Source organism: Gordonia sihwensis NBRC 108236, from assembly GCF_000333035.1.
Lineage (GTDB): Bacteria > Actinomycetota > Actinomycetes > Mycobacteriales > Mycobacteriaceae > Gordonia > Gordonia sihwensis.
This window is the reverse complement of the sequence record NZ_BANU01000001.1, coordinates 224,162-309,151: the sequence shown is the minus strand read 5'-3', so window position 1 is coordinate 309,151 and position 84,990 is coordinate 224,162. Positions and strand designations below refer to the sequence as shown.

General features: G+C 68.4%; 95 protein-coding genes, 4 tRNA genes and 3 pseudogenes (1 of these 102 running past the window's edge). 16 read left to right on the top strand and 86 right to left on the bottom strand.

What is annotated here, in order from left to right; genetic code table 11:
- The 4 genes and pseudogenes from GSI01S_RS01635 to GSI01S_RS01620 form a co-directional block, all read right to left on the bottom strand.
- A pseudogene (locus GSI01S_RS01635) lies at positions 1-419 on the bottom strand (hypothetical protein); the annotation flags it as partial.
- Positions 420-643: 224 nt separating this feature from the next.
- A tRNA-Phe gene (locus GSI01S_RS01630) sits at positions 644-717 on the bottom strand.
- A gap of 33 nt (positions 718-750) precedes the next feature.
- A tRNA-Asp gene (locus tag GSI01S_RS01625) sits at positions 751-824 on the bottom strand.
- 45 nt (positions 825-869) lie between these two features.
- Positions 870-942 (bottom strand) — tRNA-Glu (locus GSI01S_RS01620).
- A gap of 461 nt (positions 943-1,403) precedes the next feature.
- Between GSI01S_RS01620 and GSI01S_RS01615 the strand changes: the two genes are divergently transcribed.
- The gene (locus GSI01S_RS01615) at positions 1,404-2,303 is read left to right on the top strand and encodes a tyrosine-type recombinase/integrase (protein ID WP_006894550.1); all 900 of its coding nucleotides are present in this window, start codon (positions 1,404-1,406) and stop codon (positions 2,301-2,303) included.
- A gap of 358 nt (positions 2,304-2,661) precedes the next feature.
- Here the strand turns inward: GSI01S_RS01615 and GSI01S_RS01610 are convergent, their stop codons facing one another.
- The 53 genes and pseudogenes from GSI01S_RS01610 to GSI01S_RS01360 form a co-directional block, all read right to left on the bottom strand.
- On the bottom strand, positions 2,662-3,456 hold the full coding sequence (locus tag GSI01S_RS01610) for a GAF domain-containing protein (protein ID WP_006894548.1): 795 nt from the start codon (positions 3,454-3,456) through the stop codon (positions 2,662-2,664).
- Positions 3,457-3,597: 141 nt separating this feature from the next.
- Positions 3,598-3,945 (bottom strand): hypothetical protein, encoded by a 348-nt coding sequence (locus GSI01S_RS01605; RefSeq protein ID WP_006894547.1) that lies wholly within the window; start codon positions 3,943-3,945, stop codon positions 3,598-3,600.
- A gap of 1 nt (position 3,946) precedes the next feature.
- Positions 3,947-4,216 (bottom strand): DUF7233 domain-containing protein, encoded by a 270-nt coding sequence (locus tag GSI01S_RS01600; protein WP_006894546.1) that lies wholly within the window; start codon positions 4,214-4,216, stop codon positions 3,947-3,949.
- Positions 4,216-5,247 carry a glycine-rich domain-containing protein gene (locus GSI01S_RS19430; RefSeq protein WP_006894545.1) on the bottom strand — a complete coding sequence of 344 codons (1,032 nt, stop codon included), beginning with the start codon at positions 5,245-5,247 and terminating at the stop codon, positions 4,216-4,218. The genes GSI01S_RS01600 and GSI01S_RS19430 overlap by 1 nt, the downstream gene beginning before the upstream one ends.
- Positions 5,231-7,705: a hypothetical protein gene (locus GSI01S_RS01590; RefSeq protein WP_006894544.1), complete on the bottom strand. Its 2,475-nt coding sequence runs from the start codon at positions 7,703-7,705 to the stop codon at positions 5,231-5,233. Before GSI01S_RS01590 ends, GSI01S_RS19430 begins: the two co-directional genes overlap by 17 nt.
- Positions 7,702-8,754 carry a hypothetical protein gene (locus GSI01S_RS01585; RefSeq protein WP_006894543.1) on the bottom strand — a complete coding sequence of 351 codons (1,053 nt, stop codon included), beginning with the start codon at positions 8,752-8,754 and terminating at the stop codon, positions 7,702-7,704. The genes GSI01S_RS01590 and GSI01S_RS01585 overlap by 4 nt, the downstream gene beginning before the upstream one ends.
- A gap of 37 nt (positions 8,755-8,791) precedes the next feature.
- The gene (locus tag GSI01S_RS01580; RefSeq protein WP_006894542.1) at positions 8,792-9,181 is read right to left on the bottom strand and encodes a DUF2746 domain-containing protein; all 390 of its coding nucleotides are present in this window, start codon (positions 9,179-9,181) and stop codon (positions 8,792-8,794) included.
- Complete coding sequence (locus tag GSI01S_RS01575; RefSeq protein WP_006894541.1) at positions 9,178-9,438, bottom strand: holin; 261 nt, start codon at positions 9,436-9,438, stop codon at positions 9,178-9,180. Before GSI01S_RS01575 ends, GSI01S_RS01580 begins: the two co-directional genes overlap by 4 nt.
- Positions 9,438-9,923, bottom strand: a complete 486-nt coding sequence (locus GSI01S_RS20455) for an LGFP repeat-containing protein (protein WP_244874916.1) — start codon at positions 9,921-9,923, stop codon at positions 9,438-9,440. The genes GSI01S_RS01575 and GSI01S_RS20455 overlap by 1 nt, the downstream gene beginning before the upstream one ends.
- A 6-nt stretch (positions 9,924-9,929) precedes the next feature.
- A pseudogene (locus GSI01S_RS20450) lies at positions 9,930-10,439 on the bottom strand (M15 family metallopeptidase); the annotation flags it as partial.
- Between the two features lie 73 nt (positions 10,440-10,512).
- Entirely contained in the window at positions 10,513-10,884 is a 372-nt protein-coding gene (locus GSI01S_RS01560; protein WP_006894536.1) for a phage gene 29 protein family protein, read from the bottom strand.
- 1 nt (position 10,885) lies between these two features.
- Positions 10,886-12,520, bottom strand: coding sequence for a Gp37-like protein (locus GSI01S_RS01555; RefSeq protein WP_006894535.1), 1,635 nt, complete (start codon positions 12,518-12,520; stop codon positions 10,886-10,888).
- A gap of 1 nt (position 12,521) precedes the next feature.
- On the bottom strand, positions 12,522-13,373 hold the full coding sequence (locus GSI01S_RS01550) for a hypothetical protein (protein ID WP_006894534.1): 852 nt from the start codon (positions 13,371-13,373) through the stop codon (positions 12,522-12,524).
- The gene (locus GSI01S_RS01545; protein ID WP_006894533.1) at positions 13,370-18,748 is read right to left on the bottom strand and encodes a phage tail tape measure protein; all 5,379 of its coding nucleotides are present in this window, start codon (positions 18,746-18,748) and stop codon (positions 13,370-13,372) included. The genes GSI01S_RS01550 and GSI01S_RS01545 overlap by 4 nt, the downstream gene beginning before the upstream one ends.
- 15 nt (positions 18,749-18,763) lie before the next feature.
- On the bottom strand, positions 18,764-19,066 hold the full coding sequence (locus tag GSI01S_RS01540) for a hypothetical protein (protein ID WP_006894532.1): 303 nt from the start codon (positions 19,064-19,066) through the stop codon (positions 18,764-18,766).
- Between the two features lie 116 nt (positions 19,067-19,182).
- Complete coding sequence (locus GSI01S_RS01535) at positions 19,183-19,605, bottom strand: hypothetical protein (RefSeq protein ID WP_006894531.1); 423 nt, start codon at positions 19,603-19,605, stop codon at positions 19,183-19,185.
- Between the two features lie 91 nt (positions 19,606-19,696).
- The gene (locus GSI01S_RS01530; protein ID WP_006894530.1) at positions 19,697-20,272 is read right to left on the bottom strand and encodes a hypothetical protein; all 576 of its coding nucleotides are present in this window, start codon (positions 20,270-20,272) and stop codon (positions 19,697-19,699) included.
- 155 nt (positions 20,273-20,427) lie between these two features.
- On the bottom strand, positions 20,428-20,913 hold the full coding sequence (locus tag GSI01S_RS01525) for a hypothetical protein (RefSeq protein ID WP_006894529.1): 486 nt from the start codon (positions 20,911-20,913) through the stop codon (positions 20,428-20,430).
- Between the two features lie 5 nt (positions 20,914-20,918).
- Positions 20,919-21,239 (bottom strand): hypothetical protein, encoded by a 321-nt coding sequence (locus tag GSI01S_RS01520; RefSeq protein WP_006894528.1) that lies wholly within the window; start codon positions 21,237-21,239, stop codon positions 20,919-20,921.
- A 4-nt stretch (positions 21,240-21,243) separates the two neighbouring features.
- Positions 21,244-21,456, bottom strand: coding sequence for a hypothetical protein (locus GSI01S_RS01515; protein ID WP_006894527.1), 213 nt, complete (start codon positions 21,454-21,456; stop codon positions 21,244-21,246).
- A 1-nt stretch (position 21,457) separates the two neighbouring features.
- On the bottom strand, positions 21,458-21,832 hold the full coding sequence (locus tag GSI01S_RS01510; protein ID WP_006894526.1) for a hypothetical protein: 375 nt from the start codon (positions 21,830-21,832) through the stop codon (positions 21,458-21,460).
- Complete coding sequence (locus GSI01S_RS01505; RefSeq protein WP_006894525.1) at positions 21,829-22,233, bottom strand: hypothetical protein; 405 nt, start codon at positions 22,231-22,233, stop codon at positions 21,829-21,831. Before GSI01S_RS01505 ends, GSI01S_RS01510 begins: the two co-directional genes overlap by 4 nt.
- Before the next feature lie 7 nt (positions 22,234-22,240).
- On the bottom strand, positions 22,241-22,504 hold the full coding sequence (locus GSI01S_RS01500; protein ID WP_006894524.1) for a hypothetical protein: 264 nt from the start codon (positions 22,502-22,504) through the stop codon (positions 22,241-22,243).
- A gap of 13 nt (positions 22,505-22,517) precedes the next feature.
- Positions 22,518-23,462, bottom strand: coding sequence for a major capsid protein (locus GSI01S_RS01495; RefSeq protein ID WP_006894523.1), 945 nt, complete (start codon positions 23,460-23,462; stop codon positions 22,518-22,520).
- A 48-nt stretch (positions 23,463-23,510) separates the two neighbouring features.
- On the bottom strand, positions 23,511-24,158 hold the full coding sequence (locus tag GSI01S_RS19425) for a hypothetical protein (RefSeq protein ID WP_006894522.1): 648 nt from the start codon (positions 24,156-24,158) through the stop codon (positions 23,511-23,513).
- Between the two features lie 147 nt (positions 24,159-24,305).
- Positions 24,306-24,581 carry a hypothetical protein gene (locus tag GSI01S_RS01485; RefSeq protein ID WP_157225294.1) on the bottom strand — a complete coding sequence of 92 codons (276 nt, stop codon included), beginning with the start codon at positions 24,579-24,581 and terminating at the stop codon, positions 24,306-24,308.
- Positions 24,553-26,175, bottom strand: coding sequence for a hypothetical protein (locus GSI01S_RS19420; RefSeq protein ID WP_006894520.1), 1,623 nt, complete (start codon positions 26,173-26,175; stop codon positions 24,553-24,555). The genes GSI01S_RS01485 and GSI01S_RS19420 overlap by 29 nt, the downstream gene beginning before the upstream one ends.
- 6 nt (positions 26,176-26,181) lie before the next feature.
- Positions 26,182-27,609 carry a phage portal protein gene (locus tag GSI01S_RS01475; protein ID WP_006894519.1) on the bottom strand — a complete coding sequence of 476 codons (1,428 nt, stop codon included), beginning with the start codon at positions 27,607-27,609 and terminating at the stop codon, positions 26,182-26,184.
- 15 nt (positions 27,610-27,624) lie between these two features.
- Positions 27,625-28,272 (bottom strand): terminase large subunit domain-containing protein, encoded by a 648-nt coding sequence (locus GSI01S_RS20390; protein ID WP_006894518.1) that lies wholly within the window; start codon positions 28,270-28,272, stop codon positions 27,625-27,627.
- Positions 28,256-29,302 (bottom strand): hypothetical protein, encoded by a 1,047-nt coding sequence (locus GSI01S_RS20385; protein WP_006894517.1) that lies wholly within the window; start codon positions 29,300-29,302, stop codon positions 28,256-28,258. Before GSI01S_RS20385 ends, GSI01S_RS20390 begins: the two co-directional genes overlap by 17 nt.
- A complete protein-coding gene (locus tag GSI01S_RS01460; RefSeq protein WP_006894516.1) occupies positions 29,289-29,792 on the bottom strand; it encodes a hypothetical protein in 504 nt (167 codons plus the stop codon). Before GSI01S_RS01460 ends, GSI01S_RS20385 begins: the two co-directional genes overlap by 14 nt.
- A 74-nt stretch (positions 29,793-29,866) precedes the next feature.
- Positions 29,867-30,106 (bottom strand): DUF7427 family protein, encoded by a 240-nt coding sequence (locus GSI01S_RS20735; RefSeq protein ID WP_006894515.1) that lies wholly within the window; start codon positions 30,104-30,106, stop codon positions 29,867-29,869.
- Positions 30,103-30,246 (bottom strand): hypothetical protein, encoded by a 144-nt coding sequence (locus tag GSI01S_RS20005; RefSeq protein WP_157225293.1) that lies wholly within the window; start codon positions 30,244-30,246, stop codon positions 30,103-30,105. The genes GSI01S_RS20735 and GSI01S_RS20005 overlap by 4 nt, the downstream gene beginning before the upstream one ends.
- Positions 30,243-30,458 (bottom strand): hypothetical protein, encoded by a 216-nt coding sequence (locus GSI01S_RS01450; protein ID WP_006894514.1) that lies wholly within the window; start codon positions 30,456-30,458, stop codon positions 30,243-30,245. Before GSI01S_RS01450 ends, GSI01S_RS20005 begins: the two co-directional genes overlap by 4 nt.
- The gene (locus tag GSI01S_RS01445; RefSeq protein WP_006894513.1) at positions 30,458-30,805 is read right to left on the bottom strand and encodes a hypothetical protein; all 348 of its coding nucleotides are present in this window, start codon (positions 30,803-30,805) and stop codon (positions 30,458-30,460) included. The genes GSI01S_RS01450 and GSI01S_RS01445 overlap by 1 nt, the downstream gene beginning before the upstream one ends.
- Before the next feature lie 761 nt (positions 30,806-31,566).
- Complete coding sequence (locus GSI01S_RS01440; protein WP_006894511.1) at positions 31,567-31,836, bottom strand: hypothetical protein; 270 nt, start codon at positions 31,834-31,836, stop codon at positions 31,567-31,569.
- On the bottom strand, positions 31,833-32,624 hold the full coding sequence (locus GSI01S_RS01435) for a DUF6551 family protein (RefSeq protein ID WP_006894510.1): 792 nt from the start codon (positions 32,622-32,624) through the stop codon (positions 31,833-31,835). Before GSI01S_RS01435 ends, GSI01S_RS01440 begins: the two co-directional genes overlap by 4 nt.
- A gap of 85 nt (positions 32,625-32,709) precedes the next feature.
- A complete protein-coding gene (locus GSI01S_RS01430; RefSeq protein ID WP_006894509.1) occupies positions 32,710-33,555 on the bottom strand; it encodes a hypothetical protein in 846 nt (281 codons plus the stop codon).
- Positions 33,552-33,728 carry a hypothetical protein gene (locus tag GSI01S_RS20000; protein ID WP_006894508.1) on the bottom strand — a complete coding sequence of 59 codons (177 nt, stop codon included), beginning with the start codon at positions 33,726-33,728 and terminating at the stop codon, positions 33,552-33,554. The genes GSI01S_RS01430 and GSI01S_RS20000 overlap by 4 nt, the downstream gene beginning before the upstream one ends.
- Positions 33,729-33,736: 8 nt before the next feature.
- Positions 33,737-34,930: an HNH endonuclease gene (locus GSI01S_RS01425; protein ID WP_039866615.1), complete on the bottom strand. Its 1,194-nt coding sequence runs from the start codon at positions 34,928-34,930 to the stop codon at positions 33,737-33,739.
- A 227-nt stretch (positions 34,931-35,157) separates the two neighbouring features.
- On the bottom strand, positions 35,158-35,601 hold the full coding sequence (locus GSI01S_RS01420; RefSeq protein ID WP_006894506.1) for a hypothetical protein: 444 nt from the start codon (positions 35,599-35,601) through the stop codon (positions 35,158-35,160).
- 6 nt (positions 35,602-35,607) lie between these two features.
- The gene (locus GSI01S_RS01415) at positions 35,608-35,931 is read right to left on the bottom strand and encodes a hypothetical protein (protein ID WP_039866613.1); all 324 of its coding nucleotides are present in this window, start codon (positions 35,929-35,931) and stop codon (positions 35,608-35,610) included.
- Positions 35,932-35,971: 40 nt separating this feature from the next.
- Complete coding sequence (locus GSI01S_RS01410; protein ID WP_006894504.1) at positions 35,972-36,253, bottom strand: hypothetical protein; 282 nt, start codon at positions 36,251-36,253, stop codon at positions 35,972-35,974.
- Between the two features lie 2 nt (positions 36,254-36,255).
- The gene (locus tag GSI01S_RS01405) at positions 36,256-36,468 is read right to left on the bottom strand and encodes a hypothetical protein (RefSeq protein ID WP_006894503.1); all 213 of its coding nucleotides are present in this window, start codon (positions 36,466-36,468) and stop codon (positions 36,256-36,258) included.
- A gap of 78 nt (positions 36,469-36,546) precedes the next feature.
- The gene (locus GSI01S_RS01400; RefSeq protein WP_157225292.1) at positions 36,547-36,834 is read right to left on the bottom strand and encodes a hypothetical protein; all 288 of its coding nucleotides are present in this window, start codon (positions 36,832-36,834) and stop codon (positions 36,547-36,549) included.
- Positions 36,827-37,180, bottom strand: a complete 354-nt coding sequence (locus GSI01S_RS01395) for a hypothetical protein (protein ID WP_006894501.1) — start codon at positions 37,178-37,180, stop codon at positions 36,827-36,829. The genes GSI01S_RS01400 and GSI01S_RS01395 overlap by 8 nt, the downstream gene beginning before the upstream one ends.
- Positions 37,177-37,614 (bottom strand): hypothetical protein, encoded by a 438-nt coding sequence (locus tag GSI01S_RS01390; RefSeq protein WP_006894500.1) that lies wholly within the window; start codon positions 37,612-37,614, stop codon positions 37,177-37,179. Before GSI01S_RS01390 ends, GSI01S_RS01395 begins: the two co-directional genes overlap by 4 nt.
- Positions 37,611-37,952, bottom strand: a complete 342-nt coding sequence (locus GSI01S_RS01385) for a hypothetical protein (RefSeq protein WP_006894499.1) — start codon at positions 37,950-37,952, stop codon at positions 37,611-37,613. The genes GSI01S_RS01390 and GSI01S_RS01385 overlap by 4 nt, the downstream gene beginning before the upstream one ends.
- A 166-nt stretch (positions 37,953-38,118) precedes the next feature.
- Complete coding sequence (locus tag GSI01S_RS01380) at positions 38,119-38,922, bottom strand: hypothetical protein (protein WP_006894498.1); 804 nt, start codon at positions 38,920-38,922, stop codon at positions 38,119-38,121.
- On the bottom strand, positions 38,919-39,227 hold the full coding sequence (locus GSI01S_RS01375) for a hypothetical protein (RefSeq protein WP_006894497.1): 309 nt from the start codon (positions 39,225-39,227) through the stop codon (positions 38,919-38,921). Before GSI01S_RS01375 ends, GSI01S_RS01380 begins: the two co-directional genes overlap by 4 nt.
- On the bottom strand, positions 39,224-40,648 hold the full coding sequence (locus tag GSI01S_RS01370; protein WP_006894496.1) for a ParB/RepB/Spo0J family partition protein: 1,425 nt from the start codon (positions 40,646-40,648) through the stop codon (positions 39,224-39,226). Before GSI01S_RS01370 ends, GSI01S_RS01375 begins: the two co-directional genes overlap by 4 nt.
- Positions 40,635-40,916 (bottom strand): hypothetical protein, encoded by a 282-nt coding sequence (locus tag GSI01S_RS01365; RefSeq protein WP_006894495.1) that lies wholly within the window; start codon positions 40,914-40,916, stop codon positions 40,635-40,637. The genes GSI01S_RS01370 and GSI01S_RS01365 overlap by 14 nt, the downstream gene beginning before the upstream one ends.
- Positions 40,913-41,296 carry a hypothetical protein gene (locus GSI01S_RS01360; protein WP_006894494.1) on the bottom strand — a complete coding sequence of 128 codons (384 nt, stop codon included), beginning with the start codon at positions 41,294-41,296 and terminating at the stop codon, positions 40,913-40,915. Before GSI01S_RS01360 ends, GSI01S_RS01365 begins: the two co-directional genes overlap by 4 nt.
- Before the next feature lie 119 nt (positions 41,297-41,415).
- Between GSI01S_RS01360 and GSI01S_RS01355 the strand changes: the two genes are divergently transcribed.
- Entirely contained in the window at positions 41,416-41,619 is a 204-nt protein-coding gene (locus tag GSI01S_RS01355; RefSeq protein ID WP_006894493.1) for a hypothetical protein, read from the top strand.
- 137 nt (positions 41,620-41,756) lie between these two features.
- Here GSI01S_RS01355 and GSI01S_RS01350 read toward each other — a convergent pair whose 3' ends face one another.
- A complete protein-coding gene (locus GSI01S_RS01350) occupies positions 41,757-42,032 on the bottom strand; it encodes a hypothetical protein (RefSeq protein WP_006894492.1) in 276 nt (91 codons plus the stop codon).
- Between the two features lie 98 nt (positions 42,033-42,130).
- Between GSI01S_RS01350 and GSI01S_RS01345 the strand changes: the two genes are divergently transcribed.
- Positions 42,131-42,499 (top strand): hypothetical protein, encoded by a 369-nt coding sequence (locus GSI01S_RS01345; RefSeq protein ID WP_006894491.1) that lies wholly within the window; start codon positions 42,131-42,133, stop codon positions 42,497-42,499.
- An 8-nt stretch (positions 42,500-42,507) separates the two neighbouring features.
- On the opposite strand, the gene GSI01S_RS01340 is transcribed toward GSI01S_RS01345, so the two are convergent.
- The gene (locus GSI01S_RS01340) at positions 42,508-42,693 is read right to left on the bottom strand and encodes a helix-turn-helix domain-containing protein (protein WP_244874914.1); all 186 of its coding nucleotides are present in this window, start codon (positions 42,691-42,693) and stop codon (positions 42,508-42,510) included.
- A 179-nt stretch (positions 42,694-42,872) separates the two neighbouring features.
- Here GSI01S_RS01340 and GSI01S_RS20445 point away from each other — a divergent pair.
- Positions 42,873-43,043, top strand: a pseudogene (locus GSI01S_RS20445) (helix-turn-helix domain-containing protein); the annotation flags it as partial.
- A 122-nt stretch (positions 43,044-43,165) separates the two neighbouring features.
- Here GSI01S_RS20445 and GSI01S_RS01335 read toward each other — a convergent pair.
- Both GSI01S_RS01335 and GSI01S_RS01330 read right to left on the bottom strand, forming a co-directional pair.
- A tRNA-Lys gene (locus GSI01S_RS01335) sits at positions 43,166-43,238 on the bottom strand.
- A gap of 70 nt (positions 43,239-43,308) precedes the next feature.
- A complete protein-coding gene (locus tag GSI01S_RS01330) occupies positions 43,309-44,199 on the bottom strand; it encodes an alpha/beta fold hydrolase (protein WP_006894489.1) in 891 nt (296 codons plus the stop codon).
- A 110-nt stretch (positions 44,200-44,309) separates the two neighbouring features.
- On the opposite strand from GSI01S_RS01330, the gene GSI01S_RS01325 reads away from it, so the two are divergent.
- Positions 44,310-45,245, top strand: a complete 936-nt coding sequence (locus GSI01S_RS01325) for an alpha/beta fold hydrolase (RefSeq protein WP_006894488.1) — start codon at positions 44,310-44,312, stop codon at positions 45,243-45,245.
- On the opposite strand, the gene GSI01S_RS01320 is transcribed toward GSI01S_RS01325, so the two are convergent.
- Positions 45,242-46,150 carry a CopD family protein gene (locus GSI01S_RS01320; protein WP_006894486.1) on the bottom strand — a complete coding sequence of 303 codons (909 nt, stop codon included), beginning with the start codon at positions 46,148-46,150 and terminating at the stop codon, positions 45,242-45,244. The two genes, GSI01S_RS01325 and GSI01S_RS01320, sit on opposite strands and share 4 nt — an antisense overlap.
- A gap of 5 nt (positions 46,151-46,155) precedes the next feature.
- Positions 46,156-46,689: a copper resistance CopC family protein gene (locus GSI01S_RS01315; RefSeq protein WP_006894484.1), complete on the bottom strand. Its 534-nt coding sequence runs from the start codon at positions 46,687-46,689 to the stop codon at positions 46,156-46,158.
- A 100-nt stretch (positions 46,690-46,789) separates the two neighbouring features.
- On the opposite strand from GSI01S_RS01315, the gene GSI01S_RS01310 reads away from it, so the two are divergent.
- On the top strand, positions 46,790-48,811 hold the full coding sequence (locus tag GSI01S_RS01310) for an NAD(+) synthase (RefSeq protein ID WP_006894483.1): 2,022 nt from the start codon (positions 46,790-46,792) through the stop codon (positions 48,809-48,811).
- A 26-nt stretch (positions 48,812-48,837) separates the two neighbouring features.
- On the top strand, positions 48,838-49,308 hold the full coding sequence (locus GSI01S_RS01305; protein ID WP_006894481.1) for a heme-binding beta-barrel domain-containing protein: 471 nt from the start codon (positions 48,838-48,840) through the stop codon (positions 49,306-49,308).
- Positions 49,309-49,426: 118 nt separating this feature from the next.
- Here GSI01S_RS01305 and tuf read toward each other — a convergent pair whose 3' ends face one another.
- The 5 genes from tuf to GSI01S_RS01280 all read right to left on the bottom strand — a co-directional run bounded on the left by tuf (position 49,427) and on the right by GSI01S_RS01280 (position 54,901).
- Positions 49,427-50,617 carry an elongation factor Tu gene (tuf, locus tag GSI01S_RS01300; RefSeq protein WP_006894480.1) on the bottom strand — a complete coding sequence of 397 codons (1,191 nt, stop codon included), beginning with the start codon at positions 50,615-50,617 and terminating at the stop codon, positions 49,427-49,429.
- A 201-nt stretch (positions 50,618-50,818) separates the two neighbouring features.
- A complete protein-coding gene (gene fusA, locus GSI01S_RS01295) occupies positions 50,819-52,924 on the bottom strand; it encodes an elongation factor G (protein WP_006894479.1) in 2,106 nt (701 codons plus the stop codon).
- Positions 52,925-53,021: 97 nt separating this feature from the next.
- A complete protein-coding gene (rpsG, locus tag GSI01S_RS01290; RefSeq protein WP_006894478.1) occupies positions 53,022-53,492 on the bottom strand; it encodes a 30S ribosomal protein S7 in 471 nt (156 codons plus the stop codon).
- Positions 53,493-53,497: 5 nt separating this feature from the next.
- Complete coding sequence (gene rpsL / locus GSI01S_RS01285; protein ID WP_006894477.1) at positions 53,498-53,869, bottom strand: 30S ribosomal protein S12; 372 nt, start codon at positions 53,867-53,869, stop codon at positions 53,498-53,500.
- 354 nt (positions 53,870-54,223) lie between these two features.
- Positions 54,224-54,901 carry a FadR/GntR family transcriptional regulator gene (locus GSI01S_RS01280; protein WP_039866607.1) on the bottom strand — a complete coding sequence of 226 codons (678 nt, stop codon included), beginning with the start codon at positions 54,899-54,901 and terminating at the stop codon, positions 54,224-54,226.
- Positions 54,902-54,957: 56 nt separating this feature from the next.
- Here GSI01S_RS01280 and GSI01S_RS01275 point away from each other — a divergent pair, with 56 nt between their 5' ends.
- Entirely contained in the window at positions 54,958-56,211 is a 1,254-nt protein-coding gene (locus tag GSI01S_RS01275; protein ID WP_039866605.1) for a CynX/NimT family MFS transporter, read from the top strand.
- A gap of 4 nt (positions 56,212-56,215) precedes the next feature.
- On the opposite strand, the gene GSI01S_RS01270 is transcribed toward GSI01S_RS01275, so the two are convergent.
- The 5 genes from GSI01S_RS01270 to GSI01S_RS01250 all read right to left on the bottom strand — a co-directional run bounded on the left by GSI01S_RS01270 (position 56,216) and on the right by GSI01S_RS01250 (position 60,974).
- The gene (locus tag GSI01S_RS01270; RefSeq protein WP_006894474.1) at positions 56,216-56,962 is read right to left on the bottom strand and encodes an anti-sigma factor; all 747 of its coding nucleotides are present in this window, start codon (positions 56,960-56,962) and stop codon (positions 56,216-56,218) included.
- Entirely contained in the window at positions 56,955-57,509 is a 555-nt protein-coding gene (sigK, locus tag GSI01S_RS01265) for an ECF RNA polymerase sigma factor SigK (RefSeq protein WP_039866663.1), read from the bottom strand. The genes GSI01S_RS01270 and sigK overlap by 8 nt, the downstream gene beginning before the upstream one ends.
- 65 nt (positions 57,510-57,574) lie before the next feature.
- On the bottom strand, positions 57,575-58,909 hold the full coding sequence (locus tag GSI01S_RS01260; RefSeq protein ID WP_006894472.1) for a class I SAM-dependent methyltransferase: 1,335 nt from the start codon (positions 58,907-58,909) through the stop codon (positions 57,575-57,577).
- Positions 58,906-59,649, bottom strand: a complete 744-nt coding sequence (locus tag GSI01S_RS01255; RefSeq protein ID WP_006894471.1) for a DUF1365 domain-containing protein — start codon at positions 59,647-59,649, stop codon at positions 58,906-58,908. Before GSI01S_RS01255 ends, GSI01S_RS01260 begins: the two co-directional genes overlap by 4 nt.
- Positions 59,646-60,974, bottom strand: coding sequence for an NAD(P)/FAD-dependent oxidoreductase (locus GSI01S_RS01250; RefSeq protein WP_081598042.1), 1,329 nt, complete (start codon positions 60,972-60,974; stop codon positions 59,646-59,648). The genes GSI01S_RS01255 and GSI01S_RS01250 overlap by 4 nt, the downstream gene beginning before the upstream one ends.
- A 65-nt stretch (positions 60,975-61,039) precedes the next feature.
- On the opposite strand from GSI01S_RS01250, the gene GSI01S_RS01245 reads away from it, so the two are divergent.
- Positions 61,040-62,437 carry a cryptochrome/photolyase family protein gene (locus GSI01S_RS01245; protein WP_006894469.1) on the top strand — a complete coding sequence of 466 codons (1,398 nt, stop codon included), beginning with the start codon at positions 61,040-61,042 and terminating at the stop codon, positions 62,435-62,437.
- A 16-nt stretch (positions 62,438-62,453) separates the two neighbouring features.
- Here the strand turns inward: GSI01S_RS01245 and GSI01S_RS01240 are convergent, their stop codons facing one another.
- Entirely contained in the window at positions 62,454-63,119 is a 666-nt protein-coding gene (locus GSI01S_RS01240; protein WP_006894468.1) for a fasciclin domain-containing protein, read from the bottom strand.
- 153 nt (positions 63,120-63,272) lie between these two features.
- On the opposite strand from GSI01S_RS01240, the gene GSI01S_RS01235 reads away from it, so the two are divergent.
- Positions 63,273-65,015 carry a cytochrome c biogenesis protein DipZ gene (locus tag GSI01S_RS01235; RefSeq protein WP_006894467.1) on the top strand — a complete coding sequence of 581 codons (1,743 nt, stop codon included), beginning with the start codon at positions 63,273-63,275 and terminating at the stop codon, positions 65,013-65,015.
- Positions 65,016-65,029: 14 nt separating this feature from the next.
- On the opposite strand, the gene GSI01S_RS01230 is transcribed toward GSI01S_RS01235, so the two are convergent.
- The gene (locus GSI01S_RS01230; protein WP_006894466.1) at positions 65,030-65,914 is read right to left on the bottom strand and encodes an exodeoxyribonuclease III; all 885 of its coding nucleotides are present in this window, start codon (positions 65,912-65,914) and stop codon (positions 65,030-65,032) included.
- Positions 65,915-66,032: 118 nt separating this feature from the next.
- Between GSI01S_RS01230 and GSI01S_RS01225 the strand changes: the two genes are divergently transcribed.
- The 3 genes from GSI01S_RS01225 to GSI01S_RS01215 all read left to right on the top strand — a co-directional run bounded on the left by GSI01S_RS01225 (position 66,033) and on the right by GSI01S_RS01215 (position 70,614).
- A complete protein-coding gene (locus GSI01S_RS01225) occupies positions 66,033-67,637 on the top strand; it encodes a sigma-54-dependent Fis family transcriptional regulator (RefSeq protein ID WP_006894465.1) in 1,605 nt (534 codons plus the stop codon).
- A 157-nt stretch (positions 67,638-67,794) separates the two neighbouring features.
- The gene (locus GSI01S_RS01220; RefSeq protein WP_006894464.1) at positions 67,795-69,294 is read left to right on the top strand and encodes an aldehyde dehydrogenase family protein; all 1,500 of its coding nucleotides are present in this window, start codon (positions 67,795-67,797) and stop codon (positions 69,292-69,294) included.
- Positions 69,295-69,501: 207 nt separating this feature from the next.
- Positions 69,502-70,614: an NDMA-dependent alcohol dehydrogenase gene (locus GSI01S_RS01215; protein WP_006894463.1), complete on the top strand. Its 1,113-nt coding sequence runs from the start codon at positions 69,502-69,504 to the stop codon at positions 70,612-70,614.
- 100 nt (positions 70,615-70,714) lie between these two features.
- Here the strand turns inward: GSI01S_RS01215 and GSI01S_RS01210 are convergent, their stop codons facing one another.
- Positions 70,715-71,215 carry a flavin reductase family protein gene (locus GSI01S_RS01210; protein ID WP_006894462.1) on the bottom strand — a complete coding sequence of 167 codons (501 nt, stop codon included), beginning with the start codon at positions 71,213-71,215 and terminating at the stop codon, positions 70,715-70,717.
- Positions 71,216-71,299: 84 nt separating this feature from the next.
- Here GSI01S_RS01210 and GSI01S_RS20440 point away from each other — a divergent pair, with 84 nt between their 5' ends.
- Together GSI01S_RS20440 and GSI01S_RS20435 are read left to right on the top strand one after the other, a co-directional pair.
- The gene (locus GSI01S_RS20440; RefSeq protein WP_006894461.1) at positions 71,300-71,608 is read left to right on the top strand and encodes a hypothetical protein; all 309 of its coding nucleotides are present in this window, start codon (positions 71,300-71,302) and stop codon (positions 71,606-71,608) included.
- Between the two features lie 24 nt (positions 71,609-71,632).
- Positions 71,633-71,806, top strand: coding sequence for a hypothetical protein (locus tag GSI01S_RS20435; RefSeq protein ID WP_006894460.1), 174 nt, complete (start codon positions 71,633-71,635; stop codon positions 71,804-71,806).
- Positions 71,807-71,823: 17 nt separating this feature from the next.
- Here the strand turns inward: GSI01S_RS20435 and GSI01S_RS01200 are convergent, their stop codons facing one another.
- The 8 genes from GSI01S_RS01200 to GSI01S_RS01165 form a co-directional block, all read right to left on the bottom strand.
- On the bottom strand, positions 71,824-72,423 hold the full coding sequence (locus tag GSI01S_RS01200; protein ID WP_006894459.1) for a TetR/AcrR family transcriptional regulator: 600 nt from the start codon (positions 72,421-72,423) through the stop codon (positions 71,824-71,826).
- Positions 72,423-73,214, bottom strand: a complete 792-nt coding sequence (locus GSI01S_RS01195) for an enoyl-CoA hydratase family protein (protein ID WP_006894458.1) — start codon at positions 73,212-73,214, stop codon at positions 72,423-72,425. The genes GSI01S_RS01200 and GSI01S_RS01195 overlap by 1 nt, the downstream gene beginning before the upstream one ends.
- Before the next feature lie 225 nt (positions 73,215-73,439).
- Positions 73,440-74,597, bottom strand: coding sequence for an acyl-CoA dehydrogenase family protein (locus GSI01S_RS01190; protein ID WP_006894457.1), 1,158 nt, complete (start codon positions 74,595-74,597; stop codon positions 73,440-73,442).
- Positions 74,598-74,644: 47 nt separating this feature from the next.
- Positions 74,645-76,663: an ATP-binding protein gene (locus GSI01S_RS01185; protein ID WP_006894456.1), complete on the bottom strand. Its 2,019-nt coding sequence runs from the start codon at positions 76,661-76,663 to the stop codon at positions 74,645-74,647.
- Between the two features lie 11 nt (positions 76,664-76,674).
- Positions 76,675-78,276, bottom strand: coding sequence for an acyl-CoA carboxylase subunit beta (locus tag GSI01S_RS01180; protein WP_006894455.1), 1,602 nt, complete (start codon positions 78,274-78,276; stop codon positions 76,675-76,677).
- Positions 78,273-79,433, bottom strand: coding sequence for an acyl-CoA dehydrogenase family protein (locus GSI01S_RS01175; protein ID WP_006894454.1), 1,161 nt, complete (start codon positions 79,431-79,433; stop codon positions 78,273-78,275). The genes GSI01S_RS01180 and GSI01S_RS01175 overlap by 4 nt, the downstream gene beginning before the upstream one ends.
- 3 nt (positions 79,434-79,436) lie before the next feature.
- Positions 79,437-81,158: an acyclic terpene utilization AtuA family protein gene (locus GSI01S_RS01170; protein WP_006894453.1), complete on the bottom strand. Its 1,722-nt coding sequence runs from the start codon at positions 81,156-81,158 to the stop codon at positions 79,437-79,439.
- Positions 81,159-81,206: 48 nt separating this feature from the next.
- Positions 81,207-81,995, bottom strand: coding sequence for a TIGR03084 family metal-binding protein (locus tag GSI01S_RS01165; RefSeq protein ID WP_006894452.1), 789 nt, complete (start codon positions 81,993-81,995; stop codon positions 81,207-81,209).
- Between the two features lie 138 nt (positions 81,996-82,133).
- Between GSI01S_RS01165 and GSI01S_RS01160 the strand changes: the two genes are divergently transcribed.
- On the top strand, positions 82,134-83,018 hold the full coding sequence (locus GSI01S_RS01160) for a PaaI family thioesterase (RefSeq protein ID WP_006894451.1): 885 nt from the start codon (positions 82,134-82,136) through the stop codon (positions 83,016-83,018).
- Positions 83,019-83,084: 66 nt separating this feature from the next.
- Here GSI01S_RS01160 and GSI01S_RS01155 read toward each other — a convergent pair whose 3' ends face one another.
- Positions 83,085-84,029: a hypothetical protein gene (locus GSI01S_RS01155; protein WP_006894450.1), complete on the bottom strand. Its 945-nt coding sequence runs from the start codon at positions 84,027-84,029 to the stop codon at positions 83,085-83,087.
- A 169-nt stretch (positions 84,030-84,198) separates the two neighbouring features.
- Positions 84,199-84,990: the 3' portion of a hypothetical protein gene (locus GSI01S_RS01150; RefSeq protein WP_006894449.1), read on the bottom strand. 459 nt of this gene lie beyond the right edge of the window; 792 of the gene's 1,251 nt are visible here — the last part of the coding sequence; its start codon lies off the right edge, out of view; it ends in the stop codon at positions 84,199-84,201.

Below are 84,990 nucleotides of genomic sequence, written 5' to 3'. Positions count from 1 at the left end.
GGCTGCTGCACGAGTCGCTGGAGTTCGACCGGCATCTCGATGATGTTGTCGACCACCGTCACCACCGGCTTCTCGACCCGGCGATGGATGTTGACGGGCTTGTCGACGACCTCGTCCTCGATCGTCACCACCGGGCGTTCCACGGCGCGGCTGACGCTCACGGGCTTGTCGACGATCTCGTCGACCACCGTCACAACGGGTTTCTCGATCAGCCGCGAGACCGTCGCCGGCTTGTCGATGATGGTGTCGACGGTGTTGACCACCAGCCGTTCCACGATCCGCTCGAGCGTGACCGGCTTATCGATGACCTTCTCTACCGGGTTCTCCACCAACCGCTCGACGGTGTACTCGCGGTCGACGACGTTGTCGACAATGTTCAACGCCGGATCGTTCTCCTGCGGCGTCCCGCCGTTGGCCATCGCCCCTCCTTGTGCGCGCTGCTATCACCGAAACCCTTCCACAGGGCGGCAGAAACTTCCTAGCTGGACCCTAAGGTTACGCGGCAGCCGAATGACATGGACACACAGTGAACTCGATCCGGTTCGCACCATCCGCGGGCCTGCCGGAGATGTTCAGACGACGAGAGATGTTCAGACGAAAAGGATCAGAGGCCCACCGTTGCCGGTGGGCCTCTGATCGAATGTGGCCAGAGTCGGGATCGAACCGACGACCTTCCGCTTTTCAGGCGGACGCTCGTACCAACTGAGCTACCTGGCCGGACGGTGCCGGTGAAAAACCGAAACCAAAAAGCGACCCTGACGGGACTCGAACCCGCGACCTCCGCCGTGACAGGGCGGCGCGCTAACCAACTGCGCCACAGGGCCATATTCAATTTGTTGCCTTGAGAACCTTATCAGACTCTCACCGCGTACCCCCTACGGGATTCGAACCCGCGCTACCGCCTTGAAAGGGCGGCGTCCTAGGCCGCTAGACGAAGGGGGCCGGTGTTCCTCGTTGGGAGCGAGACAAACTTTATGGCACTTCGTCGACAGAACGCAAATCGTGTGGTCAGCGACGTTTTTCGGCTATTCACACGCACATCGAGGGTGATCGGCGAGCGCCGCGCCGACAGCCGTCGGAGACCGGAAGCGAAGAAGCCAGGCCGGAGATGTTCTCCGGCCTGGCTTCCACCAGTGCCCCCAGTAGGGCTCGAACCTACGACCTGCGGATTACTAGTCCGTCAATTGAGCCTTCTCCGTCCGTAGAAATGGAACTGGACGCGGCGTAGGCCGACCAGGGCCACCGACTACGCAGATCATCCGCAGCATCGGCAGCCGGCCGACGACGCAAGAGTCGATGGTCTGATCCTCCCCTTATATAAGGCCTCAGCCCGATCAGGGACTGCGGCCCCGTTTCTGGGTGCCGATTTCGTTTTTGTGCCCCATGTGATGAATGGTGCTCATGTGAAAATTGATGCAACGGCTCACACGATCGGACTCGCCGATTTCGAGCTCTGGCAGACCGCGCGCCGCCTCTCGCGCGTCACCATCGTGGAACGAACCAGAGTCATCCGCCTGCTCCACGCCGAAACCGGCATCCAGCCCACCACCATCGACGCCATCGCGATCATGGAGTGGCTCGCCTCCCACGAACACGACTGGTCGGACAGCACCAACGCCACGTACATCACGTACCTCCGCGCGTGGTTCAAGTACCTGCAGGTCAGCGACCGCCGTGCAGACAACCCGATGGTGAAGCTCGGACAGCCGGTCATCCCCGAGCGAGAGCCTCGGCCGATCTCCGACCAGGCCGTGATCGATCTCCTGCAGGCCCGTATGCAGACCAAGACTCGAACAATGATCCTGCTGGCGCTCCTGGCAGGACTGCGCGTGCACGAGATCGCGAAGGTCCGCGGCGAAGATTTCGACCTGCGCGCCCGTCTGCTTTGGGTGAGAGGAAAGGGCCGCAAGACGAAGTCGATCCCGCTCCATCCAATCCTGGTCGAGCTCGTCAGCGAGATGCCCGAGACCGGGTACTGGTTCCCTCGGCGCGGCTACCCCTCGATGCCGGTGCACTCCAAGAGTGTCTCCGACGTCGTCGGCCGGACGATGAAGCGGGCCGGCGTCCGCGGGTCTGCCCACCAGCTGCGCCACTGGTACGCCACGACACTGCTCGATGATGGTGCGGACCTGCGCGTCGTGCAAGAGCTGATGCGACACAAGAGCATCGCCTCGACCCAGATATATACAGCCGTCCCCACCACCCGCCGCCGTGACGCGATCGACTCCCTCGACGTACTGCGCGGCGTGCGGTCGCGACACGAGCAGCGTCCCGAGCTCGTCTCCATCCCCCCTGCCGCGTGACTGCCGCCCATCGACATGGCGAAGCAAAAGCGCCCCGCCTCTGCTGAGGCGGGGCGCTCCTGTCGAGGGCGGCAGTCACGCGACTAGGAGTCTGACTTCTTTCGTGAGCTGGTAAAACCGAACTTGAGGCGTCGCTGCTCGCGAGAAGTCGTGTAGTCGCCGACATGTCCAGTCTTCAGCGCTTCGACTGCTTCCGGCTTGCGGATGCTGCCTCGCGTCTCCTTCTCTTGGGTCATCGCGGCCCCTTTGCTAGTCGGTGTAGACGCCATCGTAACCACCCAACATTGCGTCAAGGTTACGAACTGACGGTCCGACACAGTTTCGGACAGCTAGGCCGTTTCGGCCAAATCGGCAAGCCTCACCCCTTCAGGGCTTCGACTCTGTATGAGACCGCCGCAATGTTCGCAAGCAGCTCAAGAAACGGCAGATCGTCGACGCTCAGGTCCTCCGATCCCGGCGCATCTACCGTCAGCACACCGTGGATGCCTTCTTGTGTATCGGCCGATGCGATCGGCACCGTGATATAGGAGCCATACCGGCGATTCGGTTCCTCGACCTCTGTTACCAGCCGGTAGTCGAGGCTCATCATCGCGTCCCAGGTCTCGTCGCCCGGTCTGAACTTCCGTCGGGACTTGTCGCCTCGACCATAGAAGCACCCTGGGTCCAACGTCATGAGTCGGGCCGAAGCCCGTCGGAATAGGTTCGCGCGCACTGCTGGCGCATCAGGTGCCACCACCGTCGCCGCGGCAACCACAACTCCTTGACGAACCTTCTGCGCGAGACTTCGGCGCTCGTCCGCGTCCGCGGTCGACAGTGCCTCTCCGAGAAGCTCAAGGAGCGGCTTCAGGTCCTTGTCGAGCAGATGCGCGCGCTCCTTGCGTGCCGTCGCGAGCAGTGCGTCCCGCTCCGCGGCCGCCTCGGTGCGCACCTGGTTGATTGTCTCGAGCTTCTGCCCTATGCCTTTTGAGCGGCAGTACCCGAGCACGATGGCGACGATCGACAGTACGACGCCGGCCACAAGCAGCAGCCTCCGGCACCAGCCGCCATCAGCGAACGCCGCCAACGCCAGCGATGCGGAACCGACTGTTGTCAGGGCAGAGATCGTGCCTCCACTTATGCCCGCACACTTCTCGTAGATCGCTTGACGCAGCACCGCGCTCGAAACCTCTTCACCTTGTGGGAGAACTGATGATGACGACCGTACAAGCGGATCGCGAAAAACCCGCAAAGCACTCCAGCTTGTGGCAGATGAGCACAGAGTGACAGCTGGTGCCACGCCGCCGTCGCTTCAGATTCAGTCGAACGTGAACTTCGGGGTGACGTCGACCGATACCGGTCCAGTGCCGTTGACGATGATCGACGAGTCGAGCTGCTCACCGCGCAGGAACGTACTGCCGTTCCATATCCCGTAGTGGGAGACGGTCTTACCCGCTGGCACCAGCAGCGGGACCGCGGAGCCCTGCACCTGCGATTCGGTGCCGGTGTCGGTGGCTGCGGCCCACGTCGTCGTACCGGACGCCGGGGTGGTCGCGATGAGGCCGGCACCGGTGGTGCCGGGGTCGGACTCGTGAAAGGTGACCTTCGCGCCGAGGCTCGCGATGAGGTCGGCGATCTGCTTGCGGTGCGCGGCGGTTTTCGCCATGTCAGTAGTCCTTCTCTCGTGAGATCCGTCCGGAGCTGCTGATGCAGGTCACGGATCGGTCGATGGTGATGGTGCGGTCGGCGGCGATGCGGATGACGTCGGCGAGGAACTCGAACGCAGGCGCCGCCGGGTCTGCGAACGGGGCGTAGTCGTAGTCGATGTGGTCGAGGGTGATGAGCAGCCCGGTATCGGTGTCGGTGGTCGCGGTGATCTGGGAGCCGAGCGGGACGATCAGCCGATCCGGGACTCTGGCGGGCAAGGTGATCTGCATCAGTACACCTGCCTGGCGATGATCCAGACTCGGCCCGCGCCGCCGGCGCCGCCGCGGGTCCGGTTGCCGAATACGCCGCCGTTACCGCCGGCACCGGCGCCGCCGGGCGCGCTCGCGGCACCGCCGTTTCCGGTGCCGGATGCGCCACCGGTATACGTGGTGCCCGCGTAGGTGAAATCCGGGACCGGGCGCCCATTCTGGTAGTCGCCGGTCCCCGACCCACCAACGCCTTGCGCAAAGACCACGACGTTCGGGCCGATACTGTAGCTCACAGAGCTGACGCCGCCGGGATTCGGCCCGCCGTAGTCCGAGTTCGGCGCCTGCGCCCCTCCTGCTCCGACCGTGACCGAGAGCGCCGATGCATCGAACGGGATTCGGCTCGTGGATACCCATTCGTTCAGCCGCACGATCGTTTTCCCAGCCCAGGTGCCAGGGATGCCGCCCTTGCCGGCGCCGCCGAGGACGCCCGACCCGGACTGTCCCGACGCGCCGCCGCCGATCACGACGAAATCCAGGTGCGTACACCATCCGGGTACCGGGTAGGAGAAGACGCCGGGCTGGTCGTAGACGGTGATCTCCGGCGCGTGCACCGAGAACCGCCCCATCGCACCGTCCGATGAATGGCCGACTGTCGGCGACCCGGACAGGTGCGCGAGCAGAGCAGCACTGTCCCGGCTGTGAGCGTGGCCGGTGCCCGTGAGGTGCCAGCGGATCATTGCCTCCGCGCGATCGACACCGTGCGAGCGGCCCGTGCCGGTCAGGTGCGCCACGAGCGCGGCGCTGTCGACCATCGAGGCCGAGCCGCTGCCGGTCAGGTGAGCGCGCAGTGCAGCGGCGTCGAGGGCGCGGATCTCGTCAGTGCCCGTCAGATGCGCCCGCAGCGCTGCCGCATCGCGACTGGAAAACTCCGAGGCCAGTGCAGCGGCGAGTCGAGCACGCATCCAGCCCTGCACCGGATCTGCTACCTGTGGGCCGTCCGTGCCGACCCAGCCCTGCTGCGGCTCGACCTCGGGTCTACTGGGGGACCACATCAGCTGCTACCCAGTTGTCGATCCTGCCCGAGTCGAGCAGCGCCGGCTTGGACACGATCAGTGCACACCACCTACGGCCGTCGCCGTGCGGCACCACGCTCGCGCTGTCGACCCACGATGCCACCAGCTCTCCATTCCGGTACAGGCGCGCGGTCGTGTCGGAGGCTGTCCAGGTGCCGACGTACCGGCCGTCCCCGCCCGCGCCCGACGCCCGCTGTGTCCGGCTGCCCGCCGAGCCCGTCTGGATCGAGCACGATCCCGAGTCGACGACGAACCACAGTCCCGACCCGAGGGTCGAACTGCAGCAGGCGCCGACTCCGGCAATGCCCGACCCAGCGGACACATCGAACTCGACTCGCGCGTTGTCGGTGAGGAGCTGCTGACTGTACGTCGCGGTCGCGGTCCCCGACTCGAGCACGCCGCCGCGATGCTGTACCCGGTTGCCCGAGACGCCGATGTTCCCCGACGTCGACCAGCGCGGCCCCAGAGATCCTCTGTTGAAATCGTCGTAGAAGTAGCGCGGGATCGCCGTCTGACCGAGGTCGATGCCGACCGAGACAAACGGTACCGGCCCCTGGTACATCGAGTCCCGCACACCGATCGCGATCTCGGCTGGCGTGGCGCTGCCGGACGGATCGCGCCCGGACCCCGGGGCGTACGGCCGGAAGCCGGAGATCGGTGTCGGGTACGGCAGATTGATACCCGCGATCTGCACCGTGCCCGACCCGGCCACGCGGAACTGCACCTCGAGCACGTCACCGATCTCGACGGGGATCGCCGGGAGAATGACCTGCTGCCACGCCAGAGCGCCGCCGACATTGCCCGACTGGTCCGTCGATGAGGCGACGTAGGACGACGAGCCGTTGGCGTTGAGGCGGTACACATCGACGAAGAACGAGGTGACCGACCCTGACTTCGACGCCAGGAAGGTGAACACCTGCCGGTCCGCCGAGGACGGGAACCGGACCGACGCCCACGGCGCCCACGACGCCGTCGCGTTGATCGTCGGCACACCCATCCCGACAGACACTTTGAGGCTGCCCGCGTCGTGCGAGTGCGACGTCGAGTAGACGGAGTGACTGTGGTTCTCGCCGCCTGCACTGGTGAAGCCGGTGGAGCTGGACGCCCCGTCCCTGGTCCCGGTGCTCCCTGTGACCGAGGTGGTGTGGCTGTGCAGCATCAGCATCGAGTACGGGAATGACACGATGCCGGTCGGGTCGGGACCGGACTCCCACACGCCGACGCCCGACCGCACCGCGATCACATCGGCCACGAACGAGACCTGGGAGCTGACCGACGCGACGGACTGGTTCGCCTGGTCAGTGCGGTCGTTGAGACCGCCGACCTCGGCGATGATGTCCGCGATGGTGCCTCCGACTACTGGGACGCGGCGGATCGCGCGCAGGATCGCATTGATGATGTCCTGGATCCAGTTGCTCGTCGACGTCCACCCGTCCTTGAAATCCTGCACGATGCCGTTGATCGCGGTGACCGCGCCACCAGCGACGATCGAGGCGAATTGCTCGACCATCGTCCAGAACTGCCCGAGGTCATCTGCCAGACCAGCAATCCACTGCTGAGGCAACGACGCGGTGGGCTTGGTCAGCGACGTGTCGTCGAACCAGACCTGACCGGCGGTCAGCCCGGCGTCGACCACGAGTGTCAGACACACCGAATCGACACCGGCTGGCGCAGGAATCGCCGCGGCCGAGAGCTTCGACCATCCGCCCGCCGCGGCGGGATCGGTGACCGCCGCGATCTGCGTCGTCGAGACCAGCGTCTCGCCCGAGTACCACCGGTACATCAACCGGATCCCGGTACCGCCGGCGGCGGTCACGCCAGCCCAGCGGACCCACGCCTCGGCCGCGACCTTCTGGCCCTCGGCGACCTGCACCGGCGTCGCCAGCTGCATCCCGGCGACACCGGTGCAGTCGTAGCGCGCCGAGCCCGGCGACGTCCGGCCGACGTCCGGGTCGTAGGCCCAGCCGTCGCCCTCGACCATCGACACCGCGCCATCGAAGTCGGGGTTCGGGAGCAAGTTCGGCGTCGTCGGCGCGAGCAGTCCGATCGGGATGACGCCCGAGAGCAGCTCGGAGAGCGCCCGGCCCGGGTTCGTGATGAGCTTGAAAACCCAGTCAGTCAGGTCCGGCAGCCACGACAACCCCGGCGCGTGCTCGTCGATCCACGCGGCGAGCGCCCCGGTATCTCCGCCGAAGGTCTTGATGACCGCGACGGCGAACTCGCGCACCTCATCGAGGAGTTGCACAACGTCGGGCTTGGTCGCCAGTCCGCCCTCCCCTGCGAGGATCGCGGCGAGGTCGGGATCGATCGGCAGTCCGCCGGTGCGCGACGGGATCCGGGATCGGTCCAGTGGCGAGACCGGCGGGTCGAATAGTTCGCCGTCGAGGCCGGACGGGTCGACGGGGACGTCGTCGTACCAGTCGCTGTAGACGCTCATCCGAGATCCGGGATCGTGAGGACGCGCAGTTGCGCGTCAGCCTGACCGAGTGTCCACGTCCCGGACCCCGACTCCCGTACGCCGACGACGTACAGCGTCGCCGCGGTGCCGGCCGAGACGCGGCCGGTCGCGGTGCCGGGCGCCGCGGCCGCGGACTGCTTGCCCGATTCCTGCGACGAGAAGTGCGGCCCGATGTCGCATACGCCGGTATGGACACCCAGCCCCTTCCCGACGATCTGACCCGAGGTCGGGTCATTGAGTCGCACCAGCAGTGCGACCTGCGTCGAGGACAGGAGCCCCTGCCCGATGCGGGCGTGCCCGGAGACGTCGATGTGGTAGTCGTACGGCAGTGCCGGGAGAGCCATCGTCGCGACGGTCTGCGTCGCCGCGTTGCCCGAGTACGCCGACCACGCCGACTCCGGCAGCGTGTACTGGCTGACGCCCGGCGCCGCCGCACCCGGGCCGACCGGCTTGTACAGTCCGGCGGTCGCGTCCCACACCGGGACCGCGCCGTTCGGTCGCGGCGAGGTCTTGTCGTACAGGCCCCAGTCCCCGCCGGGCCCGGGCGGTCCGGGCTGCGCCGGCACCTTGAAGTGGAGGTTCGGGGCGCTGGCGGGGCCGGAGACCACGACCTCGAACGGATCGGCCTCGTCGACGAGTTCGCCGGTGGTGGTGATGTCCGGGACCGGTCCCGGCAGGCCCGGCCCGAACGCATCGACGAAGTAGTTCCAGGTGGTGCCGGACCAGTACGCGATGTCACCGGTGCCGGTCCCGTCGCTGACGACGTAGGCCTTGCCCTTGTCCGCTGGGGTGTCGGACAGTGTCGGGAGCTCGCCGGCCGAGGCGACCTGGCCCTGCCACTTGAACGGTGCCGCCGGGGTCCCCCGTTCGCCCGGGTCTCCCTTGAGCACCGGTAGCGCCAGGTCTGCGTCCTCGCCGGTGATCGAGAGCTGAGCCTGCATCATCGGCGGCTCGCCGGGCGGGGTCGCCAGCCCGAAAACGCGGCAGCGGAGCAGGATGTCGCCGAGATGGGTGCCAAGAGATGCCATGAAATGTAGTCCTTCTGCACAGGAGGTGGAGGCGAGGTCAGGGCTCGCCCGGGTGGTACTTGTCTGCGATGCGGTCCTGCCGGTCCAGGCGCGTCAGTACGTCCTCGACGAGCTCGGAGATCTGGTCGTTGGTGCGCTTGTCAGCTTCACGGCGCGCCTTCTGCTCGCGGATCTGCTCATCACCGATACGCCGCGTCCTCTCGTCGACCGTCTGCACGATCGCGGTCACCTTGTCGAGGTCGTCCCGAAGGTTCGTCTCGTGGTCGTTCTCGACCTGGCTCCTGATCGCGCGGTTGTGGCTGCGGGACCGCACAGCGACCACCGCCGCGGTGATCGCAGCGATGGTGGCCGGTAGCCCGGCCAGGAAATACGCCCACAGGTCCATAGCGCTGTCGGCGTGGATCATCTGCTCCGCAACGCCGCTCACTCATCCGCCTTTCGGTGTCGGCCAGAGGGCGCAGCAGGCAGCGCGGCCGGAGTATTCGGGTCACCGACACCCGAGGACACGAGCGAGGTCGCCACAGAGAACACCGCTGCGAACCCCGCGGTCTTGAGCGCGAGCACCCAGTCGCCGCCGGACATCGTCGCGGCCGTCGATGCCGACACCGCGATCGCCGCGAGCGACTGCACCGCGGTCTTGGCCGCGCGCTCGAGCGCCTCACGCCAGAATCGTGCGGTCCACATCAGCGTGCCGCCAGAATCTCGATGGCCTCGGACGGATGCCAGAGCATCGCGCCGTGCTCGAACTCCTGCCGGCGGCCGCCGTCAGCGGTGGGCTGCTCGTCGCCGAGCGGGTACCCGAGACGGCCACCCTCCCATCCTTCCCTGGCCCAGCGATCGCCGATCTTGCCGTGGATCAGTGCCCCCTCGACCGGCCCGCCCGAGTACGTGTACAGGACGCCCTTCTCGAATGCCTGGCACTGGCCGCCGTCACGGAGCGCGCGGTTCGCCTCCCACTCCGGGTAGCCGAGGTTCCACTCGTAACCGCGCTTGTCGAAGGCCTCGCCGATCGGGCCGGCCGGGATCACGTGTGCGCCGGTGCGCGGGTGCCAGTAGATGCGGCCCCCGGCGAACTCGGCGTAGCGGCCGACGCCGTCCTTGCAGATCCGCTCACCGGTGTGCAGCCGAGCTCCGATCTCGGGATGGCGGCGAGCGCACTCATCGATCATGTTCGGCACCGGCTTCGGTGCCGGCGGCGCCGACTTGTAGATGCCGAGGTACCCGCCGCGCAGTTTCGCCGCGAATGCCGCCGCTCGCTGATCACCCTCGGCGACGCCCATCTGGTAGTGCATCTCGTCGGCGCGGTCCCAGTCCGCGCCCCAGAACACCAGGCCCTCAAAGAGTCGGAGGCCTTCGCGGACCTTGGCCTTCTTCGCCGCCGGCATGGTCCGCGACCCCCACGGGTACCGCGGAGCGTTGACGTCGACCGCGGTGCCGGAGAGGTGATTGGAGTTCGCGACGTCGTTGGTCGCCGACCAGCCCCACACCGGCGACACGATCTCCTCGACGTTGCGGTCATACCAGTACAGCCAGGCGCCCAGGATCGTCAGCGGCGCGCCCTTCCGGATGGGTGCGGTGTCCACGTAGTACAGGTCCGGGATCGTGACGAGTCCGCACTCGTCGCGGTTGCACATGCGCCACCCCGCCTCCGAGGTGGAATAGCCGTAGACAGTGCGGAAAGACATCGTGTTCTCCTTCAGATATGACGAAGGCGACGCCCCAGGATTGGGGCGCCGCCAGGCAAGGGGTAGAGCGGGTCTATTCGGAGGGATGGTCCGCGGCGTCGAACCGCGCGAGCTCGGCGCGCAGATGCTCGCGCTCGTGCGGTGTCATCGACGCCGGGTCGGGCAGCTGCATCTCGATCGGGTCCTCGATCGTCACCGGCACCCACACGCCGGTGTTCCCGGGCATGTGGGAGCCGCGCGGCGGCGGCCAATACTTGACGGCCGCGGGCGCGACCTTGCGCAGGCCGCACGCCTCGGCGTGGGTGGCCAGTCGGTTGCGCTGGTCGCTGTCGAGGTACACGGCCTGCCCGTCCGGGAGCAGCGGTACGTCGCGGAAGAAATCGGCGAACCGGTGTTGCCGGCCGGGTGTCGGGTCGGCGCGCCAGATGGCGGGCAGATCAGTCATGTCAGTGCTCCAAGAAGAGTTTCCGCGCGACGTCGCGCATCTGATTCCAGCGGCCCCACAGCTCGGCGATGGGGTCCTCGTCTCCGGTGTCGTCTCCGACGACCAGCGCGTACCGCATCTCGGTCTCCCGGTCCAGGCGGTGCTTGATGTTGGTGATGCGGTCGACGTAGATCGATCCGTCCGGCATCTCGAAGCAGCACGCCGAGCCCTTCTTCACGTCGCGGTAGATCCGGTACGGGAACCCGTCGATGACCTCGACAGTGCGGACCATGCGCGGCTTGGAGTCGAACCACCCCTTGCGCAGTGCGATCGCGGTGGCCATACCGAAACCGACGCTGGCCTCCGAGCACCACACGTGGCGGAACGCGAAGCGGCCGGCGCCGCGGGCGCGGCGGCGATCCTCGGTCTTGGCGAACGCGAGCACAGTGTTGTCGAGCTGCCCCTGGTACAGGTTGCCGAGGCCGGGGATTCCCATCGTGAACCCCACGTAGTCCAGCGCCGTCGAGATCGCGAGCGTGATGGCCTGATTCACCCACTCCGGGCTGCGACCACCAGTCCAGAACACGGTGCCGAGGCTCTTACGGAGACTGATCCGTCCCTCGACGATGCCCGAGTACTCGCCGCGGCGGTAGAGCGGCCACGGCTTCGCCGGCGCCAGGCCGAGCTTGTCGCCGAGCGGATGCTGCGACGGATTCTTCGGCAGCAGCGACGGGTCCAGTATCGGGTGCACAACCTCCGTGATCAGGTCGTCGGCGAGACCGACGAGCAGATGAATGTACCCATCGACGAACGTCCCGGTGATGCCGGGCACGAGCTCCTCGTGCTCGATGTCGAGGATGAGCGTCGGACGCACCAGCGTCACGTGCGACGGGAACGGCTGCGGGTCACCGGGGAGCCACTGCCGTGCGACCGGCCAGCAGTCCGCATCGCGCAGCTGGTCGATCATCGCCGGCAGCGCCATGTCGAAGCGGAACGCCGCGAGGACCGGCTTCGTCGCATCGCGCAGCGCAGTCAGCGGCGACACCATCAGCGGCCACCGGCGAGGGTCGACGGCATCGCGGTACGACGCGATCGAGAACGGATTGTCGACGAACCGCCACAGCGGCGAGTACGTGACCGCCAGAGCCATGTGCAGCGCGAGGAGAAACTGCGTCCGGATGTTGCCGAGCGCGACCCAGTAGTGGATCGGCTGCAGCTGCGGCGGCAGCATCGGCACCGCCATCAGGATCAGGTGCTCCCAGTGCGCCAGCGCCGTCGTCCACTGCACCTCGACGATCTGCGTGCCGTCCTCCTGATCGACCAGGTCGACGTTGACGGCCTTGAAAGCGACCCGCGATTCCCACCCGATCGACGGATCATCGGGGTCGACGAGCTCGACGGTCAGATGCAGATCCTCGTCCGGCCGGATCAGGTCATAGCAGTAGTGGCCCTCCGGGGAGTCGTACGCAAAATGCGTCACGCCGCCACCGACCGACCACGTCGGGTCCTCCCCCTCGTGGTCGATCACCGACCGCACCTGCAGCGGGTACTCCATGTTCCCGTCCCACAGCTGGATCAGAGTCGACGAGAAGTGAGCCCGCCGCGCCGCGTCATCGCGCTCGGACAGTTCGTGGTAGATCCGATCGAGGTCACTCATGTCAGCCCCACGGATGCTCGTAGCGCTGCTCGAGCCGCAGCTGGACCTTCGCCGACGCCGGACCGGAGCACTCGACACCGAGGACGTACTCGCCCTCCTCGTCGACCGACGCGGTGAACCCACGCTGCAGCTGACGCCACTTGTTGCGGTCCAGGCTCGACATCAGCTGCGAGGCGAGCGGATGCGCGTCGACCTTCCACTCCTCGCCCGCCGCCATGCGCGGCAGCGGATTCCACAGCCCCGACACCGGCTCCTGCAGATTCCAGTCCGGCCCGACCCCGGTCCACTTCGGGAAGCTCGGCCGATCGCCGCGGTACGCGATGCGGAGGTTGCCGCGCCCAGTCCCGGAGCTGTTGTCCCACTCGGCCGTCAGATCCGGGGACCGCCAGTCCGGATCGTGCGCGACCAGCTGCCAGGTCCAGATCTGCGAGAGCCCGAATGTCGGGTCCTCGACGATCTCCTCCTCGTGCGCGGCGCGACGCCGCACCGAGATCCACCGCGGTCCCCACGGGAGCGTCTGCACCACCAGCGGCGAATCGTGCGTAAACGAGAGCATCCTGTGGATCCGGCGGTTCCACCACTGCCACTCGAGGGAGTCGCTGCCCTGCACGATCGTCGGCAGGTCGATCAGCAACTCCTCGATCCGGACCGTCACCGGGATCGACCCCGGCAGCCGCGCCGTCTCGATCTTCACCAGCGACCGCTGCGCCTCCCACAGCCCACCCACGCCCTCGAGCAACTGCGCGCCGTGATCACCCTGCCGAGGCCCGGACAGCTCCACGAACTGCCCGGTGCCGCGCCAGTCGTACAGTCGCACCAGCGTGTCGTCGACCAGCCCTCGCGATCGCCTCACGGCCGAGTCCCCTTCCGCCCGATACGCTGCACTCCCGCACCGCGGCGGACGATGTTGTCGTGCCGACGAGCGCCGCGGAAGAAATCCGGCGCCTGATCAGCCGGTCCGGCGTAGTTGTAGTGGCGGTCGCCCTCCTGGATCACCGGTCCGGCCGGTCGATCCATGACCGCCGCCTGACCGCCACGAGCCCGCGCGAGCGTCCCCCCATCGGCGTGCATGTTCACCAGCTGGAACCCTCTCCGCCGCGCCCACTCCGCGCCGAGCGCGATGTGCTGCGGGTCGTCGGTGTCCGGGATGAAGAACTCGTCGGCGACGGCTCTGTCGCCGATGACCCGGCGGTTCTGCGGCGCCACCACAGCGGCCTTGCTCGGGTCCATCGCGTTGATGCCGCCAGCCCAGTAGCCCTTCGTCGTCGGCCACGGCGGCTCACCGTTGTACTGCTTGTTCGCGTACTTGGCAGCCGCGACACCGTTCGCGAGGACGTTGAACGGGTCGTCCGGGAGCTTCGGATCGCGGAACGCGGCGAACGTCCCCGGCTTCACCTGCATCCAGCCCTTCGGCTGACCGTCCGGCGAGTCCGGGCCGACAGCCTTCGGGTCGCCGTGCGACTCGATGTCGCCCTGCCCGATCATCTTGTCCTTCCACCGGTAGTTCATGCCCGCGATCCGCAGCGCCGCCGTCGCCTCCTTCTCCCACTGCACCGCGCCGCGCGACGGGTCATAGGGCGCCGAGTCCACGAGCCGGTACGGGTCGCTGTCGGCGGGCCCGGACGTCTTCCCCGACGTCGACGCGTCCGACTCCGACGTGCTGTCGGTGCCGGACTTCTTGTCGCGGAGCTTGATCTTCGCCTCGAGGTTGTCCTGGTCGTGCTTCTGCTTGAGGTCCAGGAGCTTGCGGTCCCGTTCGGGCCCCGACTTCATCGAGTTCTTGATCGCCAAGCGGTCGTTCTCGTACTTCTGGTCGCGAGCGAGCTTGTCGCGGTCGTACGCGGCCTGGTCCTCCTTGCTGACACCGCCGCTCTTGGACTCGGACTTCGGAACCTCGGCCTGCTGCTCGCGGTACTTCTGCGTGTTGATGCCGATCTGCAGCGCCCGACCGATCGTCGACTTGTCCGGATCCGCGAATATCGAGTCCTGCATGTCGAAGGTCTCCAGGAGCCCGCGGACGCCGATCCGCGCGGCCTCAGCGGCGACGTCCTCGGCCTTCGGTGCCTTCGGCGGCTCGATGTACTGCCGCGACTGCGTCTCGTCCTCGGCCTTCATCGTCTCGGTCGCGGCCTCCTCGGCCGACACGTCCGGCTTGGTCTCGTCTGGCGGCGGCGAGATCAGATTCTTCGGCAGGTGGAAGCGGAACGGGAACTGGCCGTCGAACGCTCCGGCGGCGCCGCGACCCCACCGCACTTGAGACGGCGACGAGTTCCCGCCCGACTCGGTGTTCACCGGTCCGCGATCGGTCTGCACCGTCGCTGCCATGTGCTCCTGCGACACACCGACCGTCAGGTAGTCGGACGGTGACGCGCCCGGCTCGAGCCCGCCAGTCTGGCCGTCCAGCAGGCTGTACGTCGTGAACAGGCGCGTGAGTTCCTGCCCCTTCGCGGCCTGCACGATCCACGACACCCACATCGAGCAGTCCCGCCCACCGGTGATGTACGGCAGCCCGTCGTTCGCCTTACCTACCTGCTCGGCGCGCACCAGTCCACCGAGGTACAGGCCCTGACGCTCCTGCGCCAGCCCGGCGCGCCACGCGAAGATCGCGTCGTGGCCGCCGGCGGCATCGACCGTGTCCGGCGCGAGGTAGTGCTCCCCGTTCGACAGCGCCACCGGCATCAGCGGTCCCGCCGTCGCCGTCTTGCGGCCCGGCCGACCAGCACCGAGCGCCGACACCTGACGATTCACCGCACCGTGGCCACCGGCCGCGGATACCTCGGCCGCGGTCACCACGTGACCGCCCGCCGGGACCTGCGTCAGGATCGAGTCTGACGTCCCGGTGCCCGGACCACGGATCGCACCATCAGCTCCGACACCACCACCGACCGCGTACCCGTCGATCGGCCCGCCCTTCGCGCGTGGCTGAGACCCGACGCCGAATGTCTCGACGCCCCACCTGGCGGACTGTGCCTGCGCTTCGTCGACGATGACCGTCGCCCGGTAGGTGACGTTCTTGTCTTTCAGCTCGTTCTGCTTTGTGACCAGAGCGTTCAGATCCTGCTGTGCCTGAGTCGTCGTCGCAGTGACCGTCACTCCCTTGTTGTCCGGGAGCTCGGTCACGACGAGACCCTTGATTCCCTCGAGCTTGGCCTTCGCCTCGTCCGAGATCGAGTGCAGTTCGATCGCCTTATTCGGCGGCACACCCTCGACCAGTCTCTTGATCAGCAAGAGCTCGGCCGAGACGGCGTCGCCGCCCTTCGCGAGCAGCTGCACAACCTGCTCCGGAGGCAGCAACCCCATTGCCGTCGCGAGCGCCGCGACATCGACGCCAGCAGCCTTCGCCCCGTCCGACGACTTCATGAAGCTGTTGTAGATCTCGGACGCTGCTGTACGCGCAGCGTTGGCCGCGGCCTCGCTGCCCTGCCCGTTCTGAATGGCGAACTGGTAGGCCGCTGTGGCGGCGTTATTCATCTGGTTCTTGACGTTGAAGATCTCGCTCGACAGTGCCCGCGTCGCGTCGTTATTGAGAACGATGCGTCCCGTCGCACTGTTGATGAGTTCCCCGTACCCTCCGACCGAGTCGGCGGCTGCCTGCCATGTCGCCGGCAGCTTCTCGACGGCCTGCTTCGCCTGCCCCATCGCGGCGTCGAAACCCTCGGCGCCGCCGCCAAGCGCGTCCAGAGCAGCCTTGAGCGCGTTCGACTTCTCCGCGGCCGTGGACGTCTTGGACCCGAGAACCTCCATCGCCTCGGCGAGCGTCCGAGCGCGCGGGTCCATCTTCTCCATCGCCCGCGTCTGCTGGTCCTGCGCCGCCCCGGCCTCGCGGACCGCCTGCGCTGCGAGGTTGACGTTCTCCCCCAGCTGGACGGCGTTCTTTCCGGACTCGTCGAGGTGGCGCCGGTAGTCCTGGATCGTGGTCCCCGACCCGACCATGAACCCTTCGACCTTCTTGATCGCGGAGGCGTTGCCGCGCAGAGCGTCGGTCATCGTGTCGGCGTCGATACCCGCTGCGCGAAGCGACGAGCCCTGCTTGTTCCAGTAGTCCGACGATTCCAGCGACTTCTTGGTCGTCGCATCGAGTGTGACATTCAGGTCATCGAGCGCGCCCTTCTGCCGCGATGCCGCCGCCGTGACGCGATCGGCCGAGATCCCCAGCTGATCGGAGAACTCGAAAGTGTTGCCCTTGCCGTACTTTCCGCCGCGCAGGTCCGCCGCCATCTGTGCCGTGCTCGCTTTGTTCAGCGCACCGGTCTGCACGTCGATGGACCCGACGAGGTCGTCGACGTTCCGCTTGTGCTCGGCGGCGGCCTGCGCGGCCTCCTGCTGCCGCTGCGAGTACATCGCCAGACCGAGCGACGCCGCACCCAGCGCGACACCCCACGGGCCACCGAGAGCCGACATCAGCCCGCCGGCACCGAGCTTGAGCGCTGTCGCGCCCGCGGCCGCGGTACCCGCGACCGAGCCGAATCGGCCCATGCCCTGCGATGCCGCCGTGAACGCTCCGCCGATCTGGCCGAGAGCGCCGTTACGCTCCCCCATCGTGCGCATCGTCGCCGTCAGGAGCCCCACCGGCTCGCCCGCTGCAGCTGCACCACGCCGCACCGCGCCCACCTGGTCGGTGAACCCCCGCATCGCCGACACCGACTCGAGAGTCGAGGTCCGGTACGCGGCCTGCGCACGCTGCGCTACCGTCAGGCCCCGCCCGGTGCCTTCGATCGCGCGACCGTACTTGTCAACCTCGCGGGTCGCCAGTTTCGCCAGCGAGTTCTGCGCGGACATCTCCGCGCGGAACGCCGACAACGCCTTCAGCGGCCCGGGCGTGGCGATCTTGTTGCGGGCGATTGCGAACGCACCCATCGCCAGGGCAGCGGTCTGGACGGGTGCCGGTAGGCCCGCGAATACGTTGAGGACGCCGCCGACCGCGCCGGTGATCGGTTCCAGTCCGGCGACGGCGAGCTTGCCCGTCGCCTGCGCGCCTTCCCCGATCACCGTCAGCGCGCCGCCCGGGCCCACTAGATCCTGCGCGATCCCGTGGAGTCCGTCGCCGATCGACTTCAGATCCTCTACCAGCGGCCGCAGGCCCTCGCTCATCCCGCCGGTGTCACCCTTGAGCAGGTCGGAGAGGTTGCCGAGCTGGTCGGCACCGAAGCTGGCCAGGTCCGTCAGCGGTCCGCGCAGCAGGTCGTACAATGCGAGTTTGGTCTCGTCGGCCGCGTTCTGCAGCCGCTCGAGCTGACCGGGCAGGCCCTTGGCCATCTCCTCCGCGAGACGCTGCGCCGACCCGGCCTTGCCGACCTGCTCGGTCATCTGACGGAAGCTCTCCGAGCCGTCCTTGGCCGCGATCCCGGCGAGCCGCATCGCATCCGACCCAAACAGTACCGCGGTCGCCTGGTTGTACTGCTCCTCGGTGAGATTCGTCGACGCAGTCTTGAGCTCGTCCATGATCGGGCCGAGACCGCGGAACTTGCCCTGCGCGTCGTAGACGCTGATGCCGAGCTCTTCCATCGCCGTCGCCGCGGGCTTGCCGGTGTCCTGGAGCGCGAGCAGTGTGCTCTTGAGCAGCGTGCCCGCGTCAGAGCCCTTGATGCCATTGTTCGCCAGGACGCCGAGCGCGCCGGCCGTCTCGTCGATCGTCATGCCGAACTGGGAGGCGACCGAGCCTGCCTGCTGCAGTCCCTGTGCGATGTCGGTGATTTCGCCCGCCGCGGCGTTCGCGGTGCCCGCGAGGACGTCCGCGACGTGCCCGGCGTCGGAGGCCTTGAGCGAGAACGTGTTGATCGCCTGCGCCTGGATCTCCGAGGCCTGCGCGGCAGATATCTGAGCGGCGGCGGCGAGCTGGAGACTGCCCCGTGCGGCGTCCATCGACTGCTGGACTGACAGTCCACCCTTGCTCAGCTCCAGCATCGCCTGCGCGGCATCGGATGCCGACGTCGCGGGGATCGCGATGTCGTTGCCGAGCTGACGTGCCTTCTCCGACACCGCCGCCATCTCGGCCCCGGTCGCCCCGGTCACGCCGCGCAGCTGGTTGAGGACCGTGTCGAACTCCACGCCGGCGTCGATGACGGACTTGAGTCCGCCGAGGACAGCTGCGCCGCCGAACGCAAGTCCGAGTGCGCCGGCTGCCTTCTTCGCCGAGGCGGTGGCCTTGGCCAGGGTCGAGTCGAGTCGCGCTGCGACGTCCTTGTCATTGAGGACGACGTCGATGTCGATCCGGCCGCCTGCCGTCATCAGCTAGTCCCTTTCTCAGAGCCCGAAGAGTGCACCGAAGGACCGTGCGTCCATCTGGCCGCTCGGCTTCGGTTGTTGTGGTCGGCGCGCCTCGTAGCGCTCGACCGCCGCCGCGTGCGCGGCCGGGGGCCGGTACGCGACGGCGCGGAGGACTGGCAGCGGAGGTGTCGGATCGGCCGACCGCGACGCCGCCTTGGCTTCCTCGGGGTCGGTCGTCCACTTGACGTACTCGGCCTCGAGCCACCAGTTCTGAATGTCGACCAACGTGGCGATGTTCTCGTCGGTGCGAGTCCACGTCTCGGTCAGGTCATCGAGCAAGAGGGTGACGTCCTGCCACGGCTTCGACGTCAGTGCCGCCCGCAGGTCGAGCCCGTACTGCCGCTGGAAGCGGCCAATGTATGCGCCCCAGCTCTCCCGGATGGAAAGCAGGAAGTCTAGAGCGCCAACGCGTTTCCCTGGCGGTCCACCAGTCCTGCGAGGTTGTTGATGTACAGGAAGATCCGCCGCGACTCGGCGATGCTCCGCGTGTCGAGGATCGCCAGCAGCTCCTCGATCTTGTCGTGATCCTCCTCGGGCAGCAGGATCTTGAGCACCGCCCGGTTGCCCTCTGCGACCTCAGACGGCGTCAATTCGCTCGGGTCCGCGCGCTGCAGGTCCGACCAGGCCCATACGGTGTCGGGACTGAAGTAGCGGTTGATCGAGAAATCGACGCCTTTGATGGTGACCGGCACCGGCTCGGTGCCCGGCGTGCCGACCTCCAGGATGCTGGCGAGGTCGATGCGCTCGACGGGCTCGGTCTCGGTGGCCTCGGGCTCGACGGCAGGCGCGGTGCTCTTCTTGGTCTTGTTGCTCGGCATGGTGTGTCAGCTCTCCTGTGGGATGAGTCGGGGATCGAGATGAGGCGGCGCCGACCGGGGCCGCTCCCCGGCCGGCACCGCCCCCGGGGCGCTAGGGCGCCAGCGGGTTCCAGTTGCTGATCGGGACCAGCGGCGAGAGCGCGAGGATCTCGAACTCCCAGCCGTCGAGGTCCTCGCCGGCGAACGTACGCGGCGGCGGCGAGGACAGCGTGGCCTTCTCGGTGTAGAAGCCGACGCGGTCGGTCGAGGCGTTCGACGGGTCCGCGAGAGTCCAGATCAGAGCGAACTCCTCAGCGTTTCCGCCGACCCACTTGTAGACCTCGGACGTGCCGACCTGAACGATCTCGCCACCGAGCAGCGAGGTCAGGACCGCCGCCTTCGAGTAGTCGACCGCCCGGAACTTGGTCGTGTCCTCACGCGGCCCACGGCTCAGCGCGTACGTGGAGTCGCGCTTGTTGAAGATCGTGTGCTTCTTGATGTCCTGGTTCGGCTCGAGGTTGAATCCGGCCTGGATACCGCCGAACGCGTCCCAGGTGACGCCGGGCGAGGTGCCGGTCACGAGCGGGTGCGCCCACGGATCTTCCGGGAGAGCGGTGCCGGCGGGCGCACGGTAGGCGTCGCCGTCCTGCCAGACGTAGGCCTTGGAATTGTCGGGGGTGGTGCTCATCTGCAAGCTCCTTCACTGCGCCCACGAGGTGAGCGGTCACTGGAAAATGGAGAGACCCCGGCCTGGCGTGCCGAGCAGGCACCAGACCGGGGTCCCGGTCACCCAACCTCGCCGTGCCTCCGCGGAGCGGGCTGCCTGGCACAGGGGCGGGTGGTCTATCGAGGGCCGGAGCCCACCTTCATCAGAATCTCGATCACCGACCGGTACAGCGGCGACTCCGCGCCACGCTCACGGTCGACCATCGTCGTCGGGCCGGCATCCCACTCGGAGCGCCACGTGACCCCGCGGAACTCGAATCCGCCGCCGCGACCCATCTGCCGGTGCCGATCGAATATCCGGCCGGCAAGATCAGCGACGTCCCACGACAGCTCCTCCGGATCCATGTCGATGCCCTGATCGACGAGGATCTCCGCCGCAGGCACCCACACCGACACGATCAACCGCGGCTTCGACAGCTCGATGTTCTGCCGCCGGTTGACTCCGGTGTAGATCGTCACGCACGGCCCCCGGAGCGGGTCCGGAAGTTCCCTGGTCGTGATCCGCTGCGGATCATCGCCCACGAGCTCCATGAACTCCGGCGTCGACCGCAGCAGCTCGCGCGCAGCTCCCGGAGCGAACGGCGTCTTGCGCGTGATCATCATGATGATCAGTGCCCTCTCGGCCGCGCACCGTAGTACGTGCCGTACCGCGACGCCGCATTGATCAGAGTCGCGTGCGCCGGCGTATCGCTGGTGCCGTACTCCTTGTGGATCGCAGTCTCATCGGTGTCGGAGAGGGTGACGTCCTCGCCCTCCACGATCACGGTGATTCCGTCGCGGTACTCGCCGGTCAAGACCGGCGCCTCCGCGCGGGCGTCAGAGGCGGCACGGTGCGCGACCTGCGCGCGCTGCTCCACCGACGTCGCGTTCGCCTGCGCGATCGCGGCCTTCGCGAACACTCGCGACCGCAGGGACACCGACGCCGCCACCGAGCTAGTCCTTCTTGTTCCGCAGGTGCTCGCGGTAGGCCGACCCGTACCGCGACCCGGTGTGGACGTTGCCGTCGTCGTCCTTCCACTGCACCAGGCCGGAGTCGGGCGTGCTGTCCTTGGGTGCGGTGTCCGCGGCCGGCGCCGCCGCGACGGTGCTCTGTTCGTTCGCCTTGTCGTCGACGGGCTTGTCGTCGGTGGGCTTCGCTGCAGCCATGTCACTTCTCCTTGATGTCGGTCGCTCGTCGGATGACGAGCGCGATGTAGCGGGTCGGCGCCGACGCGCGACGCCGTTTGCGGGCCTTCGGTATCCGCACGATCGACCAGACCTCGCCGTCCGGGCTGATCGCCCGATGCTCGAGCGTGATCGGCCCCGGGATCTTGTTCTCGGCTGACGGGTGCAGGAGCAGCAGGGCCTCGGCCGCGACGACGCCACCCGGCAGCAGCTTCTCGTCAGTGCGAGGGAAGCGCTGCTCGAGAGACCCACGGACCAGTATCGGATCGGGAGCCGGTCCCGGGCGGCGATTGCCCGTCCCCTCGTCGACGGTTGTCGGGCGCGGCGGTCGGATCGCCCACTGCTCGGGAAACCTCACGATGACATCTGCACCGAGTACATGCCGTTGGCCGCGTCGGAGACCACCGGCGACAGCGCCGCGACCTGCGCGGCCGTCATCTCGACCGTGAGCCGGTTCGCCGCCGCGACCTGAGTCGTCCCGATCTCCGGGTACGTCTCGCCAGTCGACCGGAAGCCGAGCTCGATGTTCTCCAGCGCGGCAAGGACCATGTCGACGGCCACGCCCCGGACCCGCACCGCCGAAAGCGAGCCCGCCGCGATCCGGGCGTCGACGGCGACGACCCGGGCCCGAATCTCGGCGGATGCCTGCTCGCACAGCTCATCGAGCTGCGCGCGCTCCGGCGTGCCCTCTCCCGGCAGGTCCGCCGCCAGCAGCTTCGTGACGTCCGTGGCGGTGACAAGGGTCGGAGGCGTGGCCATCGCCGTCTCAGTCCTCGACGATCGAGGTTGCGCCGGTGTCGATGTTGCGCTCGACGGTCACGACGGTGCCGTCGCCCTTGAGCGCTTCGTACCGCTCGATGCGGTCCTTGCGCTTGGCCGGCGACTTGGCCGCACTCTTGCGCGTCCCGCTGCGCTTGGCCGCGGGCTTGACGTCCGCGGCAGGCTCCACAGTCTCGGGAGCGGCCTCGGCGTCGGTCGCCGTGTCGATAGCGGTGACGTCCGCGTCAGCGCTGGTGTCGGTTTCAGCCATGATCTTCTCCTGGTCAGGCGGCGATGACGCCGCGGAGTCGGGCAGCGGCCTTGCCGCCGAACAGTGCGAGGCCGCAGTAGAACTCGATGCGGGTGCGCAGTGCGGGCTTCTCCTGCAGCTGACCGAGGTCGTCAACCTGGACGCCGCCGTTGGTCAGGCCCGTGGTCGCCTGGTCGCCGTCCGTGCCGCCGAAGCGGACCGCGTACATGCTCGAGGTGTTCGAGGCGGTACCCAGCGTCTCGTTGACCGGGAGCACCTGACCGCCGGACAGGTTGTCACCCAGATCCAGGATCGGGACACCCTGCCACTGCGCGACGCGCTTGCCGGTCATGTCCTCCTTGACGATCTCCACGCCGCCGATACGTCGGCCGGCGGAGATGATCTTGGAGCGCGCCTGCCGCGATGCGTAGATCGCATCCGCGCCGGGGCACGCGGCGAGCAGCTCGTCCATCTTGTCGAAGAATGCGTGGGTGTCGGAGCTGCCGTCGCCGAGGATCGGCATCCCGTTGGTGCCGGCGTCGATGACCTGGTTGCCGACGACGCGCTTCTTCAGTCCGTCGAAACCCTTCGGGTCGGTCACGACATCACCGTTGATGAAGTGGTCGTTGAACTTGTAGCTCATGGCCTTGACCTTGAGCTTGTCCTGCTCGGCGCGCTGATTGAACACGTTCGACCGGGTCTGCTGGATGAAGCGGTCCACGTCGGAATCGCCACCGAGGATGACGAGCTTCTCGGTGAGCTGGTTGAACGTGCCGGTCGACTCGGTGTAGCCCTCGTTGACACCACGGAACGCGACACCAGGCAGCGTCTGCTCCTGGTCGTACGCGTACGCGTTGCCTTCGATCGGCATCAGCGGGAGCCGGTCCAGGATCGGGGACTCCTGCACGAACATCTCGTGAATGGCGCGCGACAGCTGATTCTCGGAGAGAACCGCGGCTTCGGCCAGAGTGACAGCCATGAGCTGTTCCTTTCTAGTGATCCCGACGGCAGCCGCCGCCGGGGGTCGTTACTTGCTGGTCTGGTAGTACACAGACGCACGAGCGGCACCAGGTGCCGCCGTCGCCGCCGTGTCGTTGGCGCCCGCCCCACCGACGCCCGCACCGTCCGTCCGGTGTCCGGCGGCGGACTGAGCGTCCATGTCGGACTTGAGCTGCTGCGCATCGGCGAGCATCTCCTCCGGGGTCGCCCCCGCGATCCGCTTGGCCCACGACAGCGGCAGCCCCGCCTTCTCGGTGGCCTCGTACTGGTCGGCCTTCAGCTGAGCGGCGCGGTGATCGGCGTCGCGCTTGGCCTCGGCCTCCTGCTTGCGCTGCTCGTCGGTCTTGTTCTTGTCCTCGATCTCGGCGAGCCTCTGCGCCAGAGCGTCTCGCTCCTGCTCCGCAGCAGCCCGGCCCTTGCGCTCCGACGTCAGATCGGCCAGGACAGCGTTCTTCGAATGCTCCGACTTGAAGACATCGCCACCGTCTCCACCGTCGCCGCCGCTGTCGCTTCCGGCATCGTGCCCGCCGTCGCCGCCAGCGCCTCCTGCGCCGCCACCGCCGCCGCCGCTGTTGTCTTCGCCCATCGCGAAGAACCGCAGTCGCGGATGGCGCCCCTCCGGAGCGCACGGAGTGATGACCGAATGCAGGGTGCTGGGAAGGGTGCGATGCGACATGACAGGCTCCATCTCGGATGAGTCCGGATCTCCCGGACAACACAAAGAAGGCCCGACCGCATCTCGCGGTCGGGCCTAGAAACGACGAAACCCCCAGCCGTTCAAGGCATGGGGGTAACCACCGACATCAGTATGCCTGTGGATAACTCAGGATGCAAGCACGCTGCGCGCGTCATTCTCGGCGCCAGCGGAGAACTTTCCGAACTTCCCTGCGCGTGCGAATGCGAGAGCTGTCTCTGCTTCGGCGGCCGTCAGCCAGCCTTCGTCGGCACCGCTTCCAAGGAGGTCATAAGCTGCGAGCCATCCGTCGCCGTCATCGATGAGCGATCGCGCCAGCGTCACGTCGGCAGGGCTGATGTCATCGACGTGGGCGGCGAGAATCTCCTCGGCCCACTCAGTTGTCGACAACAGCACTTTTCTCACGCTCCCATCGTATCCGGTCGTACGGGTGGACTGTTGCAATCCGCCAACCGTATCCATCATTTCGGATACGCAGGACCGCAGTGACGTCGCGGTAGGCGCCGAGGAATGAGTACCGTCGTCGGCCGCGGGGGAACCCGTCGCTCGGGGCGTCGATGATCGCGTTCACGAGATCCACAACGTCTTGTTCGCCCCAGCCTGCCGGGAACTCGTCGTCCTTCACGCCGAGGCCGCTGCGATGGAAGCCATGCCCGGTCGAATCACCGTCGAGGACTGCCTCTGCATCGATGAGCTCGAACTTCTCGACCTCGCTCCGGCGGAACAGCGGCTGTCGGCCATCGATCGCGTTGAAAGCATCCGGCGTCGCCGGGCCGTGCATTCCGTTCGTTCGCTTCGGCGGCGGGCCGTCTGCCGCACTCGCCACGCCAGAGCCGCCTCCTCCCCCCGGTGGACCGTTGATAATCGACCCGGGATCGGTGCGCGGCCCTCTGCTGTTCGCACGCTCCGCAGCCATCGGAGGTCTGTGCCGCGGCATGTTCCCCGGCGTCGGGCCTCCGACCAGATAGCCGTGGCGGTCCAGCAACTCAAGCGCCAGATCCCGGTCCCCGTCCGCCGCCTGATAGATCGCATCCGGCATCAACCGCTGCTGCGCGGGACGCTTCCCTCCCGGACCCCGACCGAGGCGACTGCCCGCGATACCGCGCCGCGTCGTCCCCTCGGTCGTCACCGACCGCGCCCGAGCTCGTCCCCCGCGTGAGTTCCGGATCGCCTCGGCTTCGGCCTTCGTGATCCGCCCCGACGCGAACGACAGTCCTGCGCCCCGGCGTGCGTTCACCACCTGGTTGATGTCCGCGCCATCGCGGATCGCCTGCGCGCCCGCCTTCGTGAACAGCCGATCCTGCTGCGCTCGCGAGAGCCCGTCGAAATGCACGCGGGCATCGACCGTCGCGAGGTCGAGGAACCGCGTCTCGGCCGGGACATGCTCGCAGTCGCAATGCGGGTGACGATCGAATGCGTCGGCGGCGCGGTACGTGCGGTCGGCGAGCACCACGCACCGCGCACACGACGAGCCGACGAGCTTGCGCGTGTACCCGACCCGCGGTCGAGTGACCGTCTCCAAGCTCATCGCCGCGCGGCTCGTATCAGAGGTGACCGTCAGGAGTTTCGTCATCAGGTCCAGCCGCCCGGCGCGCCAGCCCTGCGCCGCGGCACCGAGCTCCATGCCGGCACCGGACAGCGCGGCACTGTCGCTGGCCGTCCGCGCAGTCGTGATCGCAGTGCCGAGCAGACCGGTGATCGAGCGGCCGTCTCCGGCGACGCCGATCAGCTGGCTCGCGTCGACCGCCGCCTCCGCGCGGCTGCTGCTGCCGGTGTCTGCAAGGATCTGTGGGACCGCCTGCGTCGACAGATCGATCAGCCGAGGCTGCACCGCCTCGACGACAGCGGCCATGCGCGGCCCACGCTCAGCGAACCACTCGTCCCAGTCCCCCGGCGGCGGCGTCGTGCCCCACAGCGCCAGCACGCGGGCCAGCGTCGGCCGGACGAGGCTGTGCCGCTCTCGCGTGTAGCGCTGCGAGGCCTGCAGAGCGTCGAGCACGTCGCGCTACTCTCCCGATCCGAGGCCAGCAGCCGCCAGATCCAGCTCCATCGCCTCGCGCGCCTCCTCCTTCGCGTGCTCGATCCACGCATCGACCTTGGTCGGCGTCGCGCCGGGGAGGATGTCCCAGGCGTCGCGCTTCGGGAATTCCGCGCCCTGGACGAGCTTGACGATGCCGTCGACGATCTGGCCGAAGCTCTTTGGGGCCTTGTCTGCCCACGAGATCTCACGGTGGACCGGTGTACGGCCGTGCGCGCGGTCCATCAGCTGCATCGCCTCGGACAGTCCGCCCGCGGCTTCGCCCTGCAGATCGCCGACGAGGGCCTGCAGCGTGGCGTCCGCTCCGGCCATCGCATCGCCGGACAGGTTCGCCATCTTGTCGAGTGCGTACTGCGGGGGCACCTGCCCCTTGGTGAACAGGTCCGTGAGGAATCGGACGTAGACGTTGACGTAGCGGTCCAGGTTCGACTCGTCCAGGTCGAACACCTTGGTGTCCTTGCCGGGGAAGATCAGCATCCGGTCGACGCCGACGCGGCCACCCTTGCGCAGCGCCGGCACCGGCTCCCCGTTGGGGCCGATGATCGGCTGCCCGTCCGGTCCCTTGAGGTAGATGACGTCGCCGGAGGCATCACGCAGCAGCGGGTCGTATCCGGTCGCGACCCGCTGACGGAACGCCGAGAACTGCATCGCAAGCAGCGTGTTGAACCGGATCGTGTTGATGGCATCCTGCATGTCGATCAGTCCGTCGATCGCGGCGTGAGGGACGTTATCGGCGTCGACGCGCGACCCGATCTGCACGAACGGGAGTGCGCCGAGCCCGTGCATAGTCTCGCTGACCTTCGTCCACTCGCCGAGCGTGCCTGCGGACTTCTTCATCCACCGCACAGCGGAGACATCGTCGTACACCACGGCGTACTCCCGGACCCCGACGTCAGCACCCGGCGGCGTCCACAGCCCCGTCGCCGCCCGCTTCTTCTCCGTCCACCGCTTCACGACGTACTGCGTCGAGAACGGATCCTCGGGCGAGGGCTCGAAGTGCAAGCGCCGCACGTTCTCCACGAACATGCGGCCACCGCCCGGAACCTTCGACACCGACAGCGCGGCGCGACCGTGCACCATCATCGATGAGTAGAGGATCCGCTGACGGGTATGCATCTTGGCCGCAGTCATGTACTGCCAGGCGTCGGTGTCGACCTTTCCCTGCTCGTCGGTGACCGACTCCATCTCCATGCGCTGCACCGGCACGTCCATCGCAGGCGCAAGCCAGTTTGCGATCGCCTGCTTGCGGAGCTCGAGGTACTCGACGCTCACACCCTCCGGCGCGTACGGCAGAGCTTGGTTACCGCGGTAGTTGTCCTCCCGGCGCTTCCACTCCTTCTCGGCCGCCGCGATCGCCGCGGTGCCGACGTGGAGCCGCTCCAGTTCGTCCTGCATATGGGGTGGTCCCTTCTAGCTGTAGCCGTACATGACGGTGCTGATTTCGGCGCGCTCGACCTCGTCCCACGCGTCCGCCGCGGTGACGTCTCCTGCTGCCTCGCACGCGAGGATCGACGCGATCGAGGCGTCGATCTTGCGGTGGTACTCGCCGTGCGGCTTCCCGAGCCCGTAGCGCTGCGCCGGGCGCGGCACCTTGCGGGCATTGCCGACGTGCTGCGTAGTGATCGGGCAGCCGTCGTGCGTCACGGTCCCAGTCCGCAGATCGGTCTCGAACCGCTTGATCGCCTCGTACATCGCCTTATCGCGGTTGGTCGCCCACTCCATGACCCGCTTCTCGCCGTGCTTCTGCGACCACGCCCCGATCTCGGAGTAGTAGCCGAACGGGTCGGCGTACATGCGCGCCACGCGCCACCGCTGGAAGATCTCGTCGACCGCAACATTCACCTGATCGCGGGGGATCTCGCCGCCGAACTCCGCGGGATTCCAGATCGTCGGCCGGCGGTCCGGGCCGAAGCGCGGCGTGAAGCTCCTGCCGCTGCGGGTCTGGCAGCGGATCGCGGTCCAGTCATCGGAATCAGAGCCGTCGAACCCCACCGTGATCTGCGTGCCCTTCGGCGGATTCGGCAGCCACACCATCGGCTTCTCACGACGCGTTGGCATACGCGCGCTCCCACAGTCCGGCCTCGAGCCACGCGCCCATGCCCGTGGTCTCGCGGTTGCCGAAGAATCGTTCGGCCTGTGCCGGGTCGGTCTCCATCAGGTCATCGATCTCTGCCTCGATCGACGCGAGCGTCACCCACGGCGACGAGCTGTAGACCTCCTCGAGGATCTTCCGGCGGTCACGACGGTTGCCCCAGCTCAGCGACTTCGACGGGCGCCGCCAAAACTTGAACACGTCCTTCGCCGTGCTCTCCCACGTCTGCTGCGCGTACGAGTTCTCCGACGCGTCCCACGCATTCGTCGTCGCCATCGTGCGGCCGTCCATACCGGCCGCGCCGCGCCGCTGCGTCTCAGCGACCTTCAGCAGCTTGTTCGCCTTCGTGTACAGGCCTGCCTCGTCGTGGAGTGCGAATGAGATCGGGTTACCGAGACGAGAGTTCGCGGCCGCGGTGACGATGTCGATGCGGTTGTCCTCGCCCGGCAGTCGGATGAAGCCCTCGCGCACCAGCATGATGTCGGCGAGCGGGCCCATCTTGATCATCGACGTGAGCGGGCGATACACATTGTCGACCGCGTCAGCAGACGGCGCGGTGAGCTGGATGAGCGGCGTCGGTTGAGGCATCCCCATCGGCTCACCCGGCTGATACTCGTGCTCGAATCCGCAGTTGCAGCCCCAGTCAGCGCACGCGTAACCGTCACCGGCCCCGGCCCACCCGGCGAACAGTGACGGCCCGACCGCCTCGAGCGCCGCGATCGTCGCCGACCACGGCCCCTTGCCCGACTTCTGAGGGCCGACGATGAGCGACCGCCGGTGCATGAAGGCCTGCGCCTTCATCGGCCGACGCGGCTGCCACTTCGCCGACGAGCGGACACGGTAGTGCTGCGCTGTGCAGTAGAACTGGTCGTCACTCATCACGAACGGGCGCCCCTTGTCGAACCCGTCCGGGACCGAGCAGTGCGCCTGCACCCACGGATCCTGAACGTCGGCGAGAGTCGGGAAATCGACGATGAAGCCCTCAGCCTTCGCCATCGGGCACCGCTCGCATCCGCCGGCCACCACCGTTTGTCCGGGCGGCGCCGTGGCTCTGCCTCACCGCCTCCTGCTTCTGCTGCTGCTCCGGGTTGGTCGTCGCGTCGTCATCGACGATCAGCCAACCGTTCTCGCGGAGCCCTGCCGGTGTCATGCCGATCTGATCGGCGAGTCGCTGCGCCGCGGTGATCGTCGCGGCCGTCGCCTCCGGGTCCTCGGCGCGCACCAGCCACCGCACGTACATCGCGACAGCTCGGTGACGCCACGCCTCCTTGATCCACTGCCCCGCCTGCGGCGTCCGCCAGAGCGACGCCCACACCACGCCCTCGCGCTCGGTACCGTCCGGCAGAAAGTTCGACAGCGGAGGGAAGTCACCGGCGTAGCCGCCCACCGTGAGCTTCTTCGCGCGCACATCGCGGGCGTCCGACCGCGCCGACGTCGGCGACGGCGTCGGTCCAGAGCGATTACGGGCACCTCCGTGTCCAGCCATGACGAAACCACCTATCCGCCGGCATCTCGCCGACATCAATTGAGCGGCCCGGCATCTCGCCGAGCCAGCGTGAATCAGCGGCGCGTCCAGCGCACCGCTTGATAGACATCGAGACGGTCAGGGATCCACCGCAGGAGGTGCAACGCCGTCGCGATCACCGCGCCGTCGAGCACACACCGCATCACGCGGTTGCGGTTCCGAGCCCTGTCCATCCCCCTCGACAGCAGATGCTCCGGCCGACCCGACCGGTAGCACTGCCGCTCCCACCACAAGACGGCCGCGACAAGGAGCGCCCACGCACGGCCCGCCGTCATCCGTCGTCGCCCATCAGCGCGAAGCCGACCGGCGTGGTATCACTCGACAGCGCCGCATCGACGCCGTCCGAGTCGCCGTCATCCCAGCAGAGCTCGAGCGCGACGAGCTCGTGCCCGAACAGACACAGCGAGAGCCTCACGGGCCCTGCCTGTCTGCCAGCTCGTACGAGCCGAGTAGCGGGCGCAGCCAGCCGTCGCCACGAATCGCAGTCGGAGAGTGCCCCAGTACCGCGACGAAGTACGCGTCCAGCATCTCCTCGACGTACGCAGTCACCCTGTCGCAGATGTCGGCGTACGGGTCCGCCGCGACGACGTCGCCGCAGTCGCCGACCATCAGCGGATCGTCGGACATCAGTCGACGTTCCGGTCGGCGGTGAGACCGGGATCGGTGATCACTGCCTGGCGCACCGCGCAGTCCTTCGCCTCGACGAGCTTTCGCAGCATCGCTGAGGTCTCGGGACCCTCACCGTAGGTCGATACGAGATCATGTGCGAGGTCGTGAAACTTGCGTGAGACGATCTGCAGCGAAGGCGGCAGGTGCATGTAGCTGAACAGCGACAGCAGGTGCACGGTACTGGGATTACTCGACATGGTGGGGCACCCTTCTTTGTCCGGGATGATCAGGTACTTCTGAACGCCGGCGCCGCGCTGTGCGGCGCGCAGCCGTTCGACGTGCGTCGGGGTGAGCCGCATCAGCACTGAGTGCCTCCCGGATCGTCTTGAACCCTCCGCACCTTTTTCAGCCCTCCCCGGCGGCGTCGGTGCTTCGGCCTCGCCAGGGGGTGGCCCCCAGGTGTCCCCTGTTCGAACGATGTTCGAACGGTTCGAGTGTCCGATTTGACCGAGTCGGGGGTGGTGGTGTAAGCCGCGAGCGCGAGCTGGACGCGCCTGCCTTTGCGGCTGTTGCAGGAGCGGCACATCACCTCGAGCTCGCCGTCCCACGCTCCTCCTGCCTGCTGGTCGTGGACGTGGTCGGCGGTGAGGTCCGCCGAGGCATGGGGTGCGCGTTCGAAGCCGGGGCACCAATCGCCACGGGTGGCGCGGTGGGCGGCGACGGCGGCGGCGCGGCGTTGAATGTCGGGGCCGCGGTTGACCTTGGTGGGGGTAGTGCGGCGTTGATGCCTGTCGACCTGTGCCTGGTGCTTGGGGCAGCGGGGGCGGTCACTGAGGGTCGGGCAGCCGGGCTCCGAGCAGACCCGCAACCGGGCGCGGCTCATGCTGACCCCTGAGACAACAGATCCCGCGCGCCCTGCTGCGGGCACGCGGGAACCAGCGCCCTCAGTATGCCCTGTGGATAACTCACCGTGCAACCGTCCTTCGACCTCGACGCGTCGGCTTCGCTCCCGGTCGTGCCGGGCACAGATCGTGGTGGCCCTGCGTCGGCGGATGCCACTCGCAGTCCATGCACCGGCCGTGCTCGCGTCTCTCCTGCGGCGTCAGCAGATGGCGTATCGGGTCCATCACTTCACCTGCCCAGTCATGCGTGGGAACCAGCGCTGCGCATCGAAGTCGGGGTGCTCGGTCCAGACCTGCGCGATCACAAGCAGCCCGGCCGCGAGCGGGTTGTCGGTCGGCGGGAGATTGCGCGCCTCGAGATGCTCGACGATGGGCACGCTCATCATGGCCAGCGCGTCCACGATCCGCCGATGCTTGGCCGGGTCCGGCATCGACTCAGCCGCCGCGGCTTCATCCTTCAGTCGTGCCTCGATGAACTCCACGATCGTGCTCATGCCGGCAGCTCCACCTTCTGCTCGCGGCGGCACGTGCCGTTGTAGGCGATCAGCGCTGCCGTCTGCGTTAGCTTCGGTATGCTTCCGTCCCATCCCCGCGCCTTGAGTTCGTGCGCCCGCGCGACCAGCTGCGACGGCGTCACGCTCGACAGCACATCGGCCAACCGTCCGGTGTGCACCTGGCCCCGGTAATCGAACAGCACCAACGCGAGGCCCTTGATGATGTTCGCCTTGCGTGCTTCCGGATCGGCCGGCCAGACGTCGCCGACGAACTCCAGAACATCGCGCAGCGTCTGCAGATCGCAGCGCCGGTACACGAACTCGAGAGCGCTGCAGCACTGCAGCGCGTTCTCGACTGGACTGTGGCTCACTCGGTACCCGAACTCGGTGCACACTGCCTCGATCGACGCGACGTCCTTGTCTCCGGCAGCGCGCCGCGCGTACCAGCGATCCCAGTTCGACAGCTTCTTGGTGGTGCGGTCGATGTCCCAGAACAGCGCCGCCTCCTGCTGGACAGTCAGCCCGCTGTGGACCGTGCACGGCAGCGCCATCGTGGGATCGAGAAGGCGTGCAGCGGCCATGCGGTGCTGACCGTTGATGACCGCGTATCGCGGCTCGCTGGTCTCTCCACGGTCGGAGACCTCCAGCGTGCCGACCAGCCGCGGTTCCCACTTGACCGACATCGCCTTGGCGCGGTTCGGGTCGAGGTCGCGCTGGTACTCGGGGTCGGCGAACAGCTCGTCGACTGAGATCGCGGTGACGTAAGTGGCGGAGGGTGTGGTGGTCATCGGTTCCGTCCTTTCCAGACGATGAGGGTGGTCACGGCCGACCAGGCCGCGGAGGTGCAGGAGAACCAGGCGAAGAAGGCGGCGGTCATCGGTCGGCCCTGCCCGCGACGGGGTGCAGGCGCTTCGCGAGCCAGTCCCACTCACGCATCGCCCACGCCGGCTGTCCGTGCCAGTCCAGGCCGCACGCGTCCCGGGGCGGGTCGCAGAGCAGGCCGTGGCAGACGATGAGCGGCTCGGCCTGCCCTGCGGCGAGGCGCTCGATGGGCGAGACGTCGGGGTCGAGCGGCTGCGTCAGGTCGAGCTCGGCCGGGTAGTGGATCCGCATCGTCGGGTACCCGACGCCCTTGCTGGTGCGGCCACCGCACCACGGGCACAGTCCGGCCAGCTCCTGCCCGTCGCGAGCATCGCCCAGCAGCCGTGCGGCCGTCGTGATCACCGGATGCAGTCGCGCCTCGATCCACATGACGATCGGCTCGTCGTCGGAGCGGGTCGCCGCGTCAGCCTGCGGGAGGAGTCGAGTCGCCAGACGCAGCCACGGTCGAGGGTCGGCCGACGCCGCTCTGGCCGGCAGCCAGATCTCGGGGCGGTACTGCGGGAGCACATGCGTCATCTCGCGGACGATCCACTCCGCGACCGATGCGATCTGCGACAGGACGTCGAGGACCGACACATCGGCCGGCGTCGGCCGCGCCACGCCACGCAGACCGCGCCGCTCGATCTCGCGGACGCGCAGCATCCGCGATGCCCGCCGCTGATCGTGCTGGACCCACCGGCGCGGGGTGCCTCGCTCGCGGAGCGCACCGACGTACGGCCACGCCGCCGCGAGGTACTCGAGGTCACGGCGAGCGTCGCGGGCCTTCGCCGCCAGGCGCCGCTGGTAGTCGATCGAGGCGTCGACAGGTCGGCGGACGACCGCGGGTGCGGTGCTCATTCGGCACCACCCTCGCACTCGTACGAAGCGGCGAGGAACTCGACGAGCCGCACGAAGCTCGGGCCCACTGCTCGCGAGACCAGGTACTGCTCGCCGAGCGAGTTCACCTGGCACACTCGAGCAGTCCACTGACCTGAGCTGCGGTCCTTGCGGATGGTGATCTTCTTCTTCACGGGTAGTACTAACCCTTCGATCGGCGAGCACGACGGCCGCCACGGCGGCCTCGGCTACGTGAGGAACTGTCACGGTGAGGAGGTGGTAGAGATTCGCTACCCGTCCCGACCCGACCCGACCCGTCCCGACCAGACACGACAGATCCTGGACCCTTCGTATCTGTCAGATCAGGTTGATTTCTGTCTGGTCCTGGGGCGTCTCGTCCGTCTGTGTCGGCCGGGGCCGGGGAGCTGGCGCCTGCGGCAGCCGTGCTCGGTGAGGCCGCGCCTGCGGCTGCAGGCCTCTGTGTCTCAGTGGGCGCGCCGGTGGCTGCTGCTCGCGGTCCCGGTGGCGCGCCTGCGGCTGCTGCCTTGCCCGGGGACTGGGGATCTCCGGTGTGGAGATCGGGTTGAGACGGCATCCCCGGCGCTGCGCCTGTGGCTGCTGCGCCCGACGTCGGCATCGCGCCTGCGGCTGCGTGCTCTGACGTGTCGCCCGCGGGCTGCGGGTCGTCCTGGGATGCGGGGGTGGTGTCCGGCTGGCTGCCGGGCACGCGGACGAGATACTTGGCCATGTCGGCCGGTGGGGTCGCGGTCGGGACTGGTAGACCGTTCTTGGCGCGCCAGCGGTTCTCGGCGAGCCACGCGACGGTGGTCGTGGAGTAGAGCGGTTCTGTCGGGGCGTCGAGCAGCTCCTCGACACCGGTCGGGAGCGACCCGTCCTGGCGCGAGGAATTGCACGTCTTGCAGCAGACGACGTACGTGTCCACGGTGGCCGGCTCTCCCGGCTCCAGATGGTCGTACGTGCCAGCCCGACCGGATTTCCGGTCGAGCCAATCGACGACCTTCCCGCACCACCGGCAGGCGTCTCCATCTCGGAGGCGCACCGGTACGACGAGGGCGGGTCGGTTCGCGTCCGCCTTGCGCTGACGCTCCCAGTCGATGTCCTTCTTCAGCCGCAGGTGCAGGAAATCCGGCTCGTCGTCGACGAGCTTGTACACCTTGACGCCGTCGCCATACTCGCGCTCGGTCATCAGCCCGGCGAACACGCAGACGTCGATCATCGTCTGAGCCCGGGTCGGTCCTGCGATCATGACCGCGGTTCCTCGAGTGATGACGTAGTCCGTCAGGTGCGCCGCAGCCTGGGTCGAGCACCGGGCAAAGAAGCCGAACACCTCGTTGAGGAGACGATCGTCGAGCTCCGGATGCTCCAGCACGTTCATCGGCAGGGGATGAAACGCCGACGTGTCTCCATAGCGTGCCCACACAGGCAGATGCCTCTCTTCTTTGACGACGAAACCGGAACACTCGCAGGCAGGGGGGCGCTCTCGCGCGGCTGCGGGCGCTCACCGGGACACAAACCAGACGACGGTGCAAATGAGCGCCAGGATCGCGACGTCGTACGCCACGTCACGCAGCCAGCCGCGCCACACCAACGGCAACCGGCCCATCACGCCTCCCCGTCGAGGGCGCGGCGGATACGGCGGTGCGCGAACTCGACGCCGTTGTAGAAGGCGTCCGGGCCGCCGACGCGGCGCTCCCCGAGTGATTCCAGCCATGCGTCATGCGCTGCGTCATCGGCCGAGTCCAGATCGAAGCGGTGGGCGTGGACGCGCTCGTTCGCTTCCTGCACCCGCTCGACAGTGGCGCGCAGATTGTCACGCCCGACCTCGGCGTTGTGGAGGTTCCTGGACAGCTTCGCCCAGTCCCCCTCGCGGAGCTTCTCCAACTCGGCCTGCGTGCGAAGAAGAGTGTCTCCGATCGAGTCGAACTGGCCGAGCGCGGCGTACAGGATCGCGGCGACGCCGTGATTGTTGTGCTCGACGTGCCATTCGGCCCACTTGCGGAGCTCCTCATCGGACACGCCGACCTGGACCTTGATGGTCTCGCTCACGTTGCGCTATCCGTCCAGTCGCACGGACGTGATGTTGACGTCCTCGTAGTGGCAGATCGTGGCGTAGATCGGCGCGCCGTTCTCGTCGACGTCGACCGGGGTGTATGAGGTGAACGCGGCCGTCGCACCGTTCGGGGTCGGGCACTGCTCGATGCCGGGTGCGGTGTAGCCGGTGTCGTCGTCATCTGTGATGGCGTGGGTCGCCCATCCGTCGTCGTTGACGGTGACGATTGCGGCCGGCTGCGTGTCGGGGTCGTCCGCGGCGGCGAGTCCCGCGCCCAAGGTGGTGGCGGCGAGTGCGGCGAGTGCGGCGATGGTCGTGCGGATCATGGGAGTCTCCTGGCGGCGGAAGGGTCGGTGCGAGCGGGAGTCAGGCATGGTTCAGCTCCTCGTTGGTGTCGTCGTGCATGGTGAGTTCGGCGTCCGACCAGAGGAGGCGGACGAGGTCGTCCATTGACTCGTTCAGTGGCGCGGCTGGATCGAACGCCAGATACCAGGCGCGGATCGGCGCGAGGGCCTCGCGGGCGGCCCCCTGAGCCACGTCAGACCAGCAGTCAACCGAATCCTCCCGCTCCTGCTCGGTAGCTCCCTGCTTGTCCCACCAGCGCTCAGCGGCGGCGATCGCGGGGTCGCGGGGTTCGTCAGTGGGCATGGTCAGTCCCCTTCGTTCGTGAAGTGCGGTGTGCGGCAGCGCGGATCGTCGCAGTCGTGGCGGAAGTCCTGCCGGGCGTTGAACGACACGTCGGCGGAGCCGTCGTAGCAGGAGTAGCGATGCCCGACGTCGAGGGTGCAGTGCGCGTCAGAGGGTCCGGGGTCGCCGCAGTGTCCCAGCGGCCACGTCGGAGCGACGGGGTCAGTGCCGGTCATCGCGCACCTCGCTCGAGGTCAGCCATGAGGCCGATGGGGATTCCAGCGGCAGTCGTCGTGCAGTGCAGCTCGATCACCTCAGTCACGGTCCGCACCCTCCTCGGCGAAGAGCAGGATGTCCTCGGGCGGGGTCCAGCCGTTGTCGATCAGCCAGTCCGCGATACGCGCAGCATGGTCATCGAGCGCGGAGCCATTGATGGTCGCGTTCTTGATCCCGGCGAGGTGGTCTAAGTGCTTCTCGATTTCGTCGGCGCGGCCGGTGTACTCACCGGCGATCCCATCTCGGCCGTCCTCGCGCATCGCTGCGGCGACAGTCCGCAGTCGGGTCAGTTCGTACTTCGAGACGCGTTTGATGTGCTCAGCCACGGCCACCACCCGCACCCGCGGCCGTCTTGTCGAAGCCGCCGTCGATCAGTGCCTGCGCGAGGATGCGCGGGTCGGCGTCCCCGGTAACGAGGTCGAGCATCAGCTGGTTCGCGGCGTCGATGACCTTCTGCGCGGACCGCTGCCAGGCCGTCTCGACGGCCACGAAGCCGGTAGCCGTGGGCTTCCGCAGAATCTCTGTAAGGACGTGGTCGACGGCGGCGGCGATTCCCTCGTCCCACGGTGTCGAGTCGGGCGAGAGGGTCGGGCAGCCGGCGGCGACTACCGCGGCGGTGTACGCCTCGGAGGCGCCGTCGTAGAGCTTCTGGCGGGTCTCATCGGTGCTCATTGCGGGTGATGTCCTTCCGAGTGTGCGGGCGTGATGTTGTTTGCGGCCATCAGGGTCTCGACCTCCTTGGTGAGGTGTCGGAGTCGAGACAGCAGCGAGGTGAGGATGTGGTCGGCGGCGGCGCCGGCTGACTTGGCGCGCTCGGCGTTGCGGATCTCGACGCCGTCTGTGACGACTGCCGGGCTGGCCGGGTTCGACATGACCGCCTGCGCTGCAATGTGGAGCCGCAGGTCCGCCGAGCGGCGCTGCGCGCACGTGGGGCACGGGCACTCGACGGTGGCCTTGCGTTCTTCGGCGACGTCGAGGATCCCGAAGCGCGAGTTCGGGAGCCCGAGGACGCGGTAGGTGACCGTCGTCGGGTCGAACTCGCACAGCAGCTCCTCCTGCCCGTTGCGGCGGGTGACGAAGCGGAGGTCGAAGGTCTGGTTGATCATGCTGCTGTCTCCTCGCGGTGGGTCTCGTGGCGGATGACGACGCCGCTCGGGATCGGTCCGACGATGACCGTGTCGCCGGGCCACCACTGGTCGGCGGGGATCGTCCAGACGTCGCGGCCGAGCGAGTCGAACCCCGCGTGTACGAGGCGGATCGGCTGGCCGGCCGGGATGATGGTGCGGTTGCCGTCCGGGTCGAGGCCGCTGGGCAACTGCGCGTGCGGTGCGGTGATACGGCGGCACCAGGTCGGCTGCCCGGTCATCGGTTTGGGGTCAGCGTCGTTGCGGACGGGGCCAGGGCGGCGCCGGTCTGCGTCGCGGGCGACCATGAGGTTGCTCATTTCGTGAGCCTTTCGTGTGGGTGTCGAGGAGGTCGAAGATCTCGGACTGGCCCTCGACCTCGGGATGCGTCTGGTGTTTGTCGGCGTTGACCCATCGGCAGATCTGCACTCGCCGCTCGTACGGGAGCGAGAACCACCAGGCGTCCGGATCTGCGGGCACGGGCGGTCATTCCGGATCAGGCAAGCTCGCGAACTGCTCACGCCATGCCAGGAGCCAGTCGCGCTGCGCTGCCAGCGACAGTTCCGAGTAGCGCTGCGGGTGCGCGACGCCGATGAAGTCCTCGCTGCAGCGGACGACGACCATCGCGGACTCGTCATCGGCGACAGACGCGATGAGGTTCGCGTCGTAGGCCTTCGCCGCCGCGGTGAATCGGGTGATCAGGTCCGGCAGGATCCCGAAGGACTCGACCATCCCAGTCGCGGTGCCGAGTTCGCGGGCGATCATGCGCGGCACGTTCGGGGCGTGCTCGTGGGGCGGGAGCATCGGGAGCTCTAGCGTCTCGCCGGGGATCATCCCGGACACGTCGGAGAGGTGGACGTAGTACACCGGCACCAGCTCGGGCTCGGCGGTGTCTGTCTCCTCTCGGTCGGCGACGTCGGGCGCAGGTTCCGGGTGCATCTCGACGGCCTTGCGGATCTGCAAGAGGCCCTCATCGTCGACGTCGGCTTTCTTCTTCTTGTGGAAAACCGCGCGGATCTTCGCGACGTCGGCGGGCGAGATGTCGATGCACGGATTCGCCGCGATGTCGCCGTGGAGCGCGATGAGTGAGACGCGTGCTGCGGCGGCGGAGTACCCGTCCGATGCGGTGACCGTCATCGAGTCCGGGTGATCGAGATGCAGTCGGAGGCGGTACAGGTGCGCGGACTCCGCCTTGCGTCCCGCGTGCGGGATGACTGCGGCGATCGCGCAGAGGAAGGATTCCGTGTCGACGGTGGCTTCGAGGATCGTCGACCCGATGATCGGGGTCATACTCCCACCACCCCCCGGAAGCTGCTTGCTGGGCTAACGCGGACGACGTAGGGGCGGTCGCGATCGATGCTGTGCGCTGCAGACCCGGGAACGAATGGGCGGAGCTCGTGGTACTCGGCTGCCCACCTACGCATCACCTCGTCCCACACGTGCTGAGAGTCGATCGCACGGATGCCGTTGCCGAGTACGCGCCGGCGGTTGCGCTCCGGTGTGGGGATCGTGACGGCGCAGCCCGGCCGCGGGAACGGCACGACGTCGGGCCCGTTCTGGCGGGGCTTGCCGCTGAGGAACCTGGTGCGCTTCACTCGTCGTCTCCGTCGTCGCTGCCGATGGTGGCGAGGATCGTTGCGTTGTAGGCGTCGAGGATGGCCTGCTCGATGTCGGAGAGGACGTAACCCATCTCGCGCAGCACGTCCACGTACGCGACAGCCTCGTGTGCCACGGCAGGTGACCGTCCCGCCGCGATCCTCGGGGAACTCCGGAGCCACATGTCACCGATGTCGTGGGCGCAGCTGATCGCGGACTCCCACGCGAAGTCGACCGGCGAGACCTCGGTGAACCACTGTGCGATCGCCTCCAGGAAGTCGTCGTAGTCGACGTCCTGGAACTCGGGCAGCTTGGAGAAGTCGATCCAGAATCCGTCCGTGGGTGGGTTGAGAGCGAGAAGACGGCCGAAGAACTTCGCGCGGGTCGACTCCGGGGCGGTGCGGAGGAAACTGGTGCGGACGTCGGTCGCGGCGGTGAGCTGGTCGCGCTCGAGCTGCTCGGCCTCAAAGCGTGCGGTCTCTTCCGGGTCGGGCTCGGCCGGTGTCGAGTCGACCTCGTCCCGGTCGCTCTCGTCCTGCGGCGTCGAGTCGGTCGAGGGCTCGTCGCTGAGGTCGGCGTGCAGCCTCAAGACATAGATCGAGAGGTTGGGGTTGTACTGGTCCGCGGTGACGAATGCGAGTTCGCGCTCCTCGTCGGTCAGGGACTCGAAAGCGGCCTGGCTCCACGCGAGGGCCCGATCCATTCCCACGCGGCTACGTGGCACGCCTGCCCTTTCCGCCGCCGCGTCCATTCCCTCGGCGAACGAGTCGGCGGCTTCGGCGCCGAGCTTCTTGGCTGCGGCGATCTGGGCCTTGATTCGTTCCAGACGCTCGACGCGGTTCACGATCAGCTGCCGACGTGCCGGCCAGTCAGCGGTGCCGAGCTTCTCCTCGAGCTCGTCGCGGTACTCCTTGTGAGTCGCGATGAACTCCGCGTCGGCGAGGGTGACGGCGTGGGTGTGGATCTTGTCGAGCAGTTCCGCGGGCAGCGAGCCGACCTTGGCGCGCTGACGGACCTTGCTCTTGGACATGCCCGTGCGGCCTGCGATGGTCGCGACGGACTCGCCGAGGTCGAGCATCGCCTGGACGCCCGCGGCCTCCTCTGCCGCGGAGAGCGGCTCGCGCTCGCGGGCGGTGGCGAGCATGGCGGCGATCTGGTCGGCCGGATCGGTGAGACCCTCGTCGATGATGCACGGCACCGTGTCGAGGCCGAGTGCCTTCGCGGCCGCGCAGCGGCGGTGGCCGTCGATCACGATCCACGTGTCGTCGGCGCCGGACGGGTGCGGCGCGATCGTGATGGCCTGCAGGACGCCCTGCGCCTTGATCGACGCTGCGAGCGTGTCGACGGACTCGGCGTCGCGGCGCGGGTTGTCGGGGTGCGGATGGATGCGGTCGAGGGCGACCTGATTACTGCTCGGCACTGTGGGCCTTCTTTCCGTGGCAGGTACGGGAGTGGAGGGTGAACAGGAGCTCGCCGTCCGCGAGAGCGGCAGCGAGGTCGGTGCCCGTCAGAGCGCGTCCGTACATGACGCGTTTGCGGGTCGCCGGGTCGAGGGTGGGGACGCGCTTGACGGTCCCCGCGTCATCGGGCGAGTAGTCGACGCACAGCCAGCCGCCCTCGCGGACGCTCGAGCGCCACCAGCGGATCGGCTGGCCGCACGTCTTGCACTTGGTCGCGTTGACGCTCACGTGACCGCCCCGGTCTCGGCGGGGTGCAGGATCACGTGGGTCAGGAGGTCGCCGATCGCGGCCAACGTCGCGTTGAGCGTCCCGGCCGGGGAGTCGAACGCGGCTCGCGGCAGCGGTCCTGCCGTGCCGATCAGCACGTCCCCGCCGTTCTCCGGCCATGCCGCCGCAGTGACGATGATCTGCTCGGCACTGGACTCGGCCGGCGCGCACGGGAGCGGGGTGCCCTCGCCGTTGCAGAACCTCACGTCGAGCTTGCGGCGGCGACGCGCCAGCAGCCGGTGCGCCGCGTCGACGCGACGTGCTGCGAGCGCAAGCTCACCGAGTTGCGCGGACTCCGCTGCGGCGCGGCGGGCCGACAGATCCGTCACCGTCGCCGTCATCGCGCACCGCCTTCGGTGCCGTGAGCGGTGGCCGGCTTCGTCGGCCGCGCATCCCCGCGCGGCCGACGATCGGCCTCCCCTACGCTCGAATCGCCACAACCCGAACAAGGAGAAGATTCATGGCATCGATTGTTTTCAACGGGATCACCTACGAACAGGTGGAACCTGCCGTCTTCGAGGCCGCGCGCGAGCTCGTCGAGGCCATCAGTAACGGGCAGGGAACTGGTGCCCTGATCTCCCTCACTGGTCCCGGGGACGCTGGAGTCGATACCTGGCATCGCATCTACTTCACGCCGGGCGCCCCGATCACCTTCATCGAATGATGGGCGGGAGGCCGTAGCTGCGTAGTGGGCGGCGAGGTCAGCGGCGCGGCAGATGACACCGTTCGCGCCGCCGGCCGCGGCGCTGACGAGCCCCTGCAGCGAAGCGACGACCGAACGACGGGTGATCCGTGTCTTGGTCATCGCGCACCACCAGCAGGGACAGCCACGCCTCGGGCGGCAGCGCGACGGAGCTGCGCGCGCCGACGGCGGCGAGCCGCTGCTCGGGCCTTCTGCTTGCGCGCCTTGGCGCGGTGCGTAGGCCACCAGTCACCCGACTGCCGGGCGCGGTGATGCGGCACGCGGTCCGCGACGTCATCGGCCGACTCGGTCGGCATCCAGTACGCGAAGGCGACGAGGCCGATCAGGCACAGTACGAACGTGGTCGGGGTGATCGAATCCAAGATGGGGAGCATGGCAGCTGTCCTCCGAATGGGTGAATCGAGAAATGGAAGCGGGCTGGACTGACGCCCCGTCAGGGCGTGATGTCCGTTTGGTGACATACGATCCGGCGATGACGAACCGCAGGAAGTCCGCGTTGGCTGGAATCTGTTTGGCGATCACCGCATTCGGGATCGCAGGGTGCAGCAACAGCGAAGGGATCGAGCCAGTCGTTACGACTGCCGACACTTCGACGACGTTCTGCGAGGTTCAGGACGACGACTGGTCGGCGAACTTCTACATCGAGCCAGGCCCGCTCGGTTGCGGCGGATTCGGCGACGCGGTCACGTTCTCGGCGGCGACCGCCCTCGACCGCCAGTGCGACATCGGGGCTGAACAAGCGGTCTACGCCCTCGCGTACGACGCGAACAGTCGAATGGCCGCACTGGGCCGCTGCGTGAACACCAGCGGCAGCAACGTCCCGACGTCGCCTACCCCGTAGCCGCTGCATCAGGCGCCAGCTCGGAGAACTTCGTCACCGAGGAGCACCGCTACCGGGACTCGGAGGTACTCCGCTATCGCAGCGACCTCCTCGACGGTGAAGGGCACGTACCCGTTCAGTCGGCGACTCAGGGACGCCTGAGTCCACCCGAGCGACGTCGCCAGTCGGGTCTGCGAGGCCTTACTCCGTGCCATCTCGGCCCGAACGTTCCGCTGGACAGCTCCACTTACGCGCTGAGCTAATGACTCGCTGTGCATGGCACCTAGTACTACGCGCTGAGCTAATGACTGTCAAGCATGTAATTCAAACGCGGAGTGTCCTAGTTAGCTGAACGCCGTTGCCGACTATTCGCTGTGCGAGTAATGTCCTGCGCATGACGACATTTCAGGTAGTAGACGGGCACCGGGACGAGTCACGATCAGAAGCTGCTGCGCGTCGCCTTCGTGGAGCACTTGCCGAGCTGCGCATCTCGATCAGCGAAGTAGCGCGGCGCATCGACATGACCCAGGGCGCACTCTCCCGCCGCATGACCGGTCACGTGGAGTTCACCCTCGACCTGATCGACCAGATCTGCGAGGCGACCGGGATTTCGTTCACGTACATCACGACCGGCATCAAAGAAACCCCCGCCAGCCCTGATGGGCCGGACGGGGGTCTCTCTGGCAGTGCCCCCAGTAGGGCTCGAACCTACGACCTGCGGATTAAAAGTCCGTAGCTCTACCAACTGAGCTATAGGGGCGTCGCGTGCGGTGCACGACTTGTGGCAGTCTACCGAACCGCCGACCGACGCTCCGGCACGACCTCTCGTGTCAGACGGTCAACGACTGGCGCTCGACCGAACGGACGGCCGCCGTGAACTCCGGAATGAACTTCTCCGCGCCCAGCACACAGCACGCATGGCCACCGGCGACATCGAAACGCTGAGCGCCCGGGATGCCGTCGACGAGCAGTTGCTGCCGTTCGGGTTGCACCACCTTGTCGAACGTCGAGACCACCACCGAGGTCGGCACATCGATCTCACCGAGCCAATCGCGCGAATCGAATCGGGCCATCGCCTCGGCGAACACGCCCTGCAGACCGAGTCTCGTGGAGGTGACCTGTGCCAGACCCCATTTGACCGGATGAGCGGTCGGGTCGTCGAGGATCCGTTCCGACGGAGTGGGGAGAACCTTTTCGACGACGCTCAGCGCCTTGCCGAGACGCTGCTCGAGCGCCAGCCGAGCGGGATCGATGCTGGAGAAGTACGGGCCGGTCGAACAGAGGACGAGCCCGGCCACCCGGTCGGGGCTGCGGCGCCAGGCGAGCTGTGCGATGCCTCCGCCCATGGAGAATCCCGCGGCGATGAACGAGTCGATCCCGAGGCTGTCGGCGACGGCGACCACGTCGTCCGCGCAGTCGTCGAGTGAGAACGTGTCGGACTCGATCCCGCGACCGTGCAGACGGTGGTCCATGGTGATGACGCGGAAGTCGCGTTCCAGGAGCGGGATCACCGGATACCAGCAGAGCAGTCCGGTGGTGCTGACCGAGTGAAGCAGAAAGACGGCCGGACCGTCGCGCCGCCCGGAGTCGGTGACGAAGGTCTCCCCGCGTCCCGGAAGCTCGAGCCGCCGGCCCGACGGGACCCCGGTGACCGGATGGGGACGCATGGCGTGACCGATGCCGCGGCGCATGGTGGCGAGACGACTGCTCAGTGCTGGCATCCCTCCAAAATACACCCGCCCGAGAGGGTCGTCCCTGCTCACAGGCTCCTCTTAGACAAATATGAGAATCCATCTCGTGCGGGCAGCGCGCATCTGACATACTCCGCGACGTGATTCCGATTGACCGCCCGAAGCTCGAGGGCTCCATCGCCGTCGGCGACAAGCGACGCCGACGCATCGGCTTCTCCGAGTTCGGCTCCCCCGGCGGCCCGGCCGTCGTGTGGCTGCACGGCACCCCCGGAGCCCGACGGCAGATCCCGACCGAGGCGCGCGAATACGCCGAGACGCGCGGCTTCCGCCTGATCGGGCTCGACCGGCCGGGCGTCGGGTCGTCGACGCCTCACCGGTACGAGTCGATCGCCGACTTCACGCTCGACTTCCAGACCGTCCTGAACACCCTCGGCGTCGACCGCTTCTCGGTGATCGGACTCTCCGGCGGCGGCCCGTACTCACTCGCCGTGTCGCGCTTCCTGCCCGACCGCGTGGTGTCGACCGGGATCGTCGGCGGTGTGGCTCCGGTCAACGGACCCGACGGGATCCGCGGCGGCGCCGTGGACCTCGCACAATTCGCCGTTCCGTTGCTCAATGTGGCCAGCCGACCGATCGGGTCGGTGCTGAGCACGGTCCTGGGCTTCGCGCGGCCCATCGCCGACCCGGCGATCAGCCTCTACGGCCGCCTCTCCCCCGAGGCCGACCGGGAACTGCTCTCACGCCCGGAGTTCCGGGCGATGTTCCTCGACGACCTGCTGCACGGCGGCAGCCGCCGCATGGAGGCTCCGTTCGCCGACCTGCAATTATTCGTCCGCGACTGGGGATTCCGGATCTCCGACGTGGACGCCTATGTGCACTGGTGGCACGGCGACGCCGACAACATCATCCCGTTCGCCCACGGCGAGCACATGGTGAAACTGCTCCCGCACGCCGAACTCCATCCGCTGGCCGGCCAGAGCCACATCAGCGGCCTCGGCCACAGCATCGAGATGCTCGACATCCTGCTCGCCGCCTGGGATCGGCCGGCGGCGGGAAGCGGCGACGCCGGCCGCTAACCGGTCCCGGTGGTCGCCAACCCGGCAGCCAGACCCAGAATCAGTGCCAGCACCAGCACTTCGGTGCCGGCCCGGACGATGGACTCCCGCTCGCTCACTCCGTGCCGTCGTGCGCGCGGCAGCCACGACCGCCGGTGCCACCACGCCAGCGCCAGCGCCACCGCCAGCAGAACCGCCTTCGCCACGAGGATCCGGCCGTAGCCGGTCTCCCACAGCTGCGGACCCACACCGAGCTGCACCGCCGCGGCGACCACCCCGGTGACGATCAACGCGCCTACCGCGGGCATCGCCCATCGGGAGAACTCCGGAAGCGTCCGGGCCCAGCCGCCTTTCCCGCGCACCGTGACGACCAGCGCGGCGAGCGTGCCGGCCCACCAGGCCGCACAGATCGAATGCACGGCGAGGAACACCGGGGTCCAGACCGACTCACCGCCGTGGCCGGTGACCGAGACCGCCAGCACGCCGAGGCCCGCGATCACGGAGACCAAGAGCACCGGCGGCTCCGCCCGGAGCGCGGCATAACCCCAGCCCAGGACGGCCAGCGATCCCACGGCGCCGACCAGCACCGGCAAGCCGGTCTGCACGCCGGTCGTCAGATCACCGACACCCACCTCGAACGGCGAGACCCCGATGCGGTCGGCCACCTGCAGCCATCCGCCGATGACGCTGGCGACTCCCCACATCGCCCCGGCGCCGACGATCACCCGGACCGAGGGCTCCGCGCCGATCAGCGGCAGTGCACCGAGGCCGAGCAGCAGCGAGAGCGAACCGATCGTCACCGCGCCGGCCCACGCCGCCGGCTCGGGTGCGGCCAGCGCCTGGCAGATCGCCACGCCCACCACCGCCAGAGCCGCCGCGGCGATGGCGAATCCGGCGCGCAGTCGCACCGTCTCGGCTCCGGGCATGCGGGTCAGCGTCGGCGACGGGCCAGCAGCAGCGCCAGCACACCGGCTACGACGATCACCACGACCACACCGCCGACGATGAACGGCCACACCTTCACACCGTTATCGGTCTCCGGCTGCCAGTCGTCGGCGACGGCGCCGGGGGTGCCGTTGCCCGCAGCCGTCAATTCGAAGGTCACCTGGCCCTCCACCGGGTGGCCGTCGGCCGACGTCACGCGGTAGTTGACCTTGTACTCACCGGCCGGCCCCAGTCCGTGCAGGGCAACGGATATGTCGCGACCGTCGACCGTGGGCTCGCCCTGCTGCCAGAAGTGTCCGTCGGGGCCGACCACCTTGAGCACCGCGTACGAGGACTTCAGGTTCTCGTTGAAGGTCAGCGTCACCCGTTCGGGAGCCGTCGCGACCTTGGCCCCCTGCTCGGGGTCGGAGCCGACCAGCGCCGAATGCGCCGACGCCGGGCCCGCCACCAGCCCCACCAGGAGAGCGGCGGTGGCCGCGAGGACCGCGAAGACAGAAGAACGTGCGAGGAACCTGGACATGCGCAGAACACCTGACCTTGAAGACGTTACGGACACAGACGAGGCGGCCCGCGCCGACTCCCCTCCATCGTGGCACGCAGCGACGCATTAGCCTGAAGGAGTGTCGGTCTACTCACACGGTTTCGCCCGTCTCGCCGCTGCCGTCCCGCAGGTCGCCCTGGCCGACCCGCGTCAGAACGCCTCGCGCACCGTCGAACTGATCCAGCAGGCCCATCGGGAGTCGGTGGCCGTCGTCGCCTTCCCCGAGCTGGGCCTCTGCGGCTACAGCGTCGACGACCTCGTCCAGCAGGATGCATTGCTCGACGAGGTGGAGGCCGCGCTGGCCGCCGTGGTGGCCGCGACCGCTGAGACGACGCCCGTGGTGATCGTCGGCGCTCCGCTGCGGGTGGACGACGCCCTGTACAACTGCGCGATCGTGATCCACGGCGGCCGCGTGCTCGGCGTCGCACCGAAGTCGTACCTGCCCAACTACCGCGAGTTCTACGAGCAGCGCTACTTCGCCGCCGCACGCGACGCGGTCCGCGACACCGCCGTCATCGGCGGACAGCGCGTGCCGTTCGGCGCCGACCTGATCTTCGAAGCAGACGACCTGCCCGGCCTGCGAATCCACGTGGAGGTGTGCGAGGACGGATGGGTGCCGATCCCACCGAGCACCTGGGCCTCGTTCGCCGGGGCCACCGTACTGGTCAACCTCTCGGGCAGCCCGGTCACGGTGGGCAAGCAGGCGTACCGGCGGTCGCTGGTGACCGGCCACTCGGCGCGCTGCATCGCCGCGCAGGTCTACGTCTCGGCCGGCTTCGGCGAGTCGACCACGGACCTGGCCTGGGACGGCGACGCACTGATCGCCGAGAACGGCACCCTGCTGGCGCGCACCGCGGGCTTCTCGATGGAACCGCAGCTGATAGTCAGCGATGTGGACCTCGACCGGCTGCGGCAGGAGCGGTCCCGGATGATCTCCCTGCGCGACCAGGTGGGCGATTTCGCCGAACGCTCGCGGGCGATGCGCCGCATCTCGTTCGACCTCGACGTCCCCGAGACCACCGGGGCTCTGCGCAGGACGGTCGCGCGTTTCCCGTTCGTTCCCGCCGACGCCGCCGACCGAGACGAGCGGTGCCACGACGTGCTGAACATCCAGGTGCAGGGGCTCGTCGCGCGGCTGCGCTCCACCGGAATCGACAAGGTGGTCATCGGCGTCTCCGGCGGTCTCGACTCCACCCTCGCGTTGCTCGTCGCCATCCAGGCCTTCGACGCGATGGGATTGCCGCGCACCAACATCCACGCGTACACGATGCCCGGCTTCGCCACCGGCGGCGCCACCCTGGCGCGCAGCCACGTCCTCATGGACTCGCTCGGCGTCACCGGCAACGAACTCGACATCCGGCCGTCATGCATGCAGATGCTCGCCGACCTGAAGCATCCGTTCGCCGACGGGGAACCGGTCTACGACGTCACCTTCGAGAACGTCCAAGCAGGAGAGCGCACCTCCCACCTCTTCCGGCTGGCCAACCACCTCGGCGGGATCGTGCTGGGCACCGGCGACCTGTCGGAGCTGGCGCTAGGCTGGTGCACCTACGGGGTCGGCGACCAGATGTCGCATTACAACGTCAACGGCAGCGTCCCCAAGACGCTGATCCAGCATCTCATCCGCTGGAAGATCAGCACCGCCCGCTACGGACCCGAGACCGTCAGCACCCTGCAGGAGATCCTCTCCGACGTGATCTCACCGGAGCTCGTGCCCGCCGACGCCGAGGGCAACATCCAGAGCACCGAGGACCACGTCGGCCCGTACGAGCTGCACGACTTCTTCCTCTACTACCTCACGCGGTTCGGCTACCGGCCCAGCAAGATCGCCTACCTCGCCCGGCAGGCGTGGGGCGACCGGAGCCGCGGCGCGTGGTCGGATCTGATGCGCGACGACGAACGCAACGAGTACGACGAGGCCACCATCGACAAGTGGCTGACGGTCTTCTTGAAGCGGTTCATGTCGAGCCAGTTCAAGCGCACCGCGATGCCGAACGGCCCGAAGATCGGGTCGGGTGGATCGCTCTCGCCGCGCGGCGACTGGCGGTCGCCGTCCGACGCACCGTCGTCGTCCTGGCTGCGCGAACTGCACCCGGACTGACCCCGGTCGGGGTCTAACCTGGCAGCATGTCCGATTCACAGCGCAACCCCCTCGGCCCGCTCGCTGCCTTCGCCGGTCTCTGGCGAGGTACCGGCGCCGGACACTATGCGACGATCGACAGCTTCACCTACGACGAGGAGATCGAGCTGTCGCCGAGCGGACGGCCCTTCCTGTTCTATCGATCGCGCACGCGCGCACCGGGCGGCGGCCGCCCGATGCACACCGAGACCGGCTTCCTGCGTCTGGCGGGCAAGCAGCACGCGGAACTGTTGGTGGCGCAGCCGACCGGCTTCGTGGAACTCCAGCGCGCCCCCGCTCACCACGCCGTTCTCGAGTTCGCCCAGCACACTCTGGGCGTCTCCCCCGACGCGAAACAGGTGCACGCGGTGAAACGCCGTTTCGAACTCGCCGGCGACACCCTCACGTACGACCTGTGGATGGCCTACGCCGACGTCCCCGTCTCGCACCATCTGCACGCCGAGCTCCACCGAGCCTGAGGCGGCGCCGACGCCGGTTCGGGTTCGCCGACGAACTCGACGTACGCCTGGAGCCCCCGGAACAGCAGAACGCCCGCCCCGCATCAGCGGGACGGGCGTCCTGAGTCGTCAGACTAGATCACTTGATGATCTTGGTGACGCGGCCGGCACCGACGGTGCGGCCACCCTCGCGGATAGCGAAGCGCAGGCCCTCGTCCATGGCGACCGGCTGGATGAGCTTGACAGTCATCTCGGTGTTGTCGCCCGGCATGACCATCTCGGTGCCCTCGGGGAGGGTCACGACGCCGGTCACGTCCGTGGTGCGGAAGTAGAACTGCGGACGGTAGTTGTTGAAGAACGGGGTGTGACGGCCGCCCTCGTCCTTCGACAGGATGTACGCCTGGCCCTCGAACTCGGTGTGCGGAGTCGTGGTGCCCGGCTTGACGATGACCTGACCGCGCTCGACGTCCTCACGCTTGAGGCCGCGGAGCAGCAGACCCGCGTTGTCGCCGGCCTGAGCCGAATCGAGCAGCTTGTGGAACATCTCGATACCGGTGACGGTGGTCTTGGTGCTCTTCTCGCGGATGCCGACGATCTCGACTTCCTCGTTCACGTTGACCTCGCCGCGCTCCACGCGACCGGTGACGACGGTGCCGCGACCGGTGATGGTGAAGACGTCCTCGACGGGCATCAGGAACGGCTTGTCGGTCTCACGGACCGGGTCCGGGATCGACTCGTCGACAGCGGCCATCAGGTCCTGGATGGACTTGACCCACTTCTCCTCGCCCTCGAGCGCCTTCAGCGCCGAGATCGGGACCACCGGAGCGTCCTCGTCGAACTCCTGGGCGGCCAGCAGTTCGCGGACCTCCATCTCGACGAGCTCCATGATCTCCTCGTCGTCGACCATGTCGGCCTTGTTCAGTGCGACGAGGATGTAGGGGACGCCGACCTGGCGAGCCAGCAGCACGTGCTCGCGGGTCTGCGGCATCGGGCCGTCGGTGGCAGCCACGACCAGGATCGCGCCGTCCATCTGAGCGGCGCCGGTGATCATGTTCTTGATGTAGTCGGCGTGACCCGGAGCGTCGACGTGAGCGTAGTGACGCTTCTCCGTCTGGTACTCGACGTGGGAGATGTTGATCGTGATACCACGAGCCTTCTCCTCAGGCGCCTTGTCGATCTGATCGAAAGCGAAGCTCTCGTTCAGGTCCGGGTACTGGTCGGCGAGCACCTTGGTGATGGCCGCCGTGGTGGTGGTCTTGCCGTGGTCGACGTGACCGATGGTGCCGATGTTCACGTGCGGCTTGGTCCGCTCGAACTTCGCCTTCGCCACTTGTGTCCTCCTGGACTGTTGCTGCCGGGTGGTTCCCAGCAGTGGGTTTCTTACTTCCTGCCGTCGGCAGGAGCGGTCTTGCTGAACCGGTGTCCGGCCGGCCCGGCGTCGTGCCGGGACCTGGCCGTCCACCTTATTCGTTTGTGCGCGCGGATTCGATAGCCGACCCCGGCGCGAGCTCCGCCAAGGCGGAGGGCGAGATCACTCGCCCGTTGCCTTCGCGATGATCTCCTTCGACACGTTCGCCGGAACTTCAGCGTACGAGTCGAAAACCATGGAGTAGTTAGCCCGGCCCTGAGTCTTCGACCGCAGGTCTCCGATGTAGCCGAACATCTCCGACAGCGGCACCTGAGCCTTGACGACTCGTGCACCGCTGCGCTCCTCCATGGCCTGGATCTGGCCACGGCGGGAGTTCAGGTCGCCGATGACGTCGCCCATGTAGTCCTCCGGAGTCGTGACCTCGACGGCCATGATCGGCTCCAGGATGACGGGCTGAGCCATCTTCGCAGCCTCCTTGAGGGCCTGCGAACCGGCGATCTTGAAGGCCATCTCCGACGAGTCGACGTCATGGTACTGACCGTCGAGGAGGGTGACCTTCAGGTTGACCAGCGGGTAGCCGGCCAGAACGCCGTACTGCATCGCGTCCTGCGCACCGGCATCCACCGAGGGGATGTACTCGCGCGGGACACGACCGCCGGTGACGGCGTTCGCGAACTCGTAGGTCGCGCCGTCCTCGGCGTCGACCAGCGGCTCGAGCTTGATGATGACCTTCGCGAACTGACCCGAGCCACCCGTCTGCTTCTTGTGGGTGAACTCGTGCTTCTCGACGGTCTTGCGGATCGTCTCACGGTAGGCGACCTGCGGCTTGCCGACGTTGGCCTCGACCTTGAACTCGCGCTTCATGCGGTCGACCAGGATGTCGAGGTGGAGCTCGCCCATGCCGCCGATGACGGTCTGGCCGGTCTCCTCGTCCAGGTTCACCGAGAAGGTCGGATCCTCTTCGGCGAGCTTCTGGATCGCGGTGCCCAGCTTCTCCTGGTCGGACTTGGTCTTCGGCTCGATCGAGACGTTGATGACCGGGTCAGGGAAGGTCATCGACTCGAGGACGATGGGGTTCGCCGGATCGCACAGGGTGTCACCGGTCGTGGTGTCCTTGAGGCCGATCATCGCGTAGATGTGGCCGGCCACCGCGTCGTCGACCGGGTTCTCCTTGTTGGCGTGCATCTGGAAGAGCTTGCCGATGCGCTCCTTCTTGCCCTTGGTCGCGTTCATGACCTGGGTGCCCGGCTCCACACGGCCCGAGTACACGCGGACGAAGGTGAGCTTGCCGAAGAACGGGTGCGCGGCGATCTTGAACGCCAGTGCCGAGAACGGCTCGTCCTTGCTGGGCTTGCGGGAGATGATCTCTTCCTCGTTGCCCACGACGTGGCCCTCGATCTCGCCGATGTCCAGCGGGTTCGGGAGGTAGTCGATGACGGCGTCGAGCATGGGCTGCACGCCCTTGTTCTTGAACGCCGAGCCGCACAGCACGGGGTAGATCTCGGAGTTGATCGTCATCTTGCGGATGGCGCCCTTGATCTCGTCGATCGTGAGCTCCTCGCCGGCGAAGTACTTCTCCATGAGGGCTTCGTCCGACTCGGCGACCGTCTCGAGCAGCTTCTCGCGGTACTCGGCGGCCTTGTCGGCCAGATCCGCGGGGATCTCCTCGATGGTCGGCTCGGCGCCGATCTCGACGGTTCCGCGCCAGGTGATGGCCTTCATCTCGAGCAGGTCGACGACGCCGTCGAAGGCATCCTCGGCACCGATCGGGAGCTGCATGACCAGCGGCTTCGCGCCCAGGCGATCGATGATCGTCTGCACGGTGAAGTAGAAGTCCGCACCCATCTTGTCCATCTTGTTGACGAAGCAGATGCGGGGGACGTCGTACTTGGTGGCCTGGCGCCAGACCTGCTCGGACTGCGGCTCGACGCCCTCCTTGCCGTCGAAGACGGCGACGGCGCCGTCGAGGACGCGGAGCGCGCGCTCCACCTCGACGGTGAAGTCGACGTGACCTGGCGTGTCGATGACGTTGATCTGGTTGTTGTTCCAGAAGCAGGTCACGGCGGCGGAGGTGATGGTGATACCACGCTCCTTCTCCTGCTCCATCCAGTCGGTGGTCGACGCGCCGTCGTGGGTCTCACCGATCTTGTAGTTCACACCGGTGTAGTAGAGGATGCGCTCGGTGGTCGTGGTCTTGCCGGCATCGATGTGCGCCATGATGCCGATGTTGCGGACCTTGGTGAGGTCGTTGAGCACTTCCTGTGCCATTAGGTTCCCTTCGGGAAGTTTTTGGAACTGAGTCTGTCAGTGTGCGAGCGCATCGGACCGGGCTCGCGTGCGCATCCCCCGGTCCGATGCGGCAGCCTCACCAGCGGTAGTGAGCGAAGGCGCGGTTGGCTTCGGCCATCTTGTGAGTGTCCTCGCGACGCTTCACCGATGCACCGAGACCGTTCGAGGCGTCCAGCAGCTCGTTGGCCAGACGCTCCACCATGGTCTTCTCGCGACGCTGACGGCTGAAGGTGACCAGCCAGCGCAACGCGAGGGTGTTGGCGCGGCCCGGCTTCACCTCGACCGGAACCTGGTAGGTGGCGCCACCGACGCGACGGCTCTTGACCTCGAGGGTGGGCTTGACGTTGTCGAGCGCACGCTTGAGGGTGACGACCGGATCGGTGCCGGTCTTCTCACGGGCCTGCTCGAGGGCTTCGTACACGATGCGCTCGGCGGTCGACTTCTTGCCGTCCAGCAGGATCTTGTTGACGAGCTGGGTGACGAGCGGCGAACCGTAGACGGGGTCGCTGATCAGGGGGCGCTTGGGAGCGGGTCCTTTACGTGGCATTTAGATCAGTTCCCCTTCTTGGCGCCGTAACGGCTGCGAGCCTGCTTGCGGTCCTTGACACCCTGGGTGTCGAGCGAGCCGCGGATGATGCGGTAACGAACACCCGGGAGGTCCTTCACACGACCGCCGCGGACGAGCACCATCGAGTGCTCCTGCAGGTTGTGGCCCTCACCGGGGATGTAGGCGGTGACCTCGACGCCACTGGTCAGGCGCACACGGGCGACCTTTCGCAGAGCGGAGTTCGGCTTCTTCGGGGTGGTGGTGTACACGCGGGTGCAAACGCCCCGGCGCTGCGGGCTGCCCTTCAGAGCAGCCGTCTTCTTGGCGGACGTCTTGTCCTTGCGGCCCTTGCGGACCAGCTGGTTAATGGTTGGCACTGAGTTCTTTCTCCTTGAGGACCGGCTCCCGCCGGGCCTTGTTCGTATTCGTTGCGGTTGGTGCTCCGGGCAAGCGGTCCGCCACGCTCACGCGTGGACAGATACTTCCGCAACTCGCCCCACCTGCACGTTTATGCAGGTCAGGTTCGAATCGTGCACCCGTTGTCGGGCGTGTCGCACGCCCTACGCCGATCCACGACTCCGCCCTCTCGGCGCCCGCTCGGACGCCGGAAGGTGAGCAGCACCCAGCTTGGCAAGGCGCCGACGAAATACTTTACCGCCCGGATTTACCACGGTCAAAATGATTGACACCGCTGCGCGAACCGCACCGAAACAGTTCACTACCGGCGCCGATCATCCGGATTCGCCGACGCGGGTGAGCAACTGCCGAGCGGCCGCCCGGGCGCCGTCCACATCCCCGCCGATCACCGCCTCGACGACCTCGACGTGGAGCGCCTCGTACGACCGGTGCGCGCCGACACCGTGTTCGGCGATCGACTCTCGCAGCGCCGGCAGCAACGAGTCGTAGAACTCGAGATACACCTCGTTGTGGCTGGCGGCGACGATGGCGCGGTGCAGGTGCGCATCGGCCTCGACCGCTGCCGAGTGTACGGACTCGGCAGCGTCGGCGCCGTCCCAGAACCCGTTGCGCTGCGCCAGCAGTCGACGCAGCGCGGCGATGTCATCGTCGTCCCGACGGCGGGCGGCCAGTCCTGCCGCGGTCACCTCCAGCGCCTCGCGCAGCTCCAAGAGGTCTTGCCGCCGGGCCGCGGCGAAGAAGTCACCGAGCGCCACCTCCTGCTCATCGGTGGCGATGACGTAGGTCCCCGACCCCTGCCTGCGCTCCAGCAGCCCCGCGTGCACCAACGCCTGCACCGCTTCGCGCACGGTGTTCCGCGCGGTACCGGTCATCTCACACAGCGCGGGCTCGGTGGGAATGCGCTCACCCACCTGCCAGCGGCCGGCGGCGATCTCGTTTCTCAGTTGCTGCGTCACCTGCGCGATGAGACTCTGACGCTTCACTGTCTGCACTCCTGCAGTCTAAATCACTTTGCCTCAATACAACCATTCATCCTACGATTTAGGCCATGGTCACCGATTCCGCGACAACCGCCGCACCATTCCGAACCCCGATTGGGGCCTGGCGCGGCCGCGTCATGGTCCTGGTCGCGATCGTGCTCTTCTCGCTCAGCCTCCGCACGGCCGTCACCTCGATCACGCCGCTGCTCGCGCGGATCTCCGACGACCTCGGCTTCGGCCACACCGTCAGCGGTCTGCTCGGCATGCTGCCGACGCTGATGTTCGGTCTGGCCGGCGTCTTCGCCCCCGCCCTCGGCCGGCGTTTCGGCATCGAGCAGACCACGCTGGCCGCGGTGATCCTCACCGGAGTCGGCATCGCCAGCCGCCCCTTCGTCGGCGGCGTGGCAGCGCTGCTCATCCTGTCCGGTGTCGCACTCTTCGGCATGGGCGTCGGCAATATCCTCATCCCACCCCTGGTGAAGCGCTATTTCAGCGACAAGATCGCGCTCGTCAGCACGGTGTACATCACCTTCGTGCAGATCGGCACCGCGCTGCCCGCCGCGATGGCCGTGCCGGTCGCGGACGCGGCGGGCTGGCGGACCTCGCTCGCGATGTGGGCACTGGTCCCCCTAGCCGCGCTGCTCCCCTGGATGTGGGTGGTGCGCGAACGACGGGCCACCGTCCGTGCCGAGGACGATCTGCCCGACGAGGCGCGTCCCGCGGTCGACGAGGCCGCGCGCCTGCCGGTCTGGCGAAGCAGCATGGCCTGGGGTCTCACCCTGATGTTCGGCATGACCTCGTTGATGACCTACTCGATGTTCACCTGGCTGCCCGAGGTGCTCAGCGACGCCGGGGGCAGCGAATCACTCGGTGGTGCGATGGTCGCGCTGTTCTCCGGGATCGGGTTCGCGGGCACGCTGGTGGCGCCGGTCCTGTGTGCCCGGTTCGCCAATCCGTTCCCGTTCGCCCTGGGCTTCGCGGCCTGCTGGCTGGCGGGCTTCGCGGGGCTGCTGTGGGCGCCGCTGGCAGCGCCGTGGCTGTGGGCCGTCCTGATCGGCATCGGGCCCACCACCTTCCCGATGGCGCTGACGCTGATCAACCTGCGCAGCCGCACCAGCACCGGGTCGTCGTCGCTGTCCGGATTCGGCCAGGGCGTCGGCTACCTGCTGGCATGCGCCGGGCCGATGCTGTTCGGGGTCCTGCACGACGCCACACATTCATGGACCGTCCCGTTCGGCTTCCTCACCGCCACCGTCGTGGTGATGCTGTGCGGCGCCTGGGTGATCTGCCGTCCCCGGTACCTGGAGGACCAGCTCGGCTGAGCGATCAGCTCAGAGGCAGTTCCGCGACCGGGGCGCTGATCAGCTTGTCGGGCGTCGCGGCGTCGCCGACGGTGAATGCGACCGCGGTGGCACCGTGCATGTCGGTGATGACCGCGGTGGTCGACGGCGCGACGTCCGCGGCCGACATCGTTCCGGCGAGCTTCGGCCCGCTCGGCCCCATCAGCCACATCTGATAGATCGTGCCCGGCTCGGGGCGCGGCACGTCGTTCATCACCAGCACGCCCTCGCCGGTGGACGGCGAATACGTGACCGAGGCCTTGCCGCCCGCGACGGTTCCGGTGGTGGTGCGGACGTCGGGTGCGGCGAAGATCTGCTCGGCCTGCGAGGGCTCGGCCGGCTGCGACCGGTCGGCGAGCGTGTAGCCGACGACGCCGCCGCCGATCCCCAGGACCACCGCGGCCGCGGCGGCCACCCACGCATACCGGATGCGCCGCGACTGCGGCTCGGGGTCGGCGACCGGCTCGGGTTCATCCGCCGGCGCCGTCTGCTCCTGGCCCGAGACTACGTCGAGGACGCGGTCGCGCAACGCGGCCGGCGGCGGTGTGGCCGTCGCCTCGCTGATTCCGGCGAGTGCCTCGCGCACCGCCCTGAGCTCTGCCTCGAAGATCTGTCGGTCGCCGTCCTCGGCGCTCCCCACGATCCGCATGATCCGGGCGCGCTCCACGTCGTCGACCGCGTCGAGGGCGATGAGCGCGGCGAGTTCACGCAGGTAGTCCGGGTCTTCACTCACCGCCCAAACACCCCCTCAGCCTCTTCAGTCCGTCTTTGATGCGGCTCTTGACCGTCGGCAACGGCACCGTGAGCCGTTCGGCCACCTCGCGATAGGTGAAGCCCTCGTAGAACGCCAGACTCACCGCCTGAGCCTGCAGTGCGGTGAGGGTGCCGAGGCACTCACGCGCCCGCCGCCCGTTCTCCCGGGAGAGCACCTCCTCCTCGACGCCCGCGGTGATCTCGACCAGTTCGCGAACGCCGTACCGGGTGTCGCGGTCGGACGCCGATCGCTCCGACCGCACCCGGTCGACGGCCCGCCGGTGAGCGATGGTCAGCAGCCACGACACGGCGCTGCCGCGATCCGGCCGGAAATGCCGGGCCTCGCGCCACACCTGGAGGTACACCTCCTGCGTCACTTCCTCGCTGTACCCCTGATCGCGCAGCACCCGCAGCACCATCCCGTACACCCGCGCGCTGGTGCGGTCGTAGAGATCGGCGAAAGCACCGCGATCTCCGGACGCGACGAGGCCGAGCAGGTCCTCCAGTTGTGCGCCGCCCGCGGTCATCGGCGGACCGCAGGCGAGTCGGCGTGTGTCATCGCACGCCAGCCTAGCCGTCGCGAGCGGCGCGATCATGACGATCGCGTCCCTGCGGGCGCCGTCTTGTCGAAGCGGAGCTGGTACACGTCCAGGTAGCCGGACCGGAAGCCGGCTTCGGAGTAGGCGAGGTAGAAGGTCCACATCCGCTTGAACACCGCGTCGAAGCCGAGCCGGCCGACCGCCTCGTCCGCGGACCGGAAACGCTCCCGCCACAGATGCAGGGTCCGTGCGTAGTGCAGGCCCATCGCGAACTCCCCGGCGGGCCGGAGGGCGGTGCCGCGGGTCGCGACCTCGCGCAGGGCCTCGATCGACGGCAGCCGCCCGCCCGGGAAGATGTACTTGTGCACCCAGGTGTAGGTGCCCTCCGAGGCCAGCATCCGCCGGTGCGGCATCGTGATCACCTGAAGGGCGGCGCGACCGCCGTCCACCAGCAGCCGGTCGAGGGTCTGGAAGTAGACGGGCCAGTACTCACGCCCCACCGCCTCCAGCATCTCCACCGAGACGACGGCGTCGTACCGGCCGCGCACGAGCCGATAGTCGAGCAGGTCGATGCGGACGCGGTCGGCCACGCCCGCCTCGGCCACGCGCCGCAGCGCCAGGTCTCGCTGTTCTGCCGACAGCGTCACCGAGTGGACGAACGCCCCGCGCCGGGCCGCTCGCAGACACAGTTCGCCCCACCCGGTCCCGATCTCCAGCAGACGGGTTCCCGGCCCCACGCCCGCGGCGTCGAGCAGCCGGTCGATCTTGGCGCGCTGTGCGTCCGCGAGGTCGGACCACTGCGCGCGTTCCGCGTCGCGGTCGGTGCCGAAGAAGGCGCTCGAGTAGGTGAGCGTCTCATCGAGGAAGGCGGCGAAGAGATCGTTGGAGAGGTCGTAGTGGCGGGCGATGTTCGACCGCGTGTTGGCCAGGGAGTTCTCCTCGTCCGCGGGATGCCGCGGCAGTACCGAGGAACGCAGGCGCTGCAGCGACGCGGGCACCAGATCGGCCACGTCGGCCGCGAACGCGCTGAGCACCCCGACGAGGTCGTCGGTGGTCCACTCCCCCGCCATGAACGCCTCGCCGAAGCCGATCAGCCCGGAAGCGCCCAGACGGGCGAAGAACGACTCCGGGTCACGGACGATCATTCTCGGCACCATCCGGCCGTCGAGCCGGCCGATGCGGCTCCCGTCGGGGAACTCGACGGCGATCGGCAGTCTCGCCGCGGCCCGCCGGAAGAGCCGTTCCGCGGCGAAGGCGCGCAGCCCGGACATGCGGGCGTGCGGCGGCGCGGACACATCCGGCCAGCGCACCGGGTCGATCCGCGGGATGCGGTCGCGGCGGCCGGTGTGCCGGGAATCGTCGGTGCGACGGCTGTCGTCGGTCGTCATCGTGAACGCTCCTTCGTGTCGGGGTGAGGTCGGGGCTCCACGCGCAGGCCGCGGCACCACAGCCGGATCCCGTGGAGGCGGATGCGGGCCGCGACGACCCACGGGGCGAGCGGGGTGCGCAGCTGTGCGCGCACCACCGCGGCCGGAGTCGCCGGTTCCGCGCGTCCGGTGAGGGTCGCGGTGAATCGGCTGCGGCCCGGTCGCTCGAGGACCACGCTGAGCCGGATCCGGCCGTCGGCGCCGGGCTCGGGCAAGACGAGTCGATAACGTCCGGACACGTCGTTGAACGGTGAGACGTAGAACTCCTTGTCGACCTCGGCCCGTCCCGCGCCGTCGGTGCGCACCAGATAGCAGTGCCTCTGGCCGTATGTGTTGTGAACCTCGGCGATCACGTACCGGAGGCGACCGTCGCGGTCGTGGCACCAGAACACCGACAGCGGATTGAAGACGTACCCGGCCACGCGCGGCGAGAGCAGAGCGATGACCGCGCCGTCGGCCCGCGGGGCTCCGACGGAGTCGGTGTACGACTCCAGTCGCCCCCGCAGGGTCTCGCCGGCCGCGGCGGGCGACGGAAAGTGGTCCTCGGGCCGGAAGCGGGCGGCCCAGCGGAGTCCCCGTGGCAGGCGCGGCAGGCGGTCGATGTCCACGAGCCAGCTCAGGCTCCGGTGCGCGAACCGATGGTCCACCGGTTCGCGGCGGATGTGGCTGATGCGGGTGTGGACCAGTGCGGGCGCCGTCATCGTCGCACCGCCGTCCGTGTCGTCCTGAAGTGCGCCGCGGCCCGGGCACCCGAGGCGGCGCCGTCCTCGTGGAAGCCCCAACCGTGATAGGCACCGGCGAAAGCGATTCGGTCCGTATCGATCTCGGGCAGCCGCTGCTGGGCTGCCACCGAACCGGCGTCGTAGACGGGATGCTCGTAGTCCATCTCCGCGAGGATCGTCGCCGGGTCGACCAGATCGGTCCGTCCCATGGTGACCAGATACCGCGGCCCGCCGCGCCCCTGCGACAACCTCATCAGCCGGGTGAGGTCGTAGGTCACGGCGACCGCCGAACCGTCGGCCCGGATCTGGTAGTTCCAGGACGCCCGGGCGCGCACGGCGGTCGGCAGCAGCGTCTCGTCGGTGTGCAGGACCGCCGGCTTGGCGCTGTAGCCGATGGCGCCGAGCACCTCGGTCTGCAGCCGGGTCGGCGACCGGAGCATGGCCAGCGCCTGATGCGGGTGAGTGGCGATCACCGCGCCGTCGAAGGTCTCGGATGTCCCGTTCGCGGTGACGACGACCCCGCCGGGCTCGTCGGCGACCGCGGTGACCGGGGCTCCGCACCGGGTGCGACCTCCGCGCGCCTCGACGCGATCGGCGATCGCCCGAACATAGACGGCCGATCCGCCGACGACTGTGCGCCAGACCGGCGAACCGTACACCGAGAGCATGCCGTGGTGGTCGAGGAAGGTGAAGAGGTAGCGGGCCGGGTATTCCGCGGCCGTCTCCGCGTCGCACGACCACACGGCCGCCACCAGCGGCAGCAGGAAGTTGTCGCGGAAGTACGACGACAGCCTCGTCCGCTCGACGAACTCCCCGAGCCGGCAGTCGTCGTCGGCAGTGGCCAGCAGGCGGCGCGCCGACCGGTGGAACCGGACCACTTCGAGGAGCATCAGCAGGTAGCGTCCGCGAAGCGCGGTACGCCACGTCGGAAACAGCCCCGCGAAGCCCAGCGCACCGGCGTATTCCAGTCCCGTCGCCTGCGAGCGGACCGACATCGACATGTCGGTGTCCCGGGTGGCGACACCGAGTTCCTCGAACAGGCGAAGGAGCGTCGGGTACGTGCGGTCGTTGTGGACGATGAATCCCGAATCGACTGCGACCCGCGTTCCGTCCGCCTCCGATATCCGATGCGTGTGCGCGTGGCCGCCCAACCGGTCGTCGGCTTCGAAGAGGGTGACCCGATGGCGTTCCGACAACCGGAGCGCGGCGGTCAGTCCCGCGACTCCGCCGCCCACGACGGCGATGCGGGAGGGTTCGGCGAAATTCGGCGCTGCGAAGGTTCCACTGTCAGTCACACCAGGCATTCGGAGTCGGCCGACGCGCGGATGGGTCGAGGCGGGACCGGCCCGGCACGGCGCACACTGGTCGGGTGAACGCTCCCGCGATCGTCTGGTTCCGCCGCGACCTGCGGCTCACCGACCTGCCCACACTGCTCGCCGCCGCCGACCGTGCGAACGCGGCGCTGGCCGTCTTCGTGATCGACGACAGACTGCGGCGACCCTCCGGTGCGCCGCGTCTGGCATTCCTCGCGGATTGCCTGCGCGCCCTCGACGCCGACCTGGGCGGCCGCCTGCTGCTCACCCACGGTGAGCCGGCGGCCGTGATCGCCGATCTGGCCGCCCGGATCGGGGCGGCGTCGGTGCATATCAGCGAAGACTTCGGGCCGTACGGCCGGATGCGCGACGACGCCGTCGAAGCGGCGCTGGGCGCCGTGCCGCTGGTGCGGACAGGTTCGCCGTACGCCGTCTCGCCCGGCCGACTCCGGACCAAGGCGGGCGGGCCGTACCGGGTGTTCACCCCGTACCGCCGCGCCTGGCTCGACCACGGCTGGCATTCTCCGGCACGCACCGATGCCGGAACGCTCGACTGGATCGACCCAGACGGTCTGGGTGAGCGTCTGGATTTCGACGCCCTCGCCGAGCGGACATCCGTCGACCTGCCACCCGCGGGTGAGGCGGCCGCACTGCGGCGCTGGCGGCGCTTCCGGCAGGACGCCGAGCGCGGCCTCGACCGGTACTCGGACGATCGCGACCGTCCCGACCTCGACGCGACCACCCGATTGTCGCCGTATCTGAAGTTCGGTTGCGCGCACCCGCGCACGCTGCTGCACGATCTGCGCGGACGCGGTGACGCGGGAGCCGTCGCGCTCCGCAGCGAGCTCGCCTGGCGCGACTTCTACGCCGACGTCCTGCATCGGCGCCCGGACACCGCGCGCGCCAACTATCACGCCGCGTTCGATGCCCTGGAGTACCACAGCGGGCCCGACGCGGACGCCGCCTTCGACGCGTGGTGTGCGGGCCGTACCGGGTATCCGATCGTCGACGCGGGTATGCGTCAGCTGCTGGCCGAGGGCTGGATGCACAACCGGGTGCGAATGATCGTCGCCTCGTTCCTGACGAAAGACCTGCATCTGCCCTGGTGGCGGGGTGCCCGACACTTCATGAAGCACCTCGTGGACGGCGACCTCGCCTCCAATCAGCACGGATGGCAGTGGACCGCGGGCTGCGGCACCGACGCGGCGCCGTTCTTCCGGATCTTCAACCCGGTTTCGCAGGGTGAGCGGTTCGACCCGGACGGCGACTACGTCCGGCGCTGGGTGCCCGAACTCCGCGGCATCGCGGGCCGGGCCGTTCACCGGCCGTGGCTGCTCGCCGGGGACGGGGACGCGGTGCTGCCGCTGTCGCCGTCCCCGGCGAGCTATCCGCCGCCGATGGTCGATCACCGGGCCGAGCGGGAGGTCGCGCTGGCCCGGTATCACCGGCTCTGAGACCGGCCGGCGCGGATCAGGGCTTGGCGGGCGGCATGAGCACCTGGTCGATCAGGTACACGGTCGCGTTCGCGGTGTGGACTCCGCCGCAGATCACGCTCGCGCCGTCGACCTTCAGATCGTCGCCGCTGCCGGTCACGTCCACGGTGTCGCCCTGAACCGTCTTGTGGACGCCGTCGACCTGGTCGGGACTCAGCTGGCCCGGCACCACGTGGTAGGTCAGCAGACTGGTCAGGCCCGCCGAGTCGGTCTTGAGCGAGTCGATCGTGGCCGGATCGACCTTCGCGAAGGCGTCGTCGACCGGGGCGAACACGGTGAACTCACCGCCGTTGAGGGTGTCGACCAGGTTCACCTTCGGGTTGAGGCCGCCGGACACCGCCGAGGTGAGCGTGGTCAGCATCGGATTGTTCGACGCGGCGACGGCTACCGGTTCGGTGGACATGCCGGTCACCGACCCGGGACCGGTGGGCACCTTCTCGGCGTAGGCCGCGCAGCCGGGACCCACCAGATCCGCGGCCGGATCGGCCTTCATCGTCTGCGAACTCATCGCGGTCGTCGGCATGGCGTCCGTGGTCGACGTACTCGTCGAGTCGTCGCTCGAACACGCGGTCATGGTGCCCGCGACTGCGAGGGCGAAGCCCATCGCCGCAACCTTGGCACCCATGGTCTTGCTGGTTCTCATCGACTGCTCCTTCTCGTCGAACGCCGACGGGCGCCGGCGTCGTCATCAGTGACATGGGTCATTCGGCGCCCTCCGGATTTCGGATGGGCCGGTTGTCCGGCGGTGCCGCCCGGGGCGACCCATCCGGGCCGTCGACGCCACCGAATACCGGTCATGAACACAGTGATCGCGATCGGTTTCGTCGGCGGACTCATCACCGGCATCTCGCCGTGCATCCTTCCGGTGCTGCCGGTCCTGTTCCTCTCCGGCGCGCAGAACGCCCGCGGCCCGGAGGAGACCGAACAGCCGTCCCAGGGACGACCGGACCGCAGACGGCGGTTCGCCGAGAGCGCGCGGCCGTACCTGGTGATCGCCGGGCTGGTCGTGAGCTTCTCCGCGGTGACGCTCGTCGGGTCGAGCCTGCTGTCGCTGCTGCACCTGCCGCAGGACACCATCCGGTGGATCGGGTTGGCAGCGCTGGTCTCGATCGGACTCGGCTTGATCTTTCCGCCCGTCGAACGGCTCCTGGAGAAGCCCTTCGCCCGGCTGCCGCAGCGGCCGGTGGCCCGCGGGCGGTCCGGATTCGGGCTCGGGCTGGCACTCGGTGTCCTCTACGTTCCGTGCGCCGGTCCGGTGCTCGCGGCCATCGTGGTCGCCGGTGCGACGGGATCGATCGGGCTCTCCACGGTGGCGCTGACGTTGTCCTTCGCGGTGGGTGCGACGCTCCCACTGCTGGTGTTCGCGCTGGCCGGCCGGCGGATCGCCGAACGGGTGAGCGCCTTCCGGCGCAGGCAACGGCTGATCCGAGTGATCGGCGGACTGGTGACGATCGGCCTCGCCGTCGGCTTGGTCTTCGACGCCCCGGCCGCGCTCCAGCGGGCGATCCCCGACTACACCGGGTCCCTGCAGGACTCGGTGGGCGGCACCGACGATCTCAATCGCCGGCTCGATCTCGGAGGCATCGTCACCGACGCGAATCGCGAACTCTCGAACTGCACCGACGGAGCCGATCGTCTGCAGAGCTGCGGTACGGCGCCGCCGCTGACCGGTATCACCGACTGGTTCAACACCCCCGGCGACCACGCTCTGCCGCTGTCACAACTGCGCGGAAAAGTGGTCCTCATCGACTTCTGGGCGTACTCGTGCATCAACTGCCAGCGATCCATTCCGCACGTCGTGGACTGGTATCGCACGTATCGCGACAGCGGGTTGGAGGTGATCGGGGTCCACACCCCGGAGTACGCCTTCGAGAAGGTGCCGTCGAACGTCGTCGCCGCAGCCGAACGCCTGGGCATCGACTACCCGATAGCGCTCGATCCGGCGTTCTCGACCTGGACCGGCTACCGCAACAGCTACTGGCCGGCCCAGTACCTCATCGACTCCACAGGAGTGGTGCGGCACATCGAGTTCGGTGAAGGCGGGTACGCGACGTCGGAGCGGATGATCCGCGACTTGCTCGCCGACGCCCGGCCCGGCAGCACGCTACCGCCGCCCACCGAGCGCGCCGACACCACGCCGACCGAGCCGACCACGGCGGAGACGTACCTCGGGATCGGCAAGGCCGGGAACTACGCGGGTCCCACCCCCTATTCCGCAGGCACCGCGGACTTCGACTTTCCGGAGAGCCCGGCCCCCGACTCCTTCGCCCTGCGCGGCCGGTGGACGCTCGACCGTCAGGGTGCCACCGCGCGTCGCGATGCGGCGATCTCGCTGAACTACCGTGCGCGCAACGTGTACGTCGTCGCCGGCGGGACGGGGACGATCACCGTGAGACGCGACGACGGCTCCTCCTCGACGATCCCCATCAGCGGACCGCCGACCCTCCATCAGATCGTCGACGGGACCGGCAGTCGGCGAGGGCGGCTCGAACTGGCACCGTCCCCCGGCCTCGAGGTCTTCTCGTTCACCTACGGCTGAGAACCCGAGAGCCCTCAGTCGGCCACCGAGTGCGGCAGCTTCACCGACCCCGGCTTCACCTGTGCCGGACGCGAAGGCGGCGGGACCACCGGACCCACGTCGCCGTCGGGCGCGGTGTCCAGATCCAGGAACACCGGTGCGTGGTCGCTGGGCTTGGTGCCCTTGCGGGCCTTGCGGTCCACCCAGCAGGCCTGGGCGCGCGCGGCCACCGGGCCTCCGGCCAGCAGGAAGTCGATCCGCATGCCGAGATCCTTGTGGAACATTCCGGCACGGTAGTCCCAGTAGGTGTAGATCCGTTCGCTGGGCCAGTGCTCCCGCATCACGTCGTGCAGACCGGCGCCTTTCAGCGCCTCGAACGCCGCACGCTCGGCGTCGGTGACATGCGTGTGACCGACGAAGGCCGCCGGATCGAAGCAGTCGTCGTCGGTCGGGATGATGTTGTAGTCGCCGCAGACGACGGTCGAATCCGCCTCCGGTTCGACGGCCTCCCGCAACTTCGCGAGCCACGCCAGTTTGTACGCGTAGTGGTCGGAGCCGACCTCGCGGCCGTTGGGGACGTACACCGAGTACACGCGCACCCCGTCGCACACCGCCGAGACCGCCCGCCCTTCCGGAGCCGACTCGGGGTCGGGAAAACCGGGTGCGCCGGGGAATGCGATCCGGACGTCGTCGAGCCCCACCCTGCTCAGCAGCGCCACGCCGTTCCACTGTCCCTGCCCCGCGTGGGCGAACTCGTAGCCGCGTGCGGCGAGTTCGTCACCCAGTTCGGCCGCGAACGCCTCGTCGGTGACCTTGGTCTCCTGCAGGCACACCACGTCGGGCGACCGCTCGTCCAGCCACGGCAGCAGCCGGGGCACTCGCTGTCTCACCGAGTTCACATTCCAGGTCGCCACTCGCATGCGACCAACCGTAGCCGGGACGGCGCACGGCGACGCGGACCGCCCGGCGCGATCGAGTGCGACCGAGTGCGATCGCCCGGACCTACCGACCGCGCATGATCCATGTCACAGTGGTGTCGTGACCACCCCACTTCCCCAGCGTGACGTGATCGCCGCGTCCTGGCGTCGCGTCACCCAGTCCGGCCTGTCCCCCGACTCGCCGTTCCGGCCGGCCGTCCGCGACATCGCCGACGACCGGTTGCTCGACGCCGCGCGGCCGGTGCTCGCGCGGGCCGCATCGATGCTCAGCGGCACCACCACGGCGCTGTTGCTGGTGGATCAGGACTGCCGCATGGTCTCGCGCGTCTCGGCCGACAGCACACTGGAGCGGCATCTGGAGTCGGTGGGCGCCGTCGAGGGCGCCGCCTGCGACGAGTCTCGGATGGGCACCACCGCGCTGGGCACCACCGTCGAGGTGCGCGGCGACGTGGTCATCAACGGATCCGAGCACTACCTGGAGCAGTTCCGGTCGCTGAGTTGCTTCGGCCGGCCGATCGTACACCCGGCCACCCGCCGCGTCGCAGGCGCGATCTGCATGACCGAGGTGGCCCCGCAGATCAACCCGCTGTCGGTGCCGTTGGTGCGCGGGCTCGTCGACGACATCGCCGAACGGCTCCTGAACCGCACGCACGCCGACCATCGTGCGGTGATCGCCGCGTTCGAGAAGACCTCGTCGCGCCGCGATGTCGCGGTCGCCGCGGTCGGCGACGACCTGCAGCTCACCAACGCCCTGGCCGCCCAGTTGCTCGGCTCCGCCGACTTCGGGTCGCTCCGCGCGATGCTCCACGACCGCTCCGAGCGGCGCCGGACCATCACCCTGGTGTCCGGCATCGAGGCCGACATCGAGATCGACCGAGTCGACGGCGTACGGCACGCCGCCGTATTCCGCCTGCGTCCCCGCGTCGGGCATCGGACACCCGCCGATCCGGTGCCGCGCGCCGCCGCGGCGTCGGTCGCGATCTGCGGCGAGCCCGGCACGGGCCGGACCACCGAGGCGCAGTCGTTGATCCCCGACGATCGCCGGGTGCGACTCGACGTCGCCGCGGCCCTGCTCGACGGCACGCCGCCGGATGTCGCGGCGGCGATCCGGGAAGCCCGTTCCGCGGGCCACGGTCTCGTCGTCGACGGCGCCGATCTCCTCGACGATCGCTCGATCCGCCTGCTGCAGGCGGCGATAGCCGCCCATCGGCCCGATCTCCCGCCGATCGTCGTCGTCTGCGAGCCGGTCACCGGCGGCGCCGCGGGCCTCGCCGCGCTCGTGGGCTGCTGCCGCACCCGCGTCACCCTGCCGCCGCTGCGGCAGCGCACCAGCGAGATCGTCTCCCTGGCCCAGCGGATGCTGGAGCGCTGCGACCGCCGTCTGGAACTCGGTCCGGACGCCGCAGACGCGCTGGCCTGCCAGGAGTGGCCGGGCAACCTGACCGAGATGTCGGTGGTGCTCGGTGCCGCGGCCGAGACGACCCTGGCGCGCGGCGGCAGGCAACTCACCGCCGCCGACCTCCCGGAGGGCTACCGCGGCAGTTCCCGCGCCTCCCGTCTGATGGGTCTGGAGCAGGCCGAACGCCAGGCCATCATCGATGCGCTCGACGCCGCAGACGGCAACAAATCGCATGCCGCCAAGGCGCTCGGCGTCTCCCGCACCACCCTGTACGCCCGGATCCGGGCGCTGGGTATCTCCCGCTGACACGGCGCGTACCCGGTCCGTGTACAGGCCGTGTCCACCGGCACTGTTCAGTTTCTGCACACGGCGGGCTCGCGGCGGCATGTGACAAATGAGGGGCACTCATTCAGTGGCGCGCATCACACGGTGCGCGACGTGCCCATCTCGTCAGGAGGCTTCCATGACCGCCACCCTCAATTCGGCCCTTCATCCGGCCGTAGCCGATTTCGTGTCCCGCGACCGCCAGTTGCTGATCGGCGGCCAGTGGGTCGACGCGGCGTCGGGCCGCACTTTCGCGACCCACGACCCGGCCACCGGCGAGGTGATCACCCGGGTGGCGCACGGTGAGGCGGCCGACGTCGATCGCGCCGTGGCCGCGGCGCGCGCCGCATACGAGGGCCCGTGGGGCCGGATGAAGCCGAACGAACGGGAACGCCTGATCTGGCGGGTCGGCGACATCCTCTCCGAGCGAGCCGAGATCTTCGGGCAGCTGGAGGCGCTCGACAACGGCAAGTCGGTCACCATCGCGACAGCGGTCGACGTCTCCTGGTCGGCGGACGTGTGGCGTTACAACGCCGGGCTCGCCACCAAGATCAAGGGCTCGTCGATCACCCCGTCGATGCCGTTCGCCGGTCCGGACGCCCAGTTCCACGCCTACACCCGACGTGAGTCGCTGGGCGTGTGCGGCCAGATCGTCCCGTGGAACTTCCCCATCCTGATGGCCACGTGGAAGCTCGCTCCGGCGCTCGCTGCCGGAAACACCGTGGTCCTCAAGCCTGCCGAGCAGACGCCCCTGAGTGCGCTGATGCTGGGCGAGGTCTTCGAGGAGGCCGGCTTCCCGCCCGGCGTGGTCAACATCGTCACCGGATTCGGCGACGCAGGCGCCGCGCTGTCGGCGCACCTCGACGTCGACAAGGTCGCCTTCACCGGGTCTACCGAAGTCGGTAAGAAGATCGTCCAGGCCGCGACCGGCAATCTCAAGAAGGTGTCGCTGGAACTCGGCGGCAAGAGCCCCAACATCGTCTTCGCCGACGCGGACATCGAGTCGGCCGTCGCCGGTTCGGTCGCGGCGTGGATGTTCAACCACGGTCAGTGCTGCGTCGCGGGCACCCGGTTGTTCGTGCAGCGCAGCATCTTCGACGAGTTCACGCAGGCTGTCGCCGACGCCGCGTCGCAGGCCAAGATCGGCCCCGGTCTCGATCCGACCACCGAACTCGGACCGCTCGTCTCGCAGGAGCAGTTCGATCGGGTCAACAGCTACATCCAGCAGGGCCTGGCAGACGGGGCACGCGCTCTCACCGGCGGCGGCCGCTGGGGCGACAAGGGCTACTTCATCGAACCGACCGTCTTCGTGGACGTGAAGCCGGAATTCTCGATCGTGGAGGAGGAGATCTTCGGCCCCGTCGTCGCCGCCCTGCCGTTCGACGACGAGGACGACGTCGCCCGTGCTGCCAACGACTCGATCTACGGACTCGCCGCGGGAATCTGGACCAAGGACATCTCGAAGGCGCACCGCACCGCCGCGGCGGTGAAGGCCGGATCGGTGTGGGTCAACCAGTACAACGGCTTCGACACCGCCCTCCCCTTCGGCGGTTTCAAGCAGTCCGGCTGGGGCCGCGAACTGGGCGACTCCGCCCTGGACCTCTACACCCAGACCAAGTCCGTCAACATCGCCCTCTGACTCGCGCGGGCGTCCCCGCCCAGGCCCTCCCTCCGCCCGCTGGTTGAGCGAGCGCAGCGAGTCGAAACCCTCCACCCGCCAGTTGAGCGACTCCCCCACAGGCCAGTTGAGCGACTCCCCCACAGGCCAGTTGAGCGAGCGCAGCGAGTCGAAACCAACAACCCACTCATCCCCCACCCCACCCAACCAACCCTTAAGGAACCCACCATGAAGACCAAAGCCGCCGTACTCCTCGAGCCCGGCAAGCCCTTCGAGATCATGGAACTCGACCTCGACGGCCCCGGCCCGGGCGAGGTCCTCATCAAGTACACCGCCGCAGGCCTCTGCCACTCCGACCTCCACCTCACCGACGGCGACCTCCCGCCCCGCTACCCCATCGTCGGTGGTCACGAGGGCTCCGGAATCATCGAGGAGGTGGGCCCCGGCGTCACCAAGGTGAAGCCCGGCGACCACGTGGTGTGCAGCTTCATCCCGAACTGCGGCACCTGTCGCTACTGCTCCACGGGCCGGCAGAACCTGTGCGACATGGGCGCCACCATCCTCGAGGGCTCCATGCCCGACGGCACCTTCCGCTTTCACGGGAACGGCCAGGACTTCGGCGCCATGTGCATGCTCGGCACGTTCTCCGAGCGTGCCACCATCTCGCAGCACTCGGTCGTCAAGGTCGACGACTGGCTGCCGCTGGAGACCGCTGTCCTCGTCGGCTGCGGCGTCCCCTCCGGTTGGGGCACAGCGGTCAACGCGGGCAATCTGCGCGCGGGCGACACCGCCGTCATCTACGGCATCGGCGGCCTCGGCATCAATGCGGTTCAGGGCGCGGTCAGCGCGGGCTGCAAGTACGTGGTCGTCGTCGACCCGGTGGAGATGAAGCGCACCGAGGCGCTGAAGTTCGGCGCCACGCACGCCTTCGCGACCGCCGAGGAGGCGCAGGAGAAGGTGACCGAGCTGACCTGGGGCAAGGGCGCCGACGCCGCCCTCATCCTGGTCGGTACCGTCGACGTCCCGGTGGTCCAGGCGGCCACCGCTGTCATCGGCAAGGGCGGCAAGGTGGTCATCACCGGTCTGGCCGACCCCGCCAAGCTCACCGTCCAGGTCTCGGGTGCGGATCTGACGCTGAACCAGAAGACGATCATGGGCACGCTCTTCGGTTCGATGAATCCGCAGTACGACATCGTGAAGCTGCTGCGCCTGTACGACGCCGGTCAGCTGAAGCTCGACGAGCTGGTGACCCAGCGTTACTCACTGGAGGACGTCAATCAGGGCTACCAGGATCTGCGCGACGGGAAGAACATCCGCGGCGTGATCATGCACGAGTCGTAGGCCTCGTCCCCCCGAACTCCGCGGGCTCATCGGTGATCGACACCGGTGGGCCCGCGGTTTCCATTCGCCGGTCGCCAGGAGGATGTCCTCCCGCCGTGCGTCAGGCCGGGTGCCCCGGTTCGAGGTCGTCGACGTCGGCCAGTCCCGCCAAGCCTCCGCGCCCGCCGGCCGACCCGCCGCCGGCGACCGGAGCGAGGACGTGGCACGTGTGGTCGCCGACGTCGTGCCGAGCCAGCACTCGGCCGACGAACCAGGCCTCGGCGTCGGACAGGATCGGCACGCCGTGCGGTCCCGGAACCCATCGACAGCGCTCGAACTTGTCGACCTCGTCGCCGGTCTCTCCGCCGAACAGTCGCGCCAGATCCAGGTGCTCGCGGGAGACCACGTGCACACCGAGGTGACCGGCCGCCGCGGCGATGGGATAGGTGTGGTTCTGCCGTGAGATCCCGGCCACGAACCGCTCCGGTTCAATACTCATCTGCGCGGCGAAACCCACCAGGCAACCCGCTCGGCGACCGTCGGCGGCTGCCGTCACCAGGTAGACGGATGAGTCGATCGAGGCCATCATCGCTTCGAAACCGCGCACCGGACCGTCGTCCATGCCCGCCCCTTCTGCTCGCGCGTGGCCGTTACCCGGCCACCACGACCGACCCTACGCCGCGGCGGGCCCGACTACGCTCTGTGCATGTCCGGCACCCGCGCGCAGCCGACCCGAGAGGAACAGGCTGCGGTTCTGAAGGAGTCCATCTATCTCGTCTTCGCGACGCTCTCGGTGACGCTGGCGATCCGAGCGCACGGGGACGTGAGCGCCCCCGCCGCGCTGGCCACCCTCGCCGTGACGCTCGGAGGCACGGTGCTCGCCGTCTTCACCGCAGACGTCCTCGCTCACACGGTGGTCCACGGCGTGATGATGAGCCGTCACGAGTTCGCGCACGCCGTGCGGACGAGTTTCGGCGCACTGTCGTCGGTGACGCTGCCCTTTGTGTTCCTCTGAGTCAGCCTGATCACCGGCTGGGACGTGAACGCGGCGCTGCTCGCGTCGACGATCGCCCTCACCGTCGCCCTGGTCCTGATCTGCGCGAGAGCCGTACATCGGGTGGGCCTCAGCTGGAAGCAGCAGGTGGTGATGCTGACGATCGAAGCCGCGCTGGCGCTGGCAGTGATCGCCCTGCAGGTGATGGCGCACTCCTGACCCGAGCCCCGGCGCGATCAGTCCAAGGCCGCGGTCAGCTGCTCCACCCACGCCGCCTGGACCCCGGCGCGTCTGCGCGAATCGTCGGTCAGCGTGTCGGCCAGGCCGAAGCCGCGGGCGAGGTCGAGGGTGATCTGCGCCAGCCGGTAGGCCTGCGGGCGGGTCCCGTCGGGGTCGAGTCCGGAGACGACGAAGGCGTGTGCCGCTCGGCCCATCTTGGCCTCCAGCGGACGGATCACGTCGGCGAGGGCGGGATCGGACGCCGCGGCGGCCCACACCTGAAGCGCGGCCTTGAACGACGTTCCCGTATAGATCGAGACGGCCTGCTCCACCACCGCGGCGATCCGGCCCGGGCCCGACGGGATGCTCTCCAGTGAGTGTCCGACGTCCTCGGTCATGTCGTCGTACATCTGCTCGATGACCGCGGTGAACAACGCCTCCCTCGTCGGAAAGTGATGTTGCGCCGCGCCTCGTGAGACACCGGCCTCCTCCGCGACCTTCGCGACCGTCGTCGCGGCCCAGCCACGGGTCGCGAGCAAGTCGACAGTCGACGCCAGCAGCCGCTCCCGAGTGGCTCGGGACCGGTCCTGCTGCGGTTCACGGAGTGGCGCGTTCATCAGCGGCTAGTGTCCCACTCCGGTCGACGCTTGCTGAGGAAGGCCGTCATTCCCTCCCGCGCCTCGTCGGACGCGAACAGTCGCATCGACTCCTCGGCGCGCGCCTGCGCCTGCACGTCGAAGCCGTCGAGCAGCGCCGCGGTGGTCAGCTTCTTGCTCACCGACAGTCCTTGCGGGGACGCCTTGCGGATGCCTTCCAGCACACTGTCGAGTTCAGCGGCGAGGTCGTCGTCCGTGGCGCAGGCGGCGGTCACCAAGCCGATCCCGGCCGCGGTGTCGGCGCCGAACTTCTCTCCGGTCAGGAAGTATCGGCCGGCTGCCCGGGCGGACATCTTGGCCAGCAACGGGATCGAGATGATCGAGGCCGCAAGGCCGAGCCTGGACTCGGTGAGAGCGAAGGTGGCGGCCGGTCCGGCGAGCGCGATGTCGGCCGCGCCGACCAACCCCAGTCCACCGGCACGGACGTGTCCGTCGGCGACGACGATCACCGGCTTGTCGAGTTCGAGGACGGTGCGGATCAGTCCGACCATCGCACGACCGCCCTCGGCGGTCGCCTCCTCGGGGCTCAGACCGCGCTTGAGCGCCTCCCCCAGATCCGCGCCCGCACAGAACGTCCCGCCGGTGTGCGTCAGCACGACCGCCCGAATCTCCTCGTCGGTCGCGGCATCGAACGCCGTCTGCAGCTGCGCGACGAGCGCCGAGCTGAGCGCATTGCGGTTGGCGGGTGAGTCGAGTGTGACGGTGAGGACGGACGCGTCTACGGCGGTGCGGACGAGGATGTCGTCGGTCATGGTTCTCCTTCTGAAGGTCGATGAGGAAGGCCCGTACTCGGCTGGTCGCGACTACCGGGTTGTCGAGTGGTCCGCGAAACGAAGCGAGTCGGGCGTATCGAGACCGCGCAGGTCAACGGTCTCGATACGCTCCTCACTCCGTTCCTCGCTACTCGACGAACCTGAAAGGGCGAGAGCCGCAGTCGAAACCCCGCGACGTCCGCTGGAAAGGGCGGCGAAAAGGGATCAGTACGACTTCGGCAGTCCCAGGCTCGTCTGCGCGACGAAGTTCAGGATCATCTCGCGGCTCACCGGAGCGATGCGCGTCAGGCGCGACAGCGGGAGCAGCGCGGCCAGACCGTATTCGACGGTGAGACCGTTGCCGCCCAGGGTCTGGATGGCCTGGTCGACGATCTTGGCGGTGGCCTCGCCCGCCGCGTACTTCGCCATGTTGGCGGGGACCGCGGCGCCCCAGTCGTCGCCCGCGTCGTACAGGGTGGCGGCCTTCTGCATCATCAGCTTGGCCATCTCGAGCTCGATCTTGCCCTGTGCGAGAGGATGAGCGATCGCCTGGTGCGCCCCGATCGGCGTCTTCCAGACGGTCCGATCGTTCGCGTACTCGACGGCGCGGTCGAGCGCGTAGCGGCCCATGCCGATCGCCGACGCGGAGGCCATGATCCGCTCCGGATTGAGACCGGCGAAGAGCTGGCTCAGCGCGGCGTCCTCGGATCCCACCAGCGCGTCGGACGGGAGCCGGACGTCGTCGAGGAAGAGGGTGAACTGCTTCTCCGGGTTCAGCATCTCCATGTCGATGATCTGATGCTCGAAGCCCGGTGTGTCGGTGGGCACGATGAACAGCGCGGGCTTGAGCCTGCCGGTCTTGGCATCCTCGGTCCGCGCCACGATGAGCACCGCCTGCGCTTGGTCGACGCCGGAGATGAAGACCTTGCGGCCGTTGAGGATCCAGTCGTCGCCGTCACGGCGAGCGGTGGTCGTGATCTGATGCGAGTTCGATCCGGCGTCGGGTTCGGTGATGCCGAAGGCCATGGTGATCGAGCCGTCGGCGAGGCCCGGGATCCACCGCTGCTTCTGGTCGTCGGTTCCGAATCGGGCGATGATGTTGCCGCAGATGGCCGGCGAGACGACCATCATGAGCAGCCCGCTGCCGCCGGCGGCGAGTTCCTCCATCACGATCGCGAGCTCGTACATTCCGGCGCCACCGCCGCCGTACTGCTCCGGCAGGTTGACGCCGATGAAGCCGAGTTCGCCGGCCTCCTGCCACAGTTCGTCAGTCTTGCGTCCCTGCCGGGCGCAGTCGCTGAAGTACTGCTGGCCGTACTTCTTCACCAGCGCGGCCACGGCCTCGCGCAGCGCTGTCTGCTCTTCGGTCTCGATGAAACTCATTGGGGCTCCTGGAGTTCGGTTGGAGATACGTCTGGTCCCGCGAGGACTCACTCCGCGGAAGGTTCCTCTTCGGTGATCACGGCGAGCACATCGCCCACCGAGAGCTGCCGTCCCGGCTCCACCGCGAGGACGGACACCACGCCGTCGGCGGGTGCTTTGATGGTGTGCTCCATCTTCATCGCCTCGAGCCACAGCAGCGGCTGTCCGGCCGTCACGCGATCGCCTTCGGCCACCGCCACCCGGATCACCGAACCGGGCATCGGCGCCAGCAGCGAACCGGGCCGTTCCACGGACGCCGGGTCGACGAACCGCGGTGCGCGGGTCAGTGTCACCGATGCGCCCGGCCAGTCGACGAACACCCGGTCGCCGACCGCGCTCACCTCGTAGCGGCGCACCACGCCGCCGCGCGAGAGCACCACCTCGGTGGGCTCGACGGACTCCACGGTCGCATCGTCCAGATCGGGCAGTTCGGCTCGCCCGTCGCGCCCGAAGCGATACCGCGCCACGATCTCGGTCCCATCGGCGGCGAGGTAGGTCTTGCGCTGGTAGTCGGAGGCGATGTTGCGCCAGCCCGACGGCGCCGCCGGGACCGCACGGGCGTCGGCGCGGTTGCGCGCCGACTGCGCCAGCGCCGCGACGGTCGCCGCCACCACGTCCGCGCCGTCGCCGGCGAGCGGCCGCGACAACTCGGCGATCCGCTCGTCGCTGAGGTAGCCGGTGTCGGTCGCGCCGGCGAGGAAGTCGGCCTCGCGCAAGGTGTTCACGAGCATGTCGCGGTTGGTGACGACACCGTGGATGCGCGCGTCCGAGAGGGCACGGGCCAGCACGGCCGCCGCCTGGTCGCGGTCGGGAGCCCAGGAGATCACCTTGGCGAGCATCGGATCGTAGAAGGTCGAGATCTCGCTGCCGTCGGTGATTCCCGAGTCCACGCGGACCCCGGGCCGCTCCAGCAGCCCGAACCGGGTGGCGGCGGGGAGGTCGATGCGCGCGACGGTGCCCGACTGCGGCTGCCAGTCGTGCGCGGGATCCTCGGCGTAGAGCCGCACCTCGATCGCGTGGCCGACGCCGCCCGCCGGAGCGGTCGCCGGAATCTGTCCCAGCGGCTCGCCCCGGGCCACGCGCAGCTGCCACTCCACGAGGTCGACGCCGGTGGTCAGCTCGGTGACCGGATGCTCCACCTGCAGTCGCGTGTTGGTCTCCAGGAAGAAGAACTTGCCGGTCTCGTCGGCGAGGAACTCGACGGTGCCCGCGCCTCGGTAGCCGATCGACTCGACCGCCTTGCGCGCGGCCGCGAAGAGCTTGTCGCGCATGTCGGCACCGATCCGCTCCACGAGCGGTGCCGGAGCCTCTTCGACCACCTTCTGATGCCGGCGCTGGATCGAGCATTCCCGCTCGCCGACCGCCCAGATCTGGCCGTGGTCGTCGGCCATCACCTGGACCTCGATGTGGTGGCCGCGCTCGATGTACGGCTCGCAGAACACGGTCGGATCGCCGAACGCCGACTCCGCTTCGCGCCGGGCCGCGGCGACGGCGTCGCTCAACTCGCCCAGTTCGCGGACGATCCGCATGCCGCGTCCGCCGCCGCCCGCGGAGGCTTTGATCAGCAGCGGAAGATCATCGGCGGTGACCGATTCGGGATCGATGTCCTTGAGCACCGGCACACCGGCGCCCTCCATCAGCGCCTTCGCGTTCACCTTGGAGCCCATCGCGGTGATCGCGGCGGGCGGCGGACCGATCCACGTCAGTCCGGCGTCGATCACGGCTTGCGCGAACTCGGCGTTCTCCGAGAGGAATCCGTACCCGGGATGGATCGCGTCCGCGCCCGCCGCCTGTGCGGCGGCGATGATCTTCTCACCGCGCAGGTACGTCTCGGCCGAGGTGGAACCCGGCAGTCGGACCGCGGCGTCGGCGGCCCGCACATGCGGGGCGTCGGCGTCCGGATCGGAGTACACCGCGACGGTGCGCAGGCCCATCGTGACGCAGGTGGTGAAGACCCGGCACGCGATCTCGCCGCGGTTGGCGACGAGCACGCTGGTGATCGGCTTCTGAGAGATGGCTGTAGTCATGTGCAGATTCCTCACATCCGGAAGACGCCGAAGTTGCTGGTGCCCTCGACCGGGGCGGACGCGATGGCCGAGAGCGCCTGGCCGAGCACCGTCCGGGTGTCGCGCGGGTCGATGACGCCGTCGTCGTAGAGCATCCCGGACAGGAACATCGGCACCGACTCGGCCTCGATCTGCGCCTCGATCATGGCGCGCATTCCGGCGTCGGCCTCCTCGTCCACGGTGCCGCCGCGTGCCTCGGTGGCCGCACGGGAGACGATCGAGATGACGCCCGCGAGCTGCGCGGCGCCCATCACCGCACTCTTGGCGCTGGGCCACGCGAACAGGAAGCGGGGGTCGTACGCCCGGCCGCACATGCCATAGTGGCCCGCTCCGTAACTCGCGCCCATCAGGATCGAGATGTGCGGCACCGTCGAGTTCGACACCGCGTTGATCATCATCGAGCCGTGCTTGATGATGCCGCCCTGCTCGTATTCCTTGCCGACCATGTAGCCGGTGGTGTTGTGCAGGAACAGCAGCGGCGTGTTGCTGCGGTTGGCCAGTTGGATGAACTGAGTGGCCTTCTGCGATTCGGCCGAGAACAGCACGCCCTGCGCGTTCGCGAGGATACCGACCGGGTAGCCGTGGATCCGGGCCCAGCCGGTGCACAGCGAGGTGCCGTACTCGGGTTTGAACTCGTCGAAGTCGGAGTCGTCGACGACGCGCGCGATCACCTCGCGCGGGTCGAAGGGGATCTTCAGATCGGGAGGAATGATGCCGAGCAGCTCCTCCGGGCTGTACCGGGGTTCGCGGACCGGCTCGGCGATCGGCTCCGGTCCCTGCTTGCGCCAGTTGAGGCGGGCGACGATCCGCCTGCCGATCCGCACCGCGTCCTGCTCGTCGGCCGCGAGGTAGTCGCCGAGTCCGGAGACGCGGGCGTGCATCTTGGCGCCGCCCAGTTCCTCGTCGTCGCTCTCCTCACCCGTGGCCATCTTGACCAGGGGCGGGCCGCCGAGGAAGACCTTGGAACGGTCCTCGATCATCACGACGTGATCGCTCATTCCGGGGACGTAGGCACCGCCCGCCGTGGAGTTGCCGAAGACCAGTGCGATGGTCGGGATGCCCGCCGCCGACAGTTGCGTCAGATCGCGGAACATCCGTCCGCCGGGGACGAAGACCTCTTTCTGCGTCGGGAGGTCGGCACCGCCGGACTCCACGAGCGAGATGACCGGGAGCCGGTTCTGCCGGGCGATGTCGTTGCACCGGAGGATCTTCCGCAGCGTCCACGGGTTAGAGGTGCCGCCCTTGACCGTCGGATCGTTGGCGACGATCAGGCATTCGGTGCCTTCGACGACGCCGATGCCGACCACCACCGAGGCGCCCACAGTGAACTGCGAGCCGTACGCCGCGAGCGGGCAGAGTTCCAGGAAAGGCGAATCCTCGTCGACCAGCAGCTCGATTCGCTCGCGCGCGGTCATCTTCCCGCGTTTGCGGTGCCGCTCGACGTACTTCTCGCCGCCGCCGGCGCGGACTTTGCGGAACTCCAATTCGAGTTCGGCCAGTTTGGCGTTCATCGCCTCGACGTTGGCCGCGAACTCCGCCGACGAGGTGTCGATCTTGCTCCTCAGAACCGTCATGCCTGGTACCCCAATCGCTTCGCCGCCAGTCCGGTCAGGATCTCGTTGGTGCCGCCGCCGATGCCGATGATGCGCATGTCGCGGTACTGGCGTTCCACCTCCGACTCCCGCATGTAACCCATTCCGCCGTGCAGTTGGACCGCCTTGTTCGCCACCCACTCGCCCGCCTCGACAGCGGTGTTCTTCGCGAAGCAGATCTCGGCGATGAGGTCGTCGCCCGACGACACCTTCCGTTCGACGACCGCCCGGGTGTAGGTCCGCGCCACGTCGATCCGGCGTGCCATCTCCGTGACCGTGTCCTGCACGGACTGCCGGGAGATGAGCGGCTTGCCGAAGGTCTCCCGGTTCCGCACCCAGTCGAGGGTCAGGTCCAGGCACCGCTGCGCGCTCGCGTACGCCTGGGCCGCCAGCGAGGCGCGCTCGGTGACGAAGGCCTGCGCGATCTGCGTGAAGCCGGAGTTCTCGGCACCGACCAGGTTCGCGGCCGGCACGCGGACGTCGGTGAACGACAGCTCCGCGGTGTCGGAACTGAGCCAGCCCATCTTGTCGAGCTTGCGCGCCACCTCGAATCCCGGCGTGCCCTTCTCGATCACCAGCAGCGAGACTCCCGCGGCGCCGGGCCCTCCGGTCCGGACCGCCGCGACGACGAAGTCGGCACGCACCGCCGAGGTGATGAACGTCTTGGAGCCGTTCACCACGTAGTGGTCCCCGTCGCGCACGGCGCTGGTGCGCAGGTGGCCGACGTCGCTGCCGCCACCGGGTTCGGTGATCGCGAGGCTGCCGATCTTCTCGCCCGCCAGGGTCGGCCGGACCCACTTGTCGATCTGGGCCGGGTCGTTCGCGGCGATCAGATGCGGCAGCGCGATGCCGTGGGTGAACAGCGAGGCGAAGACGCCGCCCGCGACGCCCTGACAGTGCAGTTCCTCCACCAGGATCATCGAGTCGATCAGGTCGCCGCCGCTGCCGCCGATCTCCTCCGGCACGCCGAGACCGAACAGTCCCAGTTCGGCCGCGGCCAGGTGGGTCTCGCGCGGAATCAGTCCCTCGCGCTCCCACTCGTCCTGATACGGCAGAATGTGCCGCTTGGCGAAACCGGCGATACTCGCGCGGAGTTCACGCCGTTCCGGTGAATCCCAGATGTCACTGGCGATGGGCACGGATCAGTTCCCTTCTGTCTTGCTGAAACGGGTCGGAATCGGTACCACGCGCGAGCGCAGCCACTCTCCCAGCCCCTTGGCCTGCGGATCGAAGCGGACGTTCTCGGCGACGCCGCGCCCGAGCACCTGCTCGATCACGAAGTTGACAGCCCGCAGATTCGGAAGCGGGTACCGATGCACGGTCAGGTCCGCGACCTCCGGCAGCAGTTCCTTGAGCTTGGCGACGCTGAGCGTCTCGTCGAGCCATGCGTACTCGTCGTCGGTCCGGGCCCAGAGCCCGATGTTGGCGCTGCCGCCCTTGTCCCCCGATCGGGCACCGGCCACGGTGCCGAGCGGAAGGTCGACGGTCTCGCCCCAGTCGGTCGACGACGCCGCCGCCGGGACGCTCTCGTCGACGATCGGTTCCGCGCGAAGGGGCGACGGATCGATTCGCACGGTGACCCCGTCGGGCTGGTTCACCTGGTGGGCAACCAGCGCGGCGTCGACGTAGCCGGGCTCGAAGACGCCGTAGGGCGAACCGTTGCCGGGAGGTGCGGTGAGAGTGAAGCCCGGGTAGCTCGCGAGCGCGAGTTCGACTGCCGCACCGGTGAACTGCCGTCCGGCCTTCTTGGGGTCGGTGTCGCGGGCCACGCAGCGCAGCATCGCGCTGGCCTGCTCCTCGGTGTCGGCGTCGGGACGGTCGAGGCGGACCAGCTCCCAGGTGAGTTCGGCGGGACGCTGCCCGAGCGCGGCCTCGAACTGCTTCTGGAACAGCTCGGCCTTGGCCTCGATGTCGAGGCCGGTGAGCACCACCTCGAACTCGTTGCGGATGCCGCCCAGGTGATTGAGCGAGACCTTCAGGTCCTTCGGCGGCGCCTCTCCCCGCACCCCGCTCACCCGCACGCGGTCGGTGCTCTCCTGCGCGAGTTCGACGGTGTCGATCCGCGCGGTCGCGTCGGGGTTGTAGTACCGCGGCCCGCCGATCTCGTAGAGCAGTTGCGCCGTGACCGTCCCGACCTGCACCGCGCCGCCCGTGCCCTCGTGTTTGGTGATGACCGAACTGCCGTCGGCGTGCACCTCGGCGATGGGGAAGCCGAGCCGCGTCATGTCCGGGATCTCGGTGAAGAACGAATAGTTGCCGCCGGTGGCCTGGGCGCTGCACTCGATGATGTGCCCGGCCACCACCGCACCCGCGAGCTGATCGAGGTCTTCGTAGCCCCAGCCGAAGACCGACGCCGCCGACCCGACCACCAGCGAGGCGTCGGTGACACGGCCGGTGACGACGATGTCGGCGCCCGCGTCGAGCGCTGTCTTGATACCGAATCCGCCGAGGTAGGCGTTGGCCGTGATCGGTGATCCCAGCCCGAGTTCACCCGCCCGCCCGACGATGTCGTCACCGTTGACGAAGGCGACCCGGCGATCCACGTCGAGGCGGTCGACCAGTTCCCTGAGCGCCACCGCGAGGCCGTGCGGGTTGAGTCCGCCGGCGTTGACGACCACCTTGACGTCCTTCTCGGCGACGAGGTGCAGGTTCTCCTCCATCTGCCGCAGGAAGGTCTTCGCGTAACCGAGGTCGGGGTTCTTCATGCGGTCACGGCCGAGGATCAGCATGGTGAGTTCGGCGAGGTAGTCGCCGGTGATGAAGTCGAGATCGCCGCCTTCGAGCATCTCGCGGACCGCGCTGAAGCGGTCGCCGTAGAAGCCGGAGACGTTGCCGATCCGGACCGGGCGCGATGCGTCGGACATCATTCCTCCTGGTGTTTCACGCGTGTGGGGTGCGGGTGCGGCCGGCGCTCAGGACCTCTGGGGCGCTCGGCCGGCGCCGGGAGGTCCGGCGAAGGCCTGGGCGATCCGCGACCACGCGGCGGCCTCGTCGCCGATGAACTCGAGGTTCAGATCGTCGAGGTGCCGTCGCTGAGTCACGAGTTCGCAGAAGTCCACCGCCGGGCCGCGGACGATGTCGGTCGCGTCTTCCGGTCCCCACGTCCACAGCCGGCCCGAGGGCGCGGTGATCTCGTAGCGGAACGGTTCGGCCGGGGCGTCGAGCCCGTTGACCAGGTACGCGAAATCGCGGGTTCGGACCCCGAGGTGCACCACGTTCTTGATGCGGTCGCCCTCGGGACGCTTCACACCGAGCGCGTCGGCGACGTCGAGACCGTGTGCCCAGGTCTCCATCATCCGCGCGGTCGCCATCGACGCCGCGGACATCGGCGGACCGAACCACGTGAGCTTGGTGCCCTCCGGGACCGCGACCAACGCACCGCCGAGCCGGTCGCGCGTCTTGCGCCAGTCGGCCAGGAGTTCGGCGGGCGGCCTGGCCGCCTCGGTCTCCGCTGCCGCGTCCACGAAGCCCGACGGGTCGCCCATCGCCTGCTCGACGAGGTCGCCGAACCCCGCGGGATCGGTGATCGACAGCAGGGACACGCGGTCGGTCCAGTGCAGGTGACCGATCTGGTGCGCCACCGTCCACCCCTGGGCCGGCGTCGGGGTGGCCCACTGATCGTCGGAGAGCTCCGCGACGAGGCCGTCGAGGGATTCCGATTCCGCCTGCAATGCCTGAACGAGTTCATCGACGATCGCCATGCGCCCAGCGTCACACGGATCGGCAAACAAATCAAGCGTGAATGATTGTTTCTCGTCTGGACCCCCGCGCGAGTGGCGCCGGTCTCATCCGAGTCCGCGAGTTTCGCCCCGCGCGCTGTCCCCTGATAGGACGGACCCATGACGAGTCACGCCCCGCCGATCGCCGACCCGTTCACCACGTTCGCCATCGGCCGGGACACCGACGTCGACGCACCGGTGTTGGTCCAGAAGCTCGGCAGCGGCGTCACCGATCACCGCGGCCTCATCGAACTGCCGGCTCTCACGGTGCTCTTCGACGACGTCGGTGGCGTCCCCTTCTACCGGCTCGACGCCGCGTCGTCGTCGATGCAGGCACGGCTCACGATGTCGATGGTGCGGCGTCCCGCGCCCCACGACGTGCTCCGCGCGAGCGCCGACCTCCGCATGCACGACGACGCGTTCGGCACCACGTCGGTCACCATCACCGGGTCCGCGGGTGAGACGGTGTGCTTCGGCACCGCTCGCAACGTCCGGGTCGGTCGTCCCACCAGCGGCGACCTTCAGTGGCATCCGGAACAGCCCGCACCCGACGGCGTACCCGCGGTCGAGCGGATCGACCCGTCCCTCTCCGGTGCCGAGGTGGTCGCGAAGCTGATCGACGGTTCGCTCCCGATGGGCCCGATCTCAGAGATCCTCGACGGCGGCGTCACGGGAACCGGCGACGACGGCTCCGTCGACGTGCAGTTCACCACCGCGCCGTGGATGCGCAACCTCATGGGCACCATGCACGGCGGAGTGATCGCCGCGATGCTCGCCCAGGCGTGCTCGTTCGGAGCCCAGCGCAATGTCCGCACCGGCGGCGGCTACCAGCTGATCGATTTCACCTGCGAATTCCACCGGTCGCCCGTCGTCGACGGCCGCCGCGTGCGCATCGACGTCGTGCCGGTCAAGCTCGGGCGTCGTCTCTGCCTCTTCGACGCCCGCATGTACGACGGCGACCGACTCCTCGGACGGGCGACGGCCGACGCGCGCTTCGACGTCTGACGTCGCGCCACTCAGCGACAGATCCCCCGTCCGGGACGGGGGTTTCGTCGCCGACGGTCGCGTCCGCTATACCGCGGGGAGGATCCCGAACCGCGACAGCTGCCGTCGCAGCAGCGGCACCATCTGCCCGGACGCCAAGTGCTCAGTCGTCCACCGCACCACGTGTAGATCGAGAGCGCGCAGTTCGTCCTCGCGCAGCTTCTCGGCGATCACCACGTCGTCAGCCGACTGATCCGGCTTCCGCATCTCCCGCCGGTACTTCCCGAAACCGTCGAACTCCGCCACCACGGACCCATCCCAGTCGTAGTCGCAGATCGCCGTCCGGCCGCTCGGCAGACGGTAGCGGGTCTGAAGCTCGGGAACTGGCAGTCCGGCCTCGATCATCTGTGCCCGCCCCCACGACTCGCCGGGGTTGTCCGACCGCCCGTCCGCATGACGCAGCGCCCGACGCGCCCGGGCGACTCCGCGCCGCGGCCGTGTCAGCTCCGCGAGCAGTACGCCGCGATCCGCACCGAGCCGCAGTGCGCTGTCCATGACCGACAGGGCCCGCGGAAAGTCCGGCACCGAGAGCGCCACGTCGACCGCGGTCCGCGAGATCGACGTCACCGCGAGCCCATTGACCTCGACGACCTCGTCGTCGCGCAGTCCCCCGCTGTGTATCACGCGGTGGGGTCGACGGTGACCGCCGTTGCTGCGACCGTTGGTGAGGTGAATGCTCGTGAGATCGGGGCGCAGAGTCCCGAGCCCGAGGACTGCGGCCGCAGACTCGTGGCTGAGCACGTTGCCGCAGTCGCGGGCGGTTCCGACAGCGGCCGCCACGCACCGGAGCCGATAGCGGTCCCGCAGCGCCTGCCCCGGGTCCGGACCGAGCGACTCACGCGTCACGTACACGCCCCGTCCCACCGGTATCAGCGTGTGTCTGCGAACGGCCTCCCGGATCTCGCGTTCGGTGACTCCGGAATCCAGGGCGACGCCGCGCCAGATGAGTCCGTATCGATCTGCAGGCCACATATCTCTTTAGACGCGACCGGGCCCTAGACGGTTCCATCCGCCGTCCACAGCCCGCGATCCGCCATCCGCAGCAGCGCCACTCAGCGACAGATCCCCCGTCCGGGACGGAGGATCTGTCGCCGAGCCTCGCGTCTACCCGAGGCACACGTCCACAGGCGCGCCCCTCTCCTCACACCACCGAGAGCGGCAGGGGCTTCGACGGACCGCGGTCGGCGAAGGTGAACGACGACCCGGCCGAGAAGCGCACGATGGCGACCTCGTCGCACTCGGGCTGCGGATCGCCGCGGCCGACGGTCACCACGAGTTCGTCGCCGTTCACGGCACTCTCTTCGACGACCCACGTCGGCTCGACCGCCCGCACCGCCGACGCGATCGCACCGAGCCGGCCCGCGGCCAACAGCCGCATCCACGCGCCGTCCTCCACCGCAGGCGAATCCACTCGAATGCGCACGCGAACGCCGTCACCGTCTTCGCGCACCTGCGCGACCACCCCCGTGTACTGCTCGGGGCCGAACACCGGGTGCGCGTTCAAGACGCCGGCGAGCGCCGTCGCGTCGGACCGACCGTCGAACAGCGCGGCCGACAATCGTTCGGCGGTGATCCCCGCGATGCCGATGAGCTGCTTCTCGAGGATCTCGTCCGCGCGCGCAGCATCGGTCCGGCGTCGCACGGATGCCAGGAATCCGATCGCGAGCAATTGGTGCTGCAAGGCCGTCTCCTCCGCGATCCGCACCAGTGCGGAGGTGGAGAACTCGTCGAAGGCCAGGTCCTCGACGAGCGGACCGCGGTAATCGGCGAGACCGTCGCCGGCGGACCCGTCGATCGGGCTGAGGGCGATCGACGCCGCCCGGGTTCGCAGAGTCGGCTCGGTAACCTCCGGCAACGGAAGCTCCTCGCGGTCGGGCTCGATCGTCACCGTCCACTCGCAGTGCGGCGTCCGGCCCGCGGGTACGCGGGGCGG

What these genes read in the sequence shown, in the direction of transcription:
- GSI01S_RS01230 (WP_006894466.1), bottom strand. Translation starts at nt 65,914, where the DNA reads ATGCGAGTGGCGACCTGGAATGTGAACTCGGTGAGACAGCGAGTGCCC.
- GSI01S_RS01590 (WP_006894544.1), bottom strand. Translation starts at nt 7,705, where the DNA reads ATGAGCGTCTACAGCGACTGGTACGACGACGTCCCCGTCGACCCGTCC.
- rpsG (WP_006894478.1), bottom strand. Translation starts at nt 53,492, where the DNA reads ATGCCACGTAAAGGACCCGCTCCCAAGCGCCCCCTGATCAGCGACCCC.
- GSI01S_RS01315 (WP_006894484.1), bottom strand. Translation starts at nt 46,689, where the DNA reads ATGTCCAGGTTCCTCGCACGTTCTTCTGTCTTCGCGGTCCTCGCGGCC.
- GSI01S_RS20390 (WP_006894518.1), bottom strand. Translation starts at nt 28,272, where the DNA reads ATGCCAACGCGTCGTGAGAAGCCGATGGTGTGGCTGCCGAATCCGCCG.
- GSI01S_RS01320 (WP_006894486.1), bottom strand. Translation starts at nt 46,150, where the DNA reads ATGCCCGGAGCCGAGACGGTGCGACTGCGCGCCGGATTCGCCATCGCC.
- GSI01S_RS01260 (WP_006894472.1), bottom strand. Translation starts at nt 58,909, where the DNA reads ATGACGACCGACGACAGCCGTCGCACCGACGATTCCCGGCACACCGGC.
- GSI01S_RS01535 (WP_006894531.1), bottom strand. Translation starts at nt 19,605, where the DNA reads ATGCCGAGCAACAAGACCAAGAAGAGCACCGCGCCTGCCGTCGAGCCC.
- GSI01S_RS19430 (WP_006894545.1), bottom strand. Translation starts at nt 5,247, where the DNA reads ATGTGGTCCCCCAGTAGACCCGAGGTCGAGCCGCAGCAGGGCTGGGTC.
- GSI01S_RS01515 (WP_006894527.1), bottom strand. Translation starts at nt 21,456, where the DNA reads ATGGCTGCAGCGAAGCCCACCGACGACAAGCCCGTCGACGACAAGGCG.
- GSI01S_RS01395 (WP_006894501.1), bottom strand. Translation starts at nt 37,180, where the DNA reads ATGAGCACCGATGAGACCCGCCAGAAGCTCTACGACGGCGCCTCCGAG.
- GSI01S_RS01160 (WP_006894451.1), top strand. Translation starts at nt 82,134, where the DNA reads ATGACGAGTCACGCCCCGCCGATCGCCGACCCGTTCACCACGTTCGCC.
- GSI01S_RS01235 (WP_006894467.1), top strand. Translation starts at nt 63,273, where the DNA reads ATGAACACAGTGATCGCGATCGGTTTCGTCGGCGGACTCATCACCGGC.
- GSI01S_RS01380 (WP_006894498.1), bottom strand. Translation starts at nt 38,922, where the DNA reads ATGACCCCGATCATCGGGTCGACGATCCTCGAAGCCACCGTCGACACG.
- GSI01S_RS20385 (WP_006894517.1), bottom strand. Translation starts at nt 29,302, where the DNA reads ATGGCGAAGGCTGAGGGCTTCATCGTCGATTTCCCGACTCTCGCCGAC.
- GSI01S_RS01560 (WP_006894536.1), bottom strand. Translation starts at nt 10,884, where the DNA reads ATGACTGATCTGCCCGCCATCTGGCGCGCCGACCCGACACCCGGCCGG.
- GSI01S_RS01190 (WP_006894457.1), bottom strand. Translation starts at nt 74,597, where the DNA reads ATGAGTTTCATCGAGACCGAAGAGCAGACAGCGCTGCGCGAGGCCGTG.
- GSI01S_RS01240 (WP_006894468.1), bottom strand. Translation starts at nt 63,119, where the DNA reads ATGAGAACCAGCAAGACCATGGGTGCCAAGGTTGCGGCGATGGGCTTC.
- GSI01S_RS20440 (WP_006894461.1), top strand. Translation starts at nt 71,300, where the DNA reads ATGTCCGGCACCCGCGCGCAGCCGACCCGAGAGGAACAGGCTGCGGTT.
- GSI01S_RS01305 (WP_006894481.1), top strand. Translation starts at nt 48,838, where the DNA reads ATGTCCGATTCACAGCGCAACCCCCTCGGCCCGCTCGCTGCCTTCGCC.
- GSI01S_RS01585 (WP_006894543.1), bottom strand. Translation starts at nt 8,754, where the DNA reads ATGGCATCTCTTGGCACCCATCTCGGCGACATCCTGCTCCGCTGCCGC.
- GSI01S_RS19425 (WP_006894522.1), bottom strand. Translation starts at nt 24,158, where the DNA reads ATGTCGCATCGCACCCTTCCCAGCACCCTGCATTCGGTCATCACTCCG.
- GSI01S_RS01415 (WP_039866613.1), bottom strand. Translation starts at nt 35,931, where the DNA reads ATGATCCGCACGACCATCGCCGCACTCGCCGCACTCGCCGCCACCACC.
- GSI01S_RS01500 (WP_006894524.1), bottom strand. Translation starts at nt 22,504, where the DNA reads ATGGCTGAAACCGACACCAGCGCTGACGCGGACGTCACCGCTATCGAC.
- sigK (WP_039866663.1), bottom strand. Translation starts at nt 57,509, where the DNA reads ATGACCGCGGGCGGCGCACAACTGGAGGACCTGCTCGGCCTCGTCGCG.
- GSI01S_RS01255 (WP_006894471.1), bottom strand. Translation starts at nt 59,649, where the DNA reads ATGACGGCGCCCGCACTGGTCCACACCCGCATCAGCCACATCCGCCGC.
- GSI01S_RS01600 (WP_006894546.1), bottom strand. Translation starts at nt 4,216, where the DNA reads ATGCAGATCACCTTGCCCGCCAGAGTCCCGGATCGGCTGATCGTCCCG.
- GSI01S_RS01355 (WP_006894493.1), top strand. Translation starts at nt 41,416, where the DNA reads ATGGCATCGATTGTTTTCAACGGGATCACCTACGAACAGGTGGAACCT.
- GSI01S_RS01330 (WP_006894489.1), bottom strand. Translation starts at nt 44,199, where the DNA reads ATGCCAGCACTGAGCAGTCGTCTCGCCACCATGCGCCGCGGCATCGGT.
- GSI01S_RS01155 (WP_006894450.1), bottom strand. Translation starts at nt 84,029, where the DNA reads ATGTGGCCTGCAGATCGATACGGACTCATCTGGCGCGGCGTCGCCCTG.
- GSI01S_RS01460 (WP_006894516.1), bottom strand. Translation starts at nt 29,792, where the DNA reads ATGGCTGGACACGGAGGTGCCCGTAATCGCTCTGGACCGACGCCGTCG.
- GSI01S_RS01215 (WP_006894463.1), top strand. Translation starts at nt 69,502, where the DNA reads ATGAAGACCAAAGCCGCCGTACTCCTCGAGCCCGGCAAGCCCTTCGAG.
- GSI01S_RS01450 (WP_006894514.1), bottom strand. Translation starts at nt 30,458, where the DNA reads ATGTCCGACGATCCGCTGATGGTCGGCGACTGCGGCGACGTCGTCGCG.
- GSI01S_RS01185 (WP_006894456.1), bottom strand. Translation starts at nt 76,663, where the DNA reads ATGACTACAGCCATCTCTCAGAAGCCGATCACCAGCGTGCTCGTCGCC.
- GSI01S_RS01440 (WP_006894511.1), bottom strand. Translation starts at nt 31,836, where the DNA reads ATGAGCACGATCGTGGAGTTCATCGAGGCACGACTGAAGGATGAAGCC.
- GSI01S_RS01410 (WP_006894504.1), bottom strand. Translation starts at nt 36,253, where the DNA reads ATGCCCACTGACGAACCCCGCGACCCCGCGATCGCCGCCGCTGAGCGC.
- GSI01S_RS01385 (WP_006894499.1), bottom strand. Translation starts at nt 37,952, where the DNA reads ATGAGCAACCTCATGGTCGCCCGCGACGCAGACCGGCGCCGCCCTGGC.
- GSI01S_RS01345 (WP_006894491.1), top strand. Translation starts at nt 42,131, where the DNA reads ATGACGAACCGCAGGAAGTCCGCGTTGGCTGGAATCTGTTTGGCGATC.
- GSI01S_RS01170 (WP_006894453.1), bottom strand. Translation starts at nt 81,158, where the DNA reads ATGTCCGACGCATCGCGCCCGGTCCGGATCGGCAACGTCTCCGGCTTC.
- GSI01S_RS01250 (WP_081598042.1), bottom strand. Translation starts at nt 60,974, where the DNA reads ATGCCTGGTGTGACTGACAGTGGAACCTTCGCAGCGCCGAATTTCGCC.
- GSI01S_RS20455 (WP_244874916.1), bottom strand. Translation starts at nt 9,923, where the DNA reads ATGATCGATGAGTGCGCTCGCCGCCATCCCGAGATCGGAGCTCGGCTG.
- GSI01S_RS01525 (WP_006894529.1), bottom strand. Translation starts at nt 20,913, where the DNA reads ATGATGATCACGCGCAAGACGCCGTTCGCTCCGGGAGCTGCGCGCGAG.
- GSI01S_RS01360 (WP_006894494.1), bottom strand. Translation starts at nt 41,296, where the DNA reads ATGACGGCGACGGTGACGGATCTGTCGGCCCGCCGCGCCGCAGCGGAG.
- GSI01S_RS01200 (WP_006894459.1), bottom strand. Translation starts at nt 72,423, where the DNA reads ATGAACGCGCCACTCCGTGAACCGCAGCAGGACCGGTCCCGAGCCACT.
- GSI01S_RS01545 (WP_006894533.1), bottom strand. Translation starts at nt 18,748, where the DNA reads ATGACGGCAGGCGGCCGGATCGACATCGACGTCGTCCTCAATGACAAG.
- GSI01S_RS01425 (WP_039866615.1), bottom strand. Translation starts at nt 34,930, where the DNA reads ATGAACGTGCTGGAGCATCCGGAGCTCGACGATCGTCTCCTCAACGAG.
- fusA (WP_006894479.1), bottom strand. Translation starts at nt 52,924, where the DNA reads ATGGCACAGGAAGTGCTCAACGACCTCACCAAGGTCCGCAACATCGGC.
- GSI01S_RS01475 (WP_006894519.1), bottom strand. Translation starts at nt 27,609, where the DNA reads ATGCAGGACGAACTGGAGCGGCTCCACGTCGGCACCGCGGCGATCGCG.
- GSI01S_RS20735 (WP_006894515.1), bottom strand. Translation starts at nt 30,106, where the DNA reads ATGACGGCGGGCCGTGCGTGGGCGCTCCTTGTCGCGGCCGTCTTGTGG.
- GSI01S_RS01350 (WP_006894492.1), bottom strand. Translation starts at nt 42,032, where the DNA reads ATGCTCCCCATCTTGGATTCGATCACCCCGACCACGTTCGTACTGTGC.
- GSI01S_RS01405 (WP_006894503.1), bottom strand. Translation starts at nt 36,468, where the DNA reads ATGACCGGCACTGACCCCGTCGCTCCGACGTGGCCGCTGGGACACTGC.
- GSI01S_RS01220 (WP_006894464.1), top strand. Translation starts at nt 67,795, where the DNA reads ATGACCGCCACCCTCAATTCGGCCCTTCATCCGGCCGTAGCCGATTTC.
- GSI01S_RS01210 (WP_006894462.1), bottom strand. Translation starts at nt 71,215, where the DNA reads ATGGACGACGGTCCGGTGCGCGGTTTCGAAGCGATGATGGCCTCGATC.
- GSI01S_RS01575 (WP_006894541.1), bottom strand. Translation starts at nt 9,438, where the DNA reads ATGTGGACCGCACGATTCTGGCGTGAGGCGCTCGAGCGCGCGGCCAAG.
- GSI01S_RS01430 (WP_006894509.1), bottom strand. Translation starts at nt 33,555, where the DNA reads ATGAGCACCGCACCCGCGGTCGTCCGCCGACCTGTCGACGCCTCGATC.
- GSI01S_RS01180 (WP_006894455.1), bottom strand. Translation starts at nt 78,276, where the DNA reads ATGACGGTTCTGAGGAGCAAGATCGACACCTCGTCGGCGGAGTTCGCG.
- GSI01S_RS01530 (WP_006894530.1), bottom strand. Translation starts at nt 20,272, where the DNA reads ATGAGCACCACCCCCGACAATTCCAAGGCCTACGTCTGGCAGGACGGC.
- GSI01S_RS01390 (WP_006894500.1), bottom strand. Translation starts at nt 37,614, where the DNA reads ATGATCAACCAGACCTTCGACCTCCGCTTCGTCACCCGCCGCAACGGG.
- GSI01S_RS01555 (WP_006894535.1), bottom strand. Translation starts at nt 12,520, where the DNA reads ATGAGTGACCTCGATCGGATCTACCACGAACTGTCCGAGCGCGATGAC.
- GSI01S_RS01340 (WP_244874914.1), bottom strand. Translation starts at nt 42,693, where the DNA reads ATGGCACGGAGTAAGGCCTCGCAGACCCGACTGGCGACGTCGCTCGGG.
- GSI01S_RS01495 (WP_006894523.1), bottom strand. Translation starts at nt 23,462, where the DNA reads ATGGCTGTCACTCTGGCCGAAGCCGCGGTTCTCTCCGAGAATCAGCTG.
- GSI01S_RS01165 (WP_006894452.1), bottom strand. Translation starts at nt 81,995, where the DNA reads ATGGCGATCGTCGATGAACTCGTTCAGGCATTGCAGGCGGAATCGGAA.
- GSI01S_RS01195 (WP_006894458.1), bottom strand. Translation starts at nt 73,214, where the DNA reads ATGACCGACGACATCCTCGTCCGCACCGCCGTAGACGCGTCCGTCCTC.
- GSI01S_RS01275 (WP_039866605.1), top strand. Translation starts at nt 54,958, where the DNA reads ATGGTCACCGATTCCGCGACAACCGCCGCACCATTCCGAACCCCGATT.
- GSI01S_RS01435 (WP_006894510.1), bottom strand. Translation starts at nt 32,624, where the DNA reads ATGACCACCACACCCTCCGCCACTTACGTCACCGCGATCTCAGTCGAC.
- GSI01S_RS01505 (WP_006894525.1), bottom strand. Translation starts at nt 22,233, where the DNA reads ATGGCCACGCCTCCGACCCTTGTCACCGCCACGGACGTCACGAAGCTG.
- GSI01S_RS01605 (WP_006894547.1), bottom strand. Translation starts at nt 3,945, where the DNA reads ATGGCGAAAACCGCCGCGCACCGCAAGCAGATCGCCGACCTCATCGCG.